This is a genomic window from Streptomyces sp. NPDC046862 (assembly GCF_040704615.1).
GTDB lineage: Bacteria > Actinomycetota > Actinomycetes > Streptomycetales > Streptomycetaceae > Streptomyces.
The window spans coordinates 1-115343 of the sequence record NZ_JBEYXP010000024.1; the positions used below are offsets into that span (position 1 = coordinate 1).

Sequence of the window (115343 nt, forward strand, 5' to 3'; positions counted from 1 at the left end):
CCCATCCGCACCGCCCCTTTCCCCGGTGCCGCCCACCCCGCGCCAGGTATAGTGAGCGGGCCCCCCTCAACCGCGTCGGCGTCGCCCGGGCCACCCCGACGCGTTTCAGCCGCTTCATCCTGGTTAGTTCGAAGCGTTGAGGCATCCTTCTGACGAACCCGTCCCGGGAGGGTTCGACAGTGAGCTCGCCGTCCGGCCGCCCGGTCGAGGTCTCTCGACCGGGCGGCCGGATCGAGGACACCCGGCTGCCTCACGATCACACGGGCTCGGTGAGCATCTCGTCCCGCAGACGGGCGCAGCAGCCGCTGATCAGCCGGGAGACGTGCATCTGGGAGATACCGAGCTGCTGCGCGATGCAGCTCTGCGTCATTCCGCGGAAGAACCGCAGGTAGAGGATGGTGCGCTCGCGTTCGGGGAGCGCGCGCAGGCACGGCTTGACGGACTCGCGGTCGATGACGAGATCGAAGCCGAGGTCCGGACCGCCGAGGGCGTCACCGAGTGAGAACCCGTCGTCGCTGCCCTGGAGCTCGGCGTCCAGCGAGAGCGTGCTGAAGCAGTCCAGGGCCTCCATGCCGACGAGCACGTCCTCCTCGCTGAGGTGGGCGTACTCGGCGATCTCGGCGACGGTCGGGCTGTGCCCGGAGACCTCCTGCGAGAGGTCCTTGGACGCCGAGCGCACCCGGTTGCGCAGGTCCTGGACGCGGCGTGGCACGTGCAGGACCCACATGTGGTCGCGGAAGTGCCGCTTGATCTCGCCGGTGATGGTGGGGACGGCGTAGCTCTCGAAGGCGTTGCCCCGCACCGGGTCGTACCGGTCGACGGCCTTGACGAGGCCGAGCGCCGCCACCTGGCAGAGGTCTTCGAGGGACTCGCCCCGCCCCCGGAACCGGACGGCGATCCGCTCGGCCATGGGCAGCCACGCCTGGACGATCTCGTCGCGCAACGCCTGGCGCTCCGGCCCGTCCTCGAGCGTCCAGAGCCTCTCGAACGCCTCGGCTGTGTCGGGGGCGTCGTCGTGTGGGTGTTGCTTCGTTCTGACGGTGATGCGCATGCGCGTCGCATCTCCCTCCAAGAGTGACCAGGCAGTCACCATGGGAGGGCGCGCATTCGAACCGTACGGGAGACACCCGGGGCCTGGCGCGCCAGCTCCCACGGACGTGCCTCCTGTCCGAAGCACTAAACAGTCATTTCCCTCTTTCAGCCTGAACGAAACAATGAGGACTAATCGCCTGCCGGGCGGGGGGTTCGCTCGTACGCCGGCGGACGAAGCGGTGGGTTCTCCCGTCCGGCCCGGGGAACCCACCCCGGATGGGTGCTCTCCTCGCGCTGGCGTCGGCGGTCGTGTACGGCGTCGTCGACTTCGCGGGCGGGGTGCTGTCCCGCCGGGTCCACTTCGCCGTGGTGAGCTTCCTGGGACAGGTCGGCGGGCTGGTCCTGGCGGTCGGGATCGCGCTGCTCGTCCCGGCGGCGCAGATGCGGTCCGCGGACCTGCTGTGGGGGGCGGTGTCGGGGGTGGGCAGCGGTGTGGCGATGCACTTCCTCAACCGTGGGCTGAGCCGCGGGAGCATGAGCGTCGTGGTGCCGGTGAGCGCCGTCACGGGAGTGGCGCTGTCCGTGGTGTGCGGTGTCCTCTTCCTCGGGGACCGGCCCACCCTGGTGGCGTGGCTGGGCATCTGCGTCACGGTGCCGGCGCTGTGGCTGGTGTCCGGCGGCACGGGCGCCCGCGCCGAGGGCACGGCACGGGTGCCGGTGGACGGGCTCCTCGCCAGCCTCGGGGTGGCCGTGCAGTACATAGGCCTGGCCCAGGCGGGCGCGGCGAGCGGGGTGTGGCCCGTGGCCGCGGGGCGGCTGGCCGCCGTGCTCCTGCTGTTACCGAACGCCCGTCGGCACGCGCCGCGGTTCCGGCAGCCGCCGGAGGCCTGGGGCAAGGCCCTCGCGATCGGTGCGGGCGCCGCCCTCGGGCTCATCCTGTACCTGTGGGCGGCCCAGCGGCAGATACTCGCTCTCGCCGTCGTCCTGGCCTCCCTGTACCCGGCGGTCCCCACCCTCCTCGGCGTGACCCTGCTGGGCGAGCGGGTGTCGCGTGGCCAGGCGGTCGGCCTGGCGAGCGCCGCGGCGGCGATCGTCCTGCTGACGCTCGGGTGACCGAGGGCCAGGGCCGCCCCGCGCCCGTCGCCTCGCGGTTGCGGTCGGGCCCTTCCCGCGACGGCTGCCCCCGTGTCGGGCCGCTCCCCCGACGGTTTCGTATGTGCCGGGCCGCTCCCCCGACGACTTCGTACGTGTCGGACTATTCCTTCGACCTGGCGTAGTCCTTCGCCATGCCGCCCGCGAAGTCGTACACCACGCACTGTTCGTCACCGACGACCCAGGCGTCGTGTCCGGGCGGGACGACGTAGGCCTCGCCGGCTTCGAGCTCGGCCTCCTCGCCGTCGTCCATGCGAACGCGCATGCGCCCCTGGACGATGTATCCGTTGTGGTGCACCTGGCAGCTCTCGGTGCCCACGATCGGGGCCACGGACTCCGTCCAGCGCCAGCCGGGCTCGAAGGTGGCCACGGCGAAGTCGAGTCCGGTCAGGTGGACCGCCTCCAGGTGGCCGCGCGGGTAATCGCGCCGCTCGTCGGGCTTGCCGACCATTTTCGCCTCGATCATGACGGCTCCCTCCGTTCCGGCCGTTCGGGTTCTCTCTCCATCGTCCGCCTGTCAAACCGGCGGTGCCATCCGGGGGACAGCGGCGGCCGGTGTCCCCCGTACGGTCCCGGGGACCTCACAGATCCAGGCTGACGAACCCGTCGTCCTCGTCCGGCCCCGGTGCCGTCACCGTGTAGCCGAAGCGGTCCTTGAGCGCCTCCACGTTCCACGTCGCGGCACGGTCGCGGTAGTTGAAGACGATCTCCTTCTCGGAGCCGCCGTGCTTGAGGATGCGGGCCATGGCGATGTCGTCGGGGTGGGCGTGCCGGGCGCCGCTCGTGGAGATGAGGTAGCGGTCGCAGTCCAGCAGCCCGAGCAGTTCGTTGGAGAGGTTGTGGCCGCTGCCGTGGTGGGCGACCTTGAGGGCGTCCACGTGGAGGCGTCCGCCCTCGGCCTCGGCCCGGGGCCGCAGCGACGCCACGAGCCGGCGGTCGTCCGCGTCGCCGGTGAGGACGAGCCGCCGCCCCTCGTACTCGAAGAGCAGGCCGATGCTCGTGAGGTTCGTCTTCGACGTGTCCGGCTTGAACGGGGACGCGGCGAGCTGGTCGACGTCCACCCCGCCGAACTGCTCGAAGCCGGGGACGGGCGGGAGTTCGTCGGGGTCACGGCCCGGGATGAGGCCGTGCCGGGCGCACTCCTTGACCCAGACGGGGGCCAGCCGCTCCAGCTGCCCCCGGTCGGGCGAGAGCACGTCCAGCGTGGACCCGTCGTCGAACCAGCCGAGCGGCCGACCGACCTCGACGCCGCGCCCGCCGAAGGCGTCGTTCCACGGCGCCTGTCCCGTCAGGAGGGTGCTGGTGAGCTTCTCGCCGTCCTGGGCTCCGAACCCCTCGGTGTCGAGGAGGTGGTCGAAGCCGTTGAACCACACGTCCCCGAACTCCACCGGCCGGTCGGGGTCGGCCATCAGCGCGAGCACGCCCAGGATGTGGTCCTGGTCGACATGGGTGACGACGAGGACGTCGACGAGCCCGTCCAGAGCGGCGAGCGTCGGCTTGACGCGCGGGTACGTGCCCGTGCGGCCCCCGTCGACCAGGACGCGGTGCACGAAGGTGTCGTCGCCGTACTGCAGGAGGAGGCAGTCGCCGTCCTCGCCGGGCATCATCGTGAACCTGATCATCGCTGCCTCACCGGGATCATCCCCCCTCGTCGCCCCCCGCCTGATCACTGCTGCCTCCCCCTGAGTGCCACGATCACGAACGGTTCCCGCGTGTCGACGTGGTACGACAGCCTGCGGGCGTCGTTGAAGCGGTGCGCGCACTCCAGGTCGTAGGGGAACTCGGCGAGCCCGTGGATGAGCCGGCTCAGGCCCAGGGTGAACAGGGGCACGCCACGGTCGAAGGCCTCCACGAGCGCGTCCCGCGCCTCCCACCGCTCCCTCTCGGTGTGCGCCCGGCGCAGGTGCCGCATCGCCCACAGCACCGATCCGTCGCTGAACCAGTCGAACCCGCTGCGGAGCCGGTCGAGCCACGGGTCCCAGCGCTGCGGCTCCTCCGTCAGCTCGCTGCCGACCAGGACGTACGCCCCGGCCACGGCGGCCAGCGGGTTCCCCATCTCGCCGTAGAGCATGGACTCCGCGTCCCGGACGAGCGTCGCGGCCGCGTCGAAGGCACCGCGGGCCATGTACCCCAGGGCGGGCCCGACGCGGCGGTCGCGCACCGTCACGGAGACGGCGCTGCCGGTGGGGCTCTGCCGCTCGTTGACGAGCACCTCGACCTGTGCGGAGCCCCACGGCACCGGAAGGGTGACCAGGTACTCGACGTCGTCCAGGGAGACGACGAGGAACTGGCGGCGCCCCGTGGGCTCGCGGAACGTGGGCTCGCCCCGCTCGTCGACCGGGCCGTGCGGGCCGAAGCGGTAGAGCCGGGAGGCCGGGTCGCCGAGATCGAGGCTGGGGACGGAGTGCGGCACGGACCGTGCGATGTCCAGCGCGGCCGGCTCCCTGACACGCCGGTCGGACAGGGCGAGCGTGTGGGGGAAGTGCCAGCCGGCGGCCGTCGGATCGCCGACCCACGCCGCCTGTTCGATGCCGCTCGACACGGAGCGCGATCCACGGGAGCGGGGCACCGGGACGGACTTGTCGTCGTGATACGCCTCGTAGGGCTCGATGTTGCCCATGAGGTACTGCCAGGAGTGCGACTCGTACGGCGACCGGCCGGAGCGGAGTGTCACGGAGGTCTCCGCGCCCTCGGGTGCCTCGACGTCCTTGGAGAGCACGATGCCGGAGGGCAGCGTCGCCGAGACGACGTAGTGGCCGGCGTCGACCTCGTACCGGGCCGGCGGTGCCGAGGTCCCGCACGGGAAGAGGACGTTGCGGTGGGCGGCCCGGCCTCCGGCGGACGGGTAGATGCTGCCGACGATCTTCGCCCCGTCGGAAAGATCGGGTTCGTGGAGGTTCAGCGCGACAGTCACGCTGAGGCCGGCGCTCATCATGTCTCCAGGTGCACACGTCGGAACACGGGCCGTACGGTGACGGACTTGGTCAGCACGTGGTCGCCGAGCCGCGCCTCGAAGTCGTAGGTACCGGTGCGCAGTTCGATGGCCCACTCGCTCTCCGGGTCGGTGTCGTCCACGTCTGCCAACGCCCGGCGCAGCCGTTCGCAGCCGCCCTCGCTGCACACGAACTCGGCCTCGGCGTTGTCCTGGGCGGGCTCGCAGCCCACGTACACCGGAACGACCGGCGGGCCGGGCAACTGGTGGAGGACGAACACGGGGAGTTCGCCGACCGAGGGGACCTGGACGCCCGCGACGGCGCCGGCGAAGCAGGGCTGGTGCAGGAAGTGGTCGATCGCCTCCAACAGATGGGAGGTGTTGACCCGCCAGTCGCCCTCGGGGTCGTCGCTCGCCGCGCCGGCGAGGCTCCTGAGCAGGGCCTCCGTGAACAGGCTCACCTGCCCGGGGCGCGCGTGCGACTGATCCCCGGCCAGCGTGGCGTAGTACGGGATGTGGAACCGCCGCGGCAGTTCCAGTGGACGGGTGCCCGCCCCGAGCGGCAGCTGCCCGGCGAATCGCGTGCCCGAACTCTCGATGAGGACATCGGAGTTGGAGCGGCAGGCGTCCACGAAGAACACCTGTTGGGTGGCCTTGCAGCGTTTGAGCCCGTTCATCAGGCCCGCGAAGTCGAGGGCGCCGTTGAGCGGGTTGTGCTCGTCCTCGAAGATGTCGGCGGCCAGCAGCGACATGTCCTCTCCCTGCGATATTCCGTGTCCGCAGAAGTAGAAGACGAGACGGTTGTCGATGTGACTGTTCCCGCGGTCGTACCACTGCTTGACCGCCTCCAGGATGTTGCCGATCGTGGCGACGTCGACATCGTGGGGTGACCGGGTCCGGGGGTTCACGTACGGGGCCGGCTGGTCCTCGCTCAGCAGCAGGGCGACGCTGCCGAGCGGCTTGAGCGGATCGTGGTACTCGGCGAGCAGCCAGTTCGCGAAGGCGCGCGCCGAGACGGGAGGCGAGCTGAGCTGCCGCATGCCGTCGGGGTCCGCGACCGGTGCCTGGCCCCCGGCCAGCCGTGGGTACTTGCCGACGCCGATGACCAGCGCGTGGGTGCACGGAGGGCCGGCGTCGCCGTCGAGATGGATCACGGAACCGGCCATGGATCCTCCGGTGGTTCCCCTGCGATGCCGCTGTGCTGGAACCTGCGCACAGAGCAGCATTTCTCTTACTATATTCCGTAGAGAAAGATGTGTCCTGATAGGCCGTTAAAGAAGCGATTCGGCGGCTTAGGAAGCGAACTAAAAGGACCGATTTCAACTGGGGTTCGCCATGACCGAGGCACCTGTCGGAAGAAATCTCGTGATCTGTCTGGACGGCACGGGAAACCAGTTGAAGGCGAAAGGGAACACGAATGTGGTCCGGCTCTTCGAGATGCTGGACCTCTCCGACCCCGAGCGGCAGATCGCCTACTACGACCCCGGTGTCGGCACGTTCTCGGCGGCCGCCGCCTGGACGCCCGTCAGCCGCGCCCTGTCCAAGCTCTTCGGCCTCGCCTTCGGCTCGGGCCTGAAGACCAACCTGGCCGAGGCGTACACGTATCTGATGCGGCACTACGAACCGGGCGACCGCATCCACGTCTTCGGATTCAGCCGCGGCGCGTACACGGCCCGTGCGCTCGTGGGCATGCTCAGGGCGGTCGGGCTGATGCGGCCGGGCATGGAGAACCTCGTCCCGTACGCCGTGTCCGTGTACGCCAAGAACAAGGACTGGGCGCAGGACGACTGGGACCAACTCCACCGTTTCACCAGGGCGTTCTGCCAGTCCACGGACGGGCGTTCCGCGATTCCGGTGGAATACCTGGGCATCTGGGACTCCGTGAAGGCGGCGGGCATCCTGCGGTGGAACCTGCACTGGCTGTACACCCGCCGCATCCCGAACGTCCGCCGGGTCCGCCACGCCGTGTCCATCGACGAGAAGCGCAGACCTTACCGGGAGTACCTGGTCACCTCGGGCGACACGGAACGACCCGTGCCCGACTCGGTCGAGCAGGTGTGGTTCGCCGGGGTGCACTCCGACGTCGGCGGGACCTTCGAGGACGACCCACGGCTCGCCACCATCGCCCTCAAGTGGGTGGTGGACGGCGCCCTCGACGCGGACCTCCTGCTGAAGCCCGGCGCGTACGCCCACGAACTGGGGCTCGCCCCCGAGTACGCCTTCGGCAGGAAACACCGCCCGGGCGGGGTCTGGGCCCTGCTCACCTTCCGGCGCCGTCACCTGCCGCTTGATGCGCACGTGCACGCGAGCGTCGGAGCGCGAGTGGAGAGGGATCCGGCGTACGGGGCGCGCATTCCCGGCACGGTGACCTGGTCGGACAAGGACTGGCTGGTGGCGCACGGTTGATCCCCCCACCCCCGGGGCTCCGCCCCGGACCCCGTTCCTCCGGCCTGCCGGTCGTGCTCCTCGAACGGGCACCGGACCAGACCCGGTTCGGGTCGGTGGGCATCGACTTCGCGGCCGACATGCGGCAGGGCGTGGCCCATCTGACGGAACGCGGACACCGGCGGATCGGCATGCTGGACTGCGCGCTGCCGGGAACGCGCAGCCCTCGTGGCGACTACTTCCTCGCCGAGGCACGGGCTCACGGACTGCCGGTGGGTCCGGACTGGCTCGTCCTGTGCGGCGGCCACACCCTGGCGGGAGGGGAACAGGCCCTTGAAGAACTGCTGGAGCGGCATCCGGACGTGACCGCCGTCGTCGGCTGCAACGACCTCGTCGCGATCGGTGGCATGCGTGCCGCTCGCCGACGCGGCCTGCGAGTGCCCGAGGACATCGCCTTCCTCGGCGTCGACGGGCTGACCCCGGGTGAACTGGTCGAGCCGGCACTGAGCACCCTGTGCATCGACAAGCGCCAGGTCGGCCGCCTCGCCGTCGAACAGGTGGCTCAGATGCTCGAAGGCAAGGAGCCCGCGGTGGGAGAGGGCGCGTGGGTCGTACCGGAACTGATCGTCCGTGCGTCGACGTGACGCCCACCGGCCCGTTCCCGCTCTGAGCACGGCCCGCCAGGGCCGAGGCTCAGCGGGCGGGCCGGTGGGCGGCCGACCGGATCGACCGTCTCCTTGTTCGACTGAGCCCGGCAGGCCGCGTCCGTCGGATACCGGTCAGCGGCCGTCCCCGGTGTCGTCCTCTCCCGCCTCCAGGAGGTTGGCCGCGGCGCCGATGATCCGTGGATCGGGGGCGCCGACGACCTCATCGTCCTTGTCGGTGTAGTCGAAGCGGGCCAGCACACTGCGCATGGCCTCGACGCGGGCCCGCTTCTTGTCGTTGCTCTTGACCACGGTCCAGGGCGCCTGGTCGGTGTCCGTCTCACGGAACATGGCGACCTTGGCGGCGGTGTAGTCGTCCCAGCGGTCCAGCGAGGCCAGGTCCATGGGGCTGAGCTTCCACTGCCGTACGGGGTCGACCTGACGGATCGTGAAACGGGTGCGCTGCTCACCCTGCGACACCGAGAACCAGAACTTGACCAGGTCCACGCCGTCGTCCACGAGCATCCGCTCGAAGGCGGGCGCCTGACGCATGAAGCGGCGGTACTCGTCGTCCGAGCAGAAGCCCATCACCCGCTCGACACCCGCCCGGTTGTACCAGGACCGGTCGAACAGCACGATCTCGCCCTCGGTCGGCAGGTGCTCGACGTACCGCTGGAAGTACCACTGGCCGCGCTCGCGCTCGGTCGGCTTCTCCAGCGCCACGACGCGGGCGCCGCGCGGGTTGAGGTGCTCGGTGAAGCGTTTGATCGTGCCGCCCTTGCCGGCCGCGTCACGGCCCTCGAAGACGATGACGAGCCGCCGGCCGGTCTCCTTGATCCAGCTCTGCAGCTTCAGCAGTTCGATCTGCTGCAGCCGCTTGTACCACTCGTACTCCGGGCGATCCATGCGCTGCTCGTACGGGTAGTTCTCCCGCCAGGTGTCGACCGGGCTGCCGTCGGGACGGATCAGCACCGGGTCGTCCTGGTCGGTGTAGTCGACCCGCAGTCCCGACAGCAGTTCGGTCATAGTCGGCGTCATCTCCAGGGTTCAGAGGTTGTCCAGGGCAAGCGAGACGAGTCAGTGGAACTGCGGCACGATCAGATAGATCCCGTACGCCACCACCGCCGCGCACGCCACGAAGCACAGCGCGGCCTGGGCGAGGCCGAGGGCGTGGGCGCCGCCGCCGTCCGTGCGCGCCTCCTCGAACCGGGCGAGGCCCAGCACGCCGAGAGCGAAGACGACGACCACGCCGACGGTCACTCCCGTACTCACCGCGGCCACTTCGCCGAGAGCGGTCCAGTCCAGATGCATCGCTTGACTCTCCTGGTTCAGGCGGCCGTACGCACGTCCGCGGGCGCGGCGTTGCGGAGGGTGACCTCGTGGGTGTCGTTGACGTTGTGCGCGTGTACGGGGTTGCGGCGCGACGCGAACACGATGCCGGTGGCGACGGCGAGGGCCGCCAGGGCGATGACCGCGGTGCCGAGGTTCCCGCCGTGCTTGACGACGCTCGCCGAGACCCCGCCCACCAGCGCCGCCGCGGGCAGGGTGACCAGCCAGGCGATCACCATACGGCCGGCCATTCCCCACCGCACCTCCGCCAGGCGCCGGCCGAGGCCCGCGCCGAGGATGCCTCCGGAGCACACCTGGGTGGTGGACAGCGCGAAGCCGAGGTGGGCGGAGGTGAGGATCACGGTCGTCGAGGCGGCCTCGGCCGCGAAGCCCTGCGGGGACTGGATGTCGGTCAGGCCCTTGCCCATGGTGCGGATGATGCGCCAGCCACCCAGGTAGGTGCCGAGGCCGATGGAGAGGCCCGCGGACGCGATCACCCAGACCGGCGGACCGGCGTCGTGGCCCAGCGCGCCCGCCGAGATCAGCGTCAGAGTGATGACGCCCATCGTCTTCTGCGCGTCGTTCGTACCGTGTGCCAGCGAGACCAGTGAGGCGGAGGCGATCTGCCCGGCCTTGAAGCCCTTGGTCACGGACTCCTTACGGGCACGGGCGGTGAGCCTGTACGCGAGGTAGGTGGCCAGCAGAGCCGCGACGCCGGCCACGAGCGGTGAGGCGACGGCCGGGACGAGGATCTTCTCGACCACCTTGTCGAAGTGCACGCCGCCTGAGCCGGCGCCCACCCACACGGCGCCGATCAGACCGCCGAACAGGGCGTGGGAGGAACTGGACGGGAGCCCCAGCAACCACGTCAGCAGATTCCACAGGATCGCACCGACCAGCCCCGCGAAGATCATCGCTGGACTGACCAGTGTGTCGTCCACGATGCCGCCCGAGATCGTCTTCGCCACCTCGGTCGACAGGAACGCTCCCACCACGTTCAGAACTCCGCTGATCAGGACCGCCGTTCTGGGTTTGAGCGCGCCCGTGGCGATGGACGTGGCCATCGCGTTCGCAGTGTCGTGAAACCCGTTGGTGAAATCGAAGGCCAGCGCCGTGACGATGACGACCGCCACGAGGAACGTGATGTGGTCCATTTCTCGATGGAAGCGAGCGCTTTCATACAACGGGCGAACCGCAGGCAAAGATCGGGCATGCCGAAGGGAATGAACTTGCAAGAGTTGCGAAGCGCGCCGGGACAGCGGGGGTCTCGCCCCCGCCGCCCCTACCCATTCCCGTCCCCCCAGGGGCTGCGCCCCCGTACCCCCCATCGGCCTGACGGCCACGTCCTCAAACGCCGGACGGGCTGAGTGTTCAGCCCGTCCGGCGTTTCCTCGCCAGCGCGGTGGAGATCGCCTCCGCCGCCGTGGTCAGGGCCGCGACGATCTCCTGCACCCTGTGCGGTGAGTACCGCACGCTGGGCATGGCGACCGACACGGCCGCGACCGTGTGTCCCTCGGCGTCGGTCACGCCGCGCCCGAGGGCCACGACGCCCCGTTCCGAACGCTCGAGGTTGAGGGCCACACCGCTCTGCCTGACCGCGCGGAGTTCGGCGCGCAGTTCCATGAGGTCCGGACGTTCCTCGGACCCGTCGGCGGGGGCGGGTGCGTACAGCGCGGTCAGTTCGTCGTCGCTGAGGCGCGCCAGCATGACGAGGCCACCGCTGACCTGGTGGGCGGGGAACACCATGCCCTCACGGCTGCCCACCCTCAGCGCCCGCCCGCACTCGACCGACGCGATGAACCGTGCGGTCCGGCCGGTGCGGATGCTGACGTTCGCCGTCTCGTCGAGCGTGTCGACCAGCGTCCTGAGCGGGCCGAGGGCCGCGGCCCGGACGGCCCCGACGTTCGACTGGGCCTTGGCCGCGATCTCCAGGACGGGGCCGGCGCGGTAACTGCGGTCCTCGTTCTGGACGGCGAAGTCCCGGTACACGAGCGTGGAGAGCAGACGGTGGGCGCTGGAGCGCGCCACACCGAGCCGCCGGGCCGCCTCGGACACCGTGAGCGCTCCCTCGACCTGCAGGATCACGGCCAGCTGCAGCGCGTGGTCCACGCTCGTCACGCCGTACGCCGGCGGGTTCTTCATCGACCTGGCCATCGCGACCGCCCCTCCCCGGACCCGTCTTCGGCTGTTCTGAAGCTCTGAAGCTCTGGCCCCTCGCTGTTCTGCTGAGCAGAATCCACTGTTCCAGAAAGAGGCGTACGGCGCACGGTTCCCGTATGACCGTCCAAGAGCCGAACATCGTCTCGCCCGTCTCGCTGACCGCCGAGGACGGGCCGGACCAGCCGCCGGTGACCCCCGAGCTGGAGGAGCTCTACCGGGGCTTCGAGAAGGCCCTGCTGGTTCCGCTGTGGACCCGGATCGGCGACCTGATGCCCGAGCATCCGAAGTCCAGGGCGCTGCCGCACCGGTGGGAGTGGAAGACGCTGCTGGACCTGGCCGCCCGCGCCGGCGACCTCGTGCCCGTCGGCCGTGGCGGCGAGCGGCGTGCCATCGCTCTGGCCAACCCGAGCCTCGGCGGCAGGCCGTACGCCACGCCCACGCTGTGGGCCGCCATCCAGTACCTGATGCCCGGCGAGAACGCGCCCGAACACCGGCACACCCAGAACGCCTTCCGGTTCGTCGTCGAGGGCGACGGCGTGTGGACGGTCGTGGGACGCGATCCGGTGCCCATGCGCCGCGGTGACTTCCTGCCGCAGGCCGGGATGAACTGGCACGCCCACCACAACGCCGCCGACCGGCCCATGGCCTGGATCGACGGCCTCGACATCCCCTTCCAGTACGACATCGAGGCACAGTTCTTCGATCTCGGCCGCGACGAGCTGTCCGGCGAGGAGCACCGGACACCCGACCGCTCGCGCTCCGAACGGCTCTGGGGCCACCCCGGGCTCGCGCCGGTCTCGAGGTTCGGGCCCACCGAGGGCACCCCGCTGCTGCGCTACCGCTGGGAGGACACCGACGCCGCCCTGACCGACCAGCTGGCGCTGGAGCGCGCGGGCCACCCCGGCACCGTCGAACCCGGACACGCCCTGGTCCGCTACACCAACCCCACCACCGCCGGCGACGTCCTGCCGACCATCCGCGCCCAGTTCCACCGCGTTGTCCGCGGCGCGGAGACGGCGCCTCGCCGGGAGACGGGATCGTCGGTCTACCAGGTGTTCGACGGTTCGGGCCGGGTGACCGTGGGCGACTGCTCGTGGCAGGTCCAGCGCGGCGACGTGTTCGTGGTCCCGTCGTGGCAGCCCCTGTCGATCCGGTCCGAGGCGTCCGGATCCGACTCCGACTCCGGTGCGCTCGACCTGTTCCAGTTCGGCGACGCGCCGATCCTGGCCAAGCTCAACCTGTTCCGCACGCACGTCGGCCCCATCGAGGAGAAGCACACGTGAAGCTCGCAACGATCCGTTTCGGTGAACCCGGAGCGCTCGGTGACCCTGGTGGCCGTACCACCGCCGTCCGCGTCGAGGGCGACTCCCTGATCGACCTCGGTCTGCCCGACGTGGGCGCCGTCCTCGCCTCCCCCGGCGGGCTCACGGCCGCCGCGACCGCCGACGGTCCCCGGCACTCCGCCGCCGACGCGGTGTTCGCCCCCCTGGTCCCGCGTCCCGGCAAGGTGGTGTGCGTCGGCCTGAACTACCGGAACCACATCAAGGAAATGGGCCGCGACCTGCCCGAATACCCCACCCTCTTCTGCAAGTTCGCCGACACCCTCATCGGCGCCCACGACGCCATCCGGCGCCCGGTCGAGACGGAGGCGTTCGACTGGGAGGCCGAACTGGCCGTCGTCGTCGGCAGGCAGGTGCGGCGCGCGGACGAGGCGGAGGCGGAAGCGGCCGTCGCGGGCTTCACGGTGCTCAACGACATCACCTGCCGTGACTGGCAGTTCCGTACCCGGGAGTGGCTCCAGGGCAAGAACTGGGACTCCACCACGCCGCTCGGCCCGTACCTCGTCACGGCGGACGAGGCCGGCGGCCCGCGACCCGCGCTCGGCGTACGCTGCGAGGTGAACGGTCGTGTGATGCAGCAGGACAACACCGGTGACCTGCTCTTCGACCCCGTCGACCTGGTCCGCTACGTCTCCACGATGATCCGGCTCAACCCTGGCGACATCATCGCCACGGGCACCCCCGGCGGCGTCGGTCACGCCCGCAAGCCGCCCGTCTTCCTCCAGCCGGGCGACACGGTGGTGACCGAGATCGAGGGCCTGGGCCGGCTCGAGAACGAGGTGGTCCCGGAGGGGACGCGATGAGGGACCTCCCCACGACACTCGCCTGGGTCGCCGAGGGCACCGACCTGTGCCGCAAGGCCCTCGACGGCCTCGACGAGACGTCGTACGGCGCGCCCTCGCGCCTGCCCGGCTGGACCCGCAAGCACGTCGTCGCCCATCTCGCCGGCAACGCCGAGGCGATCGGGAACCTCGTGCACTGGGCGCGCACCGGTGAGCCCACTCCCATGTACGGCTCGCCGGAGCAGCGCCTGGCGGACATCGAGTCGGGCGCCGGGCTGTCCGGCGACCGGCTCACGGCGTGGTTCGAGGAGTCCGCGCGGGCGCTGGCGGAGGCGATGGCCTCGCTGACCGAGCCGCGGTGGCGCGCGGAGGTGGTCACCGCCCAGGGGCGGACCGTGCCGGCGGGCGAGACGCCGTGGATGCGCGCCAGGGAGGTCATGGTGCACGCCGTCGACCTCGGGACCGGGGTGCGGTTCGCGGACCTGCCCGGGGAGTTCCTCGCCGCGCTCCGCGAGGACGTTCTGGCCAGGCGTGGCCCGGGGAACGTCCCGGCCGTCCACGGCAGCCCGGCCGAGGTCACCGCGTACCTCGCCGGCCGTCCCTGCACGGGCGTGACGACCTCCGACGGCTCCCCCGCCCGGCCCCTGCCGCCCTGGCTGTGAGCGGATTTCGGGTACCGATGGATCGATCGCCCTCTGCTCGACGAGGAACCGGCCCCCGAGGAGAAGGACATGAGCACAGCGGACAGACACCGCCCCGACGTCCTCGTCGTCGGCGGTGGGATCGGCGGCCTCTCGGCAGCGCTGGCCCTGGCCCGCAAGGGGCTGGGAGTGCGTCTGTACGAGCGGTCCGCGGAGTTCGGCGAGGTCGGCGCCGGCCTCCAGATCGCGCCGAACTGCACCCGGATCCTCGCCGGCCACGGCGTCCTCGACGAGGTGGTCCCGCTGGGTATGCTGCCCGAGAACATGGTCATGAAGGACGCCGTCGACGGGGATGAGCTGACCCGTCTGGACCTGAGGGATGTGGAGAGGCGTTACGGCTTCCCGTACATGGTGCTGCACCGCGGCGACCTGCACGGCGTCTTCCTGCGCGCCTGCGAGCGGACGGGTGTCGAGCTGGTGACGGGCGCGCGCGGCGTGTCGTACGCGAACGTCGAGGGTGGCGCGCGGGTCACCTTCGCCGACGGCCGGTCCGACGAGGCCAAGGTCGTCATCGCCGCGGACGGCCTCCACTCGGTCGCCCGTTCGCTGCTCGTCCACGACGAGACGGTCGACTCGGCGTACGTGGCCTACCGCGCGGCGCTCCCGTACGACCGGGTGCGCGGCAACGGCGTGCACGAGAAGGACGTGGTCGTGTACGTCGGCCCACGCTGCCACTTCGTGCAGTACCCGCTGCGCGGCGGCCGGATGTTCAACCAGGTCGCCGTCTTCGAGTCGCCCAGCGCGCCGGCCGGCGAGGAGGACCGGGGCACTCCGGACGAGCTCGACCGGGCCTTCGAGGGCATGTGCGGGCAGATCCAGCGGGGGCTGCCGCTGATGTGGCGCGACCGCCGGTGGCGCATGGTCGACCGCGACCCGGTCACGCACTGGGTCAGCGGACGGATCGCCCTGCTCGGCGACGCCGCCCATCCGCCGCTGCAGTACATGGCCCAGGGCGCGGTGATGGCCATCGAGGACGGCTGGGTGCTCGCCGAGCACGTCGGCGCCCAGAGGGCGCGGCGTTCGCACGGTTCGTCGGGCGTCGACTGGGGGTCGGCCCTCGGGGCGTACGAGGCCGTTCGGCCCGAGCACTGCCGCCGCGTCGTCCTCACCGCACGCGAGTGGGGCCGGCTCTGGCACCACGACGGGACCGAACGACTGCGCCGCAACGCGCTGCTGCGCGCCCGCGACACCTACGACTACGCCTTCACCGACTGGATCTACGGCCCGACCGCCCTGAGCCCCGAGCAGGAACCGGACCTCTACCCGACGATCCCGCTGGACTCGGTACGGGTCTGAACGGGGCGGTGGTGGCGTGCGCCCTCAACTGTCGCCGGCGTTGCTGCGCAGGTCGACGCGGGCGCGGCGCAGGGCGACGGTGAGGGCTCCGCGGAGCGGGGCGGCTTCGCCGAGGGCGCCGGACTCGACGGGCGGAGGCAGCGGGGCGAGCGTGTTCAGGGCCTCGCGGACGGGGTCCAGCAGGGCGGGGTGGCTGCCGATGGGCCCCGAGCAGGACGAGTTCGTGGTCGACGACGGCGCAGACGGTGGCGATGGCCTCGCCGATGCGCTCAGCCGGCTCCGCGATCATGGTCGGCCGCCAGGTGAGCTCCTACATCAAGCCAGTACCCGCCCGACGCCTTGACGTGTCCACATCTGTCATCAAGCATGCGGGGAGCTCGATGACTTCTGGTCGATTCTGTTCGCCTCTGTGTTCCGGAGTGTTCTGGAAGGGAGTGCCGTGTCCAGCCGACATCGCATCATCCGGGCGTTGGCGCCCGCAGTTCCCCTGGTGCTCGGCGCGGGTCTCGTCGCCGCACCGGCCGCGACCGTACCGGCGGCCGCCGCGGACGCGCCGCCGCAGAGTGCGGTCACGGTGCGGCTCGACCCGTCCTACCAGCAGCAGGAGTTCGAGGGGTGGGGAACGAGTCTCGTCTGGTTCGCCAACGCCACGGGCGGCTATCCGGATCCCATCCGAAGACGGCTCGTCGACATGCTGTTCGGCGAGGACGGTCTCGCCCTGAACATCGCGCGCTACAACATCGGCGGTGGCAACGCGCCCGACGTCCGCAAGGACTACATGAAGGCGGGCGCGACCATGGAGGGCTTCTGGAAGGCCCCCGAGGGAACCACACGGCAGGACATGGACTGGTGGGACCCGAACGACAAGGACCACTGGAACTGGGACGCCGACGCGGGCCAGCGCTGGTGGGTGGACCAGGTCAAGAACAAGGTCACCGGCTGGGAGGCGTTCAGCAACTCACCGCCGTGGTTCCAGACGGTCAGCGGATACGTCTCCGGGGGCTTCGACGCGAGCACCGACCAGATCCGGGCCGACCGCGTCGACGACTTCGCCACCTATCTGGTGCGCGTGACCGAGCAGTTGGAGAAGAAGCACCGCATCAGGTTCGACACCATCGACCCGCTCAACGAGCCCAACACCCCTTACTGGGGCTCCCAGATCGGAGCGGACGGCCGGCCCACGGGCGGGCGTCAGGAAGGCGCGCACGCCGGACCGGAACTCCAGCAGAAGGTGGTCCTCGCCCTCGCCAAGGCGCTGGGCGGGGCGAAGACCCGCGCCGAGGTCTCCGCGATGGACGAGACCAACCCCGGCATCTTCACCCAGAACTGGAACGCCTACGGCACCGCCGCCCGGGACGCCGTCGACCAGCTCAACGTGCACACCTACGGCACGGGCATGCGCACCAGCGCACGTGACATCGCCAAGGGCGCCGACAAGAAGCTGTGGATGAGCGAGGTCGAGGGCACCTGGGGCACGGGCACCGACTTCACCGGCATGGAGCCGGGGCTCGGCATCGCCACCCGGATGGTCGACGACATGCGCGAACTGGAGCCCTCCGCCTGGGTGTTCTGGCAGCCCGTCGAGGACGCCATCCCCCAGGCCGCGGCCGGCAAGAACTGGGGCAGCATCCACGTCCCGTTCAACTGCACCGCCGAGGACACCCTGGAGACCTGCCCGATCCGGACCAACTCCAAGTTCAACACCATCCGGAACTTCACCCATCACATCCGCCCCGGCGACCACTTCGTGAAGGTAGACGATCCCTCCAGCGTCGCGGCCGTCAGGAAGTCCGGCCGTGCGGCGACCGTCGTGCACGTGAACAGCGGCACGTCCGCGCGCTCCGTGACCCTCGACCTCTCGCGCTTCGGCAAGATCACGCAGAAGGCCACGGTGACACCCGTGGTGACGAGCGCCGACGGCGCCCTCGTACGCGGCACCCCGGTCCCGGTGACCAACCGGTCGGCCACTCTCGCCGTCCCGGCGAAGTCGGTCACGACCTTCCTGGTCCAGGGCGTCATCGGGGTGGCGAAGGATGCCGCCCTCGTGCAGCCCGGCCACGTCTACCGGCTCCAGGGCGCGCAGAGCGGGAAGTCGCTGGCTCCGTCGGCCGACGGCAGCGGCGTCGTCATCCGTACGACCGACCCCGGCAGCGCCGAACAGCTGTGGTCCGTCAGGCAGTTGACGCGCGGCACGGACCACCGCGAGCGCTACGCCCTCACCCACGCCACGACCGGCAAGCGGCTCGCCGTACGCGACGACCAGGCCGTCCTGGAGGACCCGGACACACGGGACGGCAAGGTCGCCGAAGCCGCCCAGTGGATCATGTCGACGACCGGCGACACCACCTGGACCTTCGTCAACGCCGCCACCGGCCGCCTGGTCGACGTCACCGGACAGTCCGCGACGGACGGCGCCAAGGTGTCGACGTACACCCCGACCTCGGCGGCGAACCAGCGCTGGACCGTGACCGACGAGACGGTGCTGCGTACCGAGCCGGCCGAGGCGTTCACCGTCCCCGGCCTGCCGCCGAAGCTCCCGGTGACGGTGAAGCCGGTGTTCCGGGACGGCGCCCGGGGCTCGCTGCCCGTGGTGTGGAACATGCCCTCCGACCGCAAGTGGCGCGAGCCAGGGACCGTGCGCGTCACGGGCAAGGCGACCGACCCCCTCGGGCGGAGCGTCCTCGCGAGGGCGGTCGTCACCGTCGACACGATCGCCTCGACCCTCCCCGGCCGCGCCAAGACCTACGTGGGCGGGAAGCCGGAGCTGCCGGCCACGGTCGTCGGCGTCGGCCGGCACGGCGGCCGGGCCCAACTCCCGGTGACCTGGGGCCCGGTAGCGGACGGCGCGTTCGACAAGGCCGGGGTCGTGACACTGCGCGGTGTCGCCCGGGTCGTGGGCGGCGGCACGGCCGACGCGTCCGTGCGGGTGCAGGTCACCGAACCGGTGGAGGCCAACATCGCGCCCGACGACGGCGTCTCGGTCGACGCCACGTTCACCGAGAGCGGCTACTCCGCGGAACGCCTGCGCAACGGCGACCTCTCCGAGAAGGCCTGGTCCAACTGGAAGCCGGGGAACGCCAAGAACCCCTCCGACACCATCACCTTCACACTGCCCGCCGCACGCGACCTGGACCGGATCGTGGCCCACTTCCACCGGGACGGGGGCAACGCCTCGTTTCCCGAGAGTCTGAAGGCGCAGGTCCGGAAGGCCGGCGACGGTGCGTGGACGGACGCGAGTCAGGCCGTCGAGGTCGGGGCCGAGGGCACGCCGGTGGTCGACGTCCCGCTGGAGGCGGGGCCCGCGACCGCGGTACGCGTGGTGATGACGGCACGTCAGGGCGGCTACATCACCATGAGCGAGATCGAGGTGTACGCCAGGGCACCCGGCGTCTCCTCGGACGCCGCCGCCACGTCGATCGAGGTGGACGGCGTCCCTGTCGCGGGGTTCGGCCCCGGCACGACCGACTACCGGGTCGTCAGCGACGACCCGAACCGGAGCACGGTCACGGCGACCGCACGCGACCCCTACGCGACCGTCGCGGTCGACCGGAGCACCGAGGGCCGGCGGACACGGGCCGTCGTCACCGTGACCGCTGAGGACGGGTCACGGACACGGACGTACCGGATCGACCTCGTGCGCCGCTGAGGGGAGGCACCGCAACGCGTCGGGAGGGGGAGCCGCGCTCGGCTCCCCCTCCCGGTCACATCGACTTCAGCTTCAAGTAGCGGCGCATCTCCGGCAGTTCGGTCAGGGCGATCAGGACCAGGACGGCCGTGACGGCTCCGGCCGAGGCCCTCACGATGCTGGAGGGGATGAAGAGGCCTTTCTTCCTCAATCTCATTCTCATGGCAGGTTCACCTCCTCTCCGCTGCGTCGGCGAACAGGTCGGCGACCAGGGACTCGACGAACGGCACGGACCGCTCGACGGCCGCACGGACCGGTTCACTGAGGCCGACGACGACGTCCACTTCGTCGCCCTTCATACGGACTTCGGGTTCGCACCCGACGACGAGCACGCGGGGCAGTTCCCCGTCGCCCAGGTGGCGGGCGAGGGCGAGGACCTTGACGGGGTCCATGGCATGGGCCTCGGGAGCGGCCCCGCCGGGCAGCGCGGCGACATCGGGCTCGATGAGGCTGAGGGTGCCGGGTGACTCCCCGTGGGGCATGGCGTCGAGCAGGACGACGGTGTCGTATCCGTCCAGCATGCGGTAGGCCAGGTCCATCCCGCGGATGCCGAAGTCGGCGACGTGGACACCGTCGGGCCAGGGTCGGCCGGCGAGGGCGGTGGCGGCCTCGGGGCCGAAGCCGTCGTCGGCCATGAAGATGTTGCCGACGCCCGCGACGAGCACGCGATGGCCCGGCGGTCCGCCCTCCGTTCCCTCGAGCGGTTCGAGTTCGTCGGGGGCGAAGAAGAACCGGTGGCCGATCTGGCTCGCGGAGCCGAGGTCGCGGCCCGGGTCGCCGTCGAGGACGACCGCGACGTGCACCTGTCCCTCGAAGTCCTCCTCCACCGCGGCGACTTCGGCGATACGTCCGGCAAGGGCCAGGTCCATGATGTCCGCCCGCCGGGACGGCCTCAGCCGCACCCGGGTGCCGGGCCGGTAGGAGACGCCGTTCACATCGCCTCCCCCGTGGCCGCGCGGAACTCCCGGATGGCCCCGTGCAGTCCCATCAGCTCGTCGGTGCCGAGCCCGGCGCAGCGGTCGAGGATCTCTCGTGCCCGAGGGTCGCTCGCCCGCGCCTCGGCCTGCTCCTCCTCGGTCAGGCTCAGCACGCTCAGCACGAGCAGCTGATCGATCTCCGTCCCGTCGAAGAGGTCGCCCGGGCTCTCGGGTGCCACGCGCGGGAAGTCGTACAGCGTGACCGGCGAGGACAGCACGGTGTGCGCCCGGCCGTCCTGTTCGTCGGTGCCGACCAGCACCGGCCAGGTGCCCTCGTTGCGGCAGGCGGCCACGTGGTCGCGCAGGGCGGTGGGCGGGTCGACGAGGGAGACGAAGCGGCCGCGTTCGCTGTGCAGCACGGTGTGGGTGGAGACGAAGGCGTACGAGGCGGCGGCCTCGCGCGCGTGCCGGGCGCCCTGCTCGGGGACCGGGCAGTCGGTGGTGTTGGCGATCCGCACGGTCAGCCGGCGTACGCCGTCCGCGACCGGCTCGGCCGTGACCTCCACCGTGCCGGTGAGCCGTCGCCAGGTACGTACGAGGGCGGCGGCCGCGCCCAGGGGCTCGGTGTCGGTGCCCTCGGGAATGTCGACGGCCGCGGCGCCGGGGCCGCCGGTCAGCACGACCTCGCGTTCGGTCACCTCCTGCCAGCTGACGTATCGCTCCCCCGCCACGGTCAGCTCGTCGACGGGGAGGCCGTCCCGCATGACCGTGCGGTCCACCACCTGCAGGAACCGCACACGCACCGTCAGGTCGTCGGCGGGTCCCTCGTGGAGCACCTGTGTGGTCATGACGGCCCGCTCGCCGAGCGCGTCCGCGCAGACGGCGGGGAAGACGCCGCCGAAGGTCCAGCGTTTGGTGTTCTTCAGCGCGGACCGCCGGTAGGGCCACAGCAGATAGCCCTCGTACAGGCAGGTCCGGGTGATCTTCTCGACGTCGGAGAGGTCCGAGGCGTCCGAGGCGTCCGAGAGTTCCGAGTGGTCGGTGAGGGTCATGAGGTGGAGGTCCCCGAGTGGTGGAGGGCGGCACTGTCGAGCAGGGCGCGCACGGCGTCGTCGGGGCTGCCGAGGACATGCCGGGCGCGGTAGGCGTCGAGTCGGTCGTAGGTGTCCCGGGACAGCCGCAGCCAGGGGCTGCCCGCGTGGTAGCGGTCGGTCAAGGAGTGCCACAGGCCGGCCGGCAGGGCGTAGCGCGTGTCGCCGTCGGTCCAGGAGATCCGGGAGGCGGCGAGCCCGCGCCCGCCCGGGGCCTGGTGGAAGACGGTGCCGCTGAAGAGGAAGTCCAGCGGTACGTCGCCTTCGCCCACCGCGCGCAGGTACTTGGTGACGGCCAGCTCGGTGTCGTAGGGGCACTCGACGAGGATGTCCACAGCCGTGCGGTCGTCGAAGGCGGGGACGTGGACGGTGGTCCGCGCCCACGTGAGCGGCCGCATGCCGCTCGCCCACTGCTCCGGTGCCCCGAACAGCTCGGCCAGGGCGTCCTCGGTCTCCCGCCCGTAGCGGCGGCGGGCCACGTCGATGCGCAGGACGGTGTTGAGGGCGATCGAGCCGACGGGGCTGCCGCCGGTCCTGGTGATCTCCAGCCGGAAACGGAGGGTGGGCAGCGCGGCGAAGCGTTCCTCCCGCACTCCGGTGACGGCGAACGCGAGGTCCGGCGTCACCGGAGCGGACAGCGCGGGCGGCGCCGTCATGCGGGGGACAGGTTCGGCATGTCCCGGTCGACCGGGTTGCGGTTCCGGGCGTTGATGCCGGTGGAGCGGCGGGCCGTGGAGCGGTCGTCGCGGCGGTGTCCGGGCTGGTGCTTGTACATGCCCTTGTGGTTGCCGCGCCGTACGCCGGCGACGTGCGCGGGCTTGTCGGGCTCGACGTCGGGTCTGCCTACGGTGATGCCCATGACGCCTCCTCGATGGTGAAGGGGGTGGGTTCGGTGGGTTCGGTGGGTTCAGTCGCTTCGGTCGGTTCGGTGAGTGCGCGGAAGAAGTCCTCGACCCGCTGCCACACCTCGGGGCCACCGTCCAGTCCCTTCCAGTGTGCGCGGACGACGGCGACCAGGCGGTAGCAGTCGTCGAGCGGGACGAGCCAGTGCTCGCTCGCTCCACGGGCCCGGTTCACCAGCAGGGCGCACACGTCGGAGACGGACTCCGGCAGGTCGGGGTGGCATCGCTCGACCTCCCGCCAGCTGTCCGGAGGGACGGTGGCGCGCAGCGCGCCCAGCGGGCTCGGGTACGCCGCGGTGATCTCTCCGGTCTCGCCCGAACGGGTGAAGAAGGCGAGGGAGACGGGGACGCCGAGGCCGGCCCACACGGTGTCGCCGATGTGGCAGTCCTCGAGCCGTCGCCGCTCCTCCGGCAGCAGCCGGTAGCCACCGGACGAGGTGTCACCGTGGTCGAACAGCACGGCGCAGGCGCGGCAGGCGCAGGAGACGCCGCCGGTGGCGAGCTGGAGCACATGGCGGTGCGGGTGCCCGTACGCCAGCGGCTCGGCGCACAGGTCGCACCGCTGCTCACGATCGCGCCGGTCGTCGGCCCGGGCCGCCCGCCGGGCCACGCGCCGCAGCCCGCTCATCCGCAGGCACCTCCGCCGACGGGCGTACGGGTACGGTCGCGACCTGGGCCGAGGCCACGGTCCCCGTCCCCGTCCCGGTCGCGGAACAGCGCGTCGACGGGGATCAGCGCCCCCTTCGCCGGACCGCTCTCGATCCGTACGTCCTCGATCTCCGGTGCCCGGGCGGCCACCGCGTCCCGTACGGCCTGCTCGGTCCCGGCCGAACCGCAGCCACCGCCCTGGATCCGGACGCGTACGGCGCCCTCGGACAGCTCCACCAGCTCCGGAGGACCGGGCAGCGCGGCGAGGGCCTGCAGGACGCGGGTCTCGGCCGGGTCGGGGTGCAGGTCGTGGATCAGCAGCAGATGGCCGACCAGTTCGTCGTCGGCCACCCGGGCCAGCAGGTCCGGGTGTTCGGCCAGGTGGGCGGTGATCCGTCCCAGGCACTGCCCGTACAGCCCGACGAGTGTCTCGACGGTCTGTGCGGCCCGGGCCGCGGCGACGCCGTCCGGCAGGGTGTCCAGGCCGGACAGCCGCTCCTCGGCCAGCGCCACCTGGCCGCGGGCGTACGCGTCGTCCCAGGGATCGAGGGGCATCAGTGACCCGCCTGGCCGGCCAGCGCGCCGAAGGTCGGCGAGTGGGACTGGGTGAGGGTGCGTCCGCCGCCGAGGTACATGTGGACACCGCACGGCAGACAGGGGTCGAAGCTGCGGACGGTGCGCATGATGTCGATGCCCTTGAAGTTCTCCGGCCCGTTCTCCTCGAAGATCGGGCAGCCCTGCACCGCGTCCTCGTACGGGCCGGGGGTGCCGTAGAAGTCGCGGGGGCTGGCGTTCCACGGGGTCGGCGGGTACGGGTGGTAGTTGGCGATCTTGCCGTCGCGGATCACCATGTGGTGGCTCAGGACGCCGCGTACGGCCTCGTGGAAGCCGACGCCGATGGCGTCCTTGGGCACCTTGAAGTCCTGGAACGTCTTGGTGACGCCGGAGCGGACCTCGTTCAGGGCCTGGTCGACGAAGTGCAGCGCCATGCCGGCCGCGTAGGCGACGAAGTACATGCGGGCGCGGTTGCGCTCGATGGTGTTGGGGAAGGGCGGCGGGGTCCACTCCAGCCGGACCTCCGGCGAGGACGGTGTCTTCGGCAGGTCGATCTGCACGCTGTGCCCGGTGGAGCGCACGTGCGGGGTGTTGACCTTCCCCGCGAGGGCGGTGGCCCACAGGCGGGCGATGGGGCCGCCGCCGGTGTCCAGGGCGAGGAAGTCGTTGGTGCGCTTGTCGAACCAGCGGGGGCTCATCACCCAGCTGTAGTTGCCGCCGTTGAGGTCGCGCTTCTGCGGGGCGGGCAGGGTGGTCTGGTTCCAGGGGTGGCGCTTGTCGACCGGGTTGCCCAGCGGGTCCTTGTCGACGAAGGTCTCCTCGCCGGTCCAGTCCTCGTAGTAGGAGCTGCCGAGCAGGATGCGCATGCCGAGGTTGATGTCCACCAGGTCCGTGGTGACGAGCTGGTTGTCGACCACGATGCCCGGGGTGACGAACATGCGGTTGCCCCACTCGTTCATCTTCTTGTAGTCGTAGTCGACGATCTCCGGGTCCTGGAAGGCGCCCCAGCAGCCGAGCATGGTGCGGCGGCGGCCGACCTCCTCGTAGCCGGGCAGGGCCTCGTAGAAGAAGTCGAAGACGTCGTCGTTCATGGCGACGGCGCGCTTGACGAAGTCCAGGCAGCGGGTGAGGCGGACCAGGTAGTCGGTGAACAGCTGGGGCGTGGCGACCGTGCCGACGCCGCCCGGGTAGAGCGTGGAGGGGTGCACGTGGCGGCCCTCCATGAGGCAGATCATCTCGCGGGTGAGGCGGCTCATGACCAGCGCCTCTTTGTACGTGGCCCCTTCGAAGGGGTTGTACGAGCGCATGATGTCGCCGATGGTGCGGTGGCCGTGCTGGTCGCCGCGCGGGGCGGGGGTGCGCTCGGCCCGCTCCCACACGCCCGGGTTGGTCTCCTTGACCATGCGTTCGCAGTAGTCGACGAAGACCATGTTGTCCTGGAAGATCGTGTGGTCGAACATGTACTCGGCGGCCTCGCCGAGGTTGATGATCCACTCGGCGAGCGGCGGCGGCTTCACCCCGTACGCCATGTTCTGCGCGTACACCGAGCAGGTGGCGTGGTTGTCCCCGCAGATGCCGCAGATGCGGCTGGTGATGAAGTGCGCGTCGCGGGGGTCCTTGCCCTTCATGAAGACGCTGTAGCCGCGGAAGATCGAGGACGTGCTCCTGCACTCCACGACCTCACGGGCGTTGAAGTCGATCTTCGTATAGATGCCCAGGTTACCGACGATCCTGGTGATCGGGTCGAACGCGACGTCGGTGAGGGTGCGCTGCTCCGTGGGAGCGGCCTGGCTCGTCGTCACTGGGCGGGGTCCTTTCGCACATGGGGGCACAGAGGGGTGTCACGCGGGGGGGGAGCACGCACGGGGCGGGCGTGGAGTTTCGGGGCCGAGGTTCGGGGGTCGGGTCAGCGGCCGGGCCAGCGCGGGGCGAAGCCGGAGGTGAGCTCGGTACGGTTGTGGCGCCACTTGGGCTCTTTGTTGACCGAACGGTTGGTGATGGCGCGCAGCGTGCGCACCAGCGGTCCGTACGTGGAGGCCGCGAGGCCGGAGGAGACGCTGGCCCCGGGCGGCTCGTCCATGAACGGCATGAACTTGTCGGGGAAGCCGGGCATGGTGCAGCCGATGCAGATGCCGCCGACGTTGGGGCAGCCGCCGATGCCGTCCATCCAGCCGCGCTTGGTGACGTTGCAGTTGACGACCGGGCCCCAGCAGCCGATCTTCACCTGGCACTTGGGCGAGTTGTAGTCCTTGGCGAAGTCGCCCTGCTCGTAGTACGCGGCACGGTCGCAGCCCTCGTGCACGGTCTTGCCGAACAGCCAGGTGGGCCGCAGTTGCTCGTCGAGCGGGATGGGCGGGGCCATGCCGGCGGCCTGGTAGAGCAGCCAGGTCACGGTCTCCATGAAGTTGTCGGGCTGGACGGGACAGCCGGGCACGTTGACGATCGGCAGCCCGCCGGCCGAGCGGAAGTCCCAGCCCAGGTAGTCGGCCAGGCCCATGCAGCCGGTGGGGTTGCCCGCCATGGCGTGGATGCCGCCGTACGTGGCGCAGGTGCCGATCGCGACGACGGCGAAGGCTCCGGGGGCGAGCCGGTCGATCCAGGTGTTGAAGGTGATGGGCTCGCCCGTGCGCAGGTCGTTGCCCATCGAGGTCCAGTAACCGTCGCCGTTGATGCGCTCGTTGGGGATCGAGCCCTCCACCACGAGGACGTACGGGGCACCGAGCTCGCCGTCGGCGGCCTGGCGAAAGGCGCGCATGAAGTCGTCACCGGTCTCGTAGGCGAGCACCTTGTTGTGCAGGACGACCTTCGGCAGCCCCGGAATGGCGCCGAGGACCACGTCCTCCAGACTCGGCAGCGAGGCCGCCGTGACCGAGACGGTGTCACCGTCGCAGCTCATGCCCTCCGAGGTCCACAGGATGTGAACCTCCTCCACGGCCGCGGGGGCCTCCTGGATGTCGGTGCTCATGGGATCCCTTCCTGACGGCGTCCCCCGCAGCAGGCTGACATAAATGACAATCAGCCACCATTCGGACACTCCGTTCGGGGATGCTCCCGTGTCGGGGTGCCGAGGTGTTCCGGTGTCTCCTTCGGCCGCCGCTTGCGGACGAAGGCGGAACGCAAGCCGTGGTACGGGGCGGCCGGGTCGTCGAAGACGGCACGCATGCGCTCCAGTTCGTCGTCGCGCCAGGCGCTGAGCGGGCGTGCGGCCTCGTCGCGCTCCCGGGCGGCCTTCTTCGCACCCAACCGGGCGGGCAGCCCCTCGGAACGGGCCAGCCGGGCGGCCATCCGGGCGACCTCCCCCGCGAACTCCCCCGGTGCGCACTCCACGACCCGGTCCACCAGCCCGAGCGCCTGGGCCGCGGCGGCGGTGAGCGGCAGCGCGTCCTCGGTGAGCCGCGCAGCGGCCTCGGGGCCGACCCGGCGCGGCAGGGTGTAGGTCCAGTACTCCGAGCCGTACAGGCCCATCAGGCGGTAGTGCGGGTTGAGGACCGCACCGGCGCGGCACCACACCTCGTCCGCCGCGAGGGCCAGCATCGCGCCCCCCGCGGCCGCGTTGCCGGGAAGCGCCGCGACCACGAGGCGGTCGGTGGTGGTCAGGATCTCCTCCACCAGGTCGTCGATGGCCTCGATGTTGGCCAGGGACTCGGCGGCGGGGTCTTCGGCGGCCTCGATGACGTTCAGGTGAATGCCGTTGGAGAAGAAGTCCCTTCTTCCGCCGAGCACGATGAGGTCGACGGGGCGGGTGCGTGCGTGTCTGTATGCGGTGAGGAGGCGGCGGCACCGGTCGGTGTTCATGGCGCCGCCGGGGAAGTGGAAGCGGACGTAACCTACGGTGTCTTGTTCCTCGTAGGTGATGTCCGAGTAGCTCCCGCCTGTTGGGTGTCGGGTGTCGGTTGTGGTCGGTTGCCCGCGCAGTTCCCCGCGCCCCTTCAGGGGCGCTTGGGCCGCGGGCAGTTTGAATGTTGCCGGGCCCCCGGGAACACGGCGACGGCGCAGCTCCGGGATCCAGACCGCGCCGTCCGCCGTCGCGCGGCAGATCGCGCCGTGGCGGGTGGCCAGGAGTTCGCCAGGGGGGCCGGTGAGGTGGGGTTCGGGGTGGCCGCCGTGGAGGTACCACTCGGCGCCGAGGAAGGTGTCGAGGACGCCGGGCTGTGAGTCGGCGGCGCGCAGCTTGCGCAGCACCGTCTCGGTGGTGTCGCGCGTCCAGTCGATGCGGCGTTCCTCCTGGCGCAGGTAGGGCTGCCAGGTGTGGGTGGGCGGCGTGACCGGGGTGTACGTGCCCGAGGTGAAGCGTTCGACGGCGAGCAGCACCGCGCGCAGGGCGGCGTCGGCCAGTTCGCCCCGGTACAGGTCGCTCTTGCCGACGTCCGGGGGCACGGGGAAGTCCGCCGACGCCCACACCGGCCCGGCGTCCATCTCGGCCACGGCCTGCAGGACGGTCACGCCCCACCGGTCGAGGCCTCCCTGAACCGCGCGGTCGAGGGACGACGGGCCGCGGTCGCCGGGCGGCCCCGGGTGGACGATGAGGCAGGGGTACGCCGACCAGACGTCTTCCGGGACGGCGGTCGTCAGCATGGGGGCGATGATCAGGTCGGGCTCGTGGCCGCGTACGGCGGCGGTGAGGCGCTGGTCGTCACCGAGCGCCAACTCCACGGCGACCGGGTGCCCGAGGTCGCGCAGCTCCGCGAAGACCCGCTGGGTGAGACTGTTGAACGCGCTGGAGAGAAGGAGGATCCGCATCACGCGGTGATGCTCTCCGGCGGCAGTCGCACGACGTGCGAGGCACGCCACCGAGGGGCGCGCGCTTGGGCCGCCCGAGGGAAAACACACCTCGTCCGTACGCGCGTGCCGGGCCGGGGCCGCGGCCGTGCCTAGCGTGGCGGACCATGCACGAGCTGTCGATCGCCGCCGCCGTCGTGGAGAGCGCCGAGGACGTCGCCCGCGAGCACGGGGCGGACGCGGTGGCGGCCGTGACGCTGCGGATCGGCGAGCTGGCGGGTGTGGTCCCGGAGGCGCTGCGTTTCTCCTTCTCACTCGTCGCCGAGGGCACCGCTCTCGACCGCGCCGAGCTGGTCATCGAGGAGGTACCGGCGCGGGCCCGCTGCGGCGGCTGCGACGCGCGCTTCGCGGTCGGTTCGCCGCCCGCGTTGTGGTGTCCGCACTGCGACACCCCGGCGGCCGAGTTGCTGACCGGCCGGGAACTGGAACTGGCGGAGGTACGAATGGCAGGGAGCCCGTGATGTGCCGCAGCGTCGACGTACAAACGGCCGTGCTGGCCAAGAACGACGGTCTGGCCGCGGAACTCCGCGCCGATCTGGCCGCGCGGCGGGTGACCGCCGTCAATCTGCTCTCCAGTCCCGGCAGCGGCAAGACCGCGCTGCTGGAGCTGGTGCTGCGCCGGGCCCGCGAGCGCGGACTGGCGGTCGCCGCCCTCACCGCGGACCTGGCCACGGAGAACGACGCCCGGCGTCTGGCCCGCTCCGGGGCGCCCGTGAAGCAGGTGCTGACCGGCGGTCTGTGCCACCTCGAGGCCGCGCAGCTGCGCGGCCTCATCGACGGCTGGCTCCCGGACGGGATCCGTCTGCTGTTCGTCGAGAACGTCGGGAACCTGGTCTGTCCCGCCTCCTACGACCTCGGTGAGACGCTGCGCGTCACGTTGATGTCGGTGACGGAGGGCGAGGACAAGCCGCTGAAGTACCCGACCGCCTTCGGCGCCGCCCATCTCGTGGTGCTGACGAAGACGGACCTCGGCGATGCCGTCGGCTTCGACAGCGCCGTCTTCTCGGCAGCGGTGGAGCGCGTCAATCCCGGCGTCGAGGTCCTGCGCACCTCGGCCCGTGACGGGCAGGGCGTCGACACCCTGCTGGACCGGGTCATCGCCGTCGCGGACGGAACGGTGCCGCACGCCCCGCTGCTCGCGGCGGACCATCTGCGCCGCCACGGCCACGACCACGGCCCCGCCGAGACCCACGGCCACGACCACGGCCCCGCCGAGACCCACGGACACGACCACGGCCCCGCCGAGACCCACGGCCACGACCACGGCCCCGCCGAGGCTCACGACGCCCACGGGCACGACCACGACCACGACCACGGGCGTGTCGCCCCGGCCACCCCCGCGTGATCCCCGCGACGACCGCCCAGGGCACGACCGCCCCGGGCACGGCCGACCCGGCCGCGGTACGGCGGCGGGTGACCGTGCGCGGGACCGTGCAGGGCGTGGGGTTCCGCCCCTTCGTGCACCGTCTGGCGGCTGAGCTGGGCCTCGCGGGCCACGTGCGCAACGGCGTCGAGGGCGTGGTCGCCGAGGTGGAGGGCGCGCCGGAGTCCGTGGCGGAGTTCTGCCGGGCCCTGACCGGGCGGCCGCCGCCGCTGGCGGACGTGCGGGAGGTGGCGCAGGAGACCGTGCCGGCCCTCGGCGCGGCCGGGTTCGTCATCCACACCTCCGAGGGCGGCGGCGCGGGCCGGACGCTCATCCCGCCGGACATCGCGACCTGCGAGGACTGTCTGCGTGAGCTGGCGGACCCGGCCGACCGCCGCCACCGGCACCCGTTCATCACGTGCACGCACTGCGGCCCCCGCTTCACCATCTCCACGGCTCTGCCCTACGACCGGGCGACGACCACCATGGCCGCGTTCCCCCTGTGCCGGGAGTGCGCCACCGAGTACGCGGATCCGGCCGACCGCCGCTTCCACGCCCAGCCGGTGGCGTGCCACGACTGCGGGCCCCGGCTGCGGCTCACCGTCCCCGGCGGACGTCCGTGCGAGGGCGGGGCGGCTCTCGCGGAGGCACGGCGGCTGCTGGCGCGGGGCGCCGTGCTGGCCGTCAAGGGGCTCGGCGGCTACCACCTGGCCTGCGACGCCACCGACGAGCGGGCCGTCGCCGCCCTGCGCGGGCGCAAGGAGCGCGGCGGCAAACCCTTCGCCGTCATGTGTGCCGACGCGGCGGTGGCCGAGCGGCTGGCCCACATCGGCCCGGAGGAGCGGGAGGTCCTGACGGGCCGTCGGCGGCCGATCGTGCTGCTGCGCCGCCGGGAGGGGGCCGAGGGGCTCGCCGACTCGGTGTGCCCCGGCAGCCCGGACGTCGGGGTGATGCTCCCGTACACCCCCCTGCACCGGCTGCTGTTCGGCCTTCCGGGTGATCCGCCGGGCCCCGACGTCCTGGTGATGACCAGCGGCAACCGTTCCGGGGAGCCGATCGTCACCGACGACACCGAGGCGCGGGAGCGGCTCACCGGGATCGCCGACGCCTGGCTGTGGCACGACCGGGTCATCGAGGTGCCCTGCGACGACTCCGTGGTGCGTGTGCGTGCGGACGGGGGCGGCGAGGTCGTCCTGCGCCGGTCGCGCGGCCACGTCCCGGAACCGGTCGCGCTGCCGGTCCCCGTCTCCCCCGCGCTCGCCGTGGGCGGTGACCTGAAGAACGCCCTGTGTCTCGGGGCGGAGGGCAGTGCCTGGTTCTCGCCGCACATCGGTGACATGGGCGACCTGGCCACCGTACGGGCCTTCGAGCGGGCCGAGGACCGTCTGCGCGCGCTGACCGGGGTCGAACCGGAGCTGCTCGCCGCCGACCGGCATCCGGGCTACCACTCGACCCGGTGGGCGAAGCGGACGGCCGAGGCACGTGCCCTCCCCCTGCTTCCCGTGCAGCACCACCACGCCCACATCGCGTCCGTGATGGCCGAGCACGGTCTGGACGGCGGCGCGCGGGTCATCGGCGTCGCGTTCGACGGCACCGGGTACGGCGACGACAAGGCGATCTGGGGCGGAGAGGTGCTGATCGCCGGCTACGACGGCTACCGCCGCTTCGCCCATCTGCCGTACGCGCAACTGCCCGGGGGTGACGCGGGCGTGGCGAACCCCTGCCGTATGGCGCTGGCCCGGCTGCGGGCGGCCTGTCTGCCCTGGGACGCGGACGTGCCCTGTGTCGCCGCCTGCACGCCCCTCGAACTGCGCCTGCTGGAACAGCAGTTGGACCAGGACATCGCCTGTGTACCGACCTCCAGCATGGGCCGGCTCTTCGACGTGGTCTCCTCCCTGGCCGGTGTCTGCCACCGGTCCCGCTACGAGGCGCAGGCCGCGATCGAACTGGAGGCGGCCGCGGCCCTCGCCTGGCCGGAGGAGACCGGGGCGTACGTCTTCGCCGACGGCCTGGACCCCGGGCCGGTGCTGGCCGCGATCGTGGCCGACGTGCGGCACGGGGTGCCCGTTCCGGTGATCGCCGCCCGTTTCCACCGCGCGGTGGCGGTGGCCGTGGCGAAGGTCTGCCGGGCCGCCCGCCGGGAGACGGGAGCGGAGGTGGCCGCGCTGTCGGGCGGGGTGTTCGCCAACGCGCTGCTGGACGCCGAGTGCGCGGCGCTGCTGGACGCGGACGGCTTCACGGTGCTCCGCCACCGGCGGGTGCCGCCGAACGACGGCGGCCTCGCGCTCGGCCAGTTGGCCGTGGCGGCTCACAGGGATCGACGGCAACGACAAGGAGGACGCTGATGTGTCTTGCGGTGCCCGGCCGTGTGGTCGGGATCGAGGACCGGGACGGCACGCGCATGGCGCGTGTCGACTTCGGCGGCGTGGTCAAGGAGGTGTGCCTGGCCTACGTCCCGGACGTCGAGGTGGGCGAGTACGTCATCGTCCACGTCGGCTTCGCGCTGCAGCGGCTGGACGAGGAGTCGGCGCGCGCCTCGCTGGAACTGTTCGAGCAACTCGGCCTGCTGGAAGAGGAGTTCGGCGACGCGTGGGCGCGGGCCGAGGCGGAGGGAGCGGCCACGGACATCCCTGGGCAGCATGAGCAGGAGGGCGTGCGGTGAAGTACATCGACGAGTTCAACGACCCGGAGCTGGCCCGCCGGCTGCTGGACGAGATCCGCGCCACCGTGACCCGGCCCTGGGCGATGATGGAGGTCTGCGGCGGGCAGACCCATTCCATCATCCGGCACGGCATCGACCAACTCCTGCCCGACGAGGTCGAGTTGATTCACGGGCCCGGCTGCCCGGTGTGTGTGACGCCGCTGGAGATGATCGACAAGGCGCTGGCGATCGCGTCCCGCCCGAACGTCGTGTTCTGCTCCTTCGGTGACATGCTGCGCGTGCCCGGCACCGACCGTGACCTGTTCCGGGTCAAGGGCGAGGGCGGCGACGTCCGGGTGGTGTACTCGCCGCTGGACGCCCTGGAGATCGCCCGGCGCGAGCCGGACAAGGAGGTCGTGTTCTTCGGCATCGGCTTCGAGACCACCGCCCCGGCCAACGCGATGACCGTCCACGAGGCCCGCCGCCTCGGCATCCGCAACTTCAGCCTGCTGGTGTCGCACGTGCGCGTGCCGCCCGCGGTCGAGGCGATCATGACGGCGCCCGAGTGCCGGGTTCAGGCGTTCCTCGCGGCGGGCCACGTGTGCAGTGTGATGGGCATGGCCGAGTACCCCGACCTGGCCGAGCGCCACCGGGTGCCGATCGTGGTGACCGGCTTCGAACCGCTGGACATCCTGGAGGGCGTGCGCCGTACGGTCCGTCAGCTGGAGCGCGGGGAGCACCGGGTGGAGAACGCCTACCCGCGTGCGGTGCGCGAGGCGGGCAACCCGGCCGCGCTGCGCATGATCGAGGAGGTCTTCGAGGTCACCGACCGCGCCTGGCGCGGCATCGGCGTGATCCCGGACAGCGGCTGGCGGCTGTCGGAGGCCTTCCGGGCGTACGACGCGGAGCACCGCTTCGACGTCGGCGACGTGCGGACCGTCGAGTCCCCCGAGTGCCGCAGCGGCGAGGTGCTGCAGGGACTGATCAAGCCCCACGAGTGTGCCGCGTTCGGCACGACCTGCACGCCGCGCACTCCGCTGGGCGCGACGATGGTCTCCAGCGAGGGCGCGTGCGCGGCGTACTACCTGTACCGGCGGCTGGAGGTGGCCCCCGTTGGCTGACACGGACGCGATGGTGCCGGTCGTGAACCCCGCGAACTGGTCGTGCCCCATGCCCCTGCGCGACCACCCGGTGGTGGTGATGGGCCACGGAGGTGGCGGGGCGCTGTCCGCCGAGCTGACGGAGCACCTCTTCGCCGCGGCGTACGGCAACGAGACACTCGCCGCGCTCACCGACTCGGCGGCGGTCGAACTGGGCGGCGCCCGGCTGGCGTTCTCCACGGACTCCTACGTCGTACGGCCCTTGTTCTTCCCCGGCGGCAGCATCGGGGACCTGGCGGTCAACGGCACGGTCAACGACCTGGCGATGAGCGGCGCCCGGGCGGCCTACCTGTCCACGGCGTTCATCCTGGAGGAGGGCGTCCCGCTGGACGTGGTGGGACGCGTCGCCCAGGCCGTGGGGGCGGCCGCCTCCGCCGCCGGGGTGACGGTGGCGACGGGTGACACCAAGGTCGTCGAGTCGGGTCACGGCGACGGGGTGTACGTCAACACGTCGGGGATCGGGCTCATCCCGCAGGGCGTCGACATCCGTCCGCAGCGGGCGACTCCGGGAGACGTGGTCATCGTCAGCGGGCCGATCGGCGCCCACGGTGTGGCGGTGCTGAGCGTGCGCGAGGGGCTGGAGTTCGGGTCCGACGTGGTCAGCGACACCGCGCCGCTGGGCGGGCTGGTGGCCGCGATACTGGAGGTCACGCCGGACCTGCACGTGCTGCGCGACCCGACGCGGGGCGGGCTCGCCACCTCGCTGTGCGAGATCGCCACCGCGTCCGGCACCGGTGTCGTCCTCACCGAGAGCGCCGTCCCCGTACCCGAGTCGGTGGCCGCCGCCTGTGGCTTCCTCGGCCTGGACCCGCTGTTCGTGGCCAACGAGGGACGCCTGGTGGCGTTCGTGCCGCCCGAGCACGCCGACGCCGTCCTCGCCGCGATGCGCGCCCACCCGCAGGGCGCGGGCGCCGCCGTCATCGGCCGTTGCGTGTCCGAGCATCCGGGCATGGTCGTCGCCCGGACGGGACTCGGCGGCACCCGCGTCGTGGACCTGCCCCTGGGCGAGCAACTGCCCCGCATCTGCTGAGCGACGGCCCCCAACGACCCGGCCCGCGCCCTCCCGGCGGGCCGGGTCCGCCTCCGCGCGCTCAGGGCCGGTCGGGCCTGGGCCTCGCGTTCCGCAGCCGGATGCCGCTGAACCCCAGCGTGCTGGTGATCACCGCGTCCCAGAACTCCCAGAGGTTGTCGAGGACGCGCAGTTGGATGCCGGCGTCCCGGTGAAGCTGGAGCAGGTCGCCGACTCGCTCCGCCGGTCCCAGGGGTTCTACGGGCTCGGTCGCCACCAAGGCGTGCGATACCGGATCGCCGAACGGCCGGAACGCGGAGGCGGAGAACCGGTAGGCGAACAGTTCGACGCGCAGGAACCGTTTCAGCCAGCCGTACTCGATCGCGTGCACGCGCTCGCCGCCGCCCGGCCCGAGGACGCGGTCCCGGTCCGAGGCGGACGCGCCCGGTACGGTCCACGCCATGGCTCTAGGGCACTGGCGGGGGAACCAGTAGTCCGGGGCCCGGGCGTCGTCGACGGCCCACACGTACGCCTCATCCTGCTGTGCGGTGGCGGCGACGTGCGGGCGGAACACGGTGATGGTGGGGTCCTCCGAGAAGTGCAGCACTTCTCCGGGTCGTGGGCGCATGCCGCGGTTCTATCGCACGCACCCGCCCGTCGTGCGATGCCCGGGTGATTCATGACTCGAGGTCGTCGGCGAAGTGCCGGAAGCCCTGCCGGTCACGGTGGATGCCCCAGAGGGTGTCGGCCAGTACCGCCGGGTCCTTCCTGTGGTGTCCGGGGACGATCGCGCCGGGGATGACGAGCTGCGCCACATGGATGCCCTCGGCACCGAGCGTGTCGTGCAGCATCTGCCCGTACGCGCTCTCGGCGGCGAAGGCGATGGAGGTCCCGGCGCGGTCCGGGTGGGGAACCACGGCGGTGCCGCCGTTGACGAGGAGGACGGTGCCGCGACCAAGGGCGCGCATGCCGGGCAGTACCTGCCGCACGGCGGCGACGGGCCCGTGGACGGAGAACTCGATCGGCCCGGCGAGGTCGGCCGGAGTGGTCTCCAGGACCGGCCGCATGAAGTCCCGGTGCGGGACCGGGCTGTACTGCAGGATCTCGATCGGCCCCAGCTCCTTGTGCGCCGCGTCGAGGGCGGCGACGAGGGTGCCCGGGTCGCGTACGTCGGCGGCGAAACCGCGCGCCGCGATGCCCTCCTCGGCCAGGTCGGCGGCGAGGGCGTTCGTCCGCTCCTGGTTGCGGGAGACGAGCGCGACGGCGAAACCCTCACGGCCGAAGCGGTGCGCGACGGCGGCGCCGAGACCGGGGCCCGCCCCGATGATGGCGATGGTGGTCATGGTGTTCCCTCACGTGGGCGGTCGGTTCGGTGTCCGAGTCGAGTGTCAGTGCGGCGACGCCCGTTCTACACTCGAATCACTTCGGAGGCGGTGACCCGGACCGGGTCGACAGGAGGTGATCCGCGTGAAGGCGCGGTCGTTGGTGTTCGACCTGTTCGGAGACTACCTGCGCTATCGCGGCGGAGAGGTCAGACTGCGCACGCTCGTGGCGCTGATGGAGTGCTTCGAGGTCCCCGAGGCCACGGTCCGCGTGGTGGCGGCGCGGATGCGCAAGGAGGGCTGGCTGGACAGCCGGCGAGAGGGACGGGAAACGGTCTACGCCCTCACCGACGCGGCCTGGGAACTCCTCGACGAGGGGCGCGCCCGGATCTTCGAGCGGGCGCGCGGCCCGTGGGACGGCCAGTGGCACATGGTCGTCTACTCCGTCCCGGAGACCGAGCGGGCGCTGCGCGAGCAACTGCGCAAGAAGCTCGCCTGGTTCGGCTTCGGCCCGCTCTCCTCGGCGATCTGGCTCAGTCCGCACGACCGCGTCGGTGACGTCCTGAACGCCTTCGACGGCGTGCCCGCGGTGAAGCTCGACACGTTCCGTTCCCGCTCGGCGGGGCTGGAGGCCGACCGGGACATCGCCGCCCGGGCCTGGGAACTGGACAAGCTGAACCAGGAGTACGCCGACCTCCTGGACGTCTACCGGCCGCGGCTCACCGGCTACCGGGCCGGCACCCTCCAGGGGGCGGCCGCGCTCGTGGAGCGGATGCGCCTGATCCACGACTACCGCCTCTTCCCCTTCCGCGACCCCGACCTGCCGCCCGAACTGCTGCCCGGAGGCTGGCACGGGCGCCTCGCCCACGAGGCGTTCCTGGAGGCGCACGGCCTGCTGCGGGCCCCCGCCGAGACGTGCGTGGACGAGCTCATCGACACGGCCTGAGGGCCGGCACGGACCCTCACCGAACTCAATACGTTTCACCTTCTAGACGACCGTCGAATATTTGTCGTACGTTGGTGGTGGCTGGTCACTGCGGCTCCAGCCGGTCATTGCTGCTCCGAAGGATCGGTGAGCTCATGCGTATCGCAGTGGTGGGAGGCGGGCCGGGCGGGTTGTTCTTCGCCGCCCTCATCCGGCAGGCGGACCCGTCGGCCGAGGTCACCGTCTTCGAACGCAACCGTGCCGACGACACCTTCGGATTCGGCGTCGTGTTCTCCGACCGCACCCTGGAGGCGATCCACGCGGCCGATCCCGTACTGCGTCAGGCGCTCACCGAGCACGGCCGGCACTGGGACGAGATCGAGGTCCGGCTCAAGGGCGAGCGGATCCGCTGCGGCGGCAACGGGATGGCGGCGGTCGTACGGCGGACGCTGCTCCTGCTGTTGCGGGAGCGGGCCCGTGACGTCGGTGCGGCCTTGAGGTTCTCCACCGAGGTCACGCTCGACGACCTGCAGGGCTACGACCTCGTCGTCGCGGCGGACGGGACGGGGTCGCGGATCCGTGAGGCGCTCGGGCCGGGGCTCGGCGCGAGTGTCGAGACCGCCACGGCCAAGTTCATCTGGTTCGGCACGGACTACCTCTTCGACGGGCTCACCTTCGTCCACGAGCGGAGTCCGGACGGAGTGTTCGCGGTGCACGGGTACCCGATCTCCGACACCGTCTCGACGTTCATCGTGGAGACCGACGAGGCGTCCTGGCGGCGCGCCGGTCTCGACGAGTTCGACGTGACCCGGCCGCCCGGTGCGAGCGACACACGCTCCCAGGAGTACCTGGAGAAGCTGTTCGCCGAGCAGATCGACGGCGGGCGGCTGCTGACCAACAACTCCCGTTGGGGCAACTTCCGCACCCGGCGCACCCGCCGCTGGCACACCCTGGACCCGCGGCCCGTCGCCCTCCTCGGGGACGCCGTGCACACCGCGCACTTCTCGGTCGGGTCCGGCACCAAGATGGCGATGGAGGACGCGGTGGAACTCTCCCGCGCCCTCGCCGGCCACCCCGGCGACCTGTCCGCCGCGCTCACGGCCTACGAGCGGGCAGCCCAGCCCTCCGTACGCGGGATCCAGGACTCGGCACGGCCCAGCCTGGCCTGGTGGGAGCACTTCGGCCGCTACCACGACACGTTCGAACCGTGGCAGTTCGCCTACCACTTCCTCACCCGCAGCATCGGCGACGCGCGGCTCGGCCGTCGCGCACCGGACTTCGTCGCGGCCAGCCACAGCAGCTGGGTCGCGACGTACGGTGCGGAACCCCTTGAGACGCCTTTCGAGAGTGCGCTCTGGTCCGCTCGGGGCCGCGTCGTCGACGTACTGACGGGAGCGGAGGGCGTTCCCGTCGCCGTACGAGGTACGCAGGACCTGCCGTTGGCGGCACACCCGGCGCCCGGTGCCTGGGGCGCCCTGCTGACCGCTCCGGACACCGAGGCCGGGCTGCCCGAGGTCTTCGCCCTGCTCTCCGAGCTCGCCCGCCCCGCCGGCGCGGACGGTCCCGGCGGTCCGGAGCTGGTGGCCGTGCGGGGCGGTACGCCGCTCACCCGCACCCTCGTGTGCGAGCGGGCCCGGATGCGGGAGAGGCTCCCGGCACTCGCTATCGAGACGGAACCCGACCGCGACCGGGCGGTCACCACGGTCCTCTCGGGCCGTGCCGACCTCGTGGGAGTCACCCGGTGACCAGCACCCTGCCCACCGCTGTCGGCAGCGGTCCGCGTCCCCTGCGCCCCCTGTTCGCGCCGCGCGGCATCGCGGTCGTCGGCGCCTCCCGGAGCGCGGGCAAGCTCGGCGCGGCGATGGCCCGTTCGCTGTCCGGCTTCGCCGACGCCGGGGGCCACCTGGCGCTCGTCAACGGCCGCGACGACACCATGTACGGATCGGTCGGCGAAGCCGCTGGACACGGTCCCGTCGACCTCGCGGTGATCTGCGTGCCCGCGGCCTCCTGTCCCGATGTGCTGGCCGAGGCCGCAACCGCGGGGGCGCGCGCCGCGGTGGTCTGCGGCGGAGGGTTCGCGGAGGCGGGCGGGCCCGGCGTCGCGTACCAGCGCCGGCTCGCCGAGGTCGTACGGGCCACCGGCATCCGGCTGCTGGGCCCGAACACCAGCGGTTTCCTCGCCCCGCACGCGGGGGTGACCGCCAGCTTCGTGCCGGGAGTGGCGCGGGTCCGGCCCGGGCGGGTGGCCGTGGTCGCGGCGAGCGGCGGTGTCAACCACGCGCTGGCGTTCGCGTTCACCGAGGCCGGGCACGGGCTGAGCCTCGCCGTCGGTCTCGGCAACGGCGTCGACGTCACCGCTGCGGACGTGCTCGACCACCTCGTCGACGATCCGGGGACGGGGGCCGTCGCGCTGCACGTGGAGTCGGTGCCGGACGGGCCCCGGCTGGTCGCCAGTGTGCGCGCGCTCGCCGCCCGGCGCCCGGTCGTCGCCCTGGTCGTCGGCCGGCACGACGTGGGTGCCTTCGCGGCCTCGCACACCGGGGCGCTCGCCACCTCCTGGCGGACCACGCGGGCCGCTCTGGCGCAGGCCGGCGCCGTGCTCGTCGCCGACGAGCGCGAGCTGGTCGACGCCGTGGGCGCGCTCGCGGTCACCCGCGCGCGGCCCCGCGCCGAGCCGGGCGTCGGCGTCGTCACCGCACAGGCGGGTCCAGGACTGCTGCTCCTCGACGACCTGCGCGGGCGCCGTGCGCGCGTACCGGAACTGACGGCCGCCACCCAGGACACCGTGGCCGGGCTGCTGCCGCCGCTGACCTTCCAGCGCAACCCCGTCGACACCGGCCGCCCCGGGCCCGAGCTGGGCGCCGTGCTGGCCGCCGTCGGCGCGGACCCGGGCGTGGACGTGATCGCGGGATACGCGCTGCACGAACCGGACGCCGTCGACATCGTGGCCGCCGCGCGGGAGGGCAGCGCCGCAGGTGTTCCCCTCGTTCTGGGACTCGGTGGTACCGGCGAGGAGGTCGTGCGGAGCCGAAGGGCGTTGCTGGAGGCGGGGATCGCCGTGGCCGCCGACCCGCGCGGCGTGGCCGCCGCCACCGCCGCCCTGCTGGCCGACGCGCGGGCCCGGGTGCCCGCCGTACCACCGACCGAACCGGCCGACGTTCCCACCGGCCTCACGGGCGGCCACGACGAGGACCGGGCGAAGGCCGTGCTCGATCGCCTCGGTGTGGCGACGATGCCGCGGCGGGCCTGCCCCGACCGGGCCGCCGCGCACACCGCGCTCGCCGAACTGGGCGGCCCGGTGGCGGTGAAGCTGCTCGACGCGGCGGTCCTGCACAAGACCGAGATCGGCGGAGTGCGCCTGGGCGTCGGGACGGCCGCCGAACTGGACGTGGCGCTCGACGCGCTCGACGCCGCGGGCGCCCGCCGCTACCTCGTGGAGTCGATGGCTCCGGCCGGGGTCGACCTCGTCGTCGGTGCCCGCCGCGATCCCGTGTTCGGTCCCCTGGTGCTCCTCGGGCTGGGCGGCACCACGGCCGAGGCGCTGGCCGACGTCGCGATCCGACTGGCCCCGCTCGCATCGGCCGAGGCCGCCGCCATGCCGGACGAACTGGCCGGGCGGGCCCTGCTCGCCGGCTGGCGCGGAGGGCCCGTCCTCGATGCCGGGGACCTGGGCCGGGTCGTGGCGGCCCTCGGGGCCCTGCTCACCGCCAACCCGCTCCTCGACGAGATCGAGATCAACCCCTTGCGGCTCACCGCGCACGCTCTCGTCGCGCTGGACGCCGTCATCGTCACCAGGGAGGCCGACGATGCCCACCCCGATCGCTGAGAACACGGTCCCCTGGCCCGAGGCGGAGGCGGAACGCTACGTCGCCGAGGGCTACTGGGCGGGCGTGCCGCTGGGCACCCTGCTCCAGCAGGTCGCCGACAGGGTTCCTGACGCCCCCGCCCTCGTCGACCCGGCCGCGCTCGACGGCACCGGACTGCGCCTCACCCACGCGGAACTCGCGGAACGGGCCGACGCGGCCGCCGGGCGGCTGCTGGACCTGGGAATCGCGGCGGGCGACCGCATCGTCGTGCAGCTGGGCAACGGCTGGGAGTTCGTGGTCCTCACCCTCGCGTGTCTGCGTGCGGGCATCGTGCCGGTGATGGCCCTGCCCGCCCACCGGCGCGCCGAACTCGGCCATCTGGCCGTCCACGCGGAGGCGGTCGCGATCGCGGTGCCGGACGTCCTGCGCGGCTTCGATCACCAGGCTCTCGGCCACGAGCTGGCCACCGAGGTGCGCGCCGCCACGGGAGCGGACTGGCACGTACTGGTCGCGGGAGACCGTATGGCGCCCGGCAGCGTGGATCTGCGCGCGCTGTGCGCCCCGGCCACCGACGCGAAGGCCGACCGCGCCCGTCTCGACGCGTCCGCCCCCGCCGCCCGTGACGTGGCCGTCTTCCTGCTGTCCGGGGGAACGACCGGACTGCCCAAGCTCATCGCCCGGACCCACGACGACTACGCGTACAACGCCCGGGCGAGTGCGGACGTGGCCGCCGTCGGGGCGGACACGGTGTACCTGGTGAGCCTGCCCGCGGGACACAACTTCCCGCTCGCCTGCCCCGGCATCCTGGGCGCGCTGCTGGCCGGCGGGCGGCTCGTCACCCTGCCGTCCCCGGAGCCCGCCCGCGCGTTCGCCACGATCGAGGCCGAGGGCGTCACGCACACCGCTCTCGTGCCGGCCGTCGCCGCCAGGTGGATGGAGCACGCGGCGGAACACGGTTCGGGCGGGCTCGGGAGCCTGCGGGTCGTGCAGGTGGGCGGCGCCCGGCTGGCCGACGAGCTGGCGTACAAGGTGAAGCCCGTGCTCGGGGCGACGCTCCAGCAGGTCTTCGGCATGGCGGAGGGACTACTGAACTACACCGGTCTCGACGACCCGGACGACATCGTGTGCACCACCCAGGGCCGGCCGTTGTGCCCGGCCGACGAGGTGCGGATCGTCGACGCACTCGACCAGGACGTCCCCGACGGGCAGCCCGGGCTGCTACTCACCCGCGGCCCCTACACGCCCCGTGGCTACTACCGGGCCGCCGAGCAGAACGCCCGGGCCTTCACCTCCGACGGCTGGTACCGCTCCGGCGACATCTGCCGCCGCACACCCGAGGGCAACCTGATCGTCGAAGGCCGCGACAAGGACATGATCAACCGGGGCGGCGAGAAGATCTCCGCGGAGGAAGTGGAGAACCTCGCCTACCAGTTGCCGTCCGTGAGCCAGGTGGCCGCGGTCGCCATGCCCGATCCCCGGCTCGGCGAGCGTGTGTGCCTGTACGTCGTCCCGCGCGCCGGCGAGACGGTCACGCTCGACGAGATCCGCGGCCTCATGGAGGAGGCCGGAGTCGCCCGCTTCAAGTTGCCCGAACGGCTCGTGGTCGTGGACGAACTCGCGTCGACGAAGGTCGGGAAGGTCGACAAGAAGGCGTTGCGGGCGGACATCGCCCGGCGGCTGACCGCGGAGACGACACCCTGACGCGTACCGAGACTGCCGGAGACGCCGAGGGGCGGGTGCCGTGGACACGGCGCCCGCCCCTCGGTATGTCCGCTGGACTCAGCTGCACTTACGTCCGGTGTTGATGCACTGGACCGCCTTGTTCATCAGCCGCGCGTCGAACACGTTGATGAAGTCGTCGTGGTCCGTGATCGGCTTGTGCGCCTGCTCCGGGAAGCCGTCCACCGCGTAGAACGGACGGGTCTTGCCGTTGTCCTTCACGCTGGGCGCGTCCACGTCGTACACCATGCGGTGCACCAGCTGCGGAATGGCCCTGAAGCCGCTGGGGCAGTTGCCGCTCGCGTCGGCGAACGCCACGTGCGTGCGGTGGTTGGCGCTGTCGATGTTCTTGCCGTCCCAGCAGCTCTGGTACTTGAAGGTACGCACCACGTCGCTGCCCGACGGGCAGAGCGGGTACTTGTCCTTCAGCTGCACCTTGTTCTCGAAGCCGGTGCAGCTCCAGGAGGCGTTGGCGTTGGCCGGGCCGTTGGTGAACGCCTTGGCGTCACCGGTGATGATGCGCAGGAACTTCGGCATCGCCACGACCTTGCCGCGCGGGCTGCCGGCGAAGGTCAGGGTGGACGACCTGGCCGTAAGGATCTTGCCGATGTTGCCCTCGGCGCCGCCGCCCTGCTTACCGGCGTCGAACTCCTTGGTGCCGTCCTGCAGGCGCAGCACCGGCCAGTAGTAGGAGGACTTGTCGCCCTGGTTCTTGCAACTGGTCCTGGCCTTGGCGAAGTCCTGGTCGGTCGCGAAGGCGTTGTTGGACTGGTTGCCGACGTAGTCGTGCGTGTGGTGGGCACCGTTGGTGACGCCGGGCGCGACGATGACGTTGTCGGTGTTGTAGAGCTTGTTGGCGTTCACGCCGCACTTGGTGGCGAAGGTACCCGTCGAGGCCTTGCCCGACTTGCGCTGGGCGCTCACGTTGGGGCGGACCTTGGTGATGTCCACGTAGTCGGCGGAGACGGGGCCTCCGGCGGCGGCCTGGCCGGCGTTGCCGCCCGCGCCGCCCTGGTTGTTGCCGCCTTGGTTGTTGCCGCCCTGGTTGTTGTTGCCGCCCTGGTTGTTGCCCTGACCGGCGTTGGTCTGGTTGCCGGTGGCACGCAGGGTGCAGGCGGCCAGGGCGTCGAGCCCCTGGGGCTTGGTGCCCACACGGCCGATGGCGATGACGATCCGGTCGATCGTCGCCTTCCGCTTGTCCTTCAGCGGATTCACGATCGCGTTCTGCGCGAAGCCGGCGTCCTGCTGGATCGCCCGCTGGGACGTGGACAGTCGCTGGTAGGCCTCGGATATCTGCTTGTCGAGGAGCGCCAGTTCCTTGTCCACCTGGGTACGTGCCTGGGCCGGCACCGCCGTCAGCTTCTGGCCGACGTCGGGGCAGTCGATGGTGGATGTCGCGGCCGCCGCGGACTGCGCCTGGGCGGACTTCTGCGCCGAGTTGGTCTCACCGGCAGAGGCGTAGATGTTCGCCGCCACGATTCCACCGGCCCCCAGGGCCAGCGCTGCTACCGCGCCCACCGCCCGAACGGTGGTGTTCGATCTCTTTCGCGAGTTGCGTCTCATCAGGCCTCTCTGCACTTTCTTGAACTTCTTCTGAGCCGGCTGGACATCCGGTATGGGCGAAGCTCTCTTCGATACGGATGTGAGCGCCGATTGTTCAGCGAATTCACAGATTCATGCTTTCCTCCATCCATAAGCGAGGCATCGGCACATGAGTCCGGCAGGACACGAGTAAACCGGCGATAGCACGACAGATGCAGGACGCACGTTTCAGGCCACGAGAGATGCACGTCGCGGGTGACTCGCGTCACGTACAAAACGACCACAACACACAGTATGAGCTCTGAGGGCTCAAGGATTTACCGCCCTGACCTGGGTCTCTAACCTCCCGGCAACAGCTGCCAGAAGGCACGCGCCAGAAGGAGAACCATGGCCAGATCCAGCCACCTCGGCTCACACGACGTCGCCGCCACGGGCGCCGCCCCCGGGCTCCGCCTCTCCTCCCGTCGCCGCCCCGCGACCGCCCTCGGCGTGGTCCTCGCGCTCGGACTCCTGGCCGCCTGCGGGGGCGGCGACGACGGCAAGCCCACGGTGGCGGAGAACAAGATCTCCGCCGGCAAGGTGCCCGGCTACTACCCCAAGGACTACAGCGACCTGATCGAGGCGGCGAAGAAGGAGGGCGGCAAGCTCACCGTCTACTCCAACCTCGGCGACGAGAACATGGCTCCCATCGTGCGGGACTTCAAGAAGAAGTACGACTTCATCAAGACCGTCTCGGTCAACGAGCTCGACAGCGACGAGCTGTTCCAGAAGGTCCTCTCGGAGAACGCGGCCGGCAAGTCGCCCGCGGACGTGCTGATCTCCAGCGCGGCGAGCGCCTGGACGAGTTTCTCGCAGCGCAAGAACACGGTGCTGGACTACAAGTCCCCGGAGCTGTCCGAGCTCGGCGCCAGTGCGGAGCTCCTGCCCAGCGTCTACTCGATGTCGCAGGACCCGATGACGATCGCCTACAACACCTCGCTGATGGAGAAGCCGCCGACGAGCATGGCCGACCTGGCGAAGATCGTGACCGCCGACAAGGGCAAGTTCAAGAACAAGGTGACCGTCCGCGACCCGGAGGGCTCGTTCGGCTTCTCGGTGACCCGCGCGCTCACCGAGGGCAACCCCAAGGCGTGGGACGCGCTGGAAAAGATCCTCCCGCTGACCCGTCCGGAGACCTCCTCCGGGACGCAGCTGGAGAAGATCGTCTCCGGTGAGTACACGGCCGGCTTCCTGATCAGCGCCTCACCGGCGTACCCGGTCGTCGAGGACAGCGCCGGTCTGGTGAAGATCGTCTTCCCCGAGGACGGCACCGTGGTCCTGCCCCGCGGCCTCGGCATCGCCGCCCAGGCGCCGCATCCGGCGACCTCCAAGCTGTTCCTGGACTTCGCGCTCTCGGAGGAGGGTCAGCGCGCGGTCGCCGAGGGCGGTCTGGCGTCGTACCGGAAGGGCGTGAAGGGCGAGGGCCTGCACACCTACCAGGAGGTCGTCGACAAGGTCGGCGAGGACAAGATCATCCACGTCGACTACGCCGCCGTCTCGAAGAACGACACCGACGCCTGGCTCGAGCACTTCAGCCGACTCCAGAAGTAGGCAGCCACGGGACGATCGGAGTCAGAGCAGATGTCAACCCTCACCCCACCCCCGCCGGTCGGCACTTCGGCCGACGAACATGAAGAAGCGTTCAAACCGCCACGCTACCGCCGCCCCCTCGGCATCGGACGGGACCAGGTCGTCCAGTACGCCGTCCTCGCGTTCCTCGCCGTCCTCGTACTGGCTCCGATCGTCCCGACGCTCTACCAGAGCATCCGTAACCGTCCGCTCTACGAGGCCGGCGGAGCCTTCACGGTCCGCGGCTACGTCGACCTCTTCACGGACGCCGGCTTCGGCGAAGTGGCCCTCAACACGCTGCTGTTCGCCGGGCTGACCACGCTGCTGAGCCTGGCCATCGCCATCCCGATGGCCATCGTGGTGGTCCGCACCAAGCTGCCGGGCGGCCGGCTCGTCGCGCTGGCGATGCAGTGGCCGTTCTTCATCTCGTCACTGATCCTGGGCTTCGGCTGGATCATCATGTACGGCCCCGCCGGGTTCGTCAGCATCAAGGTCCAGCAGGTCTTCGGCGGCGTGCCGTGGAACCTGTACTCGATCCCCGGGATGGCTCTCACGGAGGCCGTGGCGCTCGCCCCGATCGCCTACGTGTTCTGCGCCAACGCGCTGCGGCAGTCCGACGCGTCCCTGGAGTCCGCGGCGCAGGTCTGCGGTGCCGGGCCGCTCAGGATCCTGGGACAGGTGGTCGTCCCGCTGCTGCGGCCGCCCATCGTCTACAGCGCCATTCTGGTGTTCTCCGTGTCGATCGAGACCCTCAGCGTGCCGCTGCTGTACGGCCAGCCGGTGAACATCGACGTCTTCTCGACGTTCCTCTACCACAACGGACTGCAGTCGGTGGACCCCGACTACACGATGCTGGGCGCCGCCTCCACGATCATCCTGTTCGTCACGGTGAGCCTGGTGGCCGTGCAGGCCAAACTCCTCAAGGACGCCGCCCGGTTCGTGTCGGTGCGCGGCAAGGTGACCCGCCCCCGCAGGCTCGACCTCGGCTGGCTGAAGTGGGTGAGCATCGTCTGCATCTGGTTCTACGTCGTCGTGGGCGCCCTGGTCCCGATCGCCGGCCTGGTCTTCCGTTCCTTCACGCTGGTCTTCACCCCGCTGCAGTCACCGTTCAGGACGGTCACCACGCAGAACTACGAGATCGTCTTCGACTCCGACAACTACGTGCAGTCCCTGTGGAACAGCCTCATCGTCGCCGGCGTCGGCTCGGTGCTGGTCAGCGCCCTCGCCGTGGTCGCGGTGATGGTCTCCCGACGCTCCACCTTCCGCTTCGGGCGGGCCGTGGAGTACCTCGCGCTGATCCCGCAGTCGCTGCCCGGCATCATCATCGGTATCGGCTTCTTCTGGGCCTTCGCTCTCGCGCCGTTCGGCGTCGGCTCGCTGCTGCAGGGCACGGTCTACGCCGTCATCATCGCCTTCGGCATGCGCGCCCTGCCCAGCGCGTTCGGCTCGGTCGCCCCGGCCATCATGCAGATCGGCGGCGAACTCGACAACGCGGCCCGGGTGTCCGGCGCCGACTGGCTGATGACGTTCTTCCGGGTCCTGCGGGCCCTCATCACCCCCGCGTTCGCCGGAGCCCTCGTGCTCACCTTCGTGATCATGCTCAAGGAGTACTCGCCGGCCGTGTTCCTGAGCTCCGCGGACAACAACATCCTGGGCACCACCATGCTCAGCCTCTGGACCCAGGGCCGGGCCGGATCCGTCGCCGCACTGGCAACCCTCCAGATCGCCATCACCGCGGTCTTCGTCGCACTCGCAGGACTGCTCATGAAGGGAAAGCACCATGCCTGAGGTGACCGTGAAGAACCTCGCCAAGACCTTCGGGGACAACTCCGTGCTGTGCGACGTCACCTTCACCATCAAGGACGGCGAGTTCTTCACCCTCCTGGGAGCGAGCGGCTGCGGCAAGTCCACCACGCTCAACTGCGTCGCCGGACTGGAACAGCCCACCGAGGGCTCCATCACCATCGGCGGAAGACCCTTCGTCGACGCCTCCGCGGGGGTGTTCCTGCCGCCCGAGGAACGCAACCTCGGCATGGTGTTCCAGTCCTACGCGCTCTGGCCGCACATGACCATCGCCAAGAACCTCGCCCTGCCCCTCACCATCCGCAAGGTTCCCAAGGAGAAGCAGAAAACCCTGATCCACGAGGCGCTGGACAAGGTCGGCCTCGCCGAGCTGCGCGACCGCTACCCGCACCAGCTCTCCGGAGGCCAGCAGCAACGCGTCGCCCTCGCCCGCGCGTTGGTCTACTCCCCCACCGTGCTGCTGCTCGACGAGCCGCTGTCCAACCTCGACGCCAAGCTCCGCGAGCAGGCCCGCGCCTGGCTCAAGCGCCTGCAGGAGGAACTGGGCATCACCACCGTCTACGTCACCCACGACCAGGAGGAGGCCCTCGCCCTGAGCGACCGCATCGCGGTCATGGAGGGCGGCAACATGATCCAGATCGGCACGCCGCACGAGATCTACGAGCGGCCCGCCTCCCCGGCGGTCGCCGCCTTCGTGGGCCGCTGCAACTTCCTCACCGGCCGCGTGATCGGGCAGGAGGGCAGGCGCTACCGGATCCTCCTCGACTGCGGCGACGACGTGGTGCAGGTCGACAGCGACGAGCGCGTCCCGGCCGGTCACTCCGTCACCGTGGCGATCCGCCCCGAGCGACTGGAGGTCGTCGCGCACTCCGGCACGACGTCCGCCGTCAACCAGCTGAGGACCCAGGTCCTCACCAGCTCCTACGTCGGCTCCCGCTACGAGTACGACGTCCGGCTCGGTGACCAGGCCGTCCAGGTCCTCAGCGGCAACGGCGGCCTGTCGGGCGAAGTGGTGCTCGTCTTCGACCCGGCGCAGGCGCTGCTGTACCAGGACAAGGTCGAACTCCCCGAGGAACAGCGCGATCTGCTGACCGTCAGCTCCTGAGTGGAGGGGGAGGCGTCGTCTTTACGGCACGCCCGGAGTCCGGGGCCCGGGGAGCCCAGGGAGGTCGACATGGCTCCCCCGGCCCCGGCCGGGCGTCTCAGTCGTCGGGGATGCCCGTACCGCTCAGGACCGGGACGGTCTCCTCACGGTGGGTGAGGGAGCGGGCGCCGAGCCGGAACTGGTCGAGCCTGTCGACGATTCTCCGGCCGACAGGGGTATGGCCCCAGATGCTGATGCCCTGGTGGGTGGTGGGCTCCCAGGTGTTCTCGTCGAACGATGGACGGCGTACGGGACCACTTCCTCGCGTACCGGGACGTCCTCGATCCCGCCACCGAGCTCGGCATCCACACCCACCACAACCTCGGCCTCGGCGTGGCCAACACCGTCGTCGCCGTGGACCGCGGCGCGGTACGCGTCGACGCCGCGCTGGCCGGCCGGGGGGGGGCGGGCGCGGGCAACTGCCCGCTGGAGGCGTTCATCGCCGTCGCCGACCTCATGGGCCGGCAGCACGGCGGTGACCTCTTCCCCCTCATGGACGCGGCCGACGATCTCGTACGTCCGCTTCAGGACCGCCAGGTACGGGTGGACCGCGAGGTACGGGTGGACCGCGAGACCCTCAGCCTCGGCTACGCGGGTGTGCACTCCAGCTTCCCAGGACGTGATCACTGACATCGCGCTGGACCTGGCCGAGGATCTCGCGGAGGGGCGTCTCAACCTCCCCCAGGAGTCCCTGGACGAGCACGGGGTCACCCGCGCCGACCTCGAATTCGCCCGGGACACCCCCGGCACCCGGGCCCTTCTGTCCCACGTCCTCGGCCGGGCGCGTCGGTCACTGGACGCCGGGCGGCCGCTGGCCGGTCTCGTACCGCCCGAGGGCCGTCCGCTGTTCCGCGCCATGATCGGCATTGAGGACCTGACGGCCCGGGCGGCGCAGGCCAAGGGGGCGGCGCTGCTGCGCGGCCCAGCCCGGCCCCCACTGTCCAGGACCCTACGGCTGCTCCTCGGCGAACGCCGTGGCGGCCTTCCTCGCGGGCAACGGGCGTGAGCCAGGCGTTTCCGCCGAGCTCGAAACGCACTTTGTTGCCGATATGATGCGTTTCGTGGCTATCTTGTGGCGACTGCGACGCCGTCGTCCGCGCGGCGGCCGTTGGGAAGCTGTCCGGCTGTCACCGGTGATCCTCACCGTCCTCATCACCGCGCTGGCGTTCGCCACACCGAGGGAGATCGCCTTCAGCCGCCTCCTGCCCGCCGCGCCCGCCCTGGCGGCCTCGATGTGGCCCGTGCTCCCCACGATCCTGCTGGGGACGTTCTGCCTGCTGGTCATGATCGGGGTGAGCCTCGTCTACAGCGATCTGGGGACGCCGTACACGGCGGCCGCGATCGCCGCGGTCACCTTGGCGGCCGCGTACGCGAGCCACGTACGGCTTCGGCGGGAAGAGACGCTCTTCCAGATCCGGCTCGTTGCCGACACGGCCCAGAAGGTGCTGCTGCGCCCTCTGCCCAGCCGCTTCGAGGACATCGAGATCGAGTCGCTGTACGTGGCGGCCCAGGCACAGGCCCGGATCGGCGGCGACTTCTACGAGGCGGCCGACACGCGGTACGGCGTCCGGCTGCTCCTCGGTGACGTACGCGGCAAGGGACTCTCGGCCGTGGGGGCGGCCTCGGCGCTGATCAGCTGTTTCCGGGAGGCCGCGCACGACGAGGCCGATCTGAGGTCCGTCATCCATCGTCTGGACACCAGCATCGGCCGCCACAGTGCCGCGTTCCCCGCCCAGGACCTGCCGGAGCGTTTCGCCACCGCGCTCATTGCCGAGATCCCGCGCGGTGGCGGCCTCGTCAGACTCCTCAACTGCGGGCATCCCCCACCTCTGCTCGTGCACGGCGGGACCACACACGTTCTGGAGCCGAGCGACCCCTCGCCGCCCCTCAACCTCGCGACGCTCATCGGAGACCACTACCGCGTCGACACCGTGGACTTCGGCCCCGGCGACCAGCTGCTGCTCTACACCGACGGCGTGACGGAGACCCGGGACCGCTCGGGCGAGTTCTTCCCCCTGCAGGACTGGATGGGCCGACAGGATCCGTCCTCCTCCCAGGGCCTGCTCGACCGGCTGCACCAAGCCCTGCTGCGGTTCAGCGGCGGAAGGCTCGACGACGACATCGCCGCGCTCGCCGTGCGATACCCCGGACATCCGGTGTAGACGGTCCCGCCCACCCGTCGCTGTTTCCCAGATCCCCGGTCAGAGGACGAGGGGGCGGCCCAGCCCGGCGGCCCGAGCGGTTTTGAAAACCCTGTGGGCGACGGCGACGTCCAGGACGGCCATCCCGAACGGGTTGCTCACCACGATGTCGGCGGGTGACCGGCGTCCCGGATGAGTGCCGGCGAACACGTCCCCCAGATGGGCGTCAACCACCTTGGCGGTTCCGCCGGCTCCACGGGCACCGGGAGCCCGGACCTGCCCGGAGCGGTGCATCCGGCCCAGGATGCGACGGGTGTCGGCGGCGATCAGGTTCCAGTCGTCCACCACCAGCAGGTCCGCGCGCTCGATCACCTCGGGCAACAGGTCGTCCAGCGAGACGTGCGCGACCAGCGCGCCCGGCGCGAGCCAGTCATAACCGATGTAGCCCTCATTGACGGTGGTCACGGGCACCACGAGCTGGGCCCCGTCGACGCAGGCACGAGCACTTGCCGCCTCCACCACCTCGAGGTCGGGATGGCAGGCGCGTAGGTCCCCGGCCAGGTGGGCGCAGGCCTCGGCGTTGACGTCGAAGAGCGCCACCTGTTTGAGATCGGGCAGCACGGAGGGAAGCAGGCGCAGGTGGGCGCGGGCGAGGGTGCCGCAGCCGAGCAGCGCGACCCGGGACAGACCGGGGGCGCCCAGGGTACGGGCGGTGGCGGCGGTCACCGCGGCGGTGCGCATCGCGCTGATGTAAGCCGCTTCCATCAGGACCACCGGGTGGGCCGTCTGCGGGTCGAACAGCATGATGACGCCTTGGGCACGCGCCCGTCCGCGCACCGGATTGGACAGACAGCCATTGATGGTCTTGGCGCCGTACACCCAGCCGTCGTCGGTCAGGACTGCGGCCTGCAGGGTCAGCGAGCGCGCCGCCGCCCCGTCGGGCGCGGTCCATGGGAGGTACGCCTCCTCGGGCAGGCACGTCCGGCCCCGCGTGTGCTGGACCAGGGCTTCCGCGGCCACACCGGGCAGATCGATGTCCGCGCAGGCGGTGATGACCTCCTCGCGCGTCAGTTGGAGCAGTTCGGTGTCATGCCCAGGCATCGGCAGGTTCACAATGATCTCCCCCAGGAGCAGTCGGGACCGAGGAACTGCGGGGGGAGGATATCCACGGCCCGACGTGAAGTGCAGCGGCCTGTCCCGGCGATGACGCGCCGCGCGCGACGGGCCTGTGGCCCGCCCTTGACAGTCCCGGAGGATTGGAGAACGCCCTGGTTCGGCACGACGATGCCAACCGGATTCCCGGGCGGAGCCGCGTAGCCGGGCATGGTCCGCCGTGAGTCGGCACAGCGGGATTCCCCCTGCCGGGAGCGACGCCGTCGCCTGCGTTCCGGCCTGGCGCCGAAGCGCCCGGCATTCGATGCCGAGCGGATGGCCGCTCAGCGCGAAGCTGCCGGAAGCCCGGCCTGGTGAGGGGGTGGACGCGACCCGACGGCGCTCGCCGAACCGGTGGGAGAGGCTGATGGCCGCCGGTGGGGGGCCGCCGTGGCGAACGGATTCGCTCATCGCTTTCATGGCCGCCCAGACGCTCGCGCTCGCCCGGACGGGCGCGGTGCGGCCCTGTCGCCGGGCCGCCGCCGCGGACGGCGCCGGCGGCTGTCGAGGTGACCGAGGCGGAGTCTGCTCACCGGCTCGGCATCGCCCGTTCACAGCTCGGCCGAGTCGGTCTTCCCCTGTCAGGGACCCCCCTGACAACGCCGTTCTCCGGGCTCGGGCCCACGTGTCACGTTGTGACCGACCGAGCTTGAGCCAGCGGAGAGGGCAGCCTCATGGCGGATGCCGCGATCGAGACGAAAGCCGTCGACAACGGCGTGGAACCGCCCGGCAGACGGGACCTGGGACGCCAGTTCTGGCGTATGTGGACCGCGGACCTGGCGTCCGGGCTGGGTGAGGGCATACGGGTCGGGGCGCTGCCGTTGCTGGCGGTGTCGCTGGACTACTCCCCGAGCGCAGTTGCCTTCGTCTGGTTCGCCGGCGGCCTGCCGTTCGTGCTCGTCGGCCCGTTCAGCGGCGTTGTCACCGACCGGTGGCGGAACCACCGGAAGATGATGTGGATCAGCGACGCGGTCGCGACGGCCGCCGCGCTGGTCTTCGCGCTGCTGGTCGCCACCGGCGGAGCGACCATCGCGGCACTCATCGTGTTCAACTTCCTGATCGGGTCGATCGCGACGCTGCGCGACAACGCGGCGACAGCGGTGGTCCCCCACATGGTGCCGCCGCATCTGCTGGACAAGGCCAACAGCCGGGTCCAGGGCGTGCAGACCCTCACGATCGACCTCATCGGGCCACCGCTGGGCGCGCTGATGTTCGCGCTGCCGAACGGCCTTCCGTTCTTCCTGGACGCGCTGTCGTTCGCGATAGCGGGGATACTCGTGTTCGGCCTGGTGACGCCGCGCGTCGTGCCTGAGCAGCGTGAGCCGCTGCGGGCGGCCGGCATCGTCGCCGACATCACGGCCGGGATGCGCTGGCTGTGGAGGAACCGGCTGTTGCGCGCGCTCTGCCTGGTCGTCGGCCTGGTCACGATGGCCGTGTTCTCGGCGATCTCCGTCGCGGTCCTGTACGCCTTCGAGGTGCTGCACGTCGGCCGCACCACCTACGTGATCCTGCTGGCGGTCATCGCGCTGGGAGCCGTCCTCGGCTCGCTGCTGGCGCCGGTCATGTCCGACCGGCTGGGCCGAGCGGCCACGCTGCGGATCTCCCTGGCGGCCGCGCCCGTCGCGTTCGCCGTCGCGGCACTCACCTCCAGTGCCGTGGTCGCGACCGCGGCGCTGACGGTGGTCGGCGCGATCGTCGGCGTCTGCAACGTCATCGCCGTCTCTCTCCGGCACGTGCTGGTGCCGGAAGAGCTCATGGGACGGGTCAACTCCTCCTACCGGCTTGTAGCCGTCGGCATGGGCCCGCTCGGCGCGCTCGTGGCGGGCTTCTCCGCGGAGATGCTGGGCCTGCGTGCACCGTTCCTCTTCAGTGCGGCGGCCGCGGCGACCGCCCTGGTCATCGCCCTCAGGCAGGTCTCGGCGGGGAACATCGACAGGGCTCTCGACCCCGCTTCGGCGGGCGCTCCCGCCCCCAAGCGGCGCAGGCGCCTGTGGCTCAGGATCCTCGCCTGGTTCCTCACGCTCGTCACAGTCGTCGTGGCGGGCAGTGCCGTGTACGTGACCTGGACGGTCCGCCGTTCCTTCCCGACCACGGCCGGTCAGGTCGCGGTGCCGGGGCTGGAAGGCAAGGCCGAGGTCGTCCGGGACAGGTTCGGCGTGCCGCAGATCTACGCCTCGTCCCCCGACGACCTGTTCCTCGCCCAGGGTTACGTGCACGCCCAGGACCGGTTCTGGCAGATGGACGTGCAGCGCCACATCACCGCGGGCCGGCTCTCCGAGCTGTTCGGCGAGTCGGAGGTCGAGACGGACAAGGTCGTGCGCACGCTCGGCTGGCGCCGCGTGGCCCAGAAGGAGCTGGCCCTGCTGTCGCCCGACACCCGCAGCCACCTGCAGTCATACGCCGACGGTGTCAACGCCTACCTCAAGGAGCGCGGTGGTGCCCGGCTCAGCGCCGAGTACGCGGTGCTCGGCCTGGTCAACGGCGACTACAGCCCGCAGCCCTGGACCCCGGTCGATTCCGTGGCCTGGCTGAAGGCCATGTCGTGGAGCCTGCGCGGCAACATGGACGAGGAGCTGCAGCGCAGTCTGCTGGCCGCCGAGCTGCCGCTGGACCGCGTCGCCCAGCTGTATCCCGGCTACGACTTCGCGACTCAGCGCCCGATCGTCCCCGACACGGGCGGGACCAGGGCCGGCGACGACACCCGGCCCTCGGTGCGGTCCGCCTCCGGCAGCGGAATGGAGAAGGCCGGGGACATCGGCAGGGTCACCGCGGCACTCGACCGGGTGCTCGGCCCGAGCGGCCCCGGCATCGGCTCCAACTCCTGGGTCGTCGCGGGCAGCCGCACCAAGTCCGGCAAACCGATCCTCGCCAACGACCCGCACCTCGGCCCGCAGTCCCCGAGCATCTGGTACCAGACCGGCCTGCACTGCACGAAGGTCGACTCGACCTGCCCGTACGACGTGACCGGCTTCGGCTTCGCCGGCATGCCCGCCGTGTTCATCGGCCACAACAGGCAGATCACCTGGGGCCTCACCAACCTCGGCGCCGACGTCACCGACCTCGTCCTGGAGAAGGTCGACGGCGGCACCTACGAGTACCGGGGCGAGAAACTGCCCCTGCGGACCCGGAAGGAGACCATCAAGGTCGCCGGCGGTGACCCTGTCACCTTCACCGTGCGCGCCACCCGGCACGGCCCGATCATCTCCAATGCCATCGACGACGTTCGCAAGGCGGGCGAGCACGGCCGCAGCCCCGCGGTCCCCGCCTCGCCGGGCGGCCACGCCGTAGCGCTGCGCTGGACCGCGCTGGAACCCTCGGCCACGGTCGACTCCGTCTTCGCCATCAACAGGGCCTCGGACTGGAAGTCCTTCCGGGAGGCGCTGCGTGGTTTCAGCGCCCCCGCCCAGAACGTCGTCTACGCCGACCGGGCCGGCCACATCGGCTACCAGGCCATCGGGAGTGTCCCCGTACGCACCAAGGGTGACGGCACCTACCCGGTGCCCGGCTGGACCGGCCGGTACGAGTGGAAGGGCAACCTGCCCTTCGATGAGCTGCCGCGCTCCTACGATCCGGCCGACGGCTACATCGTGACGGCCAACAACGCCGCCACGGGCCCCGGTTACCCACACCTGATCACCAAGGACTGGTCGGACGGCCACCGCAGCGAGCGCATCACCGAGTTGTTGGAGCAGGCAGGCCCGCTCGACACCGAGGACATGCGCCGCATCCAGCGCGACAGCAGGAGCCCGTTCGCCGAGGCGCTCGTGCCGTATCTGCTCCGCGTCAGGCCGGGCCCCGAAGCGGAGAAGGCCTGGCAGTTGCTCAAGGGCTGGGACTACGAGCAACCCGTGGATTCCGCCGCGGCCGCCTACTTCAATGCCGTCTGGCGGGCCCTGGTCCGGCTGACCTTCACCGACGACCTCAAGCGGACCCGGGCGAGCCACGAGCCCGACGGCGGCGGTCGCTGGCTCGAGGTGGTCCGGTCGCTGCTGCGGAATCCCGATGACCCGTACTGGAGCGACGGCAAGGACCTGAAGACCAGGGACGACGTCCTGCGCAAGGCCCTGGACGAGGCGGCGGCCGAGCTGACCGGCAGGCTCGGCGACGATCCGGGCGAGTGGCGGTGGGGCTCCATCCACCGCCTGACCCTCAAGGAGAGCACCCTCGGCACGGGCGGCCCCGCCCCGGTGCGGTGGCTGCTCGACCGGGGCCCGTACGAGCTGCCCGGTGGCAGTTCGGCGGTCAACGCCAACAGTTGGTACGCCCCCGAGGGCTACGAGGTCGACTGGATCCCGTCGATGCGGATGGTCGTCGACCTGTCCGACTGGGACGCGTCCGGCTGGATCAACTCCGGCGGTGTCTCCGGTCACGCCTTCCACCCCAACTACACCGACCAGACAGGGCTGTGGGCCAAGGGCGAGACCACACGCTGGCCGTTCACCCGTGCCGCGGTCTCCGCCGACCGGGACAAGACCCTCACCCTCACGCCCACGTCGTGAGCGGGGCCTGTCAGGGCTAATCCCGACTGACCTTCGCGGCCCGGGCCGCCGACACTTCAGACATCGAACGAAGGAGACCAATGGCCTGGCTGCGGAACTGGTCCCGCGACGACGACCCGGCGGTGCGTCTGGTGTGTCTGCCCCCCGCCGGCGGTGGCGCCCATCTGTACCGGCACTGGCCGCGGCTGCTGCCCGCCGGGGTCGGCCTGGTCGCGGTCGAGCTGCCGGGCCACGGCTCGCGCCTCGGCGAGGCGCCCTTCACGGATCTGACGCGGCTTGCCGAGGGCCCGCTGTGCGAGGAGATCGAGGAACTGCTGGACCGGCCCCTGATCATCTTCGGTCACAGCATGGGGGCGGTCGTCGGATACGAGCTGTGCCGGGCGATCCGACGGCGCCGGCCGTGGCGCCCGACGGGATTCGTGGCCGCGGCCTGCGAGGCTCCCGCCGTCCTGCACACGCGCGACTACGCCGGCCGGATGACCGATGACGGAATCACCCGGTTCCTCGTCGACACAGGCGGCACCCCGGCCGCGATCCTCGAGAACGAAGAGTTCCTGGACATGCTCCGCCCGGTGATCCGTGCCGATCTCGGCATGCTGCGGGCTCGTCGGCACCTGCCCGAGGAACCGCTCGGGTGCCCGGTGCGGGTGTACCTGGGCGCGACCGACACCACGATCGACCCTGCCAAGGCCGCGGGCTGGGCAGTGGAGTCCGGCGCGGACGGCGACTACCGGCTGCAGGTCTTCCCCGGTGGCCACTTCTTCACCCGGGAGGCCGAGCCGATCCTCCTGTCCCGGCTCAAACACGACATCAGGCAGCTGTTGAGCCCGACCGTCCACCTGGAGGTATGACGCGATGCGACCGCTCTCCGCCGAGCAGCGACGGCTGCTCGACCGCCTGCTCGACCGGCAAGGGATCGGCCGCGGTGACGCCCGGATCACCCGTGTCGCCGACGAAAGGTCCGGACTTCCGCTCTCGTTCGCCCAGCAGCGCATCTGGTACCTGAACCGGATGCTGCCGGAAGAGACGATGTACAACGTCGCCGGCGCGGCCCGGCTCCGCGGCAACCTCGACGTCGACGTCATGCGGCGGTGCCTGACGGAGACCGTCCGGCGGCACGAGGTACTGCGGACCACCTACCACGTCGGCCCCGACGGCAAGGGTGGCGTGCAGCGGGTCAACGAGGCCCCCGACCTTCAGCTGCCGGTCACCGATCTGCGCCATCTCGCCGGTGACGCCCTGCAGGCGGCGGTGCGGGAGCACTGCGCCAGCGAGACGTCCCGGCCGTTCGACCTGGAGACCGACCTGATGCTGCGGCCGCTGCTGCTGCGGCTCGCCGACGACGAGTACCTGATGATCCTCTGCCAGCACCACGTCGCCACCGACGGCTGGTCGCTGAACCTGCTGATCCGTGAGATCGCCGCCCTGTACGGGGCGTTCTCGGCGGGTCAGGAGTCGCCGCTGGAACCGCTCGATCTGCAGTACGGCGACTTCGCCGCCTGGCAGCGCCGCTACCTCACCCCCGAGAAGATGGAGGAAGAGCTGGTCTACTGGCGCGAGCGGCTGCACGAGACCCGTCTGGTCGACGCCGCGACGGGCCTTCCCCGGCCGACGACGCTGACCTGGGACGGCGGCACGGTCCGCTACCGGATGCCCGCCGAGCTGGTGTCCGGCCTGACCCGGCTGGCCGAGTCCGAGCGTGCCACCCCCTACATGGCGCTGGTCGCCGCCTACTCGGTCGTGCTGGCCCGCTGGTCCGGGCAGGACGACATCATCATCGGCTGTCCCATCGCCGGGCGCACCCGCGGTGAGATCGCCCCGCTGATCGGCTGCTTCCTCAACGAGCTCCCGCTGCGCATGGACCTCTCCGGTGAGCCGACGTACCGCGAACTGCTGCGCCAGGCCCGCGATGTGTGCCTGGGCGCCTACGACCACCAGGATGTGCCCTTCGAGAAGATGGTCGAGGAGGTCAATCCGGAGCGCGACTCGATGTCGCACGCCCCGCTGGTCCGTCACCAGCTCGGCCTGCACAACGAACCCAGGTATCGGATCGACCTGCCCGAGGTGAGCTTCGAGGTCGAGGCGCTCAGCACCAACACCGCCCGGTTCGACCTGGAGGTCGACCTGACGGTGGAGGACGACGGCGAGATCTCCGGGATGGTCTACTACTCGACCGACCTGTACCGCGAGGACGTCGTCCGGCGCATGCTGGACCGGCTGACCACGGTCGTGGCCGGAGCGGTCGCCGACCCCGACCTGGCGGTGTGGCGACTGCCTCTGCTCGGCGCGGCCGAGCGGGAGACGGTCACCACCGAGCTGGCCGGAGTTCCGGAGGCCACCGAGCCCTCCACCGTGCACGCGCTGGTCGAACGCCGGGCCGCCACGGCTCCCGACGCGATCGCCGTCCTCGACCACGGGACGCCCTGGACCTACCAAGAGTTGGACGTGCGGGCCAATCAGCTGGCGCACTGGCTCCGGCACCTGGGCGTCGGAACCGACACGCCGGTCCCGGTGGTGCTGACGCCGTCGGCGCTGCGGCTGGTCGCGATGCTCGCGGTGCTGAAGGCGGGCGGTGCCGCTGTCCCGCTGAACCCGGAGCACAAGGGCGCCGACGTCCGGGCGGCCATCACCGACACCCGTTCCAAGCTGGTCCTCACCGACGGGGACACCCTGCTGGACTCCCGGCTGAGGCTCGACGAGGTCGACGGCTCGGTCCGCATGCTCGCCCTCGACACGGTCGGCGAACGCATCGAGGGCTACCCGGGGACACCTCCCGGGACCGCCGTGTCGACGGACGCGCTCGCCGTCCTGTCGTACGCCAAGAAGATCTCCGGCACCCCGGCCGGGCTCTGCACCACCCACGCGGGTGTCGTCCACCGGCTCACCTGGATGAGCGGACGTTTCCCCCTCACGGTGGGCGAGCACGTACTGCCACGTGCCCGGGCCGGCCTGGACGCCGCGCCGTGGGACCTGCTCTGGCCCCTGACCGCGGGCGCCACGCTGGTCGTCGACGAAGGGGTGCCCGCTACGGTCGGCACTCTGCGCACCACGCCGTCCGCCTTGGAGGCGCTGCTCGCGGACCCTGCCGTGCACGGGCTGCGGGGCACACTGCGCCGGATCGTCCTGGACGCCGAACAGCCGTGGCCGGCACTGCTGGCCGACGTCGAACGCGCCCTGCCGGGAGTCGAGGTCGAGACCCTCACCGGTGCGGCCGAGGCCGCCGCCGACATCGTGACCCGCTCCTCCGGTGGGGCCCGCCTCTTCGTCCTCGACCACCACACCGAACTGGTGCCGATCGGCGTGCCGGGCGAGCTCTGGCTCGGACTGCCGTACGAGCCGCGCGGGTTCTGGGGACGTCCGGTCTGCACGGCAGCGGCGTTCGTACCGGACCCGTCCCGTCCCGGCGCCCGGCTGTACCGGAGCGGGCTGCGCGCCCGCTGGCTCGCCGACGGCACCCTCGACCTGCTCGGCCCGGCCGAGCACGCCTTCACGCTCCAGGGTCACCGGGTCGAGTTCAGCGAGTTGGCCGGGAGTCTGGCCGCCCACGCCGAGGTCGGCCGCGCGGCGGTGCTGCCGCACCCCGACCCGGAGGCCGGGCTGGTCTCCTACGTGTCGCTGCGCGAGGACAGCGAGGACTCCGGGGACGTCGAGAGGTGGCGCAAGGCGTTCGAGGAGGCCTACGGCAACCGCGCCGCCGAGGCCGACCCGGGTCTCAACCTGGGTGGCTGGACCAGCCCCAGCACCGGCGACTTCGTCTCGGCGGGCGAGATGGGTGAGTGGGCCGAGGCCACGTTCCGCCGCGTCCTCGGCCTGCGTCCGCACGACGTCCTGGAGATCGGGTGCCGGACCGGGTCGCTGCTGTTCAAGCTGGCCGCCCGCTGCGACGGCGCCTATGTCGGCACCGACCTGTCGGCCCGCGCCCTCACCCGAATCCGGCAGCACCAGGACTGGCTGGCCACGAAGGCCGAGTCGGTGCGGCTGCTGGAGCGCGGTCCGGACGACTTCTCGGGTCTGGACGACGACTCCTTCGACACCGTCGTGTTCAACGGCGTCGTCTCCTACTTCCCCGGCCTCGGTCACCTCGAGCACGTCCTGCGCGAGAGCCTGCGCGTGGTCCGCGACGGCGGTCGCATCTACCTCGGCGACGTACGCAGCCTGCCGCTGGCCCAGGCACTGCACCTGTCGGCTCCCTGGGGCGCGGCCGACCCCGACGACCCGGCCGACGCCCTGCTGGAGCAGGTCTCCCGCCGGGCGGGCGCGGAGGAGGAACTGGTCGTGGCGCCGGAGGCGTTCGTCGATCTGGCCTCCCGGCTGCCGGGTGTGACCGGGGTGAGCCTCCTGCCCAAGCTCGGCCGCGGCCGCAACGAGCTGTCCCTCTTCCGCTACGACGTCGTCCTGCACATCGGCGGGCAGCCGGCCGACGTGCCCTGGACGACCCTCGACTGGGACGTCGAAGGCCTCACCACCGCCCGTCTGAAGGACCGTCTGGCCGGACAGTCGCAGACTCCGCTGATGCTCGCCGGGGTGCCCGACATCCGGCTGAACGTGAAGCTCCAGTCGCTCGAACTGCTGCACAGCGGCCGGGTGCGGACCGTGGGCGAGCTGACCGAGTCGATCCGGCCGGTGCTCGCCGCGCCCGGCGGACCGGTCGATCCGCAGGAGCTGGTCACCGCGGGCCAGGACGCCGGGTACGAGGTGTCGGTCCGCTGCTCCGGAACGGGCACGGTCGATGTGCTGCTGCTGCCGCGCGCGGGAGACGGCCCTCCGCTGGGACCGGTGCTGTCGGCGGTCGCCCCGGCCGCCCAGCCGCCCGGCGAGTGGACCAACGACCCGGTGCGCGCCGCCCGGATCCGCTCGGTGTCCCCGCAGCTGCGCTCGCACCTGCAGGTCTACTTCCCGACGTACATGATCCCGTCCGCCTTCGTGATGGTGGACGACTGGCCACTGCACCTCGACGGCACACTCGACCACACGCGCCTGCCGCTGCCGGTGACGCTTCCCGCCGACGAGGCCGCCGCCCAGCGCGAGCCGGCCACCGAGACCGAGAAGGCCATCGCCAAGATCTGGGCGGACGCGCTCGGCCTGGACCGCATCGGTGTGCACGACGACTTCTTCGCTCTCGGCGGGCACTCGCTGCTCGGCGTCGAGGTGGTCGAGAAGGTCCGTGAGGTCTACGACGTGGACCTGCCGCTCGGCCGGCTGTTCGAGTCGCCGACGGTCGCCGCGGCCGCCGAGTACATCGACGGTGTCCAGGCTACCGGGGACGGCGCGCCCAAACTCGTCCCGATCCAGCGGATCGACCGCTCCAGCTACCGCACCCGCCGCAACCGCGAGGCCGCGACCGCGGCCGCCCGATGACAGGGAGGAGCGGACATGAGCATCCTTACCGAGGATCCCGGCACGCTCGTCGTCGAGACGTCCTTCGCGCAGCAGAGCCTGTGGCTGCTCGAACAGGTCGACCCCGGCCAGCCCACCTACAACGTGCTGGCCGCGGTGAAGATGACCGGACCGCTCGACGTCGCCGCGCTGCACCGCGCGCTGAACGCGGTCGTCGCCCGGCACGAGGCGCTGCGCACCGTCTTCGCCTTCGACGGCCACGAGCCCGTCCAGGTGATCCACGACGAGCTGGAGATCGGCCTGCCGGTCACCGACGCCCGTCCCGAGGATCTTGAGGACCTCGTCCAGACCGAGATCGAGAAACCTTTCGACCTGGCGGCCGGGCCGCTGCTGCGTATGCGGCTGCTGCGCACCTCTGACACCGAGCACACAGCCGTGCTGGTGATGCACCACATCGTCACCGACGGAGTGTCCTCGGCCATTCTGTTCCAGGAGCTGGCGATCTGCTACGAGGCCTTCACGGCGGGGCGACGGCCGCGGCTGCCGGAACTGCGCCTGCAGTACGCCGACTACGCCGTCTGGCAGCGCGAAACGCTGCGGGGCGAGTACCTCGACGAACAGCTCGGCTACTGGAAGGACCAGCTCGCAGGGGTCACGCCGCTGCTGCTGCCGACCGACTTCGCCCGTCCTGCCGTGCCGACTGCGGCCGGTGCCACCTTCTCCTACATGCTGCCCGACGGGCACATGGCGCGCATCGAGAAGATGGCCAAGGACTGGGAGGTCACCCCGTTCATGCTGGTCATGGCGGTGTGGTCGGTGCTGCTGTCCCGCTATACCGGCCGCACCGACTTCACCGTCGCCACGCCGGTGGCCGGGCGTGACCGGTCGGAGGTGGCACTGCTGATCGGCTTCTTCGTCAACACGCTGGTGCTGCGCGCCGATCTGTCCGGTGATCCGACGTTCGGTCAGTTGCTCGGCCGGATCAAGGAGACCTGTCTGGGCGGCTACGCCCACGCGGACGTGCCGTACGAGAAGCTGGTGGAGGAGCTGCAGCCGGCCCGGTACACCGGCAACGGCGGGCCGCTCGCCCAGGTGATGTTCTCGCTGATGAACGTGGACCAGGGCGAGTGGCGGGTCGGCGACCTGGTGTTCGAGGCCAAGGCGGTCGCGACCCGGACGGCCAAGTTCGACCTGTCACTGGACATCTCTCCGGTCAACGGCGGCCACCTGGTGTCCCTGGAGTACAGCACAGAACTGTTCGAGGCCGGGACAGTCCAGCGGATGGCCGGGCATCTGAACACGCTGCTCGACGGGGTACTCGCCGACGCCGACCGGCAGATCTCCGAACTGCCGCTGATGGAGGCGGACACGGCCGGTGCCGCACGGGCGGACGGGCCGGCGGAGGCCGTGCACCGGATCATCGAGCGGCAGGCCGCGGCGACCCCTGACGCCGTCGCGGTGATCTGCGGTGAGCGGAGCCTCAGCTATGCCCAGCTCGACCGGCGGGCCAACCGGCTGGCGCACGTGCTGCGCGAGCGGGGGGTCCGCGCCGAGACGCCGGTCGGGGTGCTGCTGCCTCGCTCGCCCGACCTCATCGTGGCGTTCCTGGCGATCCTCAAGGCGGGCGGCGCCTACGTGCCCGCCGATCCCGCCTACCCGGCCGACCGTCTGAGGTACATCTTCTCCGACGCCGGCGTGGCCCATGCGGTCACGACATCGGTGCTGGCCAAGGCACTGCCTCAGGTGGAGGCCGTCCTCGTGGACGGGCCGTTGGAGGGCCCGGACACCGCTCCCGAGGTGGAGGTGGGTCCCGAGCAGCTCGCCTACATCGTCTACACCTCGGGCTCCTCGGGACGTCCCAAGGGCGCGATGAACACCCACCGCGGCCTGGCCGCCTTCGCCGCGGCGCTGGCGCGGGCGTTCGGCGTCACTCCGGCCGACCGGGCGCTTCAGCTGGCGCCGCTCGGCTTCGACGTGGTCGCCGAGGAGGTCTACCCGTACCTGACGACCGGCGGGTCGGTGGCCCTGCCCGACGGCGAACCGCCGCTGGAGACACAGGATCTGTGGGACCTGGTCGCGGAGACCGGCGCGACCACGCTGTCGACCACACCGTCCCGACTGGTGGGGTGGGGGGAGCGGGAGCGGGCCGCGGTCCCGACGAGCCTGGGCCGCCTGATCTTCGGGTCGGAGACGGCGCCGACGCTGCGCGGCCTGGAGGCCTGGCGCGGATGGGACGGCGACCTGGTGCAGGTCTACGGTGTCACCGAGGCGTGCTGCACATCGTCGGTCCGCGTCGTGGACCACGGTGGCGACCCCGATCTGATCGTGCCGCTCGGAGAGTCGATCGCCAGCGCCGACCTCTACGTGCTCGACTCGTGGCTGCGGCCCGTCCCCGACGGGGTGCCCGGCGAGCTGTACATCGGCGGACCGGCCGTCGGCCGCGGTTACGTCGGCAAACCGGGCATGACCGCCGACCGGTTCGTGCCCGACCCGTTCGGCGCACCCGGCGCGCGGCTGTACCGCACGGGCGACATGGTGCGCCGCCCGTCCTCCGGCGGTTTCCAGTTCCTCGGCCGCGCCGACGCCCAGGTGAAGATCCGCGGCTTCCGGGTGGAGCCGGCCGAGGTCGAGGCGGTCCTCGCCGAGCACCCGGATCTGGTGGGCTGCGCCGTCGCCGCCCGGCCCGACCCGCTCGGCACCCTGCGTCTCATCGGTTACGTCGTGCCGCGTGGCGAGCTCGACGTCACCTCGGTCCGGGCTCATCTGACGGCGCGGCTGCCGGAGTGGATGGTGCCGGCCCTGTTCGTGCCCGTGCTCGAACTGCCGCTCAGCGCCAACGGCAAGATCGACCGGGACGCGCTGCCCGAACCCGACGCCGCCGTGGTGCAGCAGGAGTACCTCGCACCACGCACCCCCGCCGAGGAGGAACTGGCGGACATCTGGGCCGGGTTGCTCGGCCTGGAACGGGTCGGGGTCACCGCGGGCTTCTTCGACCTCGGCGGCAACTCGCTGGCGGCGGTACGGATGGTCGCCGAGGTCCGCGATCGGCTGGGTGTCGAGTTGCCGCTGCGCTCGCTGTTCGGCAACGCGACCACGATCGCCTCGATCGCCGCCCGCATCACGTCCGGGACCCTCACGACGGCTGCGGACGGTATCCCGCGGCTGCCGCGCACCGCGGGCGTCCAGCGCTTCGCGACCTCGGGCACCGAACGGATCTACTGGAGCTACCACGAGGACGATCCGGAGAAGGACGCCTTCGTGCTGGTGGGCTCGATGGACCTGGACGGGCCCTTCGACGTCGCGGCCTTCGAGCGGGCGCTCGCCTGGATGGCACACCGTCATGAGCCTCTGCGCACGCGGTGGGTGATGGAGGACGGCGAACTGGTCGCCTGCGTCGATCCCGAGCCGCGGCCGCTGACCGCGCCGGTGGTCGACGTCACCGAGGACGAGGTGGCGGCAGCCACGGTGGCGGTGTTCGACGAACCGTTCGACCTGGCCACCGACGTGCTGGTCCGGCTGCGGCTGTTGCGTCTGGCTCCCGAACGGCACGTGCTGGTGCTGGTCATGCACCACCAGATCGGCGACCTTCGATCCCTGGAGGTCTTCTGCGAGGAGCTGTCCATCGCCTACGCGGCGATGGCCACCGGCGACGAACCGCCGCTGGAACCGCTGCCGGTGCAGGCCGTGGACGTCGTCGCCTGGCAGAACGACCGGCTCGAGCGGGACCGCGAGCGGCTCGAGGCCTACTGGACCGAGCGGCTCGCGGGTGCGCGGACCCTGCGGCCTCCGTACGACCTGGACCCGCCGGAGCGGCTGAGCCTCGCCGGCCGGACCCGGGAGAAGCCGATCGACGTCGCTCTGGTGGACCGGCTGCGGGCCCTGGCCGCGCGGGAGCGGGCCAGCCTCTACATGGTCTCGCTGACCGCGTTCGCGGTGCTGCTCGGCGCCTACTCGGGTCAGGACGACATCGTGCTGATGAGTCCGATCTCGCTGCGGGAACGGCCGGAGACCCAGGGCGTGCTCGGCGTCTTCATCAACGAGCCGCCGATCCGGGTCCGGCTGGACGGCGCCCTGACCTTCCGCGAGCTCCTGGCCCGGGTGCGCGACCAGGTCGCCGCCGACCTCGACCACCGGGATCTGCCGGTCGCGGACATCGCGCGACTGTGCCCGGGCCTGGACCTGCCGGTGCTGTTCACCGAGGAGACCAACCCGGACGTTCCGGTGGAGGCGAGCCTGTCGGGAACGCTCACCAAGCAGGTGCCCTATCAGCGCTCCCAGGGCCGGTTCGCGATGCGGCTGACCGGCGGCGCGGGAGAGGCGCATCTCGTCCAGACCTATCGCACCGACTTGTACAGCGACGGCCGTGTGGCCGCCATCGCCGACGACTATCTCGATCTGCTCACCGCCGTCGCCGCCCGGCCCGACGCACGGGTGGGCGACCCGGGTGGCCCGTGCGGCGTCGCCCTGCGCATACCCGCCCGCTCCATCACCGAGGAGTCCTGATGACCACCGTCATAGGGCAGCAGTCCCCCGGCCCCGCGCGAACCGAGGAGTTCGGCCTCGGCGGGTATCCGGAGGAGGCCGTACTGGCCGCCCTGATCGCCCTGTTGCACCGCCGCAGCACGCAGGAGAACGTGCGGGTCGCCGTCGTCGGCGACGGGCGGGTCGTCTCCACGATCTGTGCCGACGTCACGGCGGAAACCACGTTCGGGGACCTGACCGAGCAGGCTGCCACGCCGCCGTCCGCGGGCACCATCGGTGAACCGTTCGACATCGAGTACCAGGCCGGGGCCGACCCGTCGGCGCCTGTGGCGGCGGTGACCGGCGCGCCGCTGGTGGTGCGGGTGTGGGCGGCACCGGGCGGCCGTAGGGGTCGCCTCGCCTGGGCGCCGGCCACCGAGCCGGACACCGCCACCACCTTCGTCGCGCAGCTTCTGACCCTTCTGGCCGAGGGCGGTGCCGGCACGCGGGTCTCGGCTCTTCCGCTGGCGACCGAGGAGGAGGTGGCCCGGGTCCTGGCGTTCGGGAAGACCGGGATCGCGCCGGTGCCCGCGGCGTGCGTGCACGAGCTGGTCGAGGCTCAGGCGGCACGCACGCCGGACCGTCCGGCGGTGAGCTGCACCGGGACCACACTCAGCTACGCCGAGCTGGACGAGCGGGCGAACCGGCTCGCGGCACGGCTGGTCGCCGAGGGCATCGGCGTGGACGACGTCGTCGGCGTCCTCGCCGAACGCTCGGTGGAACTGGTCGTGGCACTGCTCGGGGTGCTGAAGGCGGGCGGTGCCTACGCGGCGATCGACGCCGACCTGCCGCCTGCCCGGATCGAGCATCTGGTCCGGGACACGGGCGCGGCCGTGGTCGTGGCGCAGGACCACCTGGCCGATCGCGTCCCGGACGGCACAACGGTGGTCGCGGTCGACGGCCCCGCGACCGAGGGCTTCACACGTCCGCGCGTGCACGCCGGGAACCTCGCCTACGTCAGCTACACCTCGGGGTCGACCGGAGAGCCGAAGGGCGCCGCCATCCCGCACGCGGCCGTCAGCCGGCTGGTGCGGGCGCCCGACTGGGCCGACTTCCGCGCCGACGACGTGTTCCTGCAACTGGCCCCGGTCGCCTTCGACGCCTCCACGCTGGAGCTGTGGGCACCGCTGACGATCGGTGCGCGGCTGGAGATCTTCCCGCCCGGCCATGTCGACCTGACGGCGCTCGCCCGGCTGCTGAAGACCGCCGAGGTGACCGTGCTGTGGCTGACCGCCGGGCTGTTCCATCAGCTCGCCGCCCTGCACCCTGATGCCTTCACCGGCGTCCGGCACCTGCTCGCGGGCGGCGACGTCATCTCCCGCACCCAGCTGGCCCAGGCGCTTCATGACAACCCCGGCCTCGTCTTCACCAACGGCTACGGCCCGACCGAGAACACCACGTTCACGGCATGCTGGACCAGCCGGACCGCACCGCTCTCCGGCACTGTCCCGATCGGCCCGCCGATCAGCGGGACCCGGGCGCTGGTGCTCGACTCCGATCTGCGGCCCGTCCCGGTCGGCGTGCCCGGCGAGCTGTACGCGGCGGGTGAGGGCCTGGCCCGCTGCTATCTCAACCGGCCCGACGCGACCGCCGACCGGTTCGTGCCGAATCCGTTCGCCGCGGGCGAGCGCATGTACCGCACCGGTGACCTGGCCGCCTGGCAGAGCCACGGGGCTCTGGAGTTCCTCGGCCGCGCCGACCGCCAGATCAAGGTGCAGGGCTTCCGGGTCGAGCCCGGCGAGGTCGAGGCCGCACTGCTGGAGGACCCGGACGTGCACGAGGCGGTCGTCGTCGCCCAGCTCGACGGCAGCCGCGGCAAGCGCCTGGTCGCCTACGTGGTGGCCGACGACCCCGCCGAGGTCGGCCCGTCGGGCCGCTCCGCCCAGTTCCGGGAGGCACTGCGCGACCGGCTGCCGTCCTACCTGGTGCCGTGGGCGATCATCCTTCTGGACGCGCTCCCGCTCGGCCCCACCGGCAAGGTAGCCCGCGACGCGCTGCCCGCGGCCCGCCGCGTCACCCGCAACCTCGCCTCCGACTTCGTAGCGCCACGGAGCCCGGTGCAGACGCATCTGGCGCATCTGTGGAGCGATCTGCTCGCGGTCGAGCCGATCGGCCTCGAGGACGACTTCTTCGAGCTGGGCGGCCATTCTCTGATCGCCGCGGAGTTGCTGGGCGCCCTGCACACCGAGTACGCGGTCGCGATATCCGCGCGCACCCTCTATCTGCACCCCACCATCGGCGAGCTCGCCGTGGCCATCGAAGAACTGCTCGCCGACACCCGGAAAGAGGCATGACCATGAAGCTTTCCCGTCCGGAGAACTTCCAGCCCGTCGACCTGGACCAGGTCGACTTCATGGACCACGGTCTGTTCAGCCAGGGCGATCCGCACGCCGCGTGGGCCAGGATGCGGGCCGAGGACCCGGTGCGCTGGCAGAACGCGGGCGACGAGCTCGGCTTCTGGTCGGTCACCACGTACGCCGAGGGCGAGTTGGTGTTGCGGGACCACACCCGGTTCACCTCGCAGCGTGGCACGATGCTGTTCCTGCTCGGCAAGGACGACCCCGCGCGCGGCCGGCAGATGGCCGCCACCGACCCGCCGCAGCACTCCCGGATGCGTGAGCCGGTACAGAAGGCGCTCACCAACAAGGCGGTCGAGCGCTACCGTCCGGCGATCCAGACGGAGATCCGGCGGGTGCTGGCCCCGGCTCTGTCGGGCGGTACGTTCGACTTCGCCGAGGCGATGATGATGCTTCCCATGGCGGCCGCGGGCACGATGATGGGGGTTCCGCGCGAGTCCTGGCCGAGGCTGACCGAGCTGACCGCGATGTCGATCGCGCCGGAGGACCCGGAGTTCACCAGCGGCGAGGCCAAGCGCACCCTCGAACTGGCGCACCGCGAGCTGTTCGCGTTCTTCCACGACATCGTGAAGGTCCGCAGGAACGATCTGGGCGACGACCTCATCAGCACGCTGCTCAGCATCGATCTGGACGGCCGCAGGCCCGAGACCGGCGCGATCCTCTCCAACTGCTACAGCCTCATCCTGGGCGCCAACGTCACCACGCCTTACGTGCCCACCGGAGCGATGATCGAGTTCACCACGACCCCGGTGTTCGAGGACTGGCGCGCCAACGTCTCCACTGTGCACAAGACCGCGATCGACGAAACGCTGCGCTGGGCGTCGCCGGCCAACCACTTCATGCGGTACGCGCTGGAGGACGTCGAGCTCGGCGGCAAGCTGATCAAGCAGGGCGAGGCGGTCGTGGTGTGGCTCGGCGCCTGCAACCGCGACGAGAAGGTCTTCGTGGACCCGTACGAGTTCAACATCCGCCGCAAGCCGAACCGGCACATGACCTTCGGCGTCGGCTCCCACTACTGCGTCGGCCACACGGTGGCCCGCCTGACCATGCAGATCCTGTTCGACGAGCTGATCCACAACTTCGAGGGGTTCGAGATCACCGGTCCCGTCGAGCATCTGCACTCCAACTTCGTGGCGGGCATCAAGCACATGCCGCTCCGCACGGAGATCAAGAAGGACGCCCGGCACCTGTACGAACAGGCCGTCGAGGGCGTCCAGGAACCGCAGCCGGCCTGACCCGAGAGGAAGAGGTTCTGATGAGCACGCCCGCGATCAGCCGGAAGCAGTGGTTCCTGCGCGAGCCGTCGCCCGAGAGCGCCGCCCGTGTCTTCTGCCTGCCCTATTCGGGCTGCGGCGCCAGCATGTACCGGCAGTGGCCGCGGTTCCTCGGCGAGGTGGAGATCGTGCCGATCCAGCCGCCGGGCCGGGAGAACCGGCTGCGCGAGGACCCCTATGCCACCTATGAGGAGCTCGCCGACGATCTGGTGGAGGTGCTGCGGCCTCATCTGAACCGGCCGTTCGCCTTCTTCGGGCACTGCGGTTCGGCGCTGCCGGGATACGAGACGACGGTACGGCTGATGGAGCGCGGCTACCCCGCGCCGGCCCGGCTGTTCGTCTCGTCCCAGGTGGCACCGCACCAGGGGCCGGCGGGCCGGTTCCTGGAGATGTCGGACGAGGCGCTGGCGCAGGAGGTGCGGAGTCTGATCGTCCAGCTCGGCGGCAAGCCGCTGCCGTCGCTGATCGAGATGAGCCTGGGCATCCTGCGCGCCGATGTGGAGGCCAACAAGAGGTACCGGCCGGAGCGGCCGACCCGGCTGGACTCGCCGATCACGGCGCTGGGCTGGTCGCGGGACACGGAGGTGGACCACCGTCTGATGGCCGGCTGGTCCGACTGCGGCGAGACCACCTTCGAGATGCTGGAGGGAGCCCACTACCGGTTCATGGACGCGCCGCCCGAGCTGATGGACATCCTGGTGAAGGGGATGACCGGCTGACTCGGCCGGCTCTCAGATCAGCCAGCCCGCCTCGACTGCGATCCTGACCGCGTCGAGGCGGTTGCGGGCGTTGAGTTTGAGCACGACCGTCGTCAGGTAGTTGCGGACCGTGCCGGCCGACAGGTGCAGCTTGGCGGCGATCTCGGTGGCCTCGGCCCCCTGGGAGGCCAGCCAGAGCACTTCGGTCTCACGTTCCGACAGGGGGTTCTCGCCGATGTCCCAGGCGGACATGGCCAGTTGGGGATCGACGACCCGGCGGCCGGCTGCCACGTCGCGCACCGCCCGGGCCAGGCCTTCGGACGGCGAGTCCTTGAGCAGGAAGCCGGAGACGTGGGCGGCCATGGCTCGACGCAGGATGGCGGGCCGGCCGAGACCGGTGAGGATGAGGGTGCGGCAGCCGGGTACCTCGCGGTGCAGCAGCTCGGCGGCGCTGAGGCCGTCGAGCTCGGGCAGGCCGACGTCGATGATCGCGACATCGGGGCGCCACTTGCGGGCGGCGGGGGCGATCTGTTCACCGCTGTCGATGGTGGCGACGACCTTCAGGTCCTCTTCCAGTTCCAACAGCGCCACCAGGGCACCGCGCACCATGTCCATGTCCTCGGCGACGAGTATTTTGAGTAACCGCTTCTCCACCAGCAGCCCTTTACATCCCGAAGGTCCTATACAACCTTTGACGCCGTTACCGCTGGTAAGGGTTTCCGGATGCCGGGCTGGGCGGCGGGTCGAGCGAGTCGTCCGCGGTAGCCACCGGCGACGAGGCGCACATCGGTGACGGCCTTGCGGGCGATGCCGAGGACCTCGACGACCTCGGCGTGGGCACGGTGAGGCGAGGCCGGCAGCAGCCCTTGGACGAGCTCGCTCTTGAGCCTCACGGCCGACAGGCTGCCGCCCAGCAGGGCGTGCAGTTCACGGGCCACGACGAGGCGTTCGCGGGCCACGGCCAGACGGGCCTGCGCGCTGCGACCCACGTGATTCTCGGCGACGAGCATGGAGAGCGAACTGACGCCGTACACGACCAGGCCACCGACCAGGGCTGTGACGGCCAGGTCGACGGCCTGTGCCGCGGACTCGCCCGACAGCAGTGCGGCCGCCGCGACGGCCGGCGCACCGGCGGCGTACAGCACCCATCGGGCTCGGCCACCGCTGCCGAGCAACAGCGATCCGGCGAGGAACCCGGCCATCACGCCCCAGGGCTCACCGATCCACGCCAAGGGCACGTATGTCGCGGCGGTCTGGGCGGTCAGCGACAGCGCGCGCAGATGCACCGGCCAGGTCCGCAGCCGGCGCAGAGAGTGCAGCAGTTGCAGGACGAACACGACGGCGAAGCAGCCGAGGAAGGCTGCCGTGCCTTTGCCGTTGGGCTCGGTGTCCGCGACACGGACGAGGGCGGTGAGCGCGTACCCGGCGAGCACCGTCACAGTGATGGTCCTGGACAGCCGGAGGGCCCAGCCACGCCCGCGCCGCGTCTCGGTTTCCCCGCCAGGATCACCGCCGCCCTCCCGTTCCCGTACCGACGGGCCGTCTCCACCGCGGGCCGGGTCGCCGTGCGTGGGGAGAAGGGGGACCCGCGCGCTCATCCGGAACCAGCCCTCGGGGGTGGTGCCGGTGGTGAGGGTTCCGCCGATGGCGGTGAGACGCGTGGTGAGGTTGCGCAGGCCGCTGCCGGCGTTGCCGGGCTCGGTGCCGGGTTCGACGCCGTCGTTGGCGACCTGGAGGAGGACGGCGGCCTCGTCGCGGCCGGCGTGCACGGTGCAGCGCTGAGCCCTGCTGTGGCGCAGCACGTTGGTGACGGCCTCGCGCAGCACGATCGACAGGACGGTGTCGGCCCGACGCGGGAGGGGACCACAGGCGATGTCGGTCCGGACCTCGATCCGCGCGGAGGTCAGGGTCGACCGTGCGCAGTGCGCGGCGTCGGCAAGGGACAGATCGGCGTCGCCGGTGGTGACCCGCTGAAGGTCCGCGAGGGCGGTGCCCGCCATCCCCACCACCTGGGTGACCTCGGCGCGGGCGCGGGCGGGGTCGGCCGGCAGCAGCCTGTGGACGAGTTCACTTTTCAGCATGATCGCCGACAGGCTGTAGCCGAGCAGGTCATGCAGGTCGCGGGCGACACGAAGGCGTTCGCGGGTGACGGCCATCCAGTCCTGGGCGCGGCGGACCTCGTGGTTCTCGGCGACGATCGCGGACATCGAACTGACGCCGTAGACGATGAGGCCGATGAGCAGCATGTCGCCGATGCCTCGCACGGCGGCGGCCGCCCCGCCGTCGCGCCAGGTGAGGACGGGCAGTGCGATCGCGGCCGCGAGGCAGAGCGGCCAGCGGGCTCGGCCCGGGACGGCCAGCAGCAGCGATCCGGCGAAGAATCCGGCCATCAGGCCCCAGGGTTCACCGATCCACAGCAACGGGACGTAGGTCACCACGGCCTGGGCGCTGAGGGTGAGCACGAGGGTGCGCACCCTCCACGTACCGGGGCGGTGGGCGGAGTGCGCCAGTTGCAGGACGACGACCGCGGCCAGGCAGGGTAACAACCCGGCCGACAGCATCGGACCCGGCCGCTGGGCGAGCACGTGCATCACGGTGATGAGGGCGTACCCGGCCAGGACGGCGAGGGTGACGAGCAAGGACAGGCGGGGCGCCCGCCGGTGTGATTCCCCCTCGACCTCCCCCGTCCTGGTGAAACTATTTGTGAAATGCGAACCGTGCATCGGCACGTGTCCTCCCCCGACCCGGCGACGCGGCAGAACGGTCTGATCTGGTCATCTGCCACGCCGGACCAGTCGGAGCCTAACATTTGGAGCACTGGTGATTTCTAGTCTCCTGCGCCAGTAGTTGATCGTGAGTTGTGGCGTGACAGCGGGAAGCCCGATTGGTCCGTACCGAGGAATACATATGCCGTCACGCGCATGACTCAATTCGCTGCTAAGTCCCAGCGCCACAACCCGCCGTATGAATTCTTCATGTTGCAGGGATGGAACCGTCACTGTGCTCTGAAGTGCACCCTGTGCAGACTGGTTGCCGATTCTCTGATCCGCGAGTTGACGGGGGATAAGAAATGAGCAATCAGATTCCGGAAAAGTACGACGTCGTGGTCAACGACGAGGAGCAGTACTCGATCTGGCGGGTCGGTCGCGAGGTACCGGACGGCTGGACGACCGTCGGGGTCCGCGGCACCAAGGACGAATGTCTCGGCTACATCGAGAAACACTGGACGGACATGCGCCCGCGCAGTGTCCGCGAAGCGATGGGCTGATGACCACGGACATGCTCGGCCGGGCCGTGCGGGCCGCCGAGTCGGCGACCTTGGCCGCGGCGGACTCCGGCGAGCCGGGCAGCGTCGATCTCCTTGTCGAGCTGGCCGGCTTGGGCAAGGAGCTGGCGATCGCCGGGCGCCTGGAGGAGAGCGGCAGAGTGCTGTGGAGCGCGCTGCGGCCGCCGCAGACGGAGCTTCCCTCCCCGCAGCGGGCCGAGGCGGTCGAATGGTACGCGCGGGTCTCGCGGCTGCTCGGCCGGTACGCCAGGTCCCGGGCGGTGCTCTGTGAGGGCATCGCACTACTGGAACATGAGGCCGCCCTGCCCTGTGCCGCCCGGCAGGGCGGCACTACCCGCGGCACTTCCCGCGGCGCTGCCGACGGTTCGGCGTCCGGCTTCACCGCCGGGCTGACGCTGGAGCTCAGCGCCGCGGCGCTGAGCTCGGGCGGAGTTGATCCGGGCCTGGACCGCCGGTTGGCGGGCACGGTCCGGCACGCCGATCCGGTGGTACGGGCACAGGGCCTGGCACAGCAGGCGATCGTGCGGATCGGGCGGCGCCGACCCGACGACGCGCTCGTCCCGGCCCACACCGCGGCCGAGCTGGTCGATGCCTGCGCGTACGAGGAACTGGCCGGACGGCTGGAGACTCTGTACTGGGTCGCCGAGTCCGAGCGGCTGCTGGGCCTGCTGGACCGGTCGGCCGAGCATTTCGTCCGGGTGATCGACGTCGCCGGCCCGGGGGCGCAGCACTATCTGAGGCCGTTCGCCGAAGTGGGACTGGGCCGGGTGCGGCTGCAGGAGGGAGACGTCGAGGCGGCCGCGCGCTGTCGGGACAGCGCCGAGGAGTTGGCGTCGCGGTGCGGCAGCGCACCGATGCGGGCCGCCGCGCTGACACTGCGGAGTCAGGTGTTCCTGGCGTCGGGTGATCCGTCCGGCGCGGCCGAGGCAGCCAAACGAGCCCTGGGTCTGGCCGCCCCGTTCGCCGACATCTGGGCGCGGCAGGCCAGACGCTCGCTGGCCCTGGCGGTCGAGGCGCTCGGCGGCGGGCGGCGCAAGCCCGTCGCGGCGCCCGGCGCGTCACGGCGGCCGACCGTGCCGGCCGCGGCGCAGCCCGGCGGGGTGCTGAACACACTGAGTCGCCGCGAGATGGAGATCGCACAGCTGGTCAGCGAGGGGCGCACCAACCAGCAGATCGCCCACGCCCTCGGTCTCAGTCCGAAGACGGTGGAGACGTACATGGCCCGCATCTTCACCAAGTTGGGGATCGGCTCACGCACCCAGGTCGCCCATCTGGTCGGCCTGACCAGCGAGGCCGTTCAGCGGGAGGGCCGCTGAGCCGACGCGCGGGGTGAGGGTACGTCTCCCGCGGTGATGGCGACCCAGATCGCGCTCGCCCCGGCCAACAGCGTCCCGTCGTCGCGGTAGAGCGCGGTGTGGCTCGTGAGGGTCCGGCCCTGCCCGGGGTCGGACCGGCCGACGATCACACACCGCTCGCCGAGGATGGGCGTCACAGCGATCCGGGCCGTCATTCGGCCCAGCACTCGCGCCTGCCGGGCGGGGTCGGTGGTCCAGCCACCGGGGCAGTCGAGCGCTGCCCACACGGCCTCGGGGCGGACGGTGCCGCCGGGACCGGCGAGCGAGGCGTCGGGCTGCCATGTGCAGGCGACGGTGCCATGCCGACCGGGCACAGGTCCGGGCCGCAGGTTGAGCCCGTCGGCCCGGTCGAGGCCGCAGACGAAACAGGAGGGGAAGGGGTGGAAGGCCCGGCCGCCGAAGTCCGACTGGCAGGCTTCGGCGACCTCGGCCGGGACCGGCGGCACGATCGGAACGTCCCCGGCTGCCGCGGCCACCGTGGCCACCAGGTCGTCGCCGTTCCACACGTGGGTGCGGCGGCCCGCGGGCTCGGCGGTGAGCGGCACCCCGAGCGGCGGCGGCAGATGCAGGGTGACGGCGGCGGGCGCAGCGGTGAGAGCGGCGAAGGTCCCGCACGCGTAGCCGCCGTTGGCGCTGGCGGCCGGACCGTTGTACCGCGCCTCGATGAGCGCTGACATGACCTCTCCTTCAGCCGGATGGGCCGAGGGTAGGCCGCGCCACTGCCGGACGGGCCCGGCGCTGCTGTCAGGGATGTTCCCGACTGTCGTCCTGACCGGGGACGGAAGCAGGCTCGGACCATCGACGACCCATGGGCGGGCCCCGGCCCGCCACGAGCGAGGAGGTATCCAGTGGGTCAGACCACTTCGGCCGTACAGCAGGGGACGTCGCCGTCCGATCCACTCTCCCCCGACGAGGGTGCGCCGCGTATCCGGCTGACCGACGCCGAGACCGCGGCGATCCTCGCACTGGTCGACGATGTGCTCGACGAGGACCCCGACACCGCTCTGGAGCTGCGGCTCGAACGCCTGGCGGTGCGCGCCCACGAGATGCCCGAGCGACTGCGATCGGCGCTGACCGGGTTCCGGGTCTCGGGTCGGCCCTATGGCGGCGTGGTGATCTCCGGGCTGCCGATCGACGAGTCCGCGGCGGGTCCGACGCCGACCAAGTACACGGACGACCCGCAGGGCCGCGAGGTCGACAAGGCCGCCTGCCTGCTGTTGATGATCGGGTCGCTGCTCGGCAACCCGTTCTCGTACCTCACCCAGCAGCGGGGCCGGATGGTGCTGGACGTCTTCCCGGTGAGCGGACACGAGGAGTCGCAGTTGGGCTCCAGCTCGACGGCGCTCCTGGAGTGGCACAACGAGGATGCCTTCCACCCCTACCGGGCCGACTGGATCATGCTGATCGGGATCCGGAACCACGACGGGGTGCCGACGATGTTCGCGCCGCTGCAGGACCTGGACCTCACGCCCAGGACCCGGGAGCTGCTGTTCCAGGACCGGTTCATCATCAAGCCGGACGAGTCGCACACCGCGGAGTTCAACGCCGACACCACCGGCTTCGACGAGGACGTCGAGGCCGTCTCCGACGCCTTCGACCGGGTGCGGGAGATGAACACCAACCCGGTGCGAGTGCCGATACTCGGCGGCGACCGGCGGGCGCCGTTCGTCCGTCTCGACCCGGCCTTCATGGAGCGCGACCTCGACGATCCGGCGGCCGAAGGGGCGCTCGAAGAGGTGATCAGCAAGTTCGACGCGAGCATGCGTGACGTGGTGCTGGCTCCCGGCGAAATGCTCATCATCGACAACTTCCGTGCCGTGCACGGCCGACGTCCGTTCCAGGCCCGGTACGACGGCACCGACAGGTGGCTGCGGCGGATCAACGTCACGGCCGACCTGCGCAAGTCCGAGGACCGCAGGTTCGGCCCGCACGGCCGGGCCGTGATCTGACGGCCCGTTCGCCCCCCAGGAACATCCCGGAGTGAAAGGCATGAGGACTATGCAGAGCGCGGACACCTGGATCGGTGTGCTGGGCGCGATGGCCGCGCGACGCCCGGACGCCGTGGTCTTCACCTTCCTGGCCGACGACGGCGAGGACGAGGCCACCCTCACTTTCGCGGAGCTGGACCGGGGCGCCCGCACGGTCGCCGCGTATCTGCAGGCCGAGGGCCTGGCCGGGCAGCGGGTCATGCTCTGGTACCCGTCGGGCCTGGACTACCTGGTGGCGTTCTTCGGCTGCCTGTACGCCGGAGCGATCGCCGTGCCGGCCTATCCGCCGACCCGGCAGCGCCGTTCGGTGGAGCGGGTCCTGGCGATCATCGAGGACGCGGAGCCGGCGTGCGTGCTGACGACCTCGTTCATCCGTGACCGGCTGCCGGCCGACACCACGGTCGGCGGCCGCGAGCCGATCGCCACGGACCTGATCGGCCCGGAGCCGGCGGCGCGTTGGAAGCATCCCGGAGCGGGCCCGGACACGATCGCGTTCCTGCAGTACACCTCGGGCTCGACCGGACGGCCGCGCGGTGTCGTACTGACCCACGGCAACCTGCTGGCCAACTCCGCGATGATCCAGGAGATGTTCGGCACGTCCGAACGGACCCGCGCGGTGTCGTGGCTGCCGATGTACCACGACATGGGGCTGATCGGCTCGATCCTGCAGGTGGTGTACTGCGGCGGTACCTCGACCCTGATGTCGCCGATGGCCTTCGTGCGGGACCCGGTGCAGTGGCTGCGGGCGATCAGCCGGACCCGTGCTACGGCCAGCGGCGGGCCGAACTTCGCCTACGACCTGTGTGTCGACAGGATCACCCCCGAGGAGCGGGCCGGACTCGACCTGAGCAACTGGGAACTGGCCTTCAACGGGGCCGAACCGATCCGGGCCCAGACACTGGAACGGTTCACCGCCACGTTCGCCGAGTGCGGACTCCGGGCGTCGGCGATGACGCCCTGCTACGGCTTGGCCGAGGCGACACTGCTGGCCTCGGCGCGCCGGGTCGGCAGCGGCATGCTGCGCGACCCGCAGGGCAGGGTCTCCTCCGGGGTCACCCCGGCCGGGGTCCGGATGGAGGTCGTGCACCCGGAGACCCGCGAGCTGTGCGGGCCGGGCCGGACCGGCGAACTGTGGGTGGCCGGCGCCGGGGTCGGGCAGGGCTACTGGAACCAGCCGGAGGTCTCCGAGAGCGTCTTCCGGGCCCGTCTGGCCGACGGTGACGGGACGCCCTTCCTGCGCACCGGTGACCTCGGTTACCGGCACGACGGCGAGCTGTACGTCGCCGGCCGCAGGAAGGACCTGGTCATCGTGCGCGGCCGCAACCACTATCCGCAGGACGTCGAGCGGACGGCCGAGACCGCGGACGAGCGGGTCCGGCAAGGCGGTTGCGCGGCCTTCGCGGTCACCTTGGAGGAAAACGAGGAGCTCGTCGTGGTGGCCGAGGTCGGGCCGCGCGAGCAGAAGAGCGACCTGGCCGGGCTCGCGCACCGCATCCGCACCGCGGTCCTGGCCGACCACGAGGTACGGCCGCACACGGTCGCGGTCATCAAACCCGGCGAGCTGCGCAAGACCTCCAGCGGCAAGGTACAGCGACACGCCTGCCGGGCCGCCTACCTGAGCGGGGAGTTGGAGATCCTCGCCGTCGCCGACGACACCACCGTCCCCGCCGCACCGCGCCCCCGGGAGCCGAAGCCGCTCCCGAGCGGGGCGGTCGCCCGGATCCTGCTGGCCGCGGACCTCGTGCGCGAGGAACTGGCCGCGCTGGCCCGGCTGCGGCCCGAGCAGATCGACCTGGACGAACCCCTGGTCGCGCTCGGCCTGGACTCGATGGCGGCGATCCAGCTGCAGCACCGGCTGGCCACCCGGTTCGGCGTCGACACCCCGGCGGACGACGCCCTGGCCATGACCGGATCCGAGCTCGTCGAGACGATCGCGGTCGCGGTCTCACGGAGCCCCCACGCTCCGGTCGGGCCGTCGGTGCCGACCCCGCCGGTGCCGACCCCGCCGTTCGATCTGCCGTGCCCACCCGGGCAGGCCTCGTTCTGGCTGGAGCACCATCTGGTGCCCGGCAGCCCGGCCCACCTTCTGGCCATGGCGCTGCGGATCACCGGTCCGGTCGACGCGTCCGCGCTGCGCCGGGCGATCGAGCAGCTGTCCGACCGGCACGAGGCGCTGCGCACCACGTTCCCGTTCGGCGACGGCACCCCTGTCGGCCATGTGCACGCCCGGCTGGCGCCCCGGTTCGAGGAGTTCGACGCGGCCGGCTGGACTGCCGCGGAACTGGACGAGCGGATCGCCGCGTTCGCCCATGAGCCGTTCGACCTGGAAGACGGCCCGCTGCTGCGGGCCGGTTTGTTCCTCCTCGCCCCGGACGAGCACCGCCTGGTCATCGCCGTCGACCATCTCGTCACCGACCTGTGGTCGATGGAGGTGCTGCTGCGGGAGTTGGACGTCCTGTACCCGGCGGCGCTGCGCCGCACCGAACCGGACCTGCCGCAGCCCGCGCCCTATTCGGCCTACGCCGACACCCTGGCCGCGCCGGCCGAGGAGTCGCTGTCGCACTGGTGTGAGCGTCTCGACGGTGCTCCGACGCTGCTCGCGCTGCCGACGGCGAAGGGCACGCCGGGCACGCGGCGCATGGAGACCGGCGAGGTGCCCTTCGCTGTCGGCCGACGGCTGTCCGCCCGGATCGTCGAGCTGGCTCAGCGGCTGCGAACCACCCCCTACAGCGTGGTGATGGCCGCCTACCAGACCCTGCTCGGGCAGTGGAGCGGCCAGGAGGACCTGCTGGTCGGGTCGCCCGCGCACGGCCGCGGCAGGGCCGCGCACCGGGACACGGTCGGGCTGCTGGTGAACATCGTGCCGCTGCGCGCGGACGTCACGCCGGGCAGGTCCGTCGCCGACCTGATCACCGGGGCACACGACGCGGCGCGTGATGCACTCGCGCACTCCGAGGTGCCCTTCTCCGCGCTGGTCGACCGGCTGCAGCCCGTCCGGCACCGGGCACGGTCGCCTCTGGTACAGGCGGTGCTGGCCTGGCAGCGCCCGATCGGCGAGCACGGCGCGGTGCTGTCGGCGCTGGCCCTGAACCGGGCGGGCTCGGCGGGGACGATCGGCGGCCTGCGGGTGGAGACGTTGTCCCTGCCGTCCGGGGGCGCGCAGTTCGACCTGGTGCTCACCGTCGCCGAGATCGACGGCGCCTTGGCCGGCCGGCTGCAGTACGACCTGGGTCTGTTCGACGCCGAGCCGGTGAGCAGGGCGGCGGCCCATCTGACGGCGCTGTTGGAGGCCTTCGTCGACGAGCCCGAACAGACGCTCGGCGACCTGCCGCAGCTGAGGCCTCAGCCGTCGGCCCGGGAGTTGGTGCTCGACGGCGGGCCGGTGCGGGGTCCGCTGCGGTGCGTGCACGAGCGGTTCGAGGCGCACGCGGCGGCTCGTCCCGATGCGACCGCCCTGGTCTGCGACGGGCTCAGGCTCAGCTACCGGGAGCTCGACGCCCGCGCCCGAGAGCTCGCCGCCGAACTGCGCGCGGCCGGCGCCGGGCCGGCCGACCTGGTGGCGATCCAGCTGCGGCGCTCGATCGACCTCGTGGTCGCGGTGATCGCGGTGATGAAGTCCGGGGCTGCGTACGTGCCCCTGGAGCCGGCTCACCCGCAGGAGCGGCGGAGCCTGGTGCTGGACAGCGCCCGGCCCCGTTACCTGATCGATGAGCACGGCCTGACCGTCCTGGACCGGTCGGAGCGCGAGCCGCACGCGCCGTTCCCGCACGCCGACCTCGACCGGCTCGCCTACGTCCTCTTCACCTCGGGTTCGAGCGGCCGCCCGAAGGGCGTGCCGGTGGGGCACCGGGCGCTGGCGAACCTGTTCGCGGCCACCGCCGGGTTCGGGTTCGGCCCGGACGACGTGTGGACCCAGTTCCACTCCTTCGCTTTCGACTACTCGGTGTGGGAGCTGTGGGGCTGCCTCGTCCACGGCGGCACCCTGGTGATCGTTCCGGCGGGGTCGACCATGTCGGCGGATGCCTTCTGGGACCTGGTGCGCCGGGAGCGGGTGACGGTGCTGGGCCATACACCCGCGGTGTTCCGCGAGATGACCCTGGCCGCGCCGGACCGGCTGACCGGGCTCACGCTGCGACACCTCGTCTTCGGCGGCGAGAAGCTCATGCCGGGGCATCTGTCGACCTGGCGTGCGCACGGCGACCCGTCGGTGCCGATGGCCACCCTGTACGGCCTGACGGAGACCGCGGTCGTCGCCACCGTCGGCCCGGTCGGCCCCGGCGACGACGACATCGCGATCGGCCCGCCACTGGCCGGTGCGCGGATCGTCCTGCTGGACGAGGACGGGCGGCCCGCGGCCGAGGGCGAGATCTGCGTCAGCGGGGTCCTGCTCGCCGACGGCTACCTGAACGAGCCGGAGCTGACCGCGGCCCGCTTCACCTCCCATCCGGTGCTGCCCGGCGAGCGCCTGTTCCGCACCGGCGACCTGGGCCGGCTGCGTCCCGACGGTGCTCTGGAATACCTCGGCCGGATCGACGACCAGGTGCAGGTGCGCGGCTACCGGGTCGAGCCGGGCGAGATCGTGGCGGCGCTGACCACCCACCCCGGGGTGCGGGACGCCGTCGTGCTGCCCGAGCCCGGACCGGACGGCACTCAGCGACTGGTGGCGTTCGTGGTGCCCGGGCAACGGGACGGCTGGTCGCCGGGTGAGCTGCGCGGCCATCTGCGGACACGGGTGCCGGAGTACATGGTCCCGTCCGCGTTCATCGAGATCGACGCGATCCCGGTGACCACGAACGGCAAGGTCGACCGTCGCGCCCTGCCCAGCTCGGCGCCGCGCGCCGGTGACGCGGCCCCGGCGACGGACACCGAGCGGGAGGTCGCGCGGCTCGTGGCGGAGATGGTGGCGCTGCCGGCGGTGGGCCGCGACGACGACCTGTTCGCGCTCGGCTGGCACTCGCTGCTGATGACCCGGCTCGCGTCCCGCATCAAGGAGACCTACGCGGTGACGGTGCCGCTGCACGAGCTGTTCACCGACCCGACGGTCGAACGGATCTCCAGACTGATCGAACAGGCCCGCGGTGAGGGCGCGGTGGTCCGCACGGCTGGTCCGATCACCCGGGCCGACCGCAGCCGGTACGAGGTGGCGGCGGGCGCCGAGCGCCTGCCGGAGCCCATGCGCCGCCGTGACGACGCCGAGACGACCCCCTGACCCGGACCGCCCCCACCTGGAGGAAGCCATGGCTCCCGACACTTCTGCGATCTTCCCGACCTCCTTCGCGCAGGAACGCCTGTGGATCATCGATCGCCTCGCGCCCGGCACGTCCGCCTATCACGTGCCGGTGGCGCTGCGACTGCGCGGTGCCGTGGACGTGCGGGCCCTCGCCGGTGCCCTGAGCCTGGTCGTCGAACGGCACGAGGCGCTGCGGACCGTGTTCGGCCAGATCGAGGGGCAGACGGTGCAGCGGGTGCTGCCCGCCGGGCCGGTACCGGTCGAGGTCCGTCATGTCCCCGGTGGGCAGGCCGGGCTGGCGGAGCTGCTGCGGGCCGAGGCCGCCCTCGGCTTCTCCGTCGACAAGGGGCCGTTGCTGCGCGCGACGCTCTTCCGGCTCGCGGACGACGACCACGTCCTGACCGTGGTGCTGCATCACCTGGTGTCCGACGGCTGGTCGATGAGCGTTCTGCTGGCCGAGCTGTCGGCCGCCTACAACGCGCAGCGCGCGGGGTCCGCTCCTGACCTGCCCGAACTGCCGCTGCAGTACGTCGACTTCGCGATCTGGCAGCGCGATCAGCTGACCGCGGACCGTGAACGGGAGCTTCTGACCTACTGGCGCGAGACCCTGGCGGGCGCGCCGGACGCACTCGACCTGCCCGCCGACCGGCCGCGCCCCCCGCTGCAGAGCCACACCGGCGCCCAGATCGACGTCGGGCTTCCGGCCGGCCTCTCCGCCCGGGTCACCGCCCTGGCGAACACGCACCGGGTCTCCCCTTTCATGGTGCTGCTCGCCGCCTGGGGCGCGATGCTCGGCCGGTTCACCGGCACGGAGGACGTCGTCATCGGCACCGCCGTCGGCAACCGTGACGCACAGACCGAGCAGTTGATCGGCTGCTTCATCAACACACTGCCGCTGCGGGTCCGGCTGGAGGGCGACCCGACGTTCGCCGAGCTGCTCGGCCGGGTCCGGGCGACGACGCTGAGCGCACTGCAGCACCAGGACCTGCCGTTCGACCGGTTGGTGCAGGACCTCGCCCCGCGCCGCGACCTGAGCCGCAACCCGCTCGTGCCGGTGCTGCTGACCGTCCAGAACGCGCCGGCGCCGTCCGTCGCGCTCGACGGGCTCGACGTCGTTCCGGTCACCGTCGACCGCGGCGGCGCCCAGTGCGATCTCAGCATCCAGCTGCGACAGAGCGGCGACGTCTACGAAGGCTTCCTCGAGTACGCCACCGACCTGTTCGACGCGGCTACCCTCCGCCGATGGTGGTCGCATCTCACGACGCTGCTCGAAGCGGCCGTGGCCGGGCCGGACATCCGGCTGTCCGAGCTGCCGTGCCTGACGGCGCAGGAGATCGAACAGGTCACTGTCGAGTGGAACCGGACCACCCGGGGCTTCCACGACACCCTGCTGCACGAGATCGTCGACCGGCAGGCCACGGCCACCCCTGACGCCCCGGCCCTGGTGTGGGACGGCGGAACACTCGACTACGCGGCCTACACCCGTCGCGCCCGGGAGGTGGCGGCGGTCCTGCGCGGCCACGGCGTGGGCCCCGAGGTGACGGTCGCCGTCCTCGCCGAACGCGACGCCGACCTCATGGTCGCCGTCCTCGGTGTGCTCCAGGCCGGCGGCGCCTACGTGCCCGTCAACACCGACTACCCGCCCGACCGGATCGCTGCCGTGCTCGACGACGCCCGGCCCGCCGTCGTCGTGACCCAGAGGCGACTGGCCGACAGGCTTCCCGCGGGCCTGCCGGTCGTCCTCGTCGACGACCTGCCCGAGATCCCCTCGCCCGTCTCCGGACGCGCACCCACCACCGCCAACCTCGCCTACGTGATCTACACCTCCGGATCCACCGGCCGGCCCAAGGGCGTCATGGTGCAGCACCGGTCGGCGGCCGACATGCTGGCCTGGCATCAGCGCCGCTACCCGATCGGTCCCGGCGACGTCGTGCTGCAGAAGACCCCGACGTCGTTCGACGTGTCCGTCCCCGAGCTGTTCTGGTGGGCCGCGGCCGGCGCCCGGCTGGCGCTGCCGCCCGCCGGAGCCGAGAAGGACCCGTACGCGCTGCTGGCATCGATCAGACGGCACGGCGTCACGGTCGTGAACTTCGTACCGTCGATGTTCGGGCCGTTCCTGGACCTGCTGGAATCCGATCCGGCCCTCGTCGCGCACGCCGCGAGCCTGCGGTACGTCTTCTGCGCGGGCGAGGCGCTGCCCGTGGAGCACGTGCGCCGCTTCCACCGCGTCTTCGGCGCGGCGGGGCCGTTGCTCGCCAACCTCTACGGGCCGACGGAGATCACCGTCTACGCCTCGGCGTTCGACTGCCCCGACGGCGTCCAGCGGGTGCCGATCGGCACCCCGTGCGACAACACGGGCCTGTACGTTCTCGACCGGTACGGCCGCCCGCAGCCGATCGGGATCCCCGGAGAACTGTGCATCGGCGGCGAGGGAGTCACCCGCGGCTACCTCGACCGGCCCGCGCTGACCGCCGAACGCTTCGTTCCGCACCCGCTCGCCGGCACCCGCCCGGAGATCCCCGCAGGCGCCCGCCTGTACCGTACCGGCGACCTGGCACGGCACAACGCGGACGGCACCGTCGAGTGGAGGGGCCGGCTCGACAACCAGGTCAAGGTCCGCGGATTCCGGGTCGAGCTCGGCGAGATCACCGTCGCGCTGCGGACCCACCCGCAGATAGCCGAGGCGGTCGTGGTGCTTCGCGACGGGCGCCTGGCCGCCTACTACGTGCCCACCGCCGGTCCCGACCCGACCGTCACCGAACTGCGCGCCTTCCTGCGCCGCACCCTGCCCGACCCGATGATCCCCGACTCCTTCACCGGGCTGTCAGCCCTGCCCCTGTCGGCCAACGGCAAGGCGGACACCTCCGCCCTGCCCGAACCCGACGGCGCGAGGCCCGCCCTCGGCAGCGTCTACCGGCCACCGGCGACCGCGCTGGAGAAGGTCGTCGCCGGGATCTGGACGGACGTGCTGCGTGTCGACCCGATCGGCGTCCAGGACGACTTCTTCGACCTCGGCGGCAACTCGCTGCTGGCCACGCAGGTCGCCTCGGGCCTGCGCGAGACCCTCGGCGTGGAGGTCCCGCTGCGCGTCATGTTCGAGGCCCCCACCGTCGCCGCCCAGGCCGGCCTCGTCCGCGCCGCGGGCCGGGCCGCCGGCCTTGATCCCGCCGCGATCGCCGAGGTCTTCCTCGAGGTCAGGGACCTGTCCGACGAGCAGGTCAGCGAACTGCTCGCGGCCCAGGAAGGCCGAGGATGAGATACGGCCGGCCGAGCGACCTCATCCTGGACGACCTGTTCCTCGACCTGCCCGGACTCGTCCCCGGCATCGACCTCGCGCTGAAGATCGAAGGCCTCAACCCGGCCGGCTCGATCAAGATCAAGACGGCGGTCGCGCTGCTCGACGACGCCGAGCAGCGCGGTCTGCTGGCTCCCGGCGCGCGCATCATCGAGTCCTCCTCCGGCAATCTCGGCATCGCGCTGGCGTCGGTGTGCGCGACACGCGGCTATGCCTTCACCTGCGTCGCCGACCCGAACACACCACGCTCGAGCATCGCCCTGATGAAGGCATTCGGTGCCCAGGTCGTCGTCGTCACCCGGCGTGACACGCGCGGTGGGTATCTCCAGTCGCGCATCGACCACATCCACGAGCGGCTGGCCGCCGACCCGGGCCTGCTGTGGACCAATCAGTACGCCAACCCGGCCAACCCGCTCGCCCACCACCAGCGCACCGCGGCGGGCATCGCGGGAGAGTTCCCCGACCTGGACTACCTGTTCGTCGGCGTCGGGACGAGCGGAACGCTCATGGGCTGCGCCGAGTACTTCCGCGCGCACGCGCCCAGCACCCGCGTCGTCGCGGTCGACACGGAGGGGTCGGTCACCTTCGGGCACCCGCCCGGCCGCCGCCACATCCCGGGGATGGGCACGAGCCGCCGCCCGGAGATCCTCCGCCCCGGCCTGGTCGACGAGGTCGTACTCGTCCCGGAACCGGAGGCGGTGGCCATGTGCCGATTGCTGGCCGCCACCCGCGGCATCGCCGTGGGCGGCTCCACCGGCTCCGTCCTGGCCGCCGTGGCCCACCTGGGGCCCGCCATGCCCGCCGGCGCCACCGCGGTCGCGATCGGTCCGGACACCGGGGACCGCTATCTCGATACGGTCTACGACGACGACTGGGTCCGCGACCGGTTCGGGCCCTCCGCCCTTCCCTTCGAACCCCACCCGTCACCCATCACGGTGTAACGCGCCCGCCCCCCACGACACGAAGAGGACCCGATGTTCGCATCACCCGTTCGACGGATCGACCCGCAGGGCACCACCGGCGAGTTGGAGGCCCTGTCGCAATGGCTCGACTTCCACCGCGCCACCCTGCTCATGAAGCTCGAAGGTCTGGAGGACGCCGACCTGCGCAGGCCCATGGTCCCCTCCGGCACCAGCCTGCTCGGCCTGGTCAAGCATCTGGCCGAGACCGAGCACGGCTGGTTCTGTCTGGAGTTCCTGCGTCTGGACGAGCGTCCCCTGTACGAGACCCCGGACGACCCCGAGGCGGGCTTCCGGATCGAGCCCCACGAGACCGTCGACGAGATCGTCCAGACCTATCTCGACCAGTGCGAGCGTGCCCGCAAGATCGTCGCCGAGCAGGCCTCGCTGGAGATCGACGTACCGGAGAACCTGCGCGGCCGCGTCAACCTGCGCTGGATCCTGCTCCACATGATCGAGGAGACCTCCCGTCACAACGGCCACGCCGACATCCTCCGGGAAATGATCGACGGCACCACCGGCGACTGAATCAGGGCCGGTCCGGTGCCCTCTGCCCTGGCTCCGTCGGCGTGGCCGCCGCCCGGCGCCTCGTCGCGGAGCTGCCCGGCCGCGCTCGCCAGAACCCAACGACGCAACTTCGGGGTGCCCGCATGACCACTGCCGCCGCACAGCGCCTACGGGTGCTGCCCACCGAGTTCACCGTCGAGCACCTGCCCGTCGGCCACCCTCCGCCGGACGGCTCCTGGTACGTCCTGCACCGTGCGCCGGAAGGCCTCACCGTGGTCCGTGAGAGCCGGCCGACGTCACAACAGGAGCCCCCGGACGCCGCCCCTCAGGAACGCTGGGCCGGGCTCTACGGCGAACTGTCCCACGATCTTGATCTGCCCGGGATGCTCGCGGCCGTACTCGGCCCGCTCGCGGCGGCCGGGGTTCCGGTGTTCGTCTCGTCGAGCTTCCACAGCGACCTGGTCCTGGTTCCCCGCGAACGGCGGGACGAGGCCTGCGCCGTGCTGCGGGCCGCGGGTCACTACATGGTCGGGTGAGCGGGGGGCAGCGTCGAGCGGAACGTCCAGTGGCCCGAGCCGACCGCGTACACCGCCTCGGTCGCCGTGGACCGGATCGGACGCGCTCCCTTGGGCCCGGCGGCGTGGCCGTCGGCCGCCGGGACGTGGATCTCCGCCGTGCTGCCGGCGGGCACGTCCACCGTGAGGCGGAAGCGGCCGTCCCTGCGGGCCCAGTCGGTGCGGGCCAGGCCGTACGGGGTGCGGTACGAGCCCGACGCCGAGGTCAGGTCGCCCACGACCGCGGGGTCGACGAGCAGTTCGGCGTAGCCCACGGAGTCGGGGGTCTGCGCGATACCGGCGACGCGGCCGGTGAACCAGGAGTCGATGGCACCGAGCATGAAGTGGTTCTGGGACTGGCCGGGGCCGCCGTCCCAGGACTCGCCGAGCGTGGTGTTCCCGGCGAGCACCTGGTAGCCGTAACTGGGGCTGGTGGTCCGCGTGGCGATCCGGTGCACGATGTCGTCGCGGTCGGCCGAGGACAGGACGCGGAAGGCGGCGGGCAGGGAGATCTCGCCGAGCAGCAGGTGGTGACCGGCGGTCTCGACCGCCGCGGTGAAGTGGGCAAGGAGGCGGTCCCTCTCTCCCACCGGATGGGCGCCCATGTCCAGGGCGAGGGCCTCCGCGCCGTGACCGCCGCCCCCGAAGGTGCCGGTCGCCCGGTCGTAGTACTTCGCCGCCAGCGCCCGGACGGCGGTGTCGGCCTTCGCCCGGTAGTCCGCGGCGGCCGTGTCGTCGCCGAGGACGGTGGCGATGCCGTTCAGGGCGTCGAGGACGCGCCAGTAGCCGTAGGTGCCGGCCACCGCGCGCGGAAAGGTGCGGTCCGGGGTGAACCAGTCACCCAGGCCGTAGTCGAAGATGCCGCCGGAGACCTGCGTCTCGAGGAAGGCCGCGTACTGCCGCATCCGCGGGTAGTAGGTGCGCAGCGTGTCCCGGTCGCCGTAGGTGGTGTACAGCTGCCAGGGCACCAGGACGAAGGCGCCGCCCCAGTTGGAGTCGTTGCGGTAGGCGCCGGGGAGGTTGGTGTACTCGGGGACGGTGCTCGGGATCAGGCCCTCGGCGGTCTGGGCGTCGGCCATGTCACGGACGATCTTGCGCAGATGGGCCCGCATGTCGAAGTTGGCGGCGAGCGCCGGGAAGACGAGCTGGTCCTGTTCGAGCCAGCCGAGCTTCTCCCGGCTCGGGCAGTCGGTGAGGACGCTCATCATGTTGCCCTCGATGGCCCCACGGATCAGGCCGTGGATGCCGTTGATCAGCGGGTCTGAGCTGGTGAAGGTGCCGGCGGTGGCGTTGTCGGTGCGCAGGACCTTGCCGCGTACGGTGACCTCGGCCCCCTCGGGAACGCCCTTCAGTTCCAGGTAGCGGAAGCCGTGGTAGCTGAACCTCGGGTGCCAGGTGGCCGGGCGGCTGTCGCGGGTGGTGTAGCTGTCCCACAGGGGCGCGCCGACGTTGCTGATCGACTGGAAGGCGTGGCCGTCCTTGAGGCTCTCGGCGGGGTGGATACGGATCTCTGTCCCGGCGGGCGCGCTGACGGTGATCTCCGGCCAGCCGGCGATGTTGCGGCCCAGGTCGAAGACGCGGCTGCCGTCGGCGCCGTCGACCTCCTTGCCGGTGAGCGTCTCCACGACCCGGATCGGTTCGGTCTCGCGGGCGCTGAGCGCGGCGGGCGCGGCGGCGGTGCCGGGGGCGGGCACGGTGACCGCGCGCTCCCAGGAGCGGTGGTCGCCCCGGGGCTCGTCCCAGTGCGGGATCTCGCGGCGGGCGTCGTAGTCCTCGCCGCCGTACCAGTTGCTGGAGGTGGTGGGGCCGAGCGTGGTACGCCAGTCGTCGCCGCTGGCCACCGTGCGGACGCTGCCGTCGGCGAGGGTGACCTCCAGCTGGGCGATGAGCTTGGGGTCGCTGATGTTGCCGTACAGCTTGCGGTAGCGGTCGGCGGTGCTGACGACGTTGGACATGCCGTTGCCGAGGGCCACGCCGAGGGTGTTGGCGCCACTGCGCAGGCGGTCGGTGACGTCGTAGGTGGCGTACTGGACACGTTCGCGGTAGTCGGTGTTGGCGGGCTCCAGTACGGCGTCGCCGACCGGTTCGCCGTTGAGGGTGGCCTCGTAGACGCCGAGGCCGGCGATGTGGAGACGGGCGCCGCGGATGCCGCGCGGGAGGGTGAAGTCGTCGGCGAGCAGCGGGAGTCCGGCGGGGAGGTACGGCTTCGGTGGCCTCTGGCCGGTGACTCGGGCGAGCGTGGTGAAGGAGCGGGCCACGGCTTCGGCCACCGAAACCGCGTAATCCGCGGGGAAGTTGGGGACCTCGCCGGCCTCGGTGAGGACATCGGCGCGCGGGTAGAGGGCGACCTGGTCGAAGGTCTTGGCCGACTTGAGGTCGAGGGTGAGGGTGACCGGCGCGTCGGCGGAGGTGTGGGCCGCACTGCAGTAGCCGGCTGCGGTCTGCAGGGCGCTGTTGGGCAGGCCGTCCACGGCGAGGGCGGGCTCGTAGGTCTTGCGGACCGTGTAGCTCTCGGAAGCGGTGACCGTCGCGCCCTTGGCGAGCCCGGTCGTGCCCGACTCGGCGTCGCGTACGTCGATCTCGCCCAGTTGGAGCCGCCACGTGCGGGTGTCGACGCTCTCCTTGAGCGGCAGGCCGAGGCGGGTGACGTCGAGGCGGAGGTAACGGGCCGTCGTCCGCGGCAACGTGACGATGACGGGCTCGATCTCGCGTGCGCTGAGGCGCCATTCGGGGTGGGTGATCCACCGGGCCCGCCAGTCGGAGGACTCGGTCAGGCCGGTCTCGAAGACGGCGGGGTCGCTCCAGCCGGAGACGCGGTGGCCGCCGGACCACAGCTGGACGCGCCAGTGGACGCGGGCGCGGGAGCCGAGCGCGCGGCCCGCGTAGGTGGTCTCCGGTACGGCGGAGGCGACCTTCCCCGAGTCCCACAGGTCGGGCCGTCCGGAACGCAGGCGTTCGGGCGAGCTGGCTGCCTGGACGCGGTACGCGGTCTGCAGGGCGCCCGGAGTTCGGGCGGTGGTCTCCCAGCTGAGGACGGGGGTGGTGTCGTCGATGCCGAGCGCCTCGTCGAGGTGCTGGGTGCGCGGGTGGACGGGGCTGAGCCGCGTGGCGGGGGCGGCCTGCGCGGTGCCGGGCAGAGGGGTCAGGAGGGTGACGAAGGCGGTCACCACGGTGGGCAGCAGGAGAGCGAGGCGCCGGCGCCCGGCGCGGGATCGGGATAGGGATGGGGATGGGGATGGGGATGGGGATGGGGATGGGGATCTAAATCTGGATCGGGGCATGGCGGTCCTTCATCGGGGGGCGGGCGGCTCGTCAGACGCGGTCCAGGCCGACGGTCACGCGTCGCCGGAAGCGCAGGGTGACCGGGCCGAGCAGCCCGGAGGGCAGAGGCTTGTTGCGTTCGTTGGAGAGGGTGTTGGAGACGCGCACCGCGAGGCGGTTGCGGCCGGGGACGAGCAGTCCGGTGACGTCCGTGACGAACGGCGCCCACAGCAGCGGGGCGAGCCCGGTGCCGTTGACGGTGACGCCGGCGACGTCGCGTACGTCGCCGAGGTCGAGCAGGACCCGGCGGCCGTCGAGTACGGCGCGGTCCAGGTCCACCTGCGTGGTGTAGGTACCGGTGCCGGAGAACAGCGGGGCGTGCGCGGTCCAGCTGCCGAGCGGGCCGGTCACCGGAGTGTCCCCGTCGCGGTCCAGGGTGAGGGTCCAGTCGGCGGTCACGGGGACCGGGGTGAGCGGGTCGTCGACGTGGACGGTGCCGCGGTAGGTGCGTCCGGCGTCGGTGCCGGTGAGCCGGTGGCTGCCCGGGGACGACGCCTCGACCCCGGCGCGCAGGGCACCGCGGTACCGCTCGACGGAGAGGACCGGGAGCGTGGCGTCCGTCAGGTGCGGCGGGGCCGTGGGGGCTCGGCGCACGACGACGATCCTGGTCTCGTACGGCGTGAGGGCGAGCGGCACGTGCAGCCCGCGTCGGCTCGCGCGGTACACGGCTGCCGGGTCGGTCTCGCCGGTCGCCGGGTCCCACAGCTCGGGAACTCCCTCGGCGGGCAGGACCGCCGTGGTCTCGACGGCCGTGCCGCTCTCGTTGTTGAACAGGAAGGCGGTGTCCGTGCCCCGGGTGACGCGCAACGCCCGGACCGTCTCCCGGGCGGGTTCCAGGACGGCGGCCGCGGCGCCGGCGTCGTGGGCCGCGGCGCCCAGGGCCTCGACGTCGGCGACCCGGACCGCGTGTCCGTTCCCGAGGGAGCGCCTGCCGGAGACGGTGTCGCCGAACAGGTCGGCCAGCGCACGGGCCAGGGCGCGGTCGTTGCCGTCGGCCTCGTCGCTCGGCAGGGTGCCCACCGCGATGACGGTCCCGCCGGCCCGGACGAAGCCGTTCAGGGACCGGACGGCGGCCGCGTCCAGGGTGGGTGTCACCGGCAGCACCACGAGGTCGTAGCGGGCGGCGCCTACGGCGAGCCGTCCGGCCCGCACACGTGCGTGGCAGCGCAGGTCCGGGTCGCCGGTCAGGGCGCCGTCGTGGAGGAGGTCGAAGTCGACCTGGGCGCGCTCCAGCGCGTAGGCGGCGTCCGCGAGCGCGGCGTCGGTCTCACCCTGGCGGGCGGTGCCGGTCCACTGCTCGGCGGCCCGCTGGGGCTGGAGGAGCGCCGTGCGGGCGGCGGAGGTGCCACGCCCGGCCTCCATGACGCGGCCGATCCACTCGGCCAGCGGGCGCATGGTCCACCACCAGGGCGCCCGGGGCCCGAACGGCGGCGGGAAGTAGACGACGGCCTCGTCGGTCCACAGGGCGTGCAGGACGGTCAGGTTGACGCCTCGGGCGGCCTGCGCGCCGACGGTCGCGTGCACGAAGCCGGGCGTGACCTGCCAGCCCATGTTGCCGAACATCTCCAGCAGGGCCCGTTCCCGTCCCGTCTGGTGGGCCACGGACACGGGGTTGCGCGGGATCATGGTCGGGCGGCCCGCTACGTACTCGGCGGTGATGATGTCGCCACCGGGGACGTGCGCCCACTGGTTGACCTTGTGCAGGTCCCCGGTGCTGGGGATCCGCTTGGCGGGGGCGGTCTCGTCGTAGAGCGGGTTGGTGATGAGTTCGACGCCCCGTTCCTCGCACCAGCGGGCCTGTGCGCGGAAGTATCGGGCGAACCGGTTGGAGACGGCCTGCCAGTATCGGCCGCGGGCGATACGGCCGGTGCGGCCGAGGTCGTCGAAGGCGGCGGCGTAGGCCACGCCGGGCTCGACGTCCACCGCGCGCAGCGCCGCGTCCAGCGTGGGCGACCAGGGCAGCCGTTTGAAGTGGGCCTCGGCGGAGGCGAAGAACGGCTCGTCGTCCCAGAAGCCGGGGACGACGGTGCCGAAGTACCGCCGGAACCGGCGGTGGTACTCGCCCGGGACGATGTCGAGGAACAGCCGCACGGGCTCGTCGTCGAGCAGGTCCACGTAACTGCGGCTGTAGCCCTGGGTGTCGTCGACGAGCGGGACCCCGCCGAACAGGTCGATCTGCCAACGGCCCGCCGGGACCTGCCAGTAGCCGTCCGCCGTGAGCGGCGCCGTCAGATCGACGAGGTCGTCGGCGTCCGTGGAGCCGGTGGAGCCGGTGGAGCCGGTGGAGCCGAGCGGCCGGGCCGCGGCCGCGACGGCCTCGACGGCGAGGGACGGCCGCTCGGGGAAGTCGCCCGCCGTGGCAGGGTCGTCGAACGTCGTCGAGTACAGGATGGTGCCGTCGGCCGCCGTGACGACGATGCTGTCCCACAGACCTCGCTCGTCGCCCACCGCGCGCACCCCGACACCGCCGGACGCGTACCGCCCGTCGGCGACAGTGCCCTTCTCGCGGCCGTCGAGGGTGATCGCCAGGATGTCGCCGCGGGCGGTGACGGCGAGGGTGTGGTACTTGGTCTTGTTGAAGCCGTCGGTGCGGCTGCTGCGCAGCAGTTCGACGGGGTCGGCGTCGCGGGTCAGGCGCAGCACGGTGACGACGCCGGTCTGGTCGAAGGCGACGGCGTAACCGTCGAGGCCGTCGGCGGAGGCGCGGACGACGAGCCCGGCGGCGGTGTGATCCGCCTTTCCACTGGCGGTGACCGTGACATCGGTCCAGTCTCCGCCTCCGCGCAGAACCGCCGCCCCACCGAGGACCGCGGCGTCGGCGACCAGGTGTCCGGCCTCCACTCCGAGGCCGGTGCTGCGGCGCAGATCGGCGCGGGCCGGGCCCTCGACCACCGTGGTGGAGCGCCAGAGTGCCTTGAGGCGCAGGTCGGGGCGCGGCGGATAGGTGCGGGAGCCGACCGTGCCGCCCCTGACGACGTACTCGCCGGCCCGTCCGCTCGGGAAGTGATCGTCGTTGAAGAGCCAGACGCGCATGCCGGTGCGCTCCGCGGTGCGCAGCACGTGCTCGACGACGGCGAACCATTCCTCCGTGAAGAACACGGGGCGCATGGCATCGTTGTCGAAGGAGAAGAGGATCACCTCGTACATGCCCTTGGCCCGGAGGTCGGCGAGTTGCCGGTCGACGAGTTCGGGGGTGACGGGGCCGTTCCAGTACCAGTAGACGGTGGGGCGGCTGTCCCCCGGCGGGTCGGTGAAGCGCCGGGCGCCGGCAGCGGTTCCGGGTGCGGGGTCCGGGGCCGTGGCGGAGGCGGGCGGTGCCGCGAGCGCGAGGCCGGGTAAGCCGGCGAGGACGGTGCCGGCGCCGGCCGCGGCGACGAACCCGCGTCTGGACAAGGGGACTTCGGGGGCGGTGTCCGGGGTGGTACCTGGGGCTGTGTCGGGCATGCGTGAGCTCCTGCGGAGGGAGTACCGACGGGACGAGACGTTCAGCCCGCGGCCAGGCGGGCGACTTCGGGCGCGGTCAGGGCCCGGTTGTGCACCCGTAGGTCGCGTACGGCGCCGTGCAGGTACGGATGGGTGCTGTTCTGGGAGCGTCCGAGGTAGGCGCGGGTGGTCACGCCGAGCAGCAGCGGGCTCGCGACCATGGCGGGGTTGCGGCCCGCCTCGACACCGTCGAGGTAGAGCACCCCGGTGCCACCGCCCAGGGTGATGGCCACATGGGTCCAACGGCCCACGGGCAGAGGCGCGTTCGCGTCGATGACGTCCTCCCGTTCCATTCCGGCGATCTTCAGCGCGGCACGGGCCCGGCCGGCGCCGGTGGTCGCGGCGAGGAACAGGTAGCTCTCCTTGTGGAAGCCGAAGTCGAGGACGCGGGCCGAGGCGGTGAGGGTGTCCACGCGGACCCGGACGCCGATCGTCAGTTCGTCGAGACCGCTCACCAGGCCCGTGGGGAGGGCGACATGGCCGCCGCGCCCGTCCAGCGACACGGCCGGGCCCGTGCCGTCGTCCGCCCACGTGGCGCCGGCGGCCAGGGTCGCGGCGGCGAAGGTGCCGGTGATGTCGCGGGTTCCCTCGTCGAACGGGTAGTGGGCGACGTCCCGTTCGCGGGTACGGGACGGAGTGACCGCCCAGTAGACGTTGTAGCGCTGGTGGTGCACCTCGTGGAACGGCCGGAGTTCCATGGGGCGGCCGTCCACGAGCGCGGTGAACCGTGGAGAGGCGCCCGGGACGTGGCGCAGCGACTCCGGGCGGATCGTCGGCAGGGTGGCGAGCGCGGTGTCGCCGTACTGCCCCGCCAGCACCAGAGGCCCGTACGACAGCGACCTCACCTGGGGGTTGTCGGGCGCGGGGGTCCAGACGGGTCTTCGGGGCAGGGTGAGGTCGACCGTGTCGCCGGTGCGCCAGTTCCGCTCCAGCGTGGCGTAGTTGCCCGGTCGGGGCCGGGCGTGGACGGGACGGCCGTTGACCTTCAGGACGGCGGGGCGCCCGGTGTCGGCGACCCAGGCGGGGATCCGGATCCGTAGCGCGAAACGTCCGCGTCCGCGGGTGACGGTGAGCCGGGTGCGGCCGTCCGACGGGTACGCCGTCTCCTGACGTAATGTCACGCCCTGCTGGGACCAGCGCACTTCGGACGGGATGAACAGGTTCGCGTACAGAGCCGGCGGCTCGCCGTCGCGGGACCGGAAGTAGACGGAGTCGGCGAACTTGGTGTGGGTCTCCAGTCCGGTGCCGTGGTCGCACGAGAAGTTGTCGTAGTCGCCGCTGTAGCTGCCGGGGGCCGAGCCCAGGCCGCCCTTGGGTTCGCGCCGGGAGCCCGCCCACAGGCCGGTGTAGTAGGTGACGAACCCGTGCGCGGAGTCGGGGTCCTGTTCTCCCAGCATCTGGTTGTAGAGGGTCCACTCGTAGTGGTCCATGAAGTCCGTGCGCTCGGGCCGGTGCAGGAAGAGGTGGCGGCCCAGCTTCAGCATGTTGTAGCTGTTGCAGTTCTCGCAGGTGACGTCGGAGAGCCTGCTGACGATCTCGCCGGGCGGTCCGAAGAGTTCGGCGTTGGAGTTGCCGCCGATGGCGTACGAGTGGTGGCGGACGACGGTGGTCCAGAAGGTGTCGGCGATGTCCAGATAACGCGGGTCCGCCGTGGCCTCGTAGGACGGCACGGCCCCCACGATCTTGGCTATCTCGGTGTTGGCGTGCCGTCCGGCGAGTTCGTCGCGGCCGGCGGCGAGCGGGGCGTACAGCTCCTCGTGGTCGAACCGGCGGGCCGTGCGCAGGTGTGCCGGGTCGCCGGTCTCCAGGTGGAGCCGGGTCAGCACGTCGTTCATGCCGCCGAACTCCACCTTGAGCAGGTTCTGCATCCGCTCGTGGGACAGCGGCGCGGTGCGGGCGTCGGCCCACGCGGCCATCTCCCGCAGGACGTCCAGGGCCTCCCGGTTGCCGCTGAGGCGGTACTGGTCGAGCAGACCGGCCATGATCTTGTGCAGGGTGTAGTACGGCGCCCAGGGCTTGCCGCCCGCCTCCAGCTGGTCGAAGACCGACTCGGGGAACGCGGAGAGGTACCCGCGTGTGAAGCCGGCGGCCGGGGCGGCCCGCTGGCACTCGGCGAGCGCGGAGACCAGGGTGCGGCCCTTGGCGGCGTACGCGGACTCGCCGGTGTTGGCGTGGGCCTGGGCCAGCGCGCTGAGCAGATGGCCCGTGGTGTGGCCGCGCAGTTGGACGTCGGGGGCCTCCCATCCGCCGCAGGGCTCCGCCGCCGACGGCAGGCCCACGGTCCGACGGAAGGTGTGCAGCAGCCGGTCGGCGTCGACGAAGAGCAGATAGTCACAGGTGCGGCGCATGTTGGCGAGGAAGGGGCTGTCCAGGAGACGGACCTCGGACAGGTCGAAGACGGCGAGGGTGGGGAGGGCGGGCCCGGCGCCGGACGCGCGGGCGGCCGGGGGCAGCGCGGGGAGGGCGGCGGCGACCGGGGCGGGGACCACCGGGGTGACGGTAGGGGTGACGGTCGAGGTGACAGCCGCCGCGGCTGTGGTGGTGGTGGCGGTGGCGGTGGCCGTGGCGGTGAACAGGATCCGGCGGCGGGACGGACCGGCGATGTCACGGGGCGCGGGCAACGTGCGGACTCCCTTCGATGGGGACACGAGCACGGGACGAGCAGCGGATTGAATCGTTTTACGCTGCGCCCGCAGACGCTAAGCTCGACCACCACCAGGGTCAAGCCCTTTCACAGGCAATGCCTGAAGCGGACGGGAGGAAATCCCGCTACCACGCCCACCGCCACGGGTCCTCGTGATTGAAACGTTCAATCCAGGTGCCCGGCACCCCGCCGGTCGTCGCCTCAGTGCACGACATCGCCGAGCCGGGGCACCACGCGGGTCAGCCGCAGCACGCCCCACAGGATCAGGAGCGCGCCGGCCGCCTCGGGCAGGAGCCACCAGCCCGTCCGGACGCTCTCGTCGTACAGCGCGACACCCAGCACGAGGCTCACCGCGGCGTCGCCGATGGTCAGCGCGGGCTGTGACGCGGCCAGCGGGCCGGCCTGCAGCGCGTTCTCCAGCAGCAGGAGCGCCACGACGCCGGTGATCGCGAATCCGTAGGTCTGCCAGGTGGTGAGGAAGGCGGGCAGTCCCGCGTCGGCGAGGCGTCCCGTGGCCGACTTCATGAGTGCGGCGGTCAGCGCGTTGCCGACCGCGGCACCTGCCGCCAGCGCGGCGGCGCGGAACAACGCGGAGGACGAGGACCGGCCGAGGACGACCGCGGCGGCCATCGCGCCGAGAGTGAGCGCCAGAGCCGGGACCCACCGATCCATCGAGGCCTGGTGCCGGGTCCCGGAGGGAGCCGCCGAGGCCAGTAGCAGGGCGAGTCCGGCCACCACTCCCCCGATCGCCCACCAGCCCGCGGCCGGCAACCGGCGGTGCAGCAAGGGCACGGCCACCAGCAGCGCGAACGGCAGTTCGAGGATGAACATGGGCTGGACGAGCGCCATGGGCCCGTTGACCAGGGCGAGAGCCTGGAACACCGCGGCGCCCGTCACGCCGATGATCCCCAGGGCCCACGCGGGCCGACGTACGAGGGCGAGCAGCAGCCCCAGCCCACCGCCCCGGGCCACGGTGGAAGCGGCCTTGCGCTGGAAGGCCGTACCCAGCGCGTTGCTGAAGGCGCCGAGGACCGCGAAGAGCAGGGCAAGGACGATCATGGGTACACCATGCCTGCCCGGCGGCGGCTTCGTCGGGCAGCGTGCCGGGGCGCCGCGCGGACCTCTGCCGCCGACCGGACAGGCGTCGGCCGGGGCATGGACGGTGGCCGATGCGGCAGCTCACGCTGTTCGTGCCGCGCCCACGGGCGGCTCGTGGGTCGGCCCGCGAAACCGGCCCGTGGGTCAGCCTTTGAGCAAACCGGGGCCGAAGCTCCCTCGCGGAGCTCAGTTCCGGTCCGGGGCCAGCACCACGAAGTCCGCGTTCGACGGGTCCAGGCAGACGGCCAGCCGGCCCACACCCTCCGCGTCGTCCGGCCCCATCTGCACGCTTCCGCCGTTCCCGGTGACGTCGGCGACCGCGGTGTCGCAGTCGGCCACGGCGAAGACCGGGTGCCAGTACGGGCGCCCGCCGGCCAGGGCGAGGTTCTCCTTGGCGACCTCCATGAGGCCGCCCTGCATACGCTCCTCGGGCTGCCCGGCGGGAGTGATGAGGGTGTACGTGCCCCCGCCGCCCGGCAGCGGCATGTCGCTGAACTGCCAGCCGAGGACTTCGCCGTAGAACTCCTGGGAGGCCGCGGCATCGCTCGTGTACAGCTCGGTCCAGGACAGCGAGCCCGGCTCCTCCACCAGCTCGAAGCCCGTGTCCTTCCCTGGCTGCCAGACGGCGAACTGGCCGCCCAGCGGGTCGCTGTACTGCGCCATCCGGCCCCAGTCGCCGAGGTCCCTCGACGGCACCCGGACCGTGCCGCCCGCACGCTCCACGGCCTGGGTGGTGGCGTCCGTGTCGGCGACGCTGTAGTAGATCATCCAGGCCGGGCGCGCGCCCTCCTCGGTGAGCTTGCCGAGCCCGGCGACGGTCTTGCCGTCCTTCTTGAACATCCCGCCTTCCACGTCCTCGCCCTCCCCCATGGGCTCGTACTCCCAGCCGAGCACCGAGTCGTAGAAGGCCGCGGTGGCCCGGACGTCGGGGGCACCGAGGTCGAGCCAGCAGGGAGAGCCGGGAGTGAGGTCAGTGGTGATCACGGCGATCCCCTTTCGCAGGTCCTTGTGACATCAGCTCCTCGCCACATCAGCGTGACACCCGACACCGGCGATCGCGCGTCGGGCCGCGTCGCGGTCACCTCACGGTCCGCCCTGCAGCGGCCCGGGTCCGCCAGGGCCCGCCCAACGCACACGCGGTACGCCGCCGACGCCCCGCCCCGCCCCGCCCCGCTGACAACTCCACCCTCTGCCACAAGGATCGCCGGCATGGCATCCCACGCGAACCGAGCCCGCGCCCTGTCCTTCGACACCGTTGCCACGCAGTACGCCGCCGCCCGCCCGGACTATCCACCCGCCCTTTTCGCAGCCCTGGAGGAGCTCGCGGGTCACACACTGGCCGGCGCCGACGTGCTGGACTGCGGGGCCGGCACCGGTATCGCCACCCGGCTGCTGCGCGAGCGCGGCGCCCGCGTCGTCGCCCTGGAGCCGGGCGCCGGTATGGCCGCGGAGCTGCGCCGGGCCCAGCCGGAGATCCGCCTGGTGCGGGGCGAGGGGGACCGTCTGCCCTTCGCCGCCGGCAGCTTCGATGTGATCACCTACGCCCAGGCCTGGCACTGGACCGACCCCGCCCGCTCCGTCCCCGAGGCGTTGCGCGTGCTGCGCCCGCACGGCGCGCTGGCCCTGTGGTGGAACCAGGCCGACATCCGCGTCCCCTGGGTCGCGGCGGAGGAGGACCGGCTCGCGCCCTTCACCCGCGGCTTCCCGACGACGGTGGCCGAGCTGTTCACCCCGTATCCCGTCCGGGTGGCCACACGGGAGGTCACCTGGTCGCGCCGGATCACCGTCGAGGAGCACATCCGCAACCTCTCCACCCACTCGCATTTCGTGGTCATGGAACCCGTCGAGCGGGACGGTCTCCTCGACGCGAACCGCGCCGCGCTGACGCGGCTCTTCCCCGACGGCCGGCTCGACGAGCCGTACCGGTGCGGCCTGACCGTCGTACGGCCTAATGGATCACGGCGTTCGCGATGATGATCAGTAAGCCGATGAACATGTCCATGACGCCTGCCCCGCATGACGACGGCCAGCTGTGCCCGGACGTGCGGGCTGCCCAGGCACCCCAGCAGAACAAGGCGGCGGTGTTGAAGAGCAGGGCCCAGTTGACAGCCGTGGCCTCCGCCCACCACCCGGCTTCGGCGGCGAGCAGTATCGCCACCGTGGGCACCACGGCGGCGACCAGGGGCCACTCGGCGAGCACGAGCCGCCATCTGCTCGTGGTGGCCGAACTGTCCGCGGACGCGCGCTGGGCGATGACGTGCGCGTACCCGTGCGCGGCCGCCGACGCCAGCGCGGTGAGCACCACCCACAGCGCGTCCGGCCCCGGATCGGCCTTCTCGCCCGTCGCGTCCAGCGCGGACGCCAGCGCGCTGGCCAGCACCAGTCCGTAGATGCCACTGAACAGCGACTGCTCCGCCGGCCGGTGCTGCCGGATCCACCCCGGTGCGACGCTCTCGGGGTCGACATGGTCGGCGCTGTCGGGCATCGCATCGCCTCGTACGGGAAGGGGGCTGGGTCCGACCATGCTCACCCGTGTGACGTCACGGAACACGACGCCACACACCGCTCAGAGGATTGTTGTGCCATAAGGGGGAGGCAGGGCACCGACGGCCGCGAGCCGGACGTCTCGCGTCGCCCTGCCTCGCTCTCGGTCGTGATGACCTGCGCCGCCGGTGACCGGCGACTCACGTTCATGGCGTGCGGTGCTCCCCCGGGCGGGGTATGACTGACAAGGAAGCCCCCCGAACCGGACCCAGGGCGGTTCCGGCGCCGCCGCGGGGAGGAGCGTCCGGTATGCCTCAGCGAGAGACCCGGACCGGGTACGGCCGGCCGGACGGCATCACCGCCGCGCCCGGCGGGCTGCTCGACCTGCTGCAGGTCGCGGCCCTGGTCCTGGGAAGCGACGGCCGTATCGCGCTGTGGAGCCCCGAAGCCGAGCTGCTGCTCGGTTTCTCCGCCGCCGAAGCGCTGGGCCAGGACGCGGGCGCCCTGCTGGTGGCCCCGGAGAACCGGGAGCGGGCCCGCGAGCTGTTCCGGCGCGTGCGCACCGGCGCGCGCTGGGCGGGAGTCTTTCCGGTGCGGCACAAGGACGGCTCGACGCGCCGGGTGGAGTTCCGCACCATGCAGTTGCGTGATGCCCGCGGTGACATCCACGCCCTGGGCCTGGGCACCGATGCCGAGACCGTGCGGAACGTCGAGCGTGACCTGGCCCTGTCCCACATCCTGGTCCGCCAGTCGCCGGTGGGCATCGCGGTGTTCGACACCGACCTGCGGTGGGTGCGGGTCAATCCGTCGCTGGAGCGGATGAACGGCGTGCCGGAGGAGGCCGTGCTGGGCCGCCGCGTCGGCGAGGTGCTGCCGGCACTCGACGTGCAGGCCATCGAGTCGCGGATGCGGCACGTTCTGCAGACCGGCGAACAGCTGCTGGACCAGCAGACGATCGGCCGGACGGCCGCGGACAGCGAGGAGCACGCCTACTCGGAGTCGTACCACAGGATCGAGGACTCGAACGGACGTGTGCTCGGCCTGGCGATGGCCGTACTCGACGTCTCCGAGCGGCAGCGGGCGGCGGCCGAGGTCGCGCAGGCGCGGGAGCGCCTGGCGGTGATAGCCGACGCGGGCGTCCGTATCGGCACCACCCTGGACCTCCCCCGGACGGCACACGAGCTCACGGAGGTGGCCGTTCCGAAGCTCGGCGACCTCGCGGCCGTCCACGTGCTCGACTCGGTGGTCGGCCCCGGTGGCACGGCAGCACCGCGGGCGGACGACTCTCTCGACTTCCGGACACTCGCCGTGAGGGCGGGCTCCCCCACGGACGCGATCGGTGCCGCGGGGCCGGTCGGCGAGTCGGCTTCGTACAGCTCGTCACGGCTGATCACCCAGTGCGTACGCGAGGCGCGGCCGATCCTGCTGCACCAGGTGAGTGAGGCGGCGATACGGCGCATCGCCGGGGACGACCGCGCGGCCGAGTCGCTGCGGCGGGCCGGTGTCCATTCCTGGCTGGCCGCTCCCCTGGTGGCCCGCGGCGAGGTACTGGGCACGCTCAGCCTGTGCCGGACGGTGAACCCCCGGCCGTTCGACGACCAGGACCTCACCCTTGCCGCCGAACTGGCCACGCGCGCCGCCATCGGCATCGACAACGCCCGGCTGTACGGACGCGAACGCAACACCGCGCTCACCCTCCAGCGCAGCCTGCTCCCCCAGGAGCCACCGCACCCTGCGGGCATCGAGGTGGCCTCCCGTTACCTGCCCGCGGTCAGCGACGTGGGCGGGGACTGGTTCGACGTACTGCCCCTCAAGGACGGCAAGGTCGGCCTGGTCGTCGGCGACGTGATGGGCAAGGGCGTGCACGCGGCAGCCATCATGGGCCAGCTCCGCACGGCCACCCGCGCCCTCGCCCGGCTCGACCTGCCTCCGGCCGAGCTGCTGTACCACCTCGACGGCATCGCCGCCTCCCTCGGCGACTCCGACTCGCTCGCCACCTGCCTCTACGTCGTCTGCGACCCACGACACGGCCGATGCGAGGTCTCCCGCGCCGGTCATCCGCCCCCGGTCCTGGTGGACCCTGCCGGTAAAGCAGCACTCCTCGACGTCGCGGCCGGAGTTCCCCTCGGGGTGGGCGGCGTGCCGTTCACCGCCGGGGAGCGCGAACTCCCCGAAGGCACGCTGCTCGCGCTGTTCACCGACGGCCTGGTGGAGAGCCACAAGGCGTCCATCGACGCCGGGCTGCGGGACCTGGTCCGGCTCCTGGACGGCACCCGGCTCCCACTGGAGGAGACCTGCGACATGCTGCTCGGCGCCCTGCACCGGGAACCGGAGGACGACGTGGCGCTGCTTCTCGCCCGGCGCGGGAGCGGGTGAGCGAGTCGGTGTGTTCTGGCCGCCGTCGTCAGGCGTCAGGCACCGGTGGTCGTGGTCGCCCACTCCTCGATGAGTCGAACCGTGCGCTCGGGCTGCTCTTCGTGCACGTAGTGCCCGGGGCCGGGCCAGTGGTCGACCCGGGAACCCGGCACCCGAAGTGTCGTGCGTTCCCAGGCGGCGGCCTCCGCCGAGGTCCACACGGTGAGTGCGGGCCGGGTGCGTCGGCGCAGGTACGTCTCGCTGTGCGGGCGTACGCCGACCGCGCCGGGGTCGGTGTACATGCCCGCGTAGGCCTGGGCGATGACGTGGTCCGGCGTGCCGAGCATGGCGCGGACATGTGCGGTCCGCAGACCCACCGGGGCCTGCGGCGAGAAGGCCCGGGCCACGAAGGCCGCTGCCGCGCGGGCGCCCCGGGTGCGGTACTCGGTGAGACGCGCGGGGATGTCGGCCACTTCCTCTCCGTGCGCACCGTGGGCGGGTTCCAGGGCGATGAGCGACCGTACGGTGTGCGGGTGGTGGACGGCGAGCAGGTTCACGACCTGCCCGCCCATGGAGTGGCCGACGGCGACCACCGGGCCGGTGCCGAGGCTCTCGGTCAGGGCGGCGAGGTCGTCCGCCATCGCCCTGGGCGTGTTGCCCGCATCCGGCACTTCCGAGCGGCCGTGACCCCGTAGGTCCGGAACGATCACCTGGAACCGTTCGGCCAGCACCTCGGCGTGGGGCGACCACTCCCTGCCGTCGCCGCCCCACCCGTGTACGAGGAGCAGGGTCGTTGCGTCCACCGGGCCGAGCACCGTGTGGAACAGGCGGACGCGCCCGACGTCGATCATCAGCCGTCGTCCCGGTGGCCCCGGTGGAGCACCAGCGTGCTGTGCGGGCCGATCCTGGGTCGTTGTCCGGCGCCGACGGTCCGGCCCGTGGCCAGGTCACGAGCCGGCCCGAAGTCCGGCCGGGCGGGCAGGGTGTACGTCGTGTCGGTGCTGGTGTTCATGGCGATCAGGTAGTCGCCGTAGACGCAGAGGTAGAAGGGCGCGCGGCCGACCAGCATGGTCTCGACGCCGTCGAAGTGGACGCCGAGGGCGGGGTCGGGGACATCGTCGGGGACGGGCGCGAGGTGGTAGACGTCTCCGGCGAGGGCCTGGTGGAGGGTGTCTCCGGGCGGCGGGAAGCCGCCGGGTGGGATGTGCCCGGCTCCGGGGTCGTTGATGGCGTAGTCCCACAGGACCCAGTCGCGGGCCGTGAACGTGCCGTCCGTGGTTCCCGCGCTGCGCTCGCGGATGGTGGCCGAGCGCTGGTCGACGGGCGTGACGTGGTGGACGCGGGCGTAGTTGTTGACGCCCTGGCGGGAGCGGAAGTAGAGGGAGGCGAAGAGGAGTTCCTCGCCGTTCTTGACGGCGACGCAGCCGTTGTCCTCGTCGGTGAGCACGAAGTCGGGCCGGTCCCAGCCGGTCGGGACGCGGGCGGGCCGGGCGGCCAGGGACTGGAACTCCGGCCAGTCGCGGGAGATGAACCGCAGCGCGTTCAGGCCGACACGGGTCCAGGTGTGGGTGGCCTGGAGGTTCAGCTGGGGGTAGAGCTGGCCGTCGGCGACCATCTCCTGGGTCCAGCCGACGATCTCGGGGTCCTTGAACACGGCTGCCGACATGACGGGGTTGGAGTCCCACGCGGTACGGGAGGCGTACGCGGTCTCACCGGGGTAGACCTCGTTGCGCCAGCCGATGACCGTCTCGATACGGGAGATCCGGTGGTGGTCCTTGTCCACGTCGATGACACGGAACTTTCCTCGTGCCTTGGTCATCATGACCATGTGGTCGCGCAGTTCGGGCGCCTGTTGGCCCTGGTAGCCGCGCGTGACCGACTCGTACATCATGACGAGCCAGTCGATGACCTCGCCGTAGCTGCCGACGTATCCGAGCTCGCGGGTCAGGCCCGCCCTGGTGACCTGGTGGTAGCCGTCGCCGAGCGGCTTGGTCGGCTTGCCGTCCTTGTCCTCGGGGCCGAGGTAGGGGACCGTCCCGACCGACTGGTACAGGTAGTCACGGGCCTTGTCCTCGGGGAGGGCCAGGTCCGGGGCGAGGAGCTTCAGGCCGCGGTTGGTCTGGTAGAGGCCGATGGCGCAGATCTGGGCCTGGTTGCTGTAGTGCGGGAAGTGCTGCCGCCAGTAGTCGCGGCTGGACTTCAGCATGTCGGTGTACGCGGCCGTGCGCGCCGGCGGCACGGGGGTGGTGGTGTCGGCGGGGGCGACGAGGGTGACGTCGTCGAACCAGGCGGTGCCGGGGCCGGACAGGCGCAGGTGCATCTCCATCTGCGTCACACCGGACGGAGTGTCGAGGACGAACTCGACGTACTCCCAGTCGTGGGTGCCCTTGCTCGCGTACACCTTGTGGTCGCTGCCGATGAGTTTGCCGCTCGCGTCGAAGAACAGCGGGTCGATGTGGGCGCCGAGTCCGGTGACACCGTCCGTCCTGATCCAGGCACCGTACTTGTACGTGCCTTGGCCTATGCGGGTTCGGGGCGCGGAGTTGACGTAGCTGTAGCCGCCCGTGGTGGTGACCTGGAGCTTGAGGGAGGCGGTGCCGGAGCGGGAGACGGTGGTGTCGCGGGCCCAGGTGCCGCCGCCGGCGGTGGCCCAGCCGGGCATCTGCCACGCGGTGGGGGTGTCGGCGCCCGACTCGAAGCCCGGGTTGGCGATGGCGTACGGCGAGCCCGTCACCTGCGTGTCGAGGCGGTCGCCGAGGTGCTCCCAGAGCAGGGCCAGGACGAGCCCGACCCTGCCGAAGCCCTGCCACTGCTGGTCGGAGCCGGTCAGAACGGTGCCGTCGGCCTTCCAGGCCATGTACCGGCCGTCGATCGCCTGGAGCACCCGGTCGATCGCCTCCGGCCTGCCGTACGCCGGGCTGCCCGACCACAGGTAGCCCTCGGCCAGCGACTGCATGGCCCAGCCGTCCAGGGTGGCCGGGTTGGCGCTGGTCAGGAGGTTCTTCTGGTCCTTGAGCACCCGCGCCTTGATGGCGTCCAGGACGTCCTCGCCGCCGGTGCGCACGGTCGCCGTCGGCGCGGTGCCCTGGACCTCGCCCTTGGGCGGCACGAAGTAGGGGTCGGTGTGGGTGTACAGGCGGTAGATGCCGCGCGAGGGCGTGGTCATGGTGCGGTAGAGCTGGCTCGCGTCCTGGCCGTAGGACCAGATGCGGCCCATCGCCCGGATCTCCAGCGTCACCTTGTCCTTGCCGGCGGTCATCTTCTCCGGCAGCGGCAGGGTGTGGAAGAAGAAGCGGCCCGGGGTGCGCGGCGCGGTGTCGAGGATGTCGAGGCTGTCGACGGCGCCCTGGTCCTCGTAGCCGACCTGCTTGCCCTCGCAGAACAGCTGCAGGCGCCACATGTTGGTGCCGGACCCGGCCTCCTCGGAAGTGGTGTCGTGGTCGTCGCCCCACAGCCGGACGGTGACGTAGGTGGTGCCGGTCGGGCGGACGGCCACGTCGAACGTCAGGGTGCCGCCCCAGTACGACGCGGGAGTGGTCGGGTTGAGGACGCGGGCGCTCTGGCCGAGGCCGCCGGTGACCATGTCGGACAGGGTGGCGGTGAGGTCGTGCGCGGCCTCGTTGTCCGCGTCGCCGAAGACGACGACGTCGAGCGGGACACGGTCTCGCGCGCCTGACGCGCCTGTCGTGTCCGACTCGGCCGCGACGGCCGGTGCGGCGGCCTGCAGCCCGACGGCGGCCGCGACGACACCGGTCGCTCCCGCGTACTTGAGGACGTCACGTCTTCTGGGTGCGTTGGGCACGGTTGTTCCTTTACTTGAGGCTGCCCATGAGGATTCCGCTGCGCCAGTACTTCTGGAGCGCGAACATGAACACGGCCAGCGGAATGATCGACAGCAGCGACCCGGTGAGGACGAGGGTGTTCATGTCGCGGGAGGTCTGCGCCTGCTGCACCCAGGAGAAGAGGCCCAGGGTCACGGGGAAGGTGCGCTCGCCGTTGAGCATGAACAAGGGGAGGAAGAAGTTGTTCCAGATGTTGACGAAGTCGAGCATGAAGATGGTGATGCCGCCGGTGCGCATCAGCCGCAGCGCGACCGAGAGGAAGATCCGTGTCTCGCTCGCACCGTCGATGCGGGCCGCCTCCATCAGCTCGGTGGGCACCGAACTGTCGGCGTAGACCTTGCCGAGGTACACGCCGAAGGGGTTGATGAAGTACGGGATCAGCACGGCCCAGACGGTGTTGGTGAGGCCGACCTCCGCGAAGACCAGGTACAGCGGGAACGCCAGCAGGGTGCTCGGCAGCAGCGAGGCTCCGACGATCACCGCGAACAGGGCTCCCCGGCCGCGGAAGCCGAACTTGGACAGTCCGTATCCGGCGGCGAGCGAGACCAGGGTCGAGCCGGCGGCGCCGACGGTGGAGTACAGGACGGAGTTGAGGATCCAGCGGCCGAAGACACCGTCGTGGTAGCTCCACACCTCCCGGAAGTTGTCGGCGAGGTGGTTGGAGGAGAACCACAGGCCGAAGGTGGAGTACAGGTCGGACTGGTTCTTCGTCGACGCCACCAGCAGGAACCAGGTGGGGGCGAGCGAGTAGAGGAGGAAGACGACCAGCAGGGCGGTGGTGAGGACGACCGCGCGACGGGTGGGACGCACGCCGCCGCCCGACGCGGGGGCCTGGACGGCAGGGCTGCTCATGACATCTTCCTGTTCGTGACGCGGTAGAAGACGAGGGCGAGGACGCCCGTGACGGCGGCGAGGACCAGTGACTCGGCGGCGGCGTACTGGTAGTCGCCGGTCTTGAACGCCCGGTCGAAGATCTCCAGCATCGGCGTGAAGTCCGTGCTGATGGACTCCGGGGCGACGTACCGCAGGAACAGCGGCTCCGCGAACAGCTGCAGACGGCCGATGAGGGAGAACATGCCGGTCAGCACGAGGATCCCCGTGATGTTCGGGACCTTGACCGACCAGGCGATCCGCCACTCCTTCGCCCCGTCCAGCCGGGCCGCCTCGTACAGCTCCCGGGGCAGCGCCTGGAGGGAGGCGGAGATCAGGATCATGTTGAAGCCGAGGCCCTGCCAGGTGAGCAGGTTCCCCAGGGAGAGATAGGTGTTGAGGCCGCCGAAGAAGCTGAAGTGCGTGCCCGCTCGGTCGGCCAGGTCGAGGATCGGGCTGGCCGTCGGGCTGTACAGGAACAGCCAGATCAGCGTCGAGACCACGCCCGGGACGACGTACGGGACCAGGAGTCCCGCGCGGAAGAAGCGGACCGCGCGGGCCGCGACACCGTCCAGGAGCAGGGCCAGCAGCAGCGAGATGCCCAGCATCACCGTGATCTGCGCGGCCCCGAACAGCAGGGTGCGCAGCATCCCGGCCCAGAAGGTGCCGTCGGCGAGGATCGCCGAGAAGTTGGCGAAGCCCGTGAAGACGACCTTCGCCGGGCCGAAGCCGATGCCGCTGCTCTTCTTCTCGTGAAGGCTCTCGCTGAAGGCGTAGACGATCGGCAGGACATAGGTGACGAGGAAGCCGATCAGGAAGGGCAGGGTGAACAGCAGGCCCTTGTAGGCTCCCCGTCTCCCGGTCCGGCGGGGGGAGGTCCGCCGGACCGGGGAGTCGGTGGCGACCTTCTCAGGTCGCGTCAGGGTGGACACGCTCGTCTCCAAGTGGGGTGGCCGACGGGTCAGCTTCCGGCGGCGACGGCCTTGACGCCCTTGTTCTTCAGGTCGGCGAGGACCCACTTCTGAAGGTGCGTCAGCATGTCCTTGACGGTGAGCTCCTTCTTCATGACCTTGCCCCACTGCTTCTGCATCTCGGAGTACATGGCCGCGTAGTCGGGCCCGTACTGCCACTGCTCGCCGACCCGGGTGGCCGCGGTCGTGATGATCCGCGCGCTGTCCGACTCACCGTTGAACATGTCCGTCGGGATGATCTTGTCGACGTACGGCGAGACGTCCTTGACCGCCGGGAACAGTCCCGACTTGGACGAGGGGTCGGTGAGCGCGGTCAGTGACTCCCTGCTGCTGGACAGCCAGGCGGCGAACTGGGCGGCGCGGTCGGGGTACTTACAGCCCTTGAGGACCGCCGTGACGTCGAAGTTGCTGGACGTCTGCGGCTTGGCCGGGTCGAAGACGGGGGCGTCGGCGAGCTGCCACTTGCCCTTGGACTTGGGGAAGTTGGTGTCGTAGATCGGCAACTGCCAGGTGGACGTGGTCATCAGGATCGTCCTGCCGAGGTCCCAGGTCTTGAAGACGCCCGGGTCCTGATAAGAGGCGTTGGACGCGAGGTTGTCGTCGACGAGCTGCTGCACGATGTCGCCCGCCTTCAGTGCCTCGGGTGTGGTGAACCCGATCTCCCAGTGGTCGCCGGCGACCTTGTACCACTGCGCGCCCGCCTGCCAGGACAGGTCGACCAGAGTGCTCGGGTCCTCGCCCGCCATGTTGAAGATCTTGACGCCCTTGTCCTTCTTCTGGACCGCCCTGCCTGCGGCGATGACGTCGTCCCAGGTCCTGGGCGCCTTGAGGCCGTACTTCCGGAACAGGTCCGCGCGGTAGGCGGTGAACAGCGGCGAGGAGCCGGTGGGTATGCCGTACGTCGCGCCGCCGGGGCTGACCGCGTTCCAGGCGGCGGTGGTGTAGCGGGACTTGTAGGGGGCGGCGACCTTGGTGATGTCGGTCAGCAGCCCGTCGGCGGCGAAGTTCGCCAGGTTCATCCCGTCCATCTTGGACAGACAGGGCGCGTTGCCGGAGGTGATCGCGGCGCGCAGCTTCTGGTAGACGGTGTCACCGGCCGCGTTGACGTACTTCACCTGGGTCTCGGGGTGCGCCTTGTTCCACGCCGCGACCTGGCCGGAGATGCCTTCGGTCCAGCTCCAGAACTCCAGCTGGACCTTGCCCTTGGTGGCCGGGCGGGCGGCGGAACTCGTGTCGTCTCCGGACGAGCAGGCGGCGAGGACGAGGGAGAGCGAGAGAGCGGCGGCCGTACCGGCGACGGCTCTGGTGCGGAAGGGGGTCATCGGTCCTCCACGAAAAGGACAGGCACAGCGACTGCGATGGGGGGGACCGCGCGGTCGGCTGGAACGGAGTGGGAGAGAACGGTCGGAGAAGTTTCAGTAACCGTTTGCTGTGGGACCGTAGAGCCTGCGGGGCATCGACGACAAGAGGTACGGGCGCATACGTTTCGCCGAGCTCCCGACCACGTTACTGGTAGAGCACCCTCTAGCTGGGAGTTTGACGCAACGCAGGAGTTCCGGGCCTGGCTGCCGCTCTCGGGCTGATCGAACACAGGGCGTTGACCGACGCCAGGAACTATCCCTAGCGTGGAATACGTTTACTGTTCTGCTCTTCCTCTGTTCCTCGCCGAATGTTCCTCGCCGAAGCGGGAGATCCATGCCCACGTCACAGCTGCCGCGCGCCCTGTTCGCCATGAACCCGGCGCATCTCTCAGAACTCTTCCCGCCCCGGCTGATGAAACGGCTCCAGGCGCTGGCCGACGTCGACGCCGGCCTCGTCGTACGGGACTTCGCCGATCCGGCGGTGGCCGACGCACTGGCCGGGACGGAGGTGCTCCTCACCGGCTGGGGGTGCCCGCGCGTCGACGCCGCCGTACTGGACCGGGCGCCCCGGCTGCGGGCCGTCCTGCACGCCGGGGGCAGTGTGCGCGGCTGGCTCGCCGACGCCGTGTGGGAACGCGGCCTGACCGTCTCCAGTGCGGTGCGGGCCAACGCCCTGCCCGTGGCCGAGTACACGCTGGCCGCGATCCTGCTGGCCGGAAAGGACGTGTTCCGGCTGCGGGAACGCTTCCGGGCCGAGCACGCACCCCCGGCCACCGACGACTTGGCGCGCGTCGGCAATCTCGGCCGGCGCGTCGGGATCATCGGCGCGTCACGGGTGGGCCGCCGGGTGCTGGAACTGCTCGCCCCCTTCGACTTCGACGTCGCGCTGTACGACCCCTACGTCGACGACGCCGCGGCCGCCGCTCTCGGCGCGGTACCGCTGCCCCTCGACGACCTGCTGCGCACCAGCGACATCGTCAGCCTGCACGCCCCCGACACCCCCGAGACCCAGCGGATGCTGGACCGGCGGCGGCTGGCCCTGATGCGGGACGGCGCGGTGTTCGTCAACACCGCGCGGGGCGCCTTGGTCGACCCGGAGGCGCTCGTGGAGGAGCTGACCGGCGGCCGGATCAGCGCGATCCTCGACGTCACGGAACCGGAACCGCTGCCCGCGCGATCGCCCCTGTACGAGCTGCCGAACGTCTTCCTCACACCGCACCTCGCCGGTTCGCTCGGCAACGAACTGGAGCGGCTCGGACGGACGGTCGTGGACGAACTGGGGCGGCTCACGACCGGAGAGCCGCCCCTGCACGCGGTGCGCCGGGCCGACCTGGTCAACAGCGCCTGACACCGTTCAGCGATGGGCGGCGGGCGCGAGCGACCCGAAGACGATCCACCGGACCTGCCGCTCGAAGGGCAGGCCCACCGCAAGGGCCGGGAGGCGGCGCGGTCCGCCGACGGCAGTAAACGTTTTCTCACATCAGGACGCCACACCTCGGATTCCGGGCGTGCGAGTGGCCGCGGATGCAGTAACGTCAAGGCGTGACCGAGCAGGCGACCGAGAGCGGGACGAGCCCGCGCGGCAAGCGACGGCGGAGCGGGGCGGGGAAGGACAAGCCGAGCACCATCCGCGACGTCGCGGCGAGGGCCGGGGTGTCCGTGGCAACCGTTTCCCGCACCCTGGCCGGGAACTACCCGGTCTCCGAGGAGACCCGGGCCCGGGTGATGGCCGCGGTGGAGTCCCTCCACTACGTGGTCAACGTGCACGCCAAGGCGCTCTCCGGCGGAGTCGCGGGCCCCGTCGCGCTGGTCATCCGCGACATCACCGGCCCCTCACTCGCCCACATCGCGGCGGGCGTTGAGCAGGAGGCCGCCACCCGGGGACGCCTGAGCCTGGTCTGCGCCACGCACGGCGATCCCGCGCGCGAGGACGACCTGGTGCTACTGATGAGGGAGCAGCACGCGGCGGCGGTCGTGCTCGTCGGCGGCGCGGAACTCAACGACGCCTATCACCAACGCATGGCCCACTACGCCAGGGCCCTGGACACCGCCGGCTCCCGGCTCGTCCTGGTCGGCCGCCCGCCCCTGCCTGCGGGCCTTCCGGCCACCATCGTCGAGTACGACAACCGGGGCGGCGCCTTCCAGGCCACCTCCCACCTGCTCACCGCCGGTCACCGGCGCGTCCTTCACCTCGGAGCCGAACGCGGGCTCAACACCGCCGAACAGCGCCGCACCGGCCACCTGGACGCCCTGCGCGCCCATGGCGTGCCCTACTCCGAGGAGCTGGACGTCCCCGGGGCCTACACCCGCACCTCCGGCTACCTGCGCACCCGCGACGCGCTGCGCGCCCGCGTCGGGTTCACCGCGGTCTTCGCCGGCACCGACATGGTCGCCCTCGGCGTCCTGGCCGCCCTCCGTGAGGCCGGCCTCGACGTACCCGGTGACGTCTCCGTCGTGGGCTTCGACGACGTACCGTTCGCCGCCGACCTCACACCGGCCCTGACCACCGTACGGGTGCCCTACGAAGACCTCGGCCGAACCGCCGTACGCCTGGCACTCGAACGCGAGGACCGCGTCGCCGGGGACGACCACGTCGTCCTGAGCACCCAACTGGTGCTCCGGCAGTCGGTACGGCCGCCGTCGAGCTGAGCCCCCTCCCCGCTTCCCCGTGGGGTGAGCGAACCGCCTCTCCTCCGACCGCCCGTCCCTTGCACCGTGTCCCGGGCGCCGCGCTCCGCGCCGGAGGGTGGTGGTCAGTGTCCTGTGGGGCTGCGGCCGTGGTCGACGGCGTACGCGGCGAACACCTCCGCCGGCGTGCCGCCCGTGTGGAGGAAACGCTGGTCGAGGACGGCGGCGAGGTCGTCCAGCGCGCCGGCGAGCAGGTCGCCGGCGAGGCGCACGTCCGGCCGCCGGGCCGCCTGCCCGCGCTGGGCGAGGGCGGCGGCATGGCCCACCATGGCCGCGAGCGAAGCGTGGTCCTCCCCGTCGTGGAAGTAGTAGGCCTCGGCGTACTGGGTGAAGTCGATACGGACGCGCACGACCTCGGTGGCGAGGCCCTCCAGCAGCAAGGCCCCTGTCGTGCAGTCGATCTGACCCGTCGTCGGGTCGGCGCCGCGCAGCAGCGCCAGCCGGACGGCCAGGGCCCTCCGGCGCGACAGCGCCGGGTAGATCTCCAGCACCCAGGAGACCATGGCCGTCAGGAGGGCGAAGCCGACGAGGGCTTCCAGCGGCGAGACCAGGCGCAGCCAGCCCTCGCCGGGCGCGATGTCCCCGAGCCCCAGGGTGGCCACCGTGACGAGTGACAGGTACAACGCGTCGAGGAATGCCGGCTCCCGCGCCGCCTCGGAACCGGGCGCGAAGGTGAAGGACTCGGGCATGTGGGGCCAGTAGACGATGGCCCAGCCGAGGATGACGGTGCCGGCCCACATGCCCACGACCGTCACCATGGCGAGCGGCCCGACCAGCCCGACCACACGCCCGCGCACGCGGGGACGCCGGGCGAGTCTCCACAGGCCCGTCATGACGAGGCGGCTCAGACCGCCGCGGCGAGTGGGGTGCCAGAGGGTGTGGAACAGGTCCCGCAGGGTGACCATGACGAGCCCGGCACCGGCCAGCGAGACCAACCACTTCATGCACGTCTCCCACGGCCCTGTCGCTGAAGCGGAGCACCCTCTTCCGGAGCCTATGCCGAGGGCGGCACCGCGAGGCGCCGAATCGCCGCGTCGTCCCAGTGGCTCCGGTACGCTCCGCCGCTGCCGTTCCCCGGTCGTGCCGTCGCTCTGCCGTCGCCCCACGCGAGGCGGAGCTCAGGCCGGCTGCGGGACGACGGCGACCGGGCACTCGGAGTGGTGCAGCAGAGCGTGGGCGACCCTTCCGAGTTGCAGGCCGAAGTGGCCCTGTCGCCGCAGGGCGCCGACGACGACCAGGTCGGCGTCGGCCGACACGTCCAGGAGGACCCTGTGGGTGGGCCCATGGACCGCCTGGCGGTGTACCTCGACCCCGGGATGGTCCCGTGCGGGACGGCGCAGCCCCTCGTCGAGTCGCGTAACGGCCCGTTCCTCGTGGACACGGACGGCGTCCTCCTCGGCCACGAGGTCGTCCACGGGGTCGTGGGCGGGACGGCGCCAGGCCCGTACGGCATGAAGGGCGCAGTCGCGCGCCTCGGCCTCTCGGAACGCGAACCGCACCGCGGCGGCGCCGTGACCGGAGTCGCCGACGCCGACCACCACCCGCCCGAAGGAACCCCGCTGGTTCCGCTCCCCGCCCCGGACCACGACGACCGGGCAGACGGCGCGGGCCGCCACGGTCAGGCCGACCGACCCCAGCAGCATCCCCGCGAGCTCGCCACGGCCACGGGATCCCGTGACCAGGGCGAACGACTCGTGACCGGCGTGCAGGAGCGTGGAGACGGCGTCGTCGGGCAGGACCTCACCCGACACCTTCACCTCCGGATCGCGAAGCCGCGCGCGTTCGGCGCAGGACGCGACGATGTGCTCCGCCATGACCTCCTCGGCGGGTCGACCGGTACCGAAGGACGGGCGGCCCCCCTCGTAGCGCTCCCACAGCGACGCGTAGACCAGGCGCAGTGGCAGCCCATGACGTGCCGCCTCGTCCACCGCCCAGTCCACGGCCCGCAGGCTGGATTCCGATCCGTCGACGCCCACCACCAGCGGGAGTTCCATCGTCCCCATCGCCTTCCTGTCCGGCATCGGGAAACCCCTCCTGAACACCGTCGCACCGTCCGGGACCCAGCGCGACACGCGGGCCGCCCCCGACCGTGGACCCGGCCCGGGTTCAGTCGGGCCGGCTCCGGTCCGCGGCCTCCGGCGGTCCATCGTTCTCAGCTCTCCGTGCCGAGGTCGAAGACGATCCGGGCCTTGACCTGGCCGCGCAGCACCTCGTCGACGCACTCGTTCACCGAGGCCAGCGGACGGGTCTCGTACACGACCTTCGTGCGGCCCGCCGCGTGCAGCTGGAAGACCTCGGCCAGGTCCTGCCGCGTGCCCACGATCGAGCCGATCACCGAGGTACCACCCAGGACGGTGTCGAAGATCGGCACCTGGATCGTGCCGTGTGCCGGGAGCGCCACCATGACGAGCTTGCCGCCGCGTCTGAGGCCGGAGTTGACGGCCCGGAACGCGGCCTCGTTCACGGCGAGCGCGAGCGCGGCGTGCGCACCGCCGTGCCGCCGCAGTACCTCGCCGGGGTCCTCCCGGCGGGCGTCGATCACAAGGTCGGCGCCGAGTTCAGCGGCGAGTGCGAGCTTGTCGTCGGTGACGTCGACAGCCGCGACCGTGGCTCCCGCGATCTTCGCGTACTGCACCGCCAGGTGACCGAGGCCGCCGATCCCGGAGATGGCGACGAGTTGGGCGGGCCGGACACCGGCCAC

At 71.5% G+C, this 115343-nt stretch carries 82 protein-coding genes and 2 pseudogenes (1 of these 84 running past the window's edge); 43 read left to right on the forward strand and 41 right to left on the reverse strand.

The features are described from left to right. Positions 1-256: 256 nt before the first annotated feature. Positions 257-1051, reverse strand: coding sequence for an RNA polymerase sigma factor SigF (locus tag AB0959_RS25755; protein ID WP_366828913.1), 795 nt, complete (start codon positions 1049-1051; stop codon positions 257-259). A gap of 257 nt (positions 1052-1308) precedes the next feature. On the opposite strand from AB0959_RS25755, the gene AB0959_RS25760 reads away from it, so the two are divergent. Further along, the gene (locus tag AB0959_RS25760; RefSeq protein ID WP_366828914.1) at positions 1309-2145 is read left to right on the forward strand and encodes an EamA family transporter; all 837 of its coding nucleotides are present in this window, start codon (positions 1309-1311) and stop codon (positions 2143-2145) included. 142 nt (positions 2146-2287) lie between these two features. On the opposite strand, the gene AB0959_RS25765 is transcribed toward AB0959_RS25760, so the two are convergent. From AB0959_RS25765 to AB0959_RS25780, 4 genes are all read right to left on the reverse strand, one after another. After that, the gene (locus AB0959_RS25765) at positions 2288-2650 is read right to left on the reverse strand and encodes a cupin domain-containing protein (protein WP_366828915.1); all 363 of its coding nucleotides are present in this window, start codon (positions 2648-2650) and stop codon (positions 2288-2290) included. 115 nt (positions 2651-2765) lie between these two features. Further along, a complete protein-coding gene (locus AB0959_RS25770) occupies positions 2766-3806 on the reverse strand; it encodes a hypothetical protein (protein ID WP_366828916.1) in 1041 nt (346 codons plus the stop codon). A 44-nt stretch (positions 3807-3850) separates the two neighbouring features. Further along, a complete protein-coding gene (locus tag AB0959_RS25775) occupies positions 3851-5098 on the reverse strand; it encodes a hypothetical protein (protein WP_366828917.1) in 1248 nt (415 codons plus the stop codon). Between the two features lie 17 nt (positions 5099-5115). After that, positions 5116-6282 (reverse strand): caspase family protein, encoded by a 1167-nt coding sequence (locus AB0959_RS25780; RefSeq protein ID WP_366828918.1) that lies wholly within the window; start codon positions 6280-6282, stop codon positions 5116-5118. 169 nt (positions 6283-6451) lie between these two features. Between AB0959_RS25780 and AB0959_RS25785 the strand changes: the two genes are divergently transcribed. Both AB0959_RS25785 and AB0959_RS25790 read left to right on the forward strand, forming a co-directional pair. Beyond that, positions 6452-7522 (forward strand): DUF2235 domain-containing protein, encoded by a 1071-nt coding sequence (locus AB0959_RS25785; protein WP_366828919.1) that lies wholly within the window; start codon positions 6452-6454, stop codon positions 7520-7522. Next, complete coding sequence (locus AB0959_RS25790; RefSeq protein WP_366828920.1) at positions 7519-8145, forward strand: substrate-binding domain-containing protein; 627 nt, start codon at positions 7519-7521, stop codon at positions 8143-8145. The genes AB0959_RS25785 and AB0959_RS25790 overlap by 4 nt, the downstream gene beginning before the upstream one ends. A 135-nt stretch (positions 8146-8280) precedes the next feature. On the opposite strand, the gene ppk2 is transcribed toward AB0959_RS25790, so the two are convergent. The 4 genes from ppk2 to AB0959_RS25810 all read right to left on the reverse strand — a co-directional run bounded on the left by ppk2 (position 8281) and on the right by AB0959_RS25810 (position 11628). Then, positions 8281-9171, reverse strand: coding sequence for a polyphosphate kinase 2 (gene ppk2 / locus AB0959_RS25795; protein WP_366829037.1), 891 nt, complete (start codon positions 9169-9171; stop codon positions 8281-8283). 51 nt (positions 9172-9222) lie between these two features. Beyond that, positions 9223-9456 (reverse strand): hypothetical protein, encoded by a 234-nt coding sequence (locus tag AB0959_RS25800; RefSeq protein WP_366828921.1) that lies wholly within the window; start codon positions 9454-9456, stop codon positions 9223-9225. 17 nt (positions 9457-9473) lie between these two features. Continuing rightward, entirely contained in the window at positions 9474-10628 is a 1155-nt protein-coding gene (locus AB0959_RS25805) for an inorganic phosphate transporter (protein WP_366828922.1), read from the reverse strand. A 217-nt stretch (positions 10629-10845) separates the two neighbouring features. Then, positions 10846-11628, reverse strand: a complete 783-nt coding sequence (locus AB0959_RS25810) for an IclR family transcriptional regulator (protein ID WP_366828923.1) — start codon at positions 11626-11628, stop codon at positions 10846-10848. Between the two features lie 122 nt (positions 11629-11750). Between AB0959_RS25810 and AB0959_RS25815 the strand changes: the two genes are divergently transcribed. The 5 genes from AB0959_RS25815 (at position 11751) to AB0959_RS25835 (ending at position 19399) form a co-directional block, all read left to right on the forward strand. Further along, on the forward strand, positions 11751-12917 hold the full coding sequence (locus AB0959_RS25815; RefSeq protein WP_366828924.1) for a cupin domain-containing protein: 1167 nt from the start codon (positions 11751-11753) through the stop codon (positions 12915-12917). Continuing rightward, positions 12914-13777 (forward strand): fumarylacetoacetate hydrolase family protein, encoded by an 864-nt coding sequence (locus AB0959_RS25820; RefSeq protein WP_366828925.1) that lies wholly within the window; start codon positions 12914-12916, stop codon positions 13775-13777. Before AB0959_RS25815 ends, AB0959_RS25820 begins: the two co-directional genes overlap by 4 nt. Beyond that, positions 13774-14418 carry a maleylpyruvate isomerase family mycothiol-dependent enzyme gene (locus AB0959_RS25825; RefSeq protein WP_366828926.1) on the forward strand — a complete coding sequence of 215 codons (645 nt, stop codon included), beginning with the start codon at positions 13774-13776 and terminating at the stop codon, positions 14416-14418. Before AB0959_RS25820 ends, AB0959_RS25825 begins: the two co-directional genes overlap by 4 nt. Positions 14419-14487: 69 nt before the next feature. After that, positions 14488-15753 (forward strand): FAD-dependent oxidoreductase, encoded by a 1266-nt coding sequence (locus AB0959_RS25830; protein WP_366828927.1) that lies wholly within the window; start codon positions 14488-14490, stop codon positions 15751-15753. Positions 15754-16192: 439 nt separating this feature from the next. Next, positions 16193-19399 (forward strand): glycoside hydrolase, encoded by a 3207-nt coding sequence (locus AB0959_RS25835; RefSeq protein WP_366828928.1) that lies wholly within the window; start codon positions 16193-16195, stop codon positions 19397-19399. Between the two features lie 55 nt (positions 19400-19454). Here AB0959_RS25835 and AB0959_RS25840 read toward each other — a convergent pair whose 3' ends face one another. From AB0959_RS25840 to AB0959_RS25885, 10 genes are all read right to left on the reverse strand, one after another. Continuing rightward, a complete protein-coding gene (locus tag AB0959_RS25840; protein ID WP_366828929.1) occupies positions 19455-19601 on the reverse strand; it encodes a hypothetical protein in 147 nt (48 codons plus the stop codon). Positions 19602-19608: 7 nt separating this feature from the next. Next, a complete protein-coding gene (locus tag AB0959_RS25845; RefSeq protein WP_366828930.1) occupies positions 19609-20373 on the reverse strand; it encodes a hydrogenase maturation protease in 765 nt (254 codons plus the stop codon). Then, positions 20370-21407: a hypothetical protein gene (locus tag AB0959_RS25850; protein WP_366828931.1), complete on the reverse strand. Its 1038-nt coding sequence runs from the start codon at positions 21405-21407 to the stop codon at positions 20370-20372. The genes AB0959_RS25845 and AB0959_RS25850 overlap by 4 nt, the downstream gene beginning before the upstream one ends. Continuing rightward, positions 21404-22102 carry a DUF6084 family protein gene (locus AB0959_RS25855; RefSeq protein WP_366828932.1) on the reverse strand — a complete coding sequence of 233 codons (699 nt, stop codon included), beginning with the start codon at positions 22100-22102 and terminating at the stop codon, positions 21404-21406. Before AB0959_RS25855 ends, AB0959_RS25850 begins: the two co-directional genes overlap by 4 nt. Then, positions 22099-22305 (reverse strand): hypothetical protein, encoded by a 207-nt coding sequence (locus AB0959_RS25860; RefSeq protein ID WP_366828933.1) that lies wholly within the window; start codon positions 22303-22305, stop codon positions 22099-22101. The genes AB0959_RS25855 and AB0959_RS25860 overlap by 4 nt, the downstream gene beginning before the upstream one ends. Continuing rightward, complete coding sequence (locus AB0959_RS25865) at positions 22290-22976, reverse strand: DUF5947 family protein (protein WP_366828934.1); 687 nt, start codon at positions 22974-22976, stop codon at positions 22290-22292. The genes AB0959_RS25860 and AB0959_RS25865 overlap by 16 nt, the downstream gene beginning before the upstream one ends. Continuing rightward, positions 22973-23551 (reverse strand): NifU family protein, encoded by a 579-nt coding sequence (locus tag AB0959_RS25870; protein WP_366828935.1) that lies wholly within the window; start codon positions 23549-23551, stop codon positions 22973-22975. The genes AB0959_RS25865 and AB0959_RS25870 overlap by 4 nt, the downstream gene beginning before the upstream one ends. Next, on the reverse strand, positions 23551-25353 hold the full coding sequence (locus tag AB0959_RS25875; protein ID WP_366828936.1) for a nickel-dependent hydrogenase large subunit: 1803 nt from the start codon (positions 25351-25353) through the stop codon (positions 23551-23553). The genes AB0959_RS25870 and AB0959_RS25875 overlap by 1 nt, the downstream gene beginning before the upstream one ends. Before the next feature lie 104 nt (positions 25354-25457). Further along, complete coding sequence (locus tag AB0959_RS25880; RefSeq protein WP_366828937.1) at positions 25458-26516, reverse strand: hydrogenase expression protein HypE; 1059 nt, start codon at positions 26514-26516, stop codon at positions 25458-25460. Positions 26517-26566: 50 nt separating this feature from the next. Beyond that, positions 26567-28291 carry an enoyl-CoA hydratase-related protein gene (locus AB0959_RS25885; RefSeq protein ID WP_366829038.1) on the reverse strand — a complete coding sequence of 575 codons (1725 nt, stop codon included), beginning with the start codon at positions 28289-28291 and terminating at the stop codon, positions 26567-26569. A 146-nt stretch (positions 28292-28437) separates the two neighbouring features. Here AB0959_RS25885 and hypA point away from each other — a divergent pair, with 146 nt between their 5' ends. Genes hypA through hypE form a run of 6 tightly spaced genes read left to right on the forward strand, consistent with a single transcriptional unit; the run spans position 28438 to position 34524 of the window. Beyond that, positions 28438-28791: a hydrogenase maturation nickel metallochaperone HypA gene (hypA, locus tag AB0959_RS25890; protein WP_366828938.1), complete on the forward strand. Its 354-nt coding sequence runs from the start codon at positions 28438-28440 to the stop codon at positions 28789-28791. Beyond that, positions 28791-29675, forward strand: a complete 885-nt coding sequence (gene hypB, locus AB0959_RS25895; protein ID WP_366828939.1) for a hydrogenase nickel incorporation protein HypB — start codon at positions 28791-28793, stop codon at positions 29673-29675. The genes hypA and hypB overlap by 1 nt, the downstream gene beginning before the upstream one ends. Then, on the forward strand, positions 29672-32038 hold the full coding sequence (hypF, locus tag AB0959_RS25900; protein ID WP_366828940.1) for a carbamoyltransferase HypF: 2367 nt from the start codon (positions 29672-29674) through the stop codon (positions 32036-32038). Before hypB ends, hypF begins: the two co-directional genes overlap by 4 nt. Further along, positions 32038-32355, forward strand: coding sequence for a HypC/HybG/HupF family hydrogenase formation chaperone (locus tag AB0959_RS25905; protein WP_366828941.1), 318 nt, complete (start codon positions 32038-32040; stop codon positions 32353-32355). Before hypF ends, AB0959_RS25905 begins: the two co-directional genes overlap by 1 nt. Next, positions 32352-33455 (forward strand): hydrogenase formation protein HypD, encoded by a 1104-nt coding sequence (gene hypD, locus AB0959_RS25910; protein ID WP_366828942.1) that lies wholly within the window; start codon positions 32352-32354, stop codon positions 33453-33455. The genes AB0959_RS25905 and hypD overlap by 4 nt, the downstream gene beginning before the upstream one ends. Before the next feature lie 10 nt (positions 33456-33465). Next, positions 33466-34524 (forward strand): hydrogenase expression/formation protein HypE, encoded by a 1059-nt coding sequence (gene hypE / locus AB0959_RS25915; RefSeq protein ID WP_366829039.1) that lies wholly within the window; start codon positions 33466-33468, stop codon positions 34522-34524. Positions 34525-34585: 61 nt separating this feature from the next. On the opposite strand, the gene AB0959_RS25920 is transcribed toward hypE, so the two are convergent. Continuing rightward, complete coding sequence (locus tag AB0959_RS25920) at positions 34586-35131, reverse strand: DUF6886 family protein (RefSeq protein WP_366828943.1); 546 nt, start codon at positions 35129-35131, stop codon at positions 34586-34588. Between the two features lie 49 nt (positions 35132-35180). After that, positions 35181-35846 (reverse strand): SDR family NAD(P)-dependent oxidoreductase, encoded by a 666-nt coding sequence (locus AB0959_RS25925; RefSeq protein WP_366828944.1) that lies wholly within the window; start codon positions 35844-35846, stop codon positions 35181-35183. A 124-nt stretch (positions 35847-35970) separates the two neighbouring features. On the opposite strand from AB0959_RS25925, the gene AB0959_RS25930 reads away from it, so the two are divergent. The 4 genes from AB0959_RS25930 to AB0959_RS25945 all read left to right on the forward strand — a co-directional run bounded on the left by AB0959_RS25930 (position 35971) and on the right by AB0959_RS25945 (position 42257). Continuing rightward, positions 35971-36771, forward strand: coding sequence for a PaaX family transcriptional regulator C-terminal domain-containing protein (locus tag AB0959_RS25930; protein ID WP_366828945.1), 801 nt, complete (start codon positions 35971-35973; stop codon positions 36769-36771). A gap of 134 nt (positions 36772-36905) precedes the next feature. Further along, a complete protein-coding gene (locus tag AB0959_RS25935; RefSeq protein WP_366828946.1) occupies positions 36906-38495 on the forward strand; it encodes an FAD-dependent monooxygenase in 1590 nt (529 codons plus the stop codon). Continuing rightward, positions 38492-40576, forward strand: a complete 2085-nt coding sequence (locus AB0959_RS25940; protein WP_366828947.1) for an acetate--CoA ligase family protein — start codon at positions 38492-38494, stop codon at positions 40574-40576. Before AB0959_RS25935 ends, AB0959_RS25940 begins: the two co-directional genes overlap by 4 nt. Then, positions 40557-42257: an AMP-binding protein gene (locus AB0959_RS25945; protein ID WP_366828948.1), complete on the forward strand. Its 1701-nt coding sequence runs from the start codon at positions 40557-40559 to the stop codon at positions 42255-42257. The genes AB0959_RS25940 and AB0959_RS25945 overlap by 20 nt, the downstream gene beginning before the upstream one ends. A gap of 78 nt (positions 42258-42335) precedes the next feature. On the opposite strand, the gene AB0959_RS25950 is transcribed toward AB0959_RS25945, so the two are convergent. Beyond that, the gene (locus tag AB0959_RS25950; RefSeq protein ID WP_366828949.1) at positions 42336-43838 is read right to left on the reverse strand and encodes a DUF1996 domain-containing protein; all 1503 of its coding nucleotides are present in this window, start codon (positions 43836-43838) and stop codon (positions 42336-42338) included. A 366-nt stretch (positions 43839-44204) separates the two neighbouring features. Between AB0959_RS25950 and AB0959_RS25955 the strand changes: the two genes are divergently transcribed. Genes AB0959_RS25955 through AB0959_RS25965 form a run of 3 tightly spaced genes read left to right on the forward strand, consistent with a single transcriptional unit; the run spans position 44205 to position 48333 of the window. Then, positions 44205-45407 carry an extracellular solute-binding protein gene (locus AB0959_RS25955; RefSeq protein ID WP_366828950.1) on the forward strand — a complete coding sequence of 401 codons (1203 nt, stop codon included), beginning with the start codon at positions 44205-44207 and terminating at the stop codon, positions 45405-45407. 30 nt (positions 45408-45437) lie between these two features. Further along, positions 45438-47213 (forward strand): iron ABC transporter permease, encoded by a 1776-nt coding sequence (locus AB0959_RS25960; RefSeq protein WP_366828951.1) that lies wholly within the window; start codon positions 45438-45440, stop codon positions 47211-47213. Then, entirely contained in the window at positions 47206-48333 is a 1128-nt protein-coding gene (locus tag AB0959_RS25965) for an ABC transporter ATP-binding protein (RefSeq protein ID WP_366828953.1), read from the forward strand. Before AB0959_RS25960 ends, AB0959_RS25965 begins: the two co-directional genes overlap by 8 nt. A 97-nt stretch (positions 48334-48430) precedes the next feature. Here AB0959_RS25965 and AB0959_RS25970 read toward each other — a convergent pair. Continuing rightward, a pseudogene (locus tag AB0959_RS25970) lies at positions 48431-48604 on the reverse strand (extradiol ring-cleavage dioxygenase); the annotation flags it as partial. Here AB0959_RS25970 and AB0959_RS25975 point away from each other — a divergent pair. The 3 genes and pseudogenes from AB0959_RS25975 to AB0959_RS25985 form a co-directional block, all read left to right on the forward strand. Next, positions 48601-48984 (forward strand): annotated as a pseudogene (locus AB0959_RS25975) (4-hydroxy-2-oxovalerate aldolase); the annotation flags it as partial. The pseudogenes AB0959_RS25970 and AB0959_RS25975 sit on opposite strands and share 4 nt — an antisense overlap. Positions 48985-48991: 7 nt before the next feature. Beyond that, positions 48992-49378 carry a squalene/phytoene synthase family protein gene (locus AB0959_RS25980; protein ID WP_366828955.1) on the forward strand — a complete coding sequence of 129 codons (387 nt, stop codon included), beginning with the start codon at positions 48992-48994 and terminating at the stop codon, positions 49376-49378. 46 nt (positions 49379-49424) lie between these two features. Then, positions 49425-50534, forward strand: a complete 1110-nt coding sequence (locus AB0959_RS25985; RefSeq protein ID WP_366829040.1) for a PP2C family protein-serine/threonine phosphatase — start codon at positions 49425-49427, stop codon at positions 50532-50534. Between the two features lie 39 nt (positions 50535-50573). Here AB0959_RS25985 and AB0959_RS25990 read toward each other — a convergent pair whose 3' ends face one another. Next, positions 50574-51614 carry an ornithine cyclodeaminase gene (locus tag AB0959_RS25990; protein WP_366828956.1) on the reverse strand — a complete coding sequence of 347 codons (1041 nt, stop codon included), beginning with the start codon at positions 51612-51614 and terminating at the stop codon, positions 50574-50576. A gap of 725 nt (positions 51615-52339) precedes the next feature. On the opposite strand from AB0959_RS25990, the gene AB0959_RS25995 reads away from it, so the two are divergent. From AB0959_RS25995 to AB0959_RS26025, 7 genes are all read left to right on the forward strand, one after another. After that, positions 52340-56164, forward strand: a complete 3825-nt coding sequence (locus tag AB0959_RS25995; RefSeq protein ID WP_366828957.1) for an MFS transporter — start codon at positions 52340-52342, stop codon at positions 56162-56164. Positions 56165-56244: 80 nt separating this feature from the next. Beyond that, positions 56245-57015 (forward strand): alpha/beta fold hydrolase, encoded by a 771-nt coding sequence (locus AB0959_RS26000; RefSeq protein WP_366828958.1) that lies wholly within the window; start codon positions 56245-56247, stop codon positions 57013-57015. A gap of 4 nt (positions 57016-57019) precedes the next feature. Further along, a complete protein-coding gene (locus tag AB0959_RS26005; RefSeq protein ID WP_366828959.1) occupies positions 57020-61522 on the forward strand; it encodes a condensation domain-containing protein in 4503 nt (1500 codons plus the stop codon). 15 nt (positions 61523-61537) lie between these two features. After that, positions 61538-66004 carry an amino acid adenylation domain-containing protein gene (locus tag AB0959_RS26010; protein ID WP_366828960.1) on the forward strand — a complete coding sequence of 1489 codons (4467 nt, stop codon included), beginning with the start codon at positions 61538-61540 and terminating at the stop codon, positions 66002-66004. Continuing rightward, positions 66004-68316: a non-ribosomal peptide synthetase gene (locus AB0959_RS26015; RefSeq protein ID WP_366828961.1), complete on the forward strand. Its 2313-nt coding sequence runs from the start codon at positions 66004-66006 to the stop codon at positions 68314-68316. The genes AB0959_RS26010 and AB0959_RS26015 overlap by 1 nt, the downstream gene beginning before the upstream one ends. Positions 68317-68318: 2 nt before the next feature. Further along, positions 68319-69614 carry a cytochrome P450 gene (locus AB0959_RS26020; protein WP_366828962.1) on the forward strand — a complete coding sequence of 432 codons (1296 nt, stop codon included), beginning with the start codon at positions 68319-68321 and terminating at the stop codon, positions 69612-69614. 20 nt (positions 69615-69634) lie between these two features. After that, entirely contained in the window at positions 69635-70372 is a 738-nt protein-coding gene (locus AB0959_RS26025) for a thioesterase domain-containing protein (protein WP_366828963.1), read from the forward strand. 12 nt (positions 70373-70384) lie between these two features. Here the strand turns inward: AB0959_RS26025 and AB0959_RS26030 are convergent, their stop codons facing one another. Both AB0959_RS26030 and AB0959_RS26035 read right to left on the reverse strand, forming a co-directional pair. Beyond that, positions 70385-71005 (reverse strand): response regulator transcription factor, encoded by a 621-nt coding sequence (locus AB0959_RS26030; RefSeq protein WP_366828964.1) that lies wholly within the window; start codon positions 71003-71005, stop codon positions 70385-70387. A gap of 26 nt (positions 71006-71031) precedes the next feature. Further along, complete coding sequence (locus tag AB0959_RS26035; protein ID WP_366828965.1) at positions 71032-72990, reverse strand: histidine kinase; 1959 nt, start codon at positions 72988-72990, stop codon at positions 71032-71034. 431 nt (positions 72991-73421) lie between these two features. Here AB0959_RS26035 and AB0959_RS26040 point away from each other — a divergent pair, with 431 nt between their 5' ends. Both AB0959_RS26040 and AB0959_RS26045 read left to right on the forward strand, forming a co-directional pair. Continuing rightward, positions 73422-73619 (forward strand): MbtH family NRPS accessory protein, encoded by a 198-nt coding sequence (locus tag AB0959_RS26040; RefSeq protein WP_366828966.1) that lies wholly within the window; start codon positions 73422-73424, stop codon positions 73617-73619. Further along, a complete protein-coding gene (locus AB0959_RS26045) occupies positions 73619-74953 on the forward strand; it encodes a helix-turn-helix transcriptional regulator (RefSeq protein ID WP_366828967.1) in 1335 nt (444 codons plus the stop codon). The genes AB0959_RS26040 and AB0959_RS26045 overlap by 1 nt, the downstream gene beginning before the upstream one ends. Here AB0959_RS26045 and AB0959_RS26050 read toward each other — a convergent pair. Further along, a complete protein-coding gene (locus AB0959_RS26050) occupies positions 74935-75669 on the reverse strand; it encodes a hypothetical protein (protein ID WP_366828968.1) in 735 nt (244 codons plus the stop codon). The genes AB0959_RS26045 and AB0959_RS26050 overlap by 19 nt on opposite strands. 171 nt (positions 75670-75840) lie before the next feature. On the opposite strand from AB0959_RS26050, the gene gntD reads away from it, so the two are divergent. The 6 genes from gntD to AB0959_RS26080 all read left to right on the forward strand — a co-directional run bounded on the left by gntD (position 75841) and on the right by AB0959_RS26080 (position 87507). After that, the gene (gene gntD / locus AB0959_RS26055) at positions 75841-76941 is read left to right on the forward strand and encodes a guanitoxin biosynthesis L-enduracididine beta-hydroxylase GntD (protein ID WP_366828969.1); all 1101 of its coding nucleotides are present in this window, start codon (positions 75841-75843) and stop codon (positions 76939-76941) included. 40 nt (positions 76942-76981) lie between these two features. Beyond that, the gene (locus AB0959_RS26060; protein WP_366828970.1) at positions 76982-82189 is read left to right on the forward strand and encodes an amino acid adenylation domain-containing protein; all 5208 of its coding nucleotides are present in this window, start codon (positions 76982-76984) and stop codon (positions 82187-82189) included. A gap of 28 nt (positions 82190-82217) precedes the next feature. Then, on the forward strand, positions 82218-85466 hold the full coding sequence (locus tag AB0959_RS26065; protein WP_366828972.1) for an amino acid adenylation domain-containing protein: 3249 nt from the start codon (positions 82218-82220) through the stop codon (positions 85464-85466). Beyond that, positions 85463-86446, forward strand: coding sequence for a 2,3-diaminopropionate biosynthesis protein SbnA (sbnA, locus tag AB0959_RS26070; protein WP_366828973.1), 984 nt, complete (start codon positions 85463-85465; stop codon positions 86444-86446). The genes AB0959_RS26065 and sbnA overlap by 4 nt, the downstream gene beginning before the upstream one ends. A gap of 33 nt (positions 86447-86479) precedes the next feature. Beyond that, positions 86480-86992, forward strand: a complete 513-nt coding sequence (locus tag AB0959_RS26075; protein ID WP_366828975.1) for a DinB family protein — start codon at positions 86480-86482, stop codon at positions 86990-86992. Positions 86993-87114: 122 nt separating this feature from the next. Next, positions 87115-87507, forward strand: a complete 393-nt coding sequence (locus AB0959_RS26080) for an ACT domain-containing protein (protein ID WP_366828976.1) — start codon at positions 87115-87117, stop codon at positions 87505-87507. On the opposite strand, the gene AB0959_RS26085 is transcribed toward AB0959_RS26080, so the two are convergent. From AB0959_RS26085 to AB0959_RS26105, 5 genes are all read right to left on the reverse strand, one after another. Continuing rightward, positions 87492-90695, reverse strand: a complete 3204-nt coding sequence (locus AB0959_RS26085) for a family 78 glycoside hydrolase catalytic domain (RefSeq protein WP_366828977.1) — start codon at positions 90693-90695, stop codon at positions 87492-87494. The genes AB0959_RS26080 and AB0959_RS26085 overlap by 16 nt on opposite strands. A gap of 142 nt (positions 90696-90837) precedes the next feature. Next, complete coding sequence (locus AB0959_RS26090) at positions 90838-94290, reverse strand: glycosylhydrolase-like jelly roll fold domain-containing protein (RefSeq protein WP_366828978.1); 3453 nt, start codon at positions 94288-94290, stop codon at positions 90838-90840. A 41-nt stretch (positions 94291-94331) separates the two neighbouring features. Beyond that, the gene (locus tag AB0959_RS26095) at positions 94332-96950 is read right to left on the reverse strand and encodes a beta-L-arabinofuranosidase domain-containing protein (protein WP_366828979.1); all 2619 of its coding nucleotides are present in this window, start codon (positions 96948-96950) and stop codon (positions 94332-94334) included. A gap of 224 nt (positions 96951-97174) precedes the next feature. Continuing rightward, a complete protein-coding gene (locus tag AB0959_RS26100; protein ID WP_366828980.1) occupies positions 97175-98032 on the reverse strand; it encodes a DMT family transporter in 858 nt (285 codons plus the stop codon). 225 nt (positions 98033-98257) lie between these two features. Then, positions 98258-99055 carry a VOC family protein gene (locus tag AB0959_RS26105; protein WP_366828981.1) on the reverse strand — a complete coding sequence of 266 codons (798 nt, stop codon included), beginning with the start codon at positions 99053-99055 and terminating at the stop codon, positions 98258-98260. 225 nt (positions 99056-99280) lie between these two features. Here AB0959_RS26105 and AB0959_RS26110 point away from each other — a divergent pair, with 225 nt between their 5' ends. Further along, positions 99281-100045, forward strand: coding sequence for a class I SAM-dependent methyltransferase (locus tag AB0959_RS26110; RefSeq protein WP_366828982.1), 765 nt, complete (start codon positions 99281-99283; stop codon positions 100043-100045). Here AB0959_RS26110 and AB0959_RS26115 read toward each other — a convergent pair. Beyond that, the gene (locus AB0959_RS26115) at positions 100020-100556 is read right to left on the reverse strand and encodes a hypothetical protein (protein ID WP_366828983.1); all 537 of its coding nucleotides are present in this window, start codon (positions 100554-100556) and stop codon (positions 100020-100022) included. The two genes, AB0959_RS26110 and AB0959_RS26115, sit on opposite strands and share 26 nt — an antisense overlap. 308 nt (positions 100557-100864) lie before the next feature. Here AB0959_RS26115 and AB0959_RS26120 point away from each other — a divergent pair, with 308 nt between their 5' ends. Continuing rightward, complete coding sequence (locus AB0959_RS26120) at positions 100865-102931, forward strand: SpoIIE family protein phosphatase (protein ID WP_366828984.1); 2067 nt, start codon at positions 100865-100867, stop codon at positions 102929-102931. A 35-nt stretch (positions 102932-102966) separates the two neighbouring features. Here the strand turns inward: AB0959_RS26120 and AB0959_RS26125 are convergent, their stop codons facing one another. From AB0959_RS26125 to AB0959_RS26145, 5 genes are read right to left on the reverse strand one after another with little or no spacing between them, the layout of a single operon-like run. Then, positions 102967-103761, reverse strand: a complete 795-nt coding sequence (locus AB0959_RS26125) for an alpha/beta hydrolase (protein WP_366828985.1) — start codon at positions 103759-103761, stop codon at positions 102967-102969. Then, positions 103761-106712: a Tat pathway signal sequence domain protein gene (locus AB0959_RS26130; protein WP_366828986.1), complete on the reverse strand. Its 2952-nt coding sequence runs from the start codon at positions 106710-106712 to the stop codon at positions 103761-103763. Before AB0959_RS26130 ends, AB0959_RS26125 begins: the two co-directional genes overlap by 1 nt. 10 nt (positions 106713-106722) lie before the next feature. Then, positions 106723-107604 (reverse strand): carbohydrate ABC transporter permease, encoded by an 882-nt coding sequence (locus tag AB0959_RS26135; RefSeq protein WP_366828987.1) that lies wholly within the window; start codon positions 107602-107604, stop codon positions 106723-106725. Further along, entirely contained in the window at positions 107601-108554 is a 954-nt protein-coding gene (locus tag AB0959_RS26140) for a sugar ABC transporter permease (RefSeq protein ID WP_366828988.1), read from the reverse strand. The genes AB0959_RS26135 and AB0959_RS26140 overlap by 4 nt, the downstream gene beginning before the upstream one ends. A 29-nt stretch (positions 108555-108583) precedes the next feature. After that, entirely contained in the window at positions 108584-109915 is a 1332-nt protein-coding gene (locus AB0959_RS26145; RefSeq protein ID WP_366828989.1) for a sugar ABC transporter substrate-binding protein, read from the reverse strand. Positions 109916-110288: 373 nt separating this feature from the next. Between AB0959_RS26145 and AB0959_RS26150 the strand changes: the two genes are divergently transcribed. Then, complete coding sequence (locus AB0959_RS26150) at positions 110289-111302, forward strand: hydroxyacid dehydrogenase (RefSeq protein ID WP_366828990.1); 1014 nt, start codon at positions 110289-110291, stop codon at positions 111300-111302. Positions 111303-111580: 278 nt separating this feature from the next. Continuing rightward, positions 111581-112603 (forward strand): LacI family DNA-binding transcriptional regulator, encoded by a 1023-nt coding sequence (locus AB0959_RS26155; protein ID WP_366829041.1) that lies wholly within the window; start codon positions 111581-111583, stop codon positions 112601-112603. Between the two features lie 104 nt (positions 112604-112707). On the opposite strand, the gene AB0959_RS26160 is transcribed toward AB0959_RS26155, so the two are convergent. The 3 genes from AB0959_RS26160 to AB0959_RS26170 all read right to left on the reverse strand — a co-directional run. After that, positions 112708-113586, reverse strand: coding sequence for a potassium channel family protein (locus tag AB0959_RS26160; RefSeq protein WP_366828991.1), 879 nt, complete (start codon positions 113584-113586; stop codon positions 112708-112710). 174 nt (positions 113587-113760) lie between these two features. Beyond that, entirely contained in the window at positions 113761-114636 is an 876-nt protein-coding gene (locus AB0959_RS26165) for a universal stress protein (protein WP_366829042.1), read from the reverse strand. Between the two features lie 158 nt (positions 114637-114794). Further along, positions 114795-115343, reverse strand: the 3' portion of a protein-coding gene (locus AB0959_RS26170; RefSeq protein WP_366828992.1) for a zinc-dependent alcohol dehydrogenase. Its footprint extends 474 nt past the window's final position; only the last 549 of its 1023 coding nucleotides appear in the window; the start codon falls outside the window, past its right edge; the stop codon is at positions 114795-114797.

Coding starts and splice junctions, on each gene's coding strand:
- AB0959_RS26010 (WP_366828960.1), top strand. CDS start 61,538: ATGAGCATCCTTACCGAGGATCCCGGCACGCTCGTCGTCGAGACGTCC.
- AB0959_RS25840 (WP_366828929.1), bottom strand. CDS start 19,601: ATGAGAATGAGATTGAGGAAGAAAGGCCTCTTCATCCCCTCCAGCATC.
- hypE (WP_366829039.1), top strand. CDS start 33,466: ATGGTGCCGGTCGTGAACCCCGCGAACTGGTCGTGCCCCATGCCCCTG.
- AB0959_RS26165 (WP_366829042.1), bottom strand. CDS start 114,636: ATGGAACTCCCGCTGGTGGTGGGCGTCGACGGATCGGAATCCAGCCTG.
- AB0959_RS25850 (WP_366828931.1), bottom strand. CDS start 21,407: ATGACCCTCACCGACCACTCGGAACTCTCGGACGCCTCGGACGCCTCG.
- AB0959_RS25770 (WP_366828916.1), bottom strand. CDS start 3,806: ATGATCAGGTTCACGATGATGCCCGGCGAGGACGGCGACTGCCTCCTC.
- AB0959_RS25805 (WP_366828922.1), bottom strand. CDS start 10,628: ATGGACCACATCACGTTCCTCGTGGCGGTCGTCATCGTCACGGCGCTG.
- AB0959_RS26045 (WP_366828967.1), top strand. CDS start 73,619: ATGACCACGGACATGCTCGGCCGGGCCGTGCGGGCCGCCGAGTCGGCG.
- AB0959_RS25920 (WP_366828943.1), bottom strand. CDS start 35,131: ATGCGCCCACGACCCGGAGAAGTGCTGCACTTCTCGGAGGACCCCACC.
- AB0959_RS25755 (WP_366828913.1), bottom strand. CDS start 1,051: ATGCGCATCACCGTCAGAACGAAGCAACACCCACACGACGACGCCCCC.
- AB0959_RS25945 (WP_366828948.1), top strand. CDS start 40,557: ATGCCCACCCCGATCGCTGAGAACACGGTCCCCTGGCCCGAGGCGGAG.
- AB0959_RS25815 (WP_366828924.1), top strand. CDS start 11,751: ATGACCGTCCAAGAGCCGAACATCGTCTCGCCCGTCTCGCTGACCGCC.
- AB0959_RS26015 (WP_366828961.1), top strand. CDS start 66,004: ATGACCACCGTCATAGGGCAGCAGTCCCCCGGCCCCGCGCGAACCGAG.
- hypA (WP_366828938.1), top strand. CDS start 28,438: ATGCACGAGCTGTCGATCGCCGCCGCCGTCGTGGAGAGCGCCGAGGAC.
- AB0959_RS26040 (WP_366828966.1), top strand. CDS start 73,422: ATGAGCAATCAGATTCCGGAAAAGTACGACGTCGTGGTCAACGACGAG.
- AB0959_RS25935 (WP_366828946.1), top strand. CDS start 36,906: ATGCGTATCGCAGTGGTGGGAGGCGGGCCGGGCGGGTTGTTCTTCGCC.
- AB0959_RS25860 (WP_366828933.1), bottom strand. CDS start 22,305: ATGGGCATCACCGTAGGCAGACCCGACGTCGAGCCCGACAAGCCCGCG.
- AB0959_RS25925 (WP_366828944.1), bottom strand. CDS start 35,846: ATGACCACCATCGCCATCATCGGGGCGGGCCCCGGTCTCGGCGCCGCC.
- AB0959_RS26075 (WP_366828975.1), top strand. CDS start 86,480: ATGTTCGCATCACCCGTTCGACGGATCGACCCGCAGGGCACCACCGGC.
- AB0959_RS25830 (WP_366828927.1), top strand. CDS start 14,488: ATGAGCACAGCGGACAGACACCGCCCCGACGTCCTCGTCGTCGGCGGT.
- AB0959_RS25870 (WP_366828935.1), bottom strand. CDS start 23,551: ATGCCCCTCGATCCCTGGGACGACGCGTACGCCCGCGGCCAGGTGGCG.
- AB0959_RS26135 (WP_366828987.1), bottom strand. CDS start 107,604: ATGAGCAGCCCTGCCGTCCAGGCCCCCGCGTCGGGCGGCGGCGTGCGT.
- sbnA (WP_366828973.1), top strand. CDS start 85,463: ATGAGATACGGCCGGCCGAGCGACCTCATCCTGGACGACCTGTTCCTC.
- AB0959_RS25995 (WP_366828957.1), top strand. CDS start 52,340: ATGGCGGATGCCGCGATCGAGACGAAAGCCGTCGACAACGGCGTGGAA.
- AB0959_RS26110 (WP_366828982.1), top strand. CDS start 99,281: ATGGCATCCCACGCGAACCGAGCCCGCGCCCTGTCCTTCGACACCGTT.
- AB0959_RS26090 (WP_366828978.1), bottom strand. CDS start 94,290: ATGCCCGACACAGCCCCAGGTACCACCCCGGACACCGCCCCCGAAGTC.
- AB0959_RS25780 (WP_366828918.1), bottom strand. CDS start 6,282: ATGGCCGGTTCCGTGATCCATCTCGACGGCGACGCCGGCCCTCCGTGC.
- AB0959_RS26020 (WP_366828962.1), top strand. CDS start 68,319: ATGAAGCTTTCCCGTCCGGAGAACTTCCAGCCCGTCGACCTGGACCAG.
- AB0959_RS25825 (WP_366828926.1), top strand. CDS start 13,774: ATGAGGGACCTCCCCACGACACTCGCCTGGGTCGCCGAGGGCACCGAC.
- AB0959_RS26145 (WP_366828989.1), bottom strand. CDS start 109,915: ATGACCCCCTTCCGCACCAGAGCCGTCGCCGGTACGGCCGCCGCTCTC.
- hypB (WP_366828939.1), top strand. CDS start 28,791: ATGTGCCGCAGCGTCGACGTACAAACGGCCGTGCTGGCCAAGAACGAC.
- AB0959_RS26160 (WP_366828991.1), bottom strand. CDS start 113,586: ATGAAGTGGTTGGTCTCGCTGGCCGGTGCCGGGCTCGTCATGGTCACC.
- AB0959_RS25960 (WP_366828951.1), top strand. CDS start 45,438: ATGTCAACCCTCACCCCACCCCCGCCGGTCGGCACTTCGGCCGACGAA.
- AB0959_RS26000 (WP_366828958.1), top strand. CDS start 56,245: ATGGCCTGGCTGCGGAACTGGTCCCGCGACGACGACCCGGCGGTGCGT.
- AB0959_RS26050 (WP_366828968.1), bottom strand. CDS start 75,669: ATGTCAGCGCTCATCGAGGCGCGGTACAACGGTCCGGCCGCCAGCGCC.
- AB0959_RS25990 (WP_366828956.1), bottom strand. CDS start 51,614: ATGCCTGGGCATGACACCGAACTGCTCCAACTGACGCGCGAGGAGGTC.
- AB0959_RS25865 (WP_366828934.1), bottom strand. CDS start 22,976: ATGAGCGGGCTGCGGCGCGTGGCCCGGCGGGCGGCCCGGGCCGACGAC.
- AB0959_RS25965 (WP_366828953.1), top strand. CDS start 47,206: ATGCCTGAGGTGACCGTGAAGAACCTCGCCAAGACCTTCGGGGACAAC.
- AB0959_RS26065 (WP_366828972.1), top strand. CDS start 82,218: ATGGCTCCCGACACTTCTGCGATCTTCCCGACCTCCTTCGCGCAGGAA.
- AB0959_RS25880 (WP_366828937.1), bottom strand. CDS start 26,516: ATGAGCACCGACATCCAGGAGGCCCCCGCGGCCGTGGAGGAGGTTCAC.
- AB0959_RS25765 (WP_366828915.1), bottom strand. CDS start 2,650: ATGATCGAGGCGAAAATGGTCGGCAAGCCCGACGAGCGGCGCGATTAC.
- AB0959_RS25760 (WP_366828914.1), top strand. CDS start 1,309: ATGGGTGCTCTCCTCGCGCTGGCGTCGGCGGTCGTGTACGGCGTCGTC.
- AB0959_RS25955 (WP_366828950.1), top strand. CDS start 44,205: ATGGCCAGATCCAGCCACCTCGGCTCACACGACGTCGCCGCCACGGGC.
- ppk2 (WP_366829037.1), bottom strand. CDS start 9,171: ATGACCGAACTGCTGTCGGGACTGCGGGTCGACTACACCGACCAGGAC.
- AB0959_RS26005 (WP_366828959.1), top strand. CDS start 57,020: ATGCGACCGCTCTCCGCCGAGCAGCGACGGCTGCTCGACCGCCTGCTC.
- AB0959_RS26120 (WP_366828984.1), top strand. CDS start 100,865: ATGCCTCAGCGAGAGACCCGGACCGGGTACGGCCGGCCGGACGGCATC.
- AB0959_RS26150 (WP_366828990.1), top strand. CDS start 110,289: ATGCCCACGTCACAGCTGCCGCGCGCCCTGTTCGCCATGAACCCGGCG.
- AB0959_RS26080 (WP_366828976.1), top strand. CDS start 87,115: ATGACCACTGCCGCCGCACAGCGCCTACGGGTGCTGCCCACCGAGTTC.
- AB0959_RS25855 (WP_366828932.1), bottom strand. CDS start 22,102: ATGACGGCGCCGCCCGCGCTGTCCGCTCCGGTGACGCCGGACCTCGCG.
- AB0959_RS25885 (WP_366829038.1), bottom strand. CDS start 28,291: ATGCGGATCCTCCTTCTCTCCAGCGCGTTCAACAGTCTCACCCAGCGG.
- AB0959_RS25950 (WP_366828949.1), bottom strand. CDS start 43,838: ATGAGACGCAACTCGCGAAAGAGATCGAACACCACCGTTCGGGCGGTG.
- AB0959_RS26100 (WP_366828980.1), bottom strand. CDS start 98,032: ATGATCGTCCTTGCCCTGCTCTTCGCGGTCCTCGGCGCCTTCAGCAAC.
- AB0959_RS25785 (WP_366828919.1), top strand. CDS start 6,452: ATGACCGAGGCACCTGTCGGAAGAAATCTCGTGATCTGTCTGGACGGC.
- AB0959_RS26060 (WP_366828970.1), top strand. CDS start 76,982: ATGAGGACTATGCAGAGCGCGGACACCTGGATCGGTGTGCTGGGCGCG.
- AB0959_RS25810 (WP_366828923.1), bottom strand. CDS start 11,628: ATGGCCAGGTCGATGAAGAACCCGCCGGCGTACGGCGTGACGAGCGTG.
- AB0959_RS26125 (WP_366828985.1), bottom strand. CDS start 103,761: ATGATCGACGTCGGGCGCGTCCGCCTGTTCCACACGGTGCTCGGCCCG.
- AB0959_RS26025 (WP_366828963.1), top strand. CDS start 69,635: ATGAGCACGCCCGCGATCAGCCGGAAGCAGTGGTTCCTGCGCGAGCCG.
- AB0959_RS25985 (WP_366829040.1), top strand. CDS start 49,425: ATGCGTTTCGTGGCTATCTTGTGGCGACTGCGACGCCGTCGTCCGCGC.
- AB0959_RS26115 (WP_366828983.1), bottom strand. CDS start 100,556: ATGCCCGACAGCGCCGACCATGTCGACCCCGAGAGCGTCGCACCGGGG.
- AB0959_RS25800 (WP_366828921.1), bottom strand. CDS start 9,456: ATGCATCTGGACTGGACCGCTCTCGGCGAAGTGGCCGCGGTGAGTACG.
- AB0959_RS25905 (WP_366828941.1), top strand. CDS start 32,038: ATGTGTCTTGCGGTGCCCGGCCGTGTGGTCGGGATCGAGGACCGGGAC.